At 44.2% G+C, this 91,288-nt stretch carries 68 protein-coding genes and 1 pseudogene; 48 read left to right on the top strand and 21 right to left on the bottom strand.

Annotated features, from left to right (window positions below; genetic code table 11):
• Positions 1–104: 104 nt before the first annotated feature.
• The 6 genes and pseudogenes from BLU98_RS15285 to BLU98_RS15260 all read left to right on the top strand — a co-directional run.
• Positions 105–596, top strand: a pseudogene (locus BLU98_RS15285) (phosphatase PAP2 family protein); the annotation flags it as partial.
• 52 nt (positions 597–648) lie between these two features.
• The gene (locus BLU98_RS15280) at positions 649–1,884 is read left to right on the top strand and encodes a DUF1015 domain-containing protein (protein WP_092726379.1); all 1,236 of its coding nucleotides are present in this window, start codon (positions 649–651) and stop codon (positions 1,882–1,884) included.
• Positions 1,885–1,925: 41 nt separating this feature from the next.
• Positions 1,926–2,948 carry a tetratricopeptide repeat protein gene (locus BLU98_RS15275; RefSeq protein WP_092726377.1) on the top strand — a complete coding sequence of 341 codons (1,023 nt, stop codon included), beginning with the start codon at positions 1,926–1,928 and terminating at the stop codon, positions 2,946–2,948.
• Positions 2,949–3,010: 62 nt separating this feature from the next.
• Positions 3,011–4,795 carry an AMP-dependent synthetase/ligase gene (locus tag BLU98_RS15270; RefSeq protein WP_092726375.1) on the top strand — a complete coding sequence of 595 codons (1,785 nt, stop codon included), beginning with the start codon at positions 3,011–3,013 and terminating at the stop codon, positions 4,793–4,795.
• 146 nt (positions 4,796–4,941) lie between these two features.
• A complete protein-coding gene (locus BLU98_RS15265; RefSeq protein ID WP_257575035.1) occupies positions 4,942–6,459 on the top strand; it encodes a sensor histidine kinase in 1,518 nt (505 codons plus the stop codon).
• Between the two features lie 125 nt (positions 6,460–6,584).
• Positions 6,585–8,438, top strand: a complete 1,854-nt coding sequence (locus BLU98_RS15260) for a PAS domain S-box protein (protein ID WP_257575034.1) — start codon at positions 6,585–6,587, stop codon at positions 8,436–8,438.
• On the opposite strand, the gene BLU98_RS15255 is transcribed toward BLU98_RS15260, so the two are convergent.
• Positions 8,426–9,997, bottom strand: a complete 1,572-nt coding sequence (locus tag BLU98_RS15255) for a hypothetical protein (RefSeq protein ID WP_092726369.1) — start codon at positions 9,995–9,997, stop codon at positions 8,426–8,428. The two genes, BLU98_RS15260 and BLU98_RS15255, sit on opposite strands and share 13 nt — an antisense overlap.
• 139 nt (positions 9,998–10,136) lie before the next feature.
• On the opposite strand from BLU98_RS15255, the gene BLU98_RS15250 reads away from it, so the two are divergent.
• The 13 genes from BLU98_RS15250 (at position 10,137) to thrC (ending at position 27,660) form a co-directional block, all read left to right on the top strand.
• The gene (locus BLU98_RS15250; RefSeq protein ID WP_092726367.1) at positions 10,137–11,303 is read left to right on the top strand and encodes a 2-isopropylmalate synthase; all 1,167 of its coding nucleotides are present in this window, start codon (positions 10,137–10,139) and stop codon (positions 11,301–11,303) included.
• 76 nt (positions 11,304–11,379) lie between these two features.
• The gene (leuC, locus tag BLU98_RS15245) at positions 11,380–12,753 is read left to right on the top strand and encodes a 3-isopropylmalate dehydratase large subunit (protein ID WP_092726365.1); all 1,374 of its coding nucleotides are present in this window, start codon (positions 11,380–11,382) and stop codon (positions 12,751–12,753) included.
• 13 nt (positions 12,754–12,766) lie between these two features.
• On the top strand, positions 12,767–13,348 hold the full coding sequence (gene leuD / locus BLU98_RS15240) for a 3-isopropylmalate dehydratase small subunit (RefSeq protein WP_092726361.1): 582 nt from the start codon (positions 12,767–12,769) through the stop codon (positions 13,346–13,348).
• Entirely contained in the window at positions 13,345–14,790 is a 1,446-nt protein-coding gene (locus BLU98_RS15235; RefSeq protein ID WP_092726359.1) for an ATP-binding cassette domain-containing protein, read from the top strand. The genes leuD and BLU98_RS15235 overlap by 4 nt, the downstream gene beginning before the upstream one ends.
• Positions 14,791–14,821: 31 nt before the next feature.
• Positions 14,822–15,937, top strand: a complete 1,116-nt coding sequence (gene leuB / locus BLU98_RS15230; protein ID WP_092726358.1) for a 3-isopropylmalate dehydrogenase — start codon at positions 14,822–14,824, stop codon at positions 15,935–15,937.
• 323 nt (positions 15,938–16,260) lie between these two features.
• The gene (gene ilvD / locus BLU98_RS15225) at positions 16,261–17,937 is read left to right on the top strand and encodes a dihydroxy-acid dehydratase (protein ID WP_257575032.1); all 1,677 of its coding nucleotides are present in this window, start codon (positions 16,261–16,263) and stop codon (positions 17,935–17,937) included.
• A 24-nt stretch (positions 17,938–17,961) separates the two neighbouring features.
• The gene (ilvB, locus tag BLU98_RS15220; RefSeq protein ID WP_092726354.1) at positions 17,962–19,704 is read left to right on the top strand and encodes a biosynthetic-type acetolactate synthase large subunit; all 1,743 of its coding nucleotides are present in this window, start codon (positions 17,962–17,964) and stop codon (positions 19,702–19,704) included.
• A 5-nt stretch (positions 19,705–19,709) separates the two neighbouring features.
• A complete protein-coding gene (gene ilvN, locus BLU98_RS15215) occupies positions 19,710–20,300 on the top strand; it encodes an acetolactate synthase small subunit (protein ID WP_092726352.1) in 591 nt (196 codons plus the stop codon).
• Positions 20,301–20,346: 46 nt separating this feature from the next.
• Positions 20,347–21,411 carry a ketol-acid reductoisomerase gene (gene ilvC / locus BLU98_RS15210; protein ID WP_092726350.1) on the top strand — a complete coding sequence of 355 codons (1,065 nt, stop codon included), beginning with the start codon at positions 20,347–20,349 and terminating at the stop codon, positions 21,409–21,411.
• Positions 21,412–21,469: 58 nt separating this feature from the next.
• The gene (gene ilvA, locus BLU98_RS15205; protein ID WP_092726348.1) at positions 21,470–22,720 is read left to right on the top strand and encodes a threonine ammonia-lyase; all 1,251 of its coding nucleotides are present in this window, start codon (positions 21,470–21,472) and stop codon (positions 22,718–22,720) included.
• Between the two features lie 244 nt (positions 22,721–22,964).
• Entirely contained in the window at positions 22,965–25,412 is a 2,448-nt protein-coding gene (thrA, locus tag BLU98_RS15200; protein ID WP_092726346.1) for a bifunctional aspartate kinase/homoserine dehydrogenase I, read from the top strand.
• A gap of 17 nt (positions 25,413–25,429) precedes the next feature.
• Positions 25,430–26,356 (top strand): homoserine kinase, encoded by a 927-nt coding sequence (locus tag BLU98_RS15195; protein WP_092726393.1) that lies wholly within the window; start codon positions 25,430–25,432, stop codon positions 26,354–26,356.
• Positions 26,357–26,361: 5 nt separating this feature from the next.
• Positions 26,362–27,660 (top strand): threonine synthase, encoded by a 1,299-nt coding sequence (gene thrC, locus BLU98_RS15190; RefSeq protein ID WP_092726342.1) that lies wholly within the window; start codon positions 26,362–26,364, stop codon positions 27,658–27,660.
• Between the two features lie 3 nt (positions 27,661–27,663).
• Here thrC and BLU98_RS15185 read toward each other — a convergent pair whose 3' ends face one another.
• Positions 27,664–28,119, bottom strand: a complete 456-nt coding sequence (locus BLU98_RS15185) for a hypothetical protein (RefSeq protein ID WP_092726339.1) — start codon at positions 28,117–28,119, stop codon at positions 27,664–27,666.
• Positions 28,120–28,297: 178 nt separating this feature from the next.
• Positions 28,298–29,068: a glycosyltransferase family 2 protein gene (locus tag BLU98_RS15180; RefSeq protein ID WP_092726336.1), complete on the bottom strand. Its 771-nt coding sequence runs from the start codon at positions 29,066–29,068 to the stop codon at positions 28,298–28,300.
• A gap of 119 nt (positions 29,069–29,187) precedes the next feature.
• On the opposite strand from BLU98_RS15180, the gene BLU98_RS15175 reads away from it, so the two are divergent.
• On the top strand, positions 29,188–29,736 hold the full coding sequence (locus BLU98_RS15175) for a DUF421 domain-containing protein (protein ID WP_092726333.1): 549 nt from the start codon (positions 29,188–29,190) through the stop codon (positions 29,734–29,736).
• Here the strand turns inward: BLU98_RS15175 and BLU98_RS15170 are convergent.
• Complete coding sequence (locus tag BLU98_RS15170) at positions 29,733–30,236, bottom strand: DUF4337 domain-containing protein (protein ID WP_092726330.1); 504 nt, start codon at positions 30,234–30,236, stop codon at positions 29,733–29,735. The genes BLU98_RS15175 and BLU98_RS15170 overlap by 4 nt on opposite strands.
• Before the next feature lie 113 nt (positions 30,237–30,349).
• Between BLU98_RS15170 and BLU98_RS15165 the strand changes: the two genes are divergently transcribed.
• Together BLU98_RS15165 and BLU98_RS15160 are read left to right on the top strand one after the other, a co-directional pair.
• Entirely contained in the window at positions 30,350–31,732 is a 1,383-nt protein-coding gene (locus tag BLU98_RS15165) for an aldehyde dehydrogenase (protein WP_092726328.1), read from the top strand.
• 4 nt (positions 31,733–31,736) lie between these two features.
• Positions 31,737–32,387: a glutathione peroxidase gene (locus tag BLU98_RS15160; RefSeq protein WP_257575030.1), complete on the top strand. Its 651-nt coding sequence runs from the start codon at positions 31,737–31,739 to the stop codon at positions 32,385–32,387.
• 2 nt (positions 32,388–32,389) lie between these two features.
• On the opposite strand, the gene dusB is transcribed toward BLU98_RS15160, so the two are convergent.
• Positions 32,390–33,427, bottom strand: coding sequence for a tRNA dihydrouridine synthase DusB (gene dusB / locus BLU98_RS15155; RefSeq protein ID WP_092726326.1), 1,038 nt, complete (start codon positions 33,425–33,427; stop codon positions 32,390–32,392).
• A gap of 38 nt (positions 33,428–33,465) precedes the next feature.
• On the opposite strand from dusB, the gene BLU98_RS15150 reads away from it, so the two are divergent.
• Genes BLU98_RS15150 through BLU98_RS15130 form a run of 5 tightly spaced genes read left to right on the top strand, consistent with a single transcriptional unit; the run spans position 33,466 to position 37,072 of the window.
• A complete protein-coding gene (locus tag BLU98_RS15150; RefSeq protein ID WP_092726324.1) occupies positions 33,466–34,404 on the top strand; it encodes a CPBP family intramembrane glutamic endopeptidase in 939 nt (312 codons plus the stop codon).
• Positions 34,401–34,607, top strand: a complete 207-nt coding sequence (locus BLU98_RS15145; protein WP_037326035.1) for a putative signal transducing protein — start codon at positions 34,401–34,403, stop codon at positions 34,605–34,607. Before BLU98_RS15150 ends, BLU98_RS15145 begins: the two co-directional genes overlap by 4 nt.
• 21 nt (positions 34,608–34,628) lie before the next feature.
• Positions 34,629–35,492 carry a phosphatidate cytidylyltransferase gene (locus BLU98_RS15140; RefSeq protein WP_092726322.1) on the top strand — a complete coding sequence of 288 codons (864 nt, stop codon included), beginning with the start codon at positions 34,629–34,631 and terminating at the stop codon, positions 35,490–35,492.
• Between the two features lie 28 nt (positions 35,493–35,520).
• Positions 35,521–36,180, top strand: a complete 660-nt coding sequence (locus BLU98_RS15135) for a phosphatidylserine decarboxylase family protein (protein ID WP_092726320.1) — start codon at positions 35,521–35,523, stop codon at positions 36,178–36,180.
• Between the two features lies 1 nt (position 36,181).
• Positions 36,182–37,072, top strand: coding sequence for a flavin reductase family protein (locus tag BLU98_RS15130; protein WP_257575029.1), 891 nt, complete (start codon positions 36,182–36,184; stop codon positions 37,070–37,072).
• 10 nt (positions 37,073–37,082) lie between these two features.
• Here BLU98_RS15130 and BLU98_RS15125 read toward each other — a convergent pair whose 3' ends face one another.
• Positions 37,083–37,820: a LytR/AlgR family response regulator transcription factor gene (locus tag BLU98_RS15125; protein WP_092726318.1), complete on the bottom strand. Its 738-nt coding sequence runs from the start codon at positions 37,818–37,820 to the stop codon at positions 37,083–37,085.
• 19 nt (positions 37,821–37,839) lie between these two features.
• Positions 37,840–38,973, bottom strand: coding sequence for a sensor histidine kinase (locus BLU98_RS15120; RefSeq protein WP_092726316.1), 1,134 nt, complete (start codon positions 38,971–38,973; stop codon positions 37,840–37,842).
• A 218-nt stretch (positions 38,974–39,191) separates the two neighbouring features.
• On the opposite strand from BLU98_RS15120, the gene BLU98_RS15115 reads away from it, so the two are divergent.
• Positions 39,192–41,639: an outer membrane beta-barrel family protein gene (locus BLU98_RS15115; RefSeq protein WP_092726314.1), complete on the top strand. Its 2,448-nt coding sequence runs from the start codon at positions 39,192–39,194 to the stop codon at positions 41,637–41,639.
• A gap of 152 nt (positions 41,640–41,791) precedes the next feature.
• On the opposite strand, the gene BLU98_RS15110 is transcribed toward BLU98_RS15115, so the two are convergent.
• The 3 genes from BLU98_RS15110 to BLU98_RS15100 all read right to left on the bottom strand — a co-directional run bounded on the left by BLU98_RS15110 (position 41,792) and on the right by BLU98_RS15100 (position 46,181).
• Entirely contained in the window at positions 41,792–43,123 is a 1,332-nt protein-coding gene (locus BLU98_RS15110) for a Gfo/Idh/MocA family protein (RefSeq protein WP_092726310.1), read from the bottom strand.
• Between the two features lie 85 nt (positions 43,124–43,208).
• Positions 43,209–43,964, bottom strand: coding sequence for a sulfite exporter TauE/SafE family protein (locus BLU98_RS15105; RefSeq protein ID WP_092726308.1), 756 nt, complete (start codon positions 43,962–43,964; stop codon positions 43,209–43,211).
• 24 nt (positions 43,965–43,988) lie between these two features.
• Positions 43,989–46,181, bottom strand: a complete 2,193-nt coding sequence (locus BLU98_RS15100) for a carbohydrate binding family 9 domain-containing protein (protein ID WP_257575028.1) — start codon at positions 46,179–46,181, stop codon at positions 43,989–43,991.
• A gap of 399 nt (positions 46,182–46,580) precedes the next feature.
• Between BLU98_RS15100 and BLU98_RS15095 the strand changes: the two genes are divergently transcribed.
• From BLU98_RS15095 to BLU98_RS15030, 13 genes are all read left to right on the top strand, one after another.
• Positions 46,581–50,780 carry a hybrid sensor histidine kinase/response regulator transcription factor gene (locus BLU98_RS15095; RefSeq protein WP_257575027.1) on the top strand — a complete coding sequence of 1,400 codons (4,200 nt, stop codon included), beginning with the start codon at positions 46,581–46,583 and terminating at the stop codon, positions 50,778–50,780.
• A 534-nt stretch (positions 50,781–51,314) separates the two neighbouring features.
• A complete protein-coding gene (locus BLU98_RS15085; protein ID WP_092726300.1) occupies positions 51,315–54,497 on the top strand; it encodes a SusC/RagA family TonB-linked outer membrane protein in 3,183 nt (1,060 codons plus the stop codon).
• 21 nt (positions 54,498–54,518) lie between these two features.
• Positions 54,519–56,306, top strand: a complete 1,788-nt coding sequence (locus BLU98_RS15080) for a RagB/SusD family nutrient uptake outer membrane protein (protein ID WP_092726298.1) — start codon at positions 54,519–54,521, stop codon at positions 56,304–56,306.
• A gap of 48 nt (positions 56,307–56,354) precedes the next feature.
• Positions 56,355–57,578, top strand: coding sequence for a DUF5013 domain-containing protein (locus BLU98_RS15075; protein ID WP_139173971.1), 1,224 nt, complete (start codon positions 56,355–56,357; stop codon positions 57,576–57,578).
• Positions 57,579–57,634: 56 nt separating this feature from the next.
• Positions 57,635–58,933 carry an alginate lyase family protein gene (locus BLU98_RS15070; protein ID WP_092726290.1) on the top strand — a complete coding sequence of 433 codons (1,299 nt, stop codon included), beginning with the start codon at positions 57,635–57,637 and terminating at the stop codon, positions 58,931–58,933.
• 73 nt (positions 58,934–59,006) lie between these two features.
• A complete protein-coding gene (locus BLU98_RS15065) occupies positions 59,007–60,194 on the top strand; it encodes a glycoside hydrolase family 88 protein (RefSeq protein WP_092726288.1) in 1,188 nt (395 codons plus the stop codon).
• Positions 60,195–60,209: 15 nt separating this feature from the next.
• A complete protein-coding gene (locus BLU98_RS15060) occupies positions 60,210–62,150 on the top strand; it encodes a glycoside hydrolase family 97 protein (protein WP_257575026.1) in 1,941 nt (646 codons plus the stop codon).
• 20 nt (positions 62,151–62,170) lie between these two features.
• Positions 62,171–63,562 carry a sugar porter family MFS transporter gene (locus BLU98_RS15055; RefSeq protein WP_092726284.1) on the top strand — a complete coding sequence of 464 codons (1,392 nt, stop codon included), beginning with the start codon at positions 62,171–62,173 and terminating at the stop codon, positions 63,560–63,562.
• A gap of 78 nt (positions 63,563–63,640) precedes the next feature.
• The gene (locus tag BLU98_RS15050) at positions 63,641–65,077 is read left to right on the top strand and encodes a glycosyl hydrolase family 28 protein (protein ID WP_257575025.1); all 1,437 of its coding nucleotides are present in this window, start codon (positions 63,641–63,643) and stop codon (positions 65,075–65,077) included.
• Between the two features lie 62 nt (positions 65,078–65,139).
• The gene (locus BLU98_RS15045) at positions 65,140–66,204 is read left to right on the top strand and encodes a serine hydrolase domain-containing protein (RefSeq protein WP_092726282.1); all 1,065 of its coding nucleotides are present in this window, start codon (positions 65,140–65,142) and stop codon (positions 66,202–66,204) included.
• Positions 66,201–68,126 carry a glycoside hydrolase family 127 protein gene (locus tag BLU98_RS15040; RefSeq protein WP_092726280.1) on the top strand — a complete coding sequence of 642 codons (1,926 nt, stop codon included), beginning with the start codon at positions 66,201–66,203 and terminating at the stop codon, positions 68,124–68,126. Before BLU98_RS15045 ends, BLU98_RS15040 begins: the two co-directional genes overlap by 4 nt.
• 87 nt (positions 68,127–68,213) lie before the next feature.
• Positions 68,214–69,746, top strand: coding sequence for a hypothetical protein (locus BLU98_RS15035; RefSeq protein WP_257575024.1), 1,533 nt, complete (start codon positions 68,214–68,216; stop codon positions 69,744–69,746).
• Positions 69,747–69,756: 10 nt separating this feature from the next.
• The gene (locus tag BLU98_RS15030; protein WP_092726272.1) at positions 69,757–71,769 is read left to right on the top strand and encodes an alginate lyase family protein; all 2,013 of its coding nucleotides are present in this window, start codon (positions 69,757–69,759) and stop codon (positions 71,767–71,769) included.
• Between the two features lie 33 nt (positions 71,770–71,802).
• Here the strand turns inward: BLU98_RS15030 and BLU98_RS15025 are convergent, their stop codons facing one another.
• Positions 71,803–72,459 carry a metal-dependent transcriptional regulator gene (locus BLU98_RS15025; RefSeq protein WP_092726270.1) on the bottom strand — a complete coding sequence of 219 codons (657 nt, stop codon included), beginning with the start codon at positions 72,457–72,459 and terminating at the stop codon, positions 71,803–71,805.
• Between the two features lie 87 nt (positions 72,460–72,546).
• Here BLU98_RS15025 and BLU98_RS15020 point away from each other — a divergent pair, with 87 nt between their 5' ends.
• Both BLU98_RS15020 and BLU98_RS15015 read left to right on the top strand, forming a co-directional pair.
• Positions 72,547–75,000: a TonB-dependent receptor gene (locus BLU98_RS15020; RefSeq protein WP_092726267.1), complete on the top strand. Its 2,454-nt coding sequence runs from the start codon at positions 72,547–72,549 to the stop codon at positions 74,998–75,000.
• A gap of 158 nt (positions 75,001–75,158) precedes the next feature.
• On the top strand, positions 75,159–75,362 hold the full coding sequence (locus tag BLU98_RS15015; protein WP_092726265.1) for a hypothetical protein: 204 nt from the start codon (positions 75,159–75,161) through the stop codon (positions 75,360–75,362).
• Between the two features lie 47 nt (positions 75,363–75,409).
• Here BLU98_RS15015 and BLU98_RS15010 read toward each other — a convergent pair whose 3' ends face one another.
• Complete coding sequence (locus BLU98_RS15010) at positions 75,410–76,105, bottom strand: YjjG family noncanonical pyrimidine nucleotidase (protein ID WP_092726263.1); 696 nt, start codon at positions 76,103–76,105, stop codon at positions 75,410–75,412.
• 39 nt (positions 76,106–76,144) lie between these two features.
• On the opposite strand from BLU98_RS15010, the gene BLU98_RS15005 reads away from it, so the two are divergent.
• The 3 genes from BLU98_RS15005 (at position 76,145) to BLU98_RS14995 (ending at position 78,850) form a co-directional block, all read left to right on the top strand.
• Positions 76,145–76,843 carry an SDR family oxidoreductase gene (locus tag BLU98_RS15005; protein WP_092726260.1) on the top strand — a complete coding sequence of 233 codons (699 nt, stop codon included), beginning with the start codon at positions 76,145–76,147 and terminating at the stop codon, positions 76,841–76,843.
• Positions 76,844–76,946: 103 nt separating this feature from the next.
• The gene (locus BLU98_RS15000) at positions 76,947–77,804 is read left to right on the top strand and encodes a UDP-2,3-diacylglucosamine diphosphatase (RefSeq protein WP_092726258.1); all 858 of its coding nucleotides are present in this window, start codon (positions 76,947–76,949) and stop codon (positions 77,802–77,804) included.
• A complete protein-coding gene (locus BLU98_RS14995; RefSeq protein WP_092726256.1) occupies positions 77,801–78,850 on the top strand; it encodes a glycosyltransferase family protein in 1,050 nt (349 codons plus the stop codon). Before BLU98_RS15000 ends, BLU98_RS14995 begins: the two co-directional genes overlap by 4 nt.
• Here BLU98_RS14995 and BLU98_RS14990 read toward each other — a convergent pair.
• Positions 78,792–79,796, bottom strand: coding sequence for a fumarylacetoacetate hydrolase family protein (locus BLU98_RS14990; RefSeq protein WP_092726384.1), 1,005 nt, complete (start codon positions 79,794–79,796; stop codon positions 78,792–78,794). The genes BLU98_RS14995 and BLU98_RS14990 overlap by 59 nt on opposite strands.
• An 87-nt stretch (positions 79,797–79,883) precedes the next feature.
• Here BLU98_RS14990 and BLU98_RS14985 point away from each other — a divergent pair, with 87 nt between their 5' ends.
• The gene (locus tag BLU98_RS14985) at positions 79,884–82,415 is read left to right on the top strand and encodes a bifunctional glycoside hydrolase family 9 protein/polysaccharide deacetylase (protein WP_092726382.1); all 2,532 of its coding nucleotides are present in this window, start codon (positions 79,884–79,886) and stop codon (positions 82,413–82,415) included.
• Here the strand turns inward: BLU98_RS14985 and BLU98_RS14980 are convergent.
• The 6 genes from BLU98_RS14980 to BLU98_RS14955 are packed head-to-tail and all read right to left on the bottom strand — an operon-like array spanning position 82,376 to position 88,600.
• Positions 82,376–82,657 (bottom strand): hypothetical protein, encoded by a 282-nt coding sequence (locus tag BLU98_RS14980; RefSeq protein WP_092726254.1) that lies wholly within the window; start codon positions 82,655–82,657, stop codon positions 82,376–82,378. The two genes, BLU98_RS14985 and BLU98_RS14980, sit on opposite strands and share 40 nt — an antisense overlap.
• Before the next feature lie 16 nt (positions 82,658–82,673).
• Complete coding sequence (locus tag BLU98_RS14975; RefSeq protein WP_092726252.1) at positions 82,674–85,376, bottom strand: bifunctional YncE family protein/alkaline phosphatase family protein; 2,703 nt, start codon at positions 85,374–85,376, stop codon at positions 82,674–82,676.
• A 55-nt stretch (positions 85,377–85,431) separates the two neighbouring features.
• Positions 85,432–86,208 carry a TIGR02757 family protein gene (locus BLU98_RS14970; RefSeq protein WP_092726249.1) on the bottom strand — a complete coding sequence of 259 codons (777 nt, stop codon included), beginning with the start codon at positions 86,206–86,208 and terminating at the stop codon, positions 85,432–85,434.
• A 10-nt stretch (positions 86,209–86,218) separates the two neighbouring features.
• Positions 86,219–87,358, bottom strand: coding sequence for a cystathionine gamma-synthase (locus BLU98_RS14965; RefSeq protein ID WP_092726246.1), 1,140 nt, complete (start codon positions 87,356–87,358; stop codon positions 86,219–86,221).
• Between the two features lie 9 nt (positions 87,359–87,367).
• A complete protein-coding gene (locus tag BLU98_RS14960) occupies positions 87,368–87,976 on the bottom strand; it encodes a DUF2911 domain-containing protein (RefSeq protein ID WP_092726244.1) in 609 nt (202 codons plus the stop codon).
• Between the two features lie 27 nt (positions 87,977–88,003).
• On the bottom strand, positions 88,004–88,600 hold the full coding sequence (locus BLU98_RS14955; protein WP_092726241.1) for an acyl carrier protein phosphodiesterase: 597 nt from the start codon (positions 88,598–88,600) through the stop codon (positions 88,004–88,006).
• Between the two features lie 292 nt (positions 88,601–88,892).
• Between BLU98_RS14955 and BLU98_RS14950 the strand changes: the two genes are divergently transcribed.
• On the top strand, positions 88,893–89,330 hold the full coding sequence (locus BLU98_RS14950) for a hypothetical protein (RefSeq protein ID WP_092726239.1): 438 nt from the start codon (positions 88,893–88,895) through the stop codon (positions 89,328–89,330).
• Between the two features lie 324 nt (positions 89,331–89,654).
• Here the strand turns inward: BLU98_RS14950 and BLU98_RS14945 are convergent, their stop codons facing one another.
• Together BLU98_RS14945 and BLU98_RS17915 are read right to left on the bottom strand one after the other, a co-directional pair.
• The gene (locus BLU98_RS14945) at positions 89,655–90,320 is read right to left on the bottom strand and encodes a hypothetical protein (protein ID WP_092726237.1); all 666 of its coding nucleotides are present in this window, start codon (positions 90,318–90,320) and stop codon (positions 89,655–89,657) included.
• Complete coding sequence (locus tag BLU98_RS17915) at positions 90,317–91,165, bottom strand: DUF4329 domain-containing protein (RefSeq protein ID WP_257575023.1); 849 nt, start codon at positions 91,163–91,165, stop codon at positions 90,317–90,319. Before BLU98_RS17915 ends, BLU98_RS14945 begins: the two co-directional genes overlap by 4 nt.
• Positions 91,166–91,288: the final 123 nt, after the last annotated feature.

Below are 91,288 nucleotides of genomic sequence, written 5' to 3'. Positions count from 1 at the left end.
CTTCAATGTCAATCTTACACTGGATTAATCATTTAAACGGAAAAAAACTAGCTCAGATTAAACATGCCCTGAGTTTTCAATAGCACAACACGTTATTTTTTAAGGACCGCAGGCAGTTCCTTTATTTTTCGCTCAGCTTTCTGCTGGTGAACCTGATAGGATTTGCGTTCTATTATATTTATCCGGCAGCGCCGCCCTGGTATGTACAGCAATATGGTTTTGGCTTTATCCCGGGCACACCGGGTAATACCGCCGGCCTCGCGGCGTTCGACCGTATTTTTCATGTAGGGGTATTCAAAGCCCTGTATGCTAAAAGCTCTAATGTGTTCGCTGCCATGCCTTCGCTGCATGCTGCGTATCCGCTGATCGTGCTGTATTATGGTATCAAAAACAAGTTGGGAGCTGTCAACCTCCTGTTTGTGCTGGTAATGGCAGGCATCTGGTTCTCGGCCGTGTATTCCGGCCATCATTATGTGTTGGATGTGCTGGCGGGCATAGCCTGCTCAGTAACCGGGATATTCCTGTTCAAATGGCTGTCGGAAAAACAACCCCTCGTCAAAAAAGGACTGGCCGCTTTTGAAAAAGCCATACGCTGAGAAAGCCAGGACCCTAACATTTCTTTTATAATTATTTGCAGATATTTGCCGCATGGCAATAGTAAAACCTTTTAAGGCGCTGCGTCCGCATGCGCAACTGGCCAAGCAAGTGGCCAGCCGTCCGTATGATGTATTGAACAGTACAGAAGCAAAAATTGAAGCACAAGGCAATCCCAATTCCTTCCTGCATATTACCAAAAGCGAGATCGACCTGCCTGAATCTGTGGATATCCATTCACAACAAGTGTATGAGCAGGCGAAAGCCAACCTGGAAGCATTCATCAAAAGAGATGTGCTTTTCAGGGAAAACAGGGAATGTTATTATATCTACCGGTTGGTGATGGATGGCCGCAGCCAAACCGGGCTTGTTTGTGTAAGCAGCATCAACGATTATGAGAACGACATTATCCGTAAACATGAATTCACCCGCCCGGAGAAAGAGCAGGATCGCATCAACCATATCAAAACTTCCGGTGCGCAAACAGGGAATGTTTTCCTCGCATACCGTCACAATGAAAAAGTAGATGCCCTCATTGCCGAATGGCAGGAAACCAAATCGCCGGTATATGATTTTGTTGCCGATGATGCAATACAACATACCATCTGGATTGTCAATGATACCACTACCTGCGAAACGATCAGCGGTCTTTTCGAATCAGAAATACCCTATACCTATATTGCTGATGGCCATCACCGGGCCGCTTCTGCAGCTAAAGTGCGCAAAGCGATAGAAAACAAAACGGGCAATGGAGCCGATTTTTTTCTCACTACGCTTTTTCCTTCTAACCAGTTATACATCATGGATTATAACCGGGTGGTGAAAGACCTGAACGGACTAGATGCAGCGCAATTCCTCGCGGCATTGAAGGAGAAATTTACGATAGAATTGGTGGGCGCTGCAGCATACAAGCCTTCCCATCTGCACACTTTCGGATTGTATTTAAATGGCAGCTGGTACAAACTCACCGCTTTACCAGGTACGTTTACAGAAGACCCGATTGGTGTATTGGATGTTACTATCCTGCAAAACAATGTGCTTGATCCCATCCTGGGTATACACGACCCCCGTACCGATAAAAGGATTGATTTTGTGGGAGGTATACGCGGATTACAGGAACTGGAAAAAAGAGTGAATAGCGGGGAGATGGCAGCAGCTTTCAGCTTGTACCCGGTAACCATCGAACAACTGTTCGATATTGCCGACAGCGGTAATGTAATGCCTCCCAAAAGCACCTGGTTTGAGCCGAAACTAAGAGATGGATTGTTGACGCATCTTATTTATCAATAAACAGCGCGTACCGGCATCCGGCGCCGATTCAAAATAATATTATGAAAAACGTACTGATCGCTTTCGTTGCTTTATTGTTGTTTCATGGTTCTTACGGACAACAAACTACTGCCCAGCAGTTACAGGAAACAGCCATGTCCATGATGCGGCAGGGAGATTTTACGAATGCTGTAACAGTCCTTGAAAAAGCCGTGGCGAAAGATCCCCAGAACCTCGAGTTGCTGAAAAACCTCTCCTATGCCAATTACCTTAAAAGGGATTTTGCAAAAGCAATAGAAGTAGCCAAACCACTGGTGCAGCGACCTGATGCCGATGAGCAAACTTTCCAGATACTGGGAATGAGTTACAAAAGCATTGCTGCATATAAAGATTGCGGCAAACTGTACAAAGAGGCTATCAAAAAATTCCCCAACAGCGGCGTCATCTATAACGAATACGGTGAGTTGTTGGAAATGGATAATAGCCTTGGCGATGCCATTGTAAAATGGGAAAAAGGCATCGTATCTGATCCCAATTACAGCAGTAATTATTACAATGCAGCACGCTATTACGCTAAAAAAGCCGAGTGGATCAGGGTGATATTATACGGAGAGCTCTTCCTGAACCTGGAAAGCTTTACGCCCCGGACAGAAGATGTAAAAAAAGGATTGCTGTTTGCTTACCAGAATCTGTTCAAAGGAAGTACCCTGCAGGATGCTATTGCTGCGAAAAGCGCCAGCGGCTTTGAAAAAGAAGTGCTGAACACTTATGCTAAAACAATGGCGCTGGCGAAAGACGGCGTTAATATCGACAACCTGGTTACGATCAGGACCCGCTTCATCCTGGAATGGTTCCAGGGCAATAATAAACAGCAGTATCCTTTCCGTTTGTTCGAGCAGGAACAATATCTTTTGCGGGAAGGAATTTTTGAAGCGTACAATCAATGGCTCTTCGGCGGCGTGATCAACGCAGATGCTTACCAGATATGGCAAAACAACCATCCAAAAGAATACAACGGTTTCAAATCATTTCAGGAGGGCCGCGTGTTTAAACTGCCGGCAGGACAATACTACATGAGCCATTAAGCTTTGTTATTTGTACTGTTTTGCCTAACTTACCCCTGGTGCATTTAAAGGCGCCGATTGTTATGACTGCGAAAAGATTGTTTGATTGCCTGGAGTACCAGTTACAACATTTTCCTAAAAAGGATATGCTGTCGGCAAAGGAGAACGGAGTATGGGTGTCTTATTCAACAGAAGAAGTAGTAGGTATTGTGAACAGGTTCAGCGCCGGCCTGTTACATTTGGGCGTGAGCGCCGGTGATATGACCGCCGAGAGCAGCGATAAGATCGCCATCATCAGTAATAACAGGCCCGAATGGCTGTTCGCCGATCTTGCAGTACAACAACTGGGCGCTATACTGGTGCCTGTATATCCTACCACCAACCCGGCTGAATTGGAATTTATACTGAACGACGCAGCGGTAAAATACATTTTCGTAGGCAATAAAGAACTGTATGAAAAAGCAAAATCGGTGGCGGGCCGTGTGCCTTCTATAAAAACCATTTACAGCTTTGACAAGATAGAAGGAGCTGAACATTGGAGTGCGGTAACAGAGCTCGCAAATGACGATCTGCTACAGGAAGTAGCGCGTATCAAAAAGAACATACCGGTATCGCAACTGGCTACCATCATTTATACATCGGGAACAACGGGTACACCCAAAGGCGTGATGTTGAGTCACCGTAATATCTATTCGAACCTGTATTATTCGAAAATAAGTTTCCCTTTTGAAGATGCACCTCAATATAAAGTGCTGAGCTTTCTGCCGCTCAACCATATTTTCGAAAAGATGGTCACCTACATCTATCTCTACAGCGGCATTGGCATTTATTATGCAGAGAGCATGGATACTATTGGAGACAATCTCCGCGAAGTAAAGCCTAATGGGTTTACCACAGTGCCGCGTTTGTTGGAGAAAGTGTTTGAGCGCATTATGAACAAAGGCAATGAGCTTACGGGCATCAAGCGTAAACTTTTTTTCTGGTCGGTAAGCCTGGCATCTCAATACGATAACAACAACAGCAGCGGGCCCTGGTATCGTTTGCAGTTGGCGCTTGCCAATAAGCTGGTCTTCAGCAAATGGCGCGAAGCGCTGGGGGGTAATGTTGCCTTCATTGTAACCGGAGGAGCGGCCTGCCAGGTAAAGCTATTGCGTATTTTCAATGCTGCCCGCATACCTGTCTATGAAGGGTATGGACCAACCGAGAACAGTCCTGTTATCGCGGTAAACCGGAAAGCAAAAGGTGGTAACCGCCTTGGAACAGTGGGGCCGGTGATAGAAGGAGTAACCCTTAAACTGGAAGAAGACGGTGAGATATGTGTAAGCGGCCCCAGTGTAATGGAAGGGTATTATAAACGACCCGATCTTACGGCCGAAACGGTGATAGACGGATGGTTGCATACCGGCGATATAGGCGTATTGGAAGAAGGCGGCTTCCTGCGAATCACCGACAGGAAAAAAGAATTGTTCAAAACCAGCGGAGGAAAATATGTTGCCCCACAACCCATTGAAAATAAACTCAAAGAAAGCCGTTTCATAGAACAGGTAATGGTGGTAGGCCCTGAACGTAAGTTCGTAGGCGCTTTGGTCGTGCCAACTTTTGCAGCCCTGAAAGATTGGATGAAAGCAAATAATATTACTTTTACTACCAATGAGGCAGCGATACGTGAACCCCGTGTATTGGAAATGTATCAGAAACTGGTAGATCAGTACAATACCGGTTTCAACCACGTTGAACAAATCAAAAAATTTGAATTGCTGCCACATGAATGGACCATCGAAACAGGTGAGATGACACCCAAGCTGAGCCTGAAAAGAAAAGTGGTGATGGAAAAATTCAGAGAAGCGATCGAGCAGATTTATCGTTGACCCCGGTTTCCATTTAAATAGAGCATCTTCGTAAACTGCTATTAATCAGTTTAATAGCAAGCTGCATAGCGTGCTTTTGTTGTGCAATAAATCTTCTTGGCGCTTTTGCAAATCTTGGCGAAATTGTGTGAAGACCAATGCTGCGTATGACTAGAAATGCTGAAGCTGTTTCAGATGGTGCCGGTGAACTACGGTTCAGGATGCTGGTAGAGAATAGCATGGACATTATTATCCATGCCAATATACACAGGGAGATCACGTATATCAATCCAGCAGTAAAAAAGATCATGGGCTATGAAGTAGAAGAAGTAGTAGGAAAGCGATTACGTGACATGATCTATGAAGCAGACCTCAACCGGTTATTGGGTGAATTTGAAGAGGTCCTCCAATCACCGGGCAAGAGCTTCAAAAAAGAATATCGAGTCAAAAAAAAAGAAGGTGGTTTTGTTTGGGTGGAAGCTACGGTGGTTAACCTGTTGCACATGAAAGGTGTGGAGGGTATGATCATCAACCAGCGTGATATCACTGAAAAAAAAGAAAAAGAAGAAGAACTTTATAAAAGCAATGAGCGTTTTTTATACGTAGCCAGGGCAACCAACGACGCCATCTGGGACTGGGACCTTGAGTCGGATATTGTTACAAGAACAGGGCATGGATTGAAAACCAATTTCGGATATGATCCGGTAGAAGTTTCAAAAGACAAGGATTTCTGGATTAAGAAAGTGCATCCCGATGATCTCGAATCCATGCTGGATAAAAGGGCGCGGGCACTCAATGATTCGCAGGATGCTTATTGGGATGATGAGTACAGGATCATCAAGGCGGACGGGAGCTTTGCTTATATTTACGACAAGGGATATATCATACGCAATCAGGAAGGGAAGGCTATTCGCATGATCGGCGCCACGCAGGATATTACGAGAAGAAGGGCTGCAGAAGCGTTGCTTGGGGAATTGAACACACGCCTGAAAAAAAGGGCTGCGGAACTGACTACTTCAAATATTGAACTCGAACGGTTTGCGTATGTAGCTTCTCACGATTTACAGGAACCTTTGCGTATGGTGAGCAGCTTTTTACAGTTGTTCAGGAAAAAATACGAAGGGCAAATAGACGAAACGGCAGACAGGTACATCCATTATGCGCTGGATGGCGCTGAAAGGATGAAGAAATTGATCCTCGACCTGCTCACTTATTCCCGCGTAGGGTCGGATAAAAGCGGGTATGAGGAAGTAAATATGAATGAGTTGCTGAAAGATATTTACAACTTGTTCGAAAAAGAGATTAAGGAAACGAATGCACAAGTGGAAATAGGTAACCTGCCCATGATCAATGCAAATAAAACGCAGATGTTTCAATTGTTTCAGAACCTGGTAGGCAATGCATTGAAATACCATAGCAAGGAAATTCCTTCGATAAAAATAACATGCAAAGAGATGGAGAGCCAGTACCTGTTCAGTGTGAAAGACAATGGTATTGGTATTGATGCAGCACACTATGAGAAGATTTTCCAGCTGTTCCAACGCCTGCATAGTAAAGGCAGTTACAGCGGAACCGGTATAGGGTTGGCTATTTGTAAAAAGATCGCAGAAAGACATGGCGGCAGTATCTGGGTGGAATCGGGCAAAGAGAATGGCAGTTGTTTTTACCTGACCATCGGTAAATAATCTTCATCATTTCAATGAAATGAAAGGAAAGACATGGAATAGCAGAATAGTTTATGTTTTTTTGTAAGTTATTTTATACCTGTTTGTATGAGGAAAACTAAGGCCGTTCAAAATAACAGATGAGTATGTCCGATCATTACCTGCAAATGAACATACTTATTGTAGAGGATAACCCGGGAGACCTTTTCTTATTGGAAGAGTTGCTCGGTGCTACTTCGTTGCCTGTGGCCAGGCTCTTCAGGGTAACGAATGCGACACAAGCCATTTCCGTACTCCAACTGCAAAAGATCAACCTGGTGCTGCTCGACCTTACCCTGCCCGACAGCGATGGGCTGGAATCTTACAAGATCATCAACCAATATGCCGTTTCTATTCCCATCATTGTATTAACAGGTATGATAGATATGCACGTAGCGTTGGAAACTATGGCCAACGGCGCGCAGGATTACCTGATAAAAGGAGAGTTTGATGAGAAGCTGCTTTCCAAATCCATTCAATACAGCATAGAACGTAAGCGGAACCTGGAAAACCTGCGCGAAAGCAATGAGCGTTATGAATTTGTTACCAAGGCCACCAATGATATGGTGTGGGACTGGAACCTCGATACGAACGAGATTTATTGGGCCGGTGAAAACATCTACAAACTCTACGGATACCAGGTCACCGATTTTAAAACTTCGGCAGATTTCTGGGAGAAATGTATCCACCCCGACGACAGGCAGCGGGTTATAGATGGTTTGTTCAAATCCATCAGCAGTAATACACATTCCATCTGGCAGGATGAATTCCGTTTCAGGAAGGCCGATGGAACTTATGCGCACGTGGTTGACAAAGGATACCTGTTATATCATGGTCAAACACCACGCCGGATGATAGGCGCCATGCAGGACATCACAGACCGCAAACTGGCCGAACTCAAAGTCATCAACAGCGAGAGAAGATTCCGGTCGCTGGTGCAGAATGGATCAGATATGATCAAAATACTGGATGAAGATGGCCATTTCACTTTCTCAAGCCCTACGGTAGAAAAAGTGCTGGGTTATACCCCATCAACCCTGGTAGGCAGGAATTTATTCGATTTCATCCATCCGGATGATATGGCGTTTATACGCAAACGGTTCAAACAGATCAGCCAGCAGCCATCGCTTGAAATATCTTCCTTCCGGTTTAGGAATGCCGATGGGGAATGGCGCTGGTTGGAGGCTAAGCTTACCAACCTCATCGAGGATCCTTCTGTCAGGGGCATTGTGTCGAACTCGCGGGATGTGACCGAAAAGAAGCAGATGGAAAAAAAGCTGCAGGAAGAAAGGCAGATGAAGCAGAAGGAGATCACAGAAGCTGTTATACGCGAGCAGGAAAAAGAAAGATATGAGATCAGCAAAGAGCTGCACGACAATGTGAACCAGCAACTCACGGTTGCCATGATGTACCTCGCAACGGCATTGAAGGGAAGCGATAATCACCAGGAATTATTGAAACAATCTTCTGGTTTTATTTTCAACGCCATTGAAGAGATCCGGAAACTATCCAAGGCGCTCGTAACGCCGCTGATCAAAGATTTTGGTCTGGCCAAAGCCATCGACGGACTGGTAGAAGATATACTGGTGGCGAACCAGATGAGTATTGAATTTTTCTACGAATCTTTTTATGAGGAAGACATCAACTACGAGTTCAAGCTCAATATTTTCAGGATCGTGCAGGAGCAGATCAACAACATTATCAAGCATGCCAATGCGAACTGTGTTACTATTGAATTGTACAGGGATGATTTCATCCGTCTTTCCATTACCGATAACGGGAAGGGCTTCGACACCGCTGTAAAAAGAAAGGGAATCGGCATCAACAATATTTTTAGCCGCGTGGAACTATACAACGGCAGTATTGAATTGAAAAGCGCTCCCAACAAAGGATGCCAACTGCATATTGTTTTCCCTGCCGGAAGAGAAATACTAATTGAACCGCCTACTCAAACCGTTTGATCGGTTTTATTACGTCTGGCATCCAGGAATTTTTGCCGGATAATATCCTGCACCGGTTTCTGGTCGATCTTGCTTTCGAGCCAGGAAATGATATCGAGGTACATGAAGGCGCGACTTTCCAAACGATTTTTTTCGAGCGGTTTCAATGTTTGTAACAGCGTTTCGAATTGCGGTTTCAGCTGACGGGGCGTTAACCGGAAAGAGTTTCTCAAAAAAGCAAAAATCTTTTCTTCAACAGTGCTCAGGTTCTCCATCTTGGCCATGAAGCGGTAAACCGATTTCAACAGGTATTCCAGCAATTCAAAATTGCCCAACTCATAATGTGCAATCAGGTGAAGCAGGCGTGCATAACATTGCAGATCGGTGCGCAGGTCTACTTTAAGGTTGATGATCTTATTGAGGTAATCGATGCTTTTATCATGATCGCCGCTACCGAAATAGAGTGATGCTATTTTATAATAGAATACCAATATCCGGTGCCTGTCGAGATACAATTCGTATTCTTTGATCTTCTCTTCAATATAAGGAACCAGGTAGAGCCCCTCTGTAAAAGTGCCTTCCATGAAATGCTTGTTCAACTTGGCGGTTACCAGGTAAATGAAAGTTTGAATGAGGTTGTTCTGGTTGCCTTGAATCACAGGTGTTTCGATGAATTTTTCAAACACCTCGATAGACTCGTTGAATTTCTGGTAATTCCTGAGATCGAAATGTGCGCTCATGAGGTTGTGCATGCCCTTGATATAATGAGCAGTCTCTATTTCGATCATTTTGGGATCGTTATCGAAAATGTCTACCCATTTCTGGCAATAACGGTAATACATCAGAAAATCCTGGGTAATGAAGGCATACCAACAGTAACACTGATAAAGATAGAGTCGTTCATAAAAGCCTTTGCAGGTCTGGCTATGTTGCAGTACATCCTGCTTGAAAAAAAGATCCAGCGCTGCCGTATCTTTTTCATTGCGGGCGTGCCCATTGCGGATATACCAACTGTACAATTGCAGGGAAAGATTAGACAGTTTGCCGATAACAGAAAGCCGCGCATTCACTTCTTCCACTTCGGCGCTGAGCCGCTCCGCCCGGTCTTGCATACTCCGGGTAATATGCAGCGATTCGATCTTTTTCTCTAAGAACAATACCTGCCCGATATAAGTGACCTGGTTATTGGTACGGGCCAGGTCTTTGATGCGATCGAGTATCCGCAGACTTTGGTGATACAACCCCTTGTTGTATAATAAACGGGCAAAATCGAGCTGCTCATGCAGCTGCAGGTCAATATTCTCTTCCTGTTTCAACAGGCGCAGGCTGGCCAGGAGTTCGTGATACAGGTGGGCTTTGAGATTGGAAAGCTGCTGTTTTTGAAGGGAAGGGTTCTTTTTCAGGAGGGCTTCCTCATCATATTGTTTCATCTTATCCAGGGCATCGAAAAGCTGCACAATCTTCAAATCACCACCCCCTCCGGCCGAAATCCGGTTCATATAGAGCTTGAAATTGCGTTTTTCAGACCTTTCGAGCGATTGAACCAGCTGGAAAAGTGCATCGGTAGAACGGTTGGGCATCGTAATTTATTTATACTAAAATCCAATACCAATAAGGGTTACAAGGCCCCGGGCACTGTTTACAGGATGTAAAATAACGCCAATTTTGAACTTATAGGCCTGTGATATCGCTCTAAATTCGAATAAAATAGAAAGATTCATGGCTGAAAAGGTGTACATTTTCGATACTACGCTCCGCGACGGAGAACAGGTGCCCGGCTGCAAACTCAATACCAAAGAGAAGCTGGAGCTGGCACTGAAGCTGGAGTCGTTGGGTGTAGACATCCTTGAAGCGGGCTTTCCCATCTCCAGTCCGGGAGATTTTGAATCTGTTGAACAAATAGCCAAAGCGATTACGAATGCAACGGTATGCGGACTGAGCCGCGCCGTGCAAAAAGATATTGAAGTTGCCGCTCAGGCGCTTAAATATGCGAAAAGACCAAGAATCCATACGGGTATTGGTACTTCGGATTTTCATATCAAATCTAAATTCAATGCCACCCGGGAAGAAATCCTGGAAAGAGCAGTACAGGCCGTGAAATGGGCCAGGAATTTCACCGATGATGTGGAATTTTATGCCGAAGATGCCGGACGTACCAATAATGAATACCTGGCGCGTGTAATTGAAGCCGTGATCGCAGCCGGAGCCACCGTGGTGAATATTCCTGATACCACCGGGTATTGCCTTCCGCATCAATACGGCGAGAAGATCGCTTTTCTGAAAAATAACGTTTCCAATATCGATAAGGCCATTATCTCCTGTCATTGTCATAATGACCTGGGACTGGCCACCGCCAATTCCATTTCAGGTGTGATCAATGGCGCCCGCCAGATAGAATGTACCGTGAATGGATTGGGTGAGCGCGCCGGAAATACTTCACTTGAAGAAGTAGTAATGGTGATCAAACAACACAAAGACCTGGGTTATTATACCAATATCCAGTCACAATTGCTGAACCCCATGAGTCACGATGTATCGGATATCATGCGTATGCCGGTTCAGCCCAATAAAGCCATTGTGGGTGCCAATGCATTCTCTCATTCTTCCGGCATTCACCAGGATGGCTTCCTGAAAGACGCACAGACCTACGAAATCATCAACCCAGAAGAAGTGGGCGCCGATGGCAGCAAGATTGTACTGACCGCCCGCAGCGGACGCAGTGCCCTGGCACATCGCCTTCAAAAATTGGGATACCAATATAACCGGAATGATATAGATGTACTATACCAGTCATTTCTACAGGTAGCAGACAGGAAAAAAGAAGTGGAGGAAGAAGACCTGCATCAACTGGCCAGCACTTATAAAGCTGCGCCGGCAACAACTTAGGATTTTCTCATATGTATAGTTTTAGTTAGTTCGCGTGGCATGTTCTCATGCCACGCCTTTATTCAAGATCAATCTCATGTCAAAAACATTATTCGATAAGATTTGGGAAAAGCATATTGTTAAGGAAGTGGAAGGTGGTCCCTCTGTGCTGTATATCGACAAACATTTCATCCATGAAGTGACCAGTCCGCAAGCTTTCAAAGGCCTCGAAAAAAGAGGTATCTCGCTTTTCCGCCCGCAGCAGATAGTGGCCACTGCCGATCATAATGTGCCTACGATCAACCAGCATTTGCCTATCAAAGATGAACTGTCGAGGTTACAGGTACAACAACTGAAAGAGAATTGTGTGCATCATGGTGTGGAGTTGTACGGACTCGGACATCCTTACCAGGGCATTGTACACGTAATAGGACCTGAACTGGGTATTACACAGCCGGGCATGACCATTGTATGTGGCGATAGTCATACTTCTACGCATGGTGCATTCGGTGCTATTGCTTTTGGAATAGGAACCAGTGAAGTGGAAATGGTATTCGCATCGCAATGTCTGATGCAGAGCAAGCCCAAGCTGATGCGCATCAATATTGAAGGCGAACTGAATAAAGGCGTTGTTTCAAAAGACATCATCCTGCACATCATTGCACTGATCTCTGCGAGCGGTGGCACCGGCTATTTTGTTGAATATGCGGGTTCTGCTATTCGTTCACTTTCCATGGAAGCCCGCATGACCATTTGCAATATGAGTATTGAAATGGGCGCCCGTGGCGGTATGATCGCCCCCGATGAAACTACTTTCGCTTATATAAAAGGCCGCGAATTCGCACCCCAGGGAGAAGCCTGGGAAAAGAAACTGGCCGAATGGAAAACATTGTACAGCGATGCAGATGCTGTGTTCGATGAAGAATTGCATATCAATGCAGCGGATATAGAACCCATGATCACTTATGGTACCAATCCCGGACAAGGCATTGCCGTGAATGGTAAAATACCTTCAGGCAGCGATAATGCAAAAGCTTTGCAATATATGGGATTGGAAGCCGGCAAGCCCTTGCTGGGTATGCCTGTGCAGCATGTATTCATTGGCAGTTGTACCAATTCCAGGATCGAAGACCTGCGCATGGTGGCTTCATTGATCAAGGGAAAAAGGAAGAGCGATAAAGTGCAGGTGATGATCGTTCCCGGATCACAGCAGGTATCCAAACAAGTAAAGGCAGAAGGTCTTGATAAAATATTTGAAGAAGCAGGTTTTGAGATCAGGCAGGCAGGATGCAGCGCCTGTTTGGGAATGAATGAAGACAAGATACCTGCCGGTGAATATTGCATCAGTACCAGTAACCGGAATTTCGAAGGCAGACAAGGCGCCGGCGCGCGTACGTTGCTGGCGAGTCCGCTTACAGCGGCAGCTGCTGCCATCACCGGTGTTGTAACAGATGTTAGGGAGTTAATCTAATCAAACAGAAGACATGCAGGCATTAAGTACCATACATAGCAGATTTGTTCCGTTGCAGATGGAAAACGTGGATACAGACCAGATCATTCCCGCCCGCTTTTTAAAAGCAACTACAAGGGATGGTTTTGGAAAGAACCTGTTTCGCGACTGGCGTTATGAGAACAATGATGAAGCAAAACCCAAAGCAGATTTCGTGCTCAACCAGCCGAAATACAGCGGCGAGATACTGGTAGCCGGTAAAAATTTCGGATGCGGCTCTTCACGCGAACATGCGGCATGGGCCATCCAGGATTATGGATTTAAAGTGGTGGTGTCGAGCTTCTTTGCCGACATCTTCAAGAATAATGCATTGAACAATGGCGTGCTGCCGGTGACGGTGAGCGAAAATTTCCTGCAAAAATTATTTGCACAAAGTGAAGCTGCTACAGTAACGGTTAACCTCGAACAGCAGACCATTACCATTGATGGTACGGGCGAACAGGAAAAGTTCGAGATCAACGCATACAAGAAAACATGCCTGCTCAACGGATACGATGACATCGATTTTCTGCTGAGCATTAAAAAAGATATTGAAGCATTTGAATTGCAACGATGAAAACAACTTCATTACAGGTAGAACATCTGACGGTTCAGTTGTCGGGTAAAACCATACTGAAAGATGTTTCTTTTGCTGTACATGAAGGAGAAGTGCTGGCAGTAGTGGGTAAATCGGGTAGCGGAAAATCTACATTGATCAAAGCGCTTTCGGGGCATTGTTTTAGCTGCGGCGATATATCGTTCACGGCCCGCCACAATGGTGAGCCCCGTGTTGTGGCTATTACCCAACAACACAAATTCAAGAACCTCTCTAACGTTTCTTCTTTTTACTATCAACAACGGTTCAATTCATCCGATGCAGAAGATACGGTATTGTTGAATGATGTGCTGCAACAGATCACTACGGATGATCAGGCTATTACGGATGTATTATCGTGGCTGGGTATTACGCATGTGCGATACACCCGTTTGATACAATTGTCGAACGGTGAACAAAAAAAATTACAACTGGCGAAAGCTTTGCTTCGGCAGGCCGATTGGCTGCTGTTTGACAATCCGTATACCGGACTCGATACGGCTTCCAGGCATTCGCTCAGTATGATCATGGAACAGTTGGCTGCAAAAGGAATTGGCATACTGCTGGTTACTACCGAATCGGAAATACCGCCTGCAGTAACCCATGTGGCTGTGCTGGAAAAAGGTTACCTGCAACCCAGGATAACACATCAGGCATTTGATCTGCATAAACCGGTAACAGCTACTGTTGCAAAGCAGGCTTTGCCTATTCAACAGGGTATACCGGAAGTTTATCGTTACGACAATTTTGCTACTGCCGTTAAAATGGTAAACACCAATGTAACCTACGGCAATAAAAAGATACTGCACAATATTAACTGGGAAGTGAAGCGTGGAGAATGCTGGCGCATAGCCGGTGGCAATGGAGCAGGAAAGTCTACCTTGCTGAGCCTGGTGAACGGCGATAACCCGCAGGCATTTGCCAATGAGATCTATTTGTTCGACAGGAGGAAAGGCAGTGGAGAAAGCATCTGGGATATCAAACAGAAGATCGGTTATGTATCACCCGAGTTACACCAGCACTTTGAGCCGGGCGCTACCTGCTTTGAAGTGGTTGCATCCGGTTTGTTCGATACAATTGGTTTGTTCAGGCAGCTCACCGGTCAACAAAAAAAGATCACCCTGCACTGGATGGAATTATTGCAACTGACAGATTTTGCCAACAGGCCGTTGTTGCAATTATCCAATGGAGAGCAAAGACTGGTATTGCTGGCGAGGGCCATGGTGAAGAACCCGCCGCTGTTGATACTGGATGAACCCTGCCAGGGGCTCGATGCCCAGATGGCAGCGGCATTTGTTGAGATGGTCAATGATATCTGTACAGTATTGAAGAAGACATTGATCTATGTAAGCCATTACAATGAAGAAGTGCCTTCATGTGTAACCAGGACATTATTATTGGAATCGGGAAAAATCGCAGCGTAAACTAAAACTAACAACCAAATAATTATACAGTATGGAAAAGAAGATAGCCGTTATATTGGGAGATGGGATCGGCCCGGAAGTAACGCAGCAGTCCATTAAAGTGCTGAATGCGATCGCGGATCGCTTCGGTCATTCTTTTGAATACAGCTATGGTATCATGGGCGCCGATGCGATCGACAAAACCGGCAACCCTTTGCCCGATGAAACTATTGATACCTGTTTGAAAAGCGATGCCATCCTCTTTGGCGCCATCGGTCACCCTAAATATGATAATGATCCTACTGCAAAAGTGAGGCCAGAACAGGGTTTGCTGAAGCTGAGAAAAGCGCTGCAATTGTATGCCAATATCCGTCCGGTTACGACTTATCGTGCGTTGCAACATTTATCGCCGCTGAAAGCCAAACAAATGGAAGGGGTTGATTTTATTGTATTCCGTGAACTCACCGGTGGCATATATTTTGGTAAAAAAGAATTGAGTGAAGACCAATCGGCCGCGGTTGATGAATGCACTTATACAAAGGCAGAAATAGAAAGGGTATCACACCTGGCGTTTAAGTATGCACAGGGAAGAAAGAAAAAATTGACACTGGTGGACAAGGCGAATGTGCTGGAGACATCACGCTTGTGGCGTAAAGTGGTGCAAGAGATCGCCAAAGAGTATACAGACGTAGCTGTAGATTATATGTTCGTAGACAATGCTGCTATGCAGATCATCCTGAATCCCGCACAATTCGATGTGGTGCTCACCGAGAATATGTTTGGCGATATCATCAGTGATGAAGCGAGCGTATTGAGTGGTTCGCTGGGATTGCTGCCATCGGCATCGGTAGGCAATACCGTGGCGCTGTTTGAACCAATACATGGTTCTTATCCGCAGGCTGCAGGAAAAGACATTGCCAATCCTTTGGGCTCTATTCTTTCTGCGGCCATGCTACTGGATCATTTCCAACTGGCGGAAGAGGCTGCTGCTGTAAGAGAAGCCGTTGATTGGACCCTGGCGAATGGATTTGTATCGAAAGACATTGATCCGGTAAACAATTACACCACTACGGCTATCGGTGACCTGATCACGGAACACATAGAAAGGAATGCAGATGCGAACAGGCGCAGCAACAATGCCTCGCTGAATCGCTCAACCATTATATAAACGAACGATCGTTATAGAACGATTGCACAATTTTTTTAAAAGTTCTTTGTTTTTTCAACAGGCGGGAGTATTTTTATAGCTCCGGACTTAAGTCCGGGGCGACGAGTCCTCTATGTTCAAAGGCATCAACCATAATGTCAGCATCATCAACACAATTATTATTGTGGTTGTCATTATTGTACCTGCACTGAACGGAGGAGGAGCCCTTATATAAAAAAGAAAACATTGAAAATATAAAGCCCCGCCTCAAAATGCGGGGTTTTTTATTCCTTGCCTTTTTGCCCCGGGCTTAAGCCCGGGGCAAAAAGGGAAAAAAGATTATGATGTTAAATAGATATTCAAAGACAATTACACAGGATGTAACACAGCCGGCGGCACAAGCCATGCTGTATGGTATTGGCTTAACAGAAGAAGACCTGAAAAAAGCGCAGGTAGGCGTTGTGAGCATGGGTTATGACGGCAATACCTGTAACATGCACCTGAACGACCTGGCCAAGCTGGTTAAACAAAGTGTGTGGGACAGCGAACTGGTAGGATTGATATTCAATACCATTGGCGTGAGCGATGGTATCAGTAACGGAACCGACGGCATGCGTTATTCCCTGGTGAGTCGCGATATCATTGCCGACTCCATCGAGGCGGTATGCGGCGCGCAGTATTATGATTCGGTGATCGCATTGCCAGGATGTGATAAGAATATGCCAGGGTCCATCATCGCTATGGGCAGATTGAACCGGCCGGCCATCATGGTGTACGGAGGAACCATCGCGCCCGGTCATTACAAAGGACAGGACCTGAACATCGTTTCTGCTTTTGAAGCATTGGGACAAAAAATAGCAGGACAATTGGATGAGGCTGATTTCAAAGGCATCGTTCAGCATTCATGTCCGGGTGCAGGCGCCTGTGGCGGTATGTACACAGCAAATACCATGGCTGCCGCTATTGAGGCATTGGGTATGAGCCTGCCTTATTCTTCTTCCAACCCCGCATTGAGCGAAGAGAAAAAACAGGAATGCCTGGCGGCAGGAAAAGCGATCCGTCACCTGATGGAAAAAGATATCAAACCAAGAGATATCATGACGCGTAAAGCATTTGAAAATGCGATGATCGTAATCATGGTATTGGGCGGCAGCACCAACGCCGTATTGCACCTGATAGCGATGGCCAAGAGTGTAGATGTAGCGTTAACACAGGATGATTTCCAGGCCATCAGCGACAGGATACCGGTTCTGGCCGATTTCAAGCCCAGTGGTAAATACCTCATGCAGGATCTGTATGAACATGGAGGAACACCTGCTGTAATGAAATATTTGTTGAACAAAGGATTACTGCATGGAGATTGTTTAACAGTTACCGGAAAAACATTAGCCGAAAACCTGGCCGATGTACCCGAGATCGATTTTGAAAAACAGAAGATCATATTCCCGCTGGAGCATCCCATCAAAGCAACAGGGCATTTGCAAATATTATACGGTAACCTCGCAGAAGGCGGTAGTGTTGCAAAGATCAGCGGTAAGGAAGGGGAGCGTTTCGAAGGACCGGCCCGTGTGTTTGATGGAGAGCATGAGCTGATCAATGGCATCAACAGCGGAAAAATAAAACACGGTGATGTAGTAGTGATCCGTTATGTAGGCCCTAAGGGTGGACCCGGTATGCCAGAAATGCTGAAGCCTACATCTGCCATCATTGGTGCAGGATTGGGTAAGAGTGTGGCGTTGATTACAGATGGAAGATTCAGCGGTGGCACACATGGATTTGTCGTCGGACACATCACACCCGAAGCGTACAACGGGGGATTGATAGCCATGGTAGAAGATGACGATATCATTGAACTGAATGTAGCTACCCGGTCCATGACCCTGAAAGTACCGGAGGATGTGATAGCCAAAAGAAGAGCAGCGTGGAAACGTCCATCGCTCAAAGCAGAGAAAGGAATATTATTCAAATATGCCCAGTGTGTGAAAGATGCCTCAGAGGGCTGCGTAACAGACGAAGCATAACCATCAACCCCTAATAATAAAGGAATGGAAGCAATAGATACCATCACAGCAGAGAAAGCAACACCCGCTAAAAAAACGGTAACGCTTTCCGGTTCACAGGCAGTGCTTGAAGCATTGATCGCCGAAGGCGTGGATACCATTTTCGGTTATCCCGGCGGAGCCATCATGCCTATCTATGATGCCTTATACGATTATCACGATAAACTGAAACATATACTGGTAAGACACGAGCAGGGTGGTATACATGCCGGACAAGGCTACGCACGCTCTTCCGGGAAAGTGGGCGTGGTGTTCGCAACAAGCGGACCAGGCGCTACCAACCTGGTAACAGGACTGGCCGATGCACAGATCGACAGTACGCCGCTGGTATGTATAACCGGACAGGTGTTTGCACACTTGCTGGGTACCGATGCTTTCCAGGAAACAGATGTGATCAATATCACCACACCAGTTACCAAATGGAATTACCAGGTAACAGATGCAACGGAATTACCTACTGTGTTAGCGAAAGCCTTTTACATTGCCAGGAGCGGAAGACCCGGACCCGTGCTGATTGATATCACCAAGAATGCGCAGTTGCAAAAATTTGAATATGCAGGATATGAAAAATGCGATCATATCCGCAGTTACCGGCCCAAGCCCATTGTGCGGAAAGAATATGTTGAAGAAGCGGCCAAGCTGATCAATGCAGCAGAGAAACCCTTTGTACTGTTTGGTCAGGGTGTGATATTGGGTAACGCAGAAGATGAATTCAGGGCTTTCATTGAGAAGTCAGGTATTCCTGCCGCATGGACCATTCTCGGGTTGAGCGCATTGCCTACTGACCATCCATTAAATGTTGGTATGCTGGGTATGCATGGCAATTATGGTCCGAATGTACTTACCAATGATTGCGATGTGTTGATCGCCATAGGTATGCGCTTCGATGACCGTGTTACCGGCAGGCTCGATAAATATGCCAAGCAGGCGAAAGTGATCCACCTGGATATTGACCCCGCCGAGATAGATAAGAATGTAAAAGCTACTGTGGGTGTATGGGGCGATTGTAAAGAGACGTTGCCTATGCTGACCAAACTCGTGGAAGCAAAAAAACATACACAGTGGTTGGAAAGATTCAAAAATTACCAGCAGGAAGAGAATGAAGAAGTGATCGATCATGAATTGAACCCGGGTTCGGGAGAGATGACGATGGGTGAAGTGATGAAACATTTGAACGAGCTTACCCAGGGAGACGCCATCATTGTAACAGATGTAGGCCAGCACCAGATGGTGGGTTGCCGTTATGCAAAATTCAACCAGACAAGAAGTAATATCACTTCCGGTGGATTGGGCACGATGGGCTTTGCCCTGCCGGCAGCCATCGGTGCCAAATTCGGTGCACTGGATCGAACTGTAGTAGCGATCATTGGCGATGGAGGTGTTCAAATGACCATACAGGAACTAGGCACCATCATGCAAACAGAGCTCGATGTAAAAATACTGATCCTGAATAATGAGTTCCTGGGCATGGTAAGACAATGGCAGCAGCTCTTCCACGATAAACGCTATTCCTTTGTTGACATTGCGAGTCCTGATTATGTGACAGTAGCCAAAGGATATGGCATAGCGGGACAAAAAGTAACAGACAGGCAAAACCTGCGCGAGGCACTGGCCACCATGCTGAACCACCAGGGCTCTTATCTGTTGGAAGTAATGGTAGGAAAGGAGAACAATGTATTCCCCATGGTTCCGCAGGGATGCAGTGTAAGTGAAATACGTTTAAAATAAGCAACATGAACAAACAGGAATTCACCATAACAGTATACACGGAGAACCGCATCGGTTTGGTAAGCCGTATTGCGATCATGTTCTCCAGGAGGAAGATCAATATTGAAAGTCTGAATACTTCACCATCGGAAATAGAAGGCATTCACCGGTTCACCATCGTCATTGAAGAAACGGAAGAAGTGGTGCGCAAGCTGGTTCGCCAGGTAGAAAAGCAGGTAGAAGTATTGAAAGCCTATTACAATACCAACGATGAGATCGTTTGGCAGGAAATGGCTTTGTACAAAGTATCTACCGATGAGATCGCTGAAAAAATAAAAGTGGAAAGGCTGCTTCACAAATATGGGGCAAGAGCAATACTCATTCGTAAAGACTATACCATTTTCGAAACCAGTGGCCATCGTGAAGAGATAGACAAGTTGGTTAAAGTATTGGAACCCTGCGGACTGATCGAGTTTGTGAGAAGTGGAAGGGTAGCCATCATCAAAGGCAGCGATAGTTTTCACGCCAAGATCAAGGCATTTGAGAAAAGTGAGCCGGGAGAAACTGTGGTAGAAAATGAATTCCTCGATAAGCAGGACGAAGTATTCAGCATGTAACAAACAAAGTAAAAAGTAACAACCAATCATTTTAAAAACCAGAACAATGGCAAAATTAAACTTCGGTGGTGTAGAAGAGAACGTGATAACTCGCGAAGAGTTCCCCCTTGCAAAAGCACAGCAGGTGCTGAAAGATGAAGTGGTGGCAGTGATCGGCTACGGCGTACAGGGGCCAGGCCAGGCACTGAACCAGAAAGAAAACGGCGTCAACGTAATTGTTGGCCAGCGTAAAAATTCCAAGAGCTGGGATAAAGCGGTTCGCGACGGATTTGTACCGGGCGAATCATTGTTTGAGATAGAAGAAGCTTTGCAACGCGGAACCATTATCTGTTATTTGCTGAGCGACGCTGCCCAGATCAGCCTGTGGCCCACCGTTAAAAAATACCTGACACCGGGCAAAGCCCTGTATTTCTCACACGGCTTCGGTGTTACTTATAAAGACCAAACAGGCATCGTGCCACCGGCCGATGTAGACGTATTCCTGGTAGCTCCTAAAGGATCAGGTACCTCTCTGCGCAGGATGTTCCTGCAAGGGCGTGGTCTGAACAGCAGTTATGCCATCTTCCAGGATGCAACCGGTCGCGCTTTCGACAGAGTAGTAGCGCTGGGTATTGCCATCGGTAGCGGTTACCTGTTCGAGACAGATTTCAAAAAAGAAGTGTACAGCGATCTTACCGGTGAGCGCGGAACATTGATGGGCGCTATCCAGGGTATCTTCGCGGCACAATATGAAGTGTTGCGTTCAAAAGGACATACACCTTCTGAAGCATTCAACGAAACAGTAGAAGAGCTGACGCAGTCGCTGATGCCATTGGTTGCCGAGAACGGTATGGACTGGATGTATGCCAACTGTTCTACTACTGCACAGCGCGGCGCGCTCGACTGGTGGAAAAAATTCCGCGATGCATCTCTGCCCGTGTTCAAAGAATTGTATGAAAGCGTAGCTACCGGTAAGGAAGCAGCCAAATCGATCGAGAGCAACAGTAAAGCAGATTACCGTGAAAAACTCGAAGAAGAATTGAAAGAACTGCGCGAAAGCGAAATGTGGCAGGCAGGTAAAACAGTAAGGAGCCTGCGCCCCGAAAACCAGAAAGTAACAACAGAAGCGTAAGCTGCACATAAACACTACCGGTAGTTCAACTGCCGGTAGTGCCTTTTAATACAAGCACATGTCAACCATAACATCACATACCCTGAACTACCAGGCTGCTGCAGAGCGGTTGAAGCCGGTGGTGAACAGAACACCGCTGACCTTCAATCACAACCTGTCGCGCAAATACAGCTGCGAAGTTTATCTGAAAAGGGAAGACCTTCAGGTGGTTCGTTCATATAAACTGCGTGGAGCTTATAATATGATGAGCAGCCTTTCTGCGGATGAATTGCATCGCGGCGTAGTATGCGCCAGTGCAGGCAATCATGCACAGGGATTTGCATACAGTTGTAAGAAACTGAATGTGAAAGGAGTGGTGTTCATGCCCATCATCACACCCAACCAGAAAGTGAACCAGACCAAAATGTTCGGTGAAGGTTTTGTTCAGGTAAAGCTGGTAGGCGATACATTCGACGATTGCGCACAGGCTGCAAAGAAATATACCGTAGATCACCAGATGGTCTTTGTGCCCCCCTTTGATGATATCCGTATCATAGAAGGACAAGCTACGGTGGGTATGGAAATACTGGAAGACCTACCAGCAGTGGATTATTTGTTTGTACCGGTAGGTGGCGGCGGACTCAGTGCGGGTGTGGGCAGTTATTTTAAAACTTTCTCTCCCAAAACAAAAATCATCGGACTGGAGCCCGAAGGAGCACCTTCCATGAAAGAAGCATTGAAAGCCGGACATCCGGTTGTGCTGGATGATATTGAACGTTTCGTAGACGGCGCTGCGGTAAAAAAAGTGGGCGACCTCACATTCAGTATCTGCAAAGAAGTACTGGATGATATGCACCTGGTGCCGGAAGGAAAAGTTTGCTCCACCATCTTAAAATTATACAACGAAGATGCGATCGTAGCAGAGCCGGCCGGTGCGTTGTCTATTGCGGCGCTGGATGATTATGCTGCTGAGATCAAAGGGAAAAAAGTGGTATGCGTTGTAAGTGGCAGCAACAATGACATCGACCGTATGCAGGAGATCAAAGAACGATCGCTGCAATACGAAGGACTCAAACATTATTTCCTCATCAGTTTTGTTCAAAGACCGGGTGCACTGAAAGAATTTGTAAATCATGTATTGGGCCCCCATGATGATATTACGCGTTTTGAATATATGCAAAAGCATAATAAAGAAGCAGGACCTGCCCTGGTAGGTGTTGAATTGAAGTCCCGCTCGGATTATGATGTTTTGATGAAGAAAATGGACCAATATCACATCAACTATACCGAATTGAATAAAAATGACCATCTTTTTGGTTATCTTGTATAAATAATTAAAAAATAGTAGTATCTTTAGACATCTTTTAATAGAATGAAGCTGAAGCAGTCAAATATTCATCTCTCCGCACAAACAGGGCTCCTGTTTGGGACTGCTATCATTACTATTATTACGACCCTGTAAAGGGTTGTACATTTCCATATTACCTGCGGGCCGTCAAAAAGCTGTATCTGTAAAACAGAAGCATCGTATTCCATTTTCAAATCCATCCCAACAGGGATATTACACAAACAACATGAAGGTTTTAAAATTTGGCGGAAGTTCGGTGGCCAGTGCGGTCAACATGAACAAAGTCATTGATATAGTTCAGCAAGAAGCAAAAAAAGAACCCGTTATACTGGTGGTATCGGCCATGGGTGGTGTTACCGATGCTTTATTAAAAGCAGGTGATCTCTCATCAAAAGGCGATGAGGCATATAAAGCCCTCCTGAAAGAGCTGGAGCAAAAACATCTGGATGCAGTGCGATCGCTATTGCCCATCCAGCAACAAAGCGCTACGCTGAGCCTCATCAAACAACATTTCAACGACCTGGAGAGTGTGTGCGATGGGGTTTTTTTATTGCGCGAATTATCACCCCGCACCAAAGACAGGATCGTTGCTTATGGCGAATTGTTATCCTCGCTTACCATTGCAGCCAAACTGCAATCGTTGAATGCCCATTACCAGTGGGTAGATTCGAGGCAACTTATCACCACCAATTCCCATTTTGGAAATGCGGCGGTTGATTTTGCAGCTACGAATAGTAAAATGAAATGCTATTTCGAAGAGCATCAATACCAACTTTATATAGCGCCTGGTTTTATTGCGGCGGATGAAGCGCAGCAAACCACTACCCTGGGCAGGGGCGGTTCCGATTACACTGCTTCCATTTTTGCAGCGGCTTTAAATGCCTCTGTATTGGAAATATGGACCGATGTAAGTGGTATGATGACTGCCGATCCGCGGCTGGTACAGAATGCAAAACCCATCCAGCATATCTCTTACCAGGAAGCGATGGAGTTATCGCATTTTGGCGCCAAGATCATCTATCCGCCAACCATTCAACCGGTGATGTTGGCCAATATACCTGTATTTGTAAAGAACACATTCGAGCCCGACGCTTATGGTACATTGATTGAAAACGCCACTGCCGTTAACGGTGGAAGTTTCATCAGGGGTATCTCCAGCATCAACAACATCAGCCTGTTGAGCCTGGAAGGCGGTGGAATGGTAGGTATCCCCGGATTTTCTAAGCGATTGTTTGAAGCCCTGGCGAATGAACGTGTGAATGTGATATTGATTACCCAAAGTTCTTCAGAGCATTCCATCTGCGTAGGCATCAATGATGCAGATGCTACCCGCGCCAAACAAGTGATTGACCTGGCATTTGATTTCGAGATCAAAACTGGGAAAGTAGATCCGGTAAAAGTGGAATCGGGATTAGCCATACTGGCATTGGTGGGAGAGAAGATGAAGAGTCACCCTGGTGTGAGCGGAAAAATGTTTGGTGCATTGGGCAGGAATGGTATCAACGTACGCGCCATTGCACAAGGCTCATCGGAAAAAAATATTTCGGCAGTGATAGCGGCTTCGGATGTTAAAAAAGCCATCAACATCCTGCACGAGGAGTTTTTTGAAACTACCTATAAACAACTGAACCTTTTCATTGCAGGAGCGGGGAATGTAGGGAGCAAATTGCTGGATCAGTTGAAAAAACAAATGAGTTACCTGCAACAACACTTGCGCTTGCAAATAAGGGTAGTGGGATTGGCTAACAGCAAACGCGTTTTACTGAACGAAGACGGAATCGACCTGGAGAATTGGAAAGCACTGCTGCAAGACGCTACACCTGGTAATATACACGACCTGGTAACACGTATCAAGGCCAAAAACCTGCGCAACAGTGTGTTTGTAGATGTAACCGCCAATGCAGAAGTGGCTGGTGTATACGGATCATTGCTGGAAAAAAGTATTTCAGTGGTGGCTTGTAATAAGATCGCCTGCTCTTCTGCATACAGTTCTTATCAGCAATTGAAATCACTGGCCAGGGAATACAATGTGGCTTTCTTTTTTGAAACCAATGTAGGCGCCGGTTTGCCGGTAATTGGCACCCTGAACGATCTTTTGCGCAGTGGCGACCAGGTAAACAGGATTCAGGCGGTATTGTCGGGCACACTGAATTTTGTTTTCAATCATTACGATGGCAAGAAACCATTTGCACAAGTAGTAAGACAGGCGCAGGACGAAGGATATACAGAGCCCGATCCGAGACTCGACCTGGGTGGAACCGATGTAATGCGCAAGATCATGATCCTGGCCAGGGAATCGGGACAGGTGATAGAGATGGAAGACATCACCAACAATGGTTTCCTGCCCGCATCTTGTTTTGATGGCACCGTAGAAGATTTCTATGCAGAAATGGAGAAACAGGAAAAGCATTTTAAAGCTTTGTATGATGAAGCAGCTGCCCAAAAATGCAAACTCAAGTTTGTGGCCAGTTACCAGGATGGCAAGGCGTCGGTAGGTTTGCAGCACATACCTGCTGATTCTGATTTTTATCATCTCTATGGAAAAGACAACCTGGTGTTGTTCTATACAGAAAGGTATCCCGAGCAGCCGCTGGTGATCAAAGGCGCCGGCGCCGGCGCAGAAGTAACCGCATCCGGTGTATTTGCAGACATCATCCGTGTTGCCAAAGCATGAATGCTAAACCTATAACCATGAATGATCAACACATAACAATTCACGCACCGGCTACAGTTGCCAATATGGTCTGCGGTTTCGATGTACTGGGCTTTGCTGTGCATGAACCTTATGATGTGATGGATATTCGGTTCAGCGATCGTCCGGGAATCACCATCATTAATAAGGACGATTATTGTTTACCTACCGATCCGGAAAAAAATGTAGCAGGTGCAGCATTGCTGGCTATGCTGGAAGAAATAAAGGAACCGCTGGGTTTTGAATTGGGTATATGCAAACAGATCAAACCGGGCAGTGGCGTTGGTTCCAGTGCCGCCAGCGCCGCGGGTGCGGTAGTAGCGGCCAACCGTTTACTGAATGACCGGTTCCCCAAACAAGATCTTGTTCGTTTTGCAATGAACGGAGAAAAAGTGGCATCGGGTGTAAAACACGCCGATAATATTGCGCCGTGTATTTACGGTGGAGTAACATTGATCCGTTCTATTCATCCGCTTGATATTGTACCGCTTCAGGCGCCGCCCTTGTATGTAACCATTGTGCACCCGCAGATAGAAGTGCGCACGGCCGATGCCAGGGGCATTCTGAAACAGCAAGTGCAATTGAAAGATGCCATCCGGCAATGGGGCAATATCGCAGGACTGGTAGCGGGCTTACTGAAAAGCGATTATGACCTGATTGGCCGTTCGCTGGAAGATGTGTTGATAGAACCGGTACGCAGCATACTGATACCCGGTTTCGATACCATCAAACAGGAAAGCAAAGAAGCCGGCGCATTGGGAGGAGGTATATCAGGATCCGGTCCTTCTATTTTCATGCTCAGTAAAGATGAAACCACCGCCCGCACGGTAGAGCAACAGATGCAACAGACCTATCAACGGTTGGGACTCGATCATCACACTTATGTAACCACCATCAATAACGAAGGCGTAAAATTTACCAGTTAATCATCATGCAATATTTCAGTTTAAATAAAACAGCGCCCGATGTAGATTTCAAAGAGGCTGCCGTACGTGGACAAGCGCCGGATAAAGGTTTGTACTTTCCACGCAGGATACCAACAGTTGAAAAAGAGATCATCAACAATATCACCAATTTTTCAAAAGAAGAACTGGCTTTCCGTATCATGCTTCCTTATGTTGGAACAGCCATACCGGAAAAAGTATTGTACCAGATCGTATCAGAGACCATTGATTTTCCTTTTCCATTGGTGCCCATCACAGAAAATATTTCTTCACTGGAGTTGTTTCACGGGCCTACCATGGCGTTCAAAGATGTAGGCGCCAGGTTTATGAGCAGGTGCCTGGGCTATTTTTCACGCGGACAGGATAAAAAAGTAACCGTACTGGTAGCCACTTCAGGCGATACAGGCGGTGCCGTAGCCAATGGCTTTCTTGGTGTGGAAGGCGTGGAAGTGATCATTTTGTATCCTTCGGGAAAAGTGAGTCCCGTGCAGGAATTGCAACTAACTACCTGCGGACAGAACATTACCGCATTGGAAGTGAAAGGTAGTTTCGACGATTGCCAGGCGATGGTGAAAGATGCATTCATGGATGCCGATCTGAACGCCCATTATTCGCTCACTTCCGCGAACTCTATTAATGTAGCCAGGTGGTTACCTCAACAATTGTATTATTTCTTCGCATATCAACAATGGCCCAACCAACAGGAGCTGCCGGTTGTTGCGGTACCCAGCGGAAATTTCGGTAACATCTGCGCGGGATTGCTGGCACAGGCAAGCGGATTACCGGTTAAGCATTTTATTGCGGCCTGCAATGTAAACGATGCCGTGCCCGAGTACCTGCGCACAGGTTCGTATCAACCTAAAAAAGCAGTGGCTACTGTTTCCAATGCGATGGATGTGGGCAGTCCGAGTAATTTCATCAGGGTGATGGAATTGTTTCACAACGATCATACAGATATTAGTAAGCATCTCTCGGGTTATACGGTCAGCGATGCAGTCACAGAACAAACGATCGCTGGGGTGTTCAATCGCTATCACTATGTATTGGACCCGCATGGTGCGGTTGCTTATCATGCACTGGCAGATTACCTGTATACACACCCGGGAATGAAAGGAATGATACTGGAAACAGCCCATCCGGTGAAGTTTCCCGAAACCGTGTCGGCAGCTACCGGTAAAGAGGTAACGGTTCCCCCGGAAGCGCAATATTTGTTCAGCCGGAAAAAACAGCGTATTGTAATGGAACCTTCCTTCAGCGGACTGAAAGAATGGTTGTTGCAGCGATAATTTTTACAGGTTCGGAGGTCTTCTGTTATCAATATAAACATCCAGGTTAACGTAACGGCCCTTCACCTTTTTAAAGCTGGTGGTATCCAGGTATCCATAAGTTTTTACGATACTGGAAGAGTCGCTCAGCAAGTAGTTGATGATAATCCAACGGTCCGTATCCAGGGTAAGGGGATGCTTGACATTCAATGTACCATCGTGCGCATCAATATTCAGCTCGTAAGTGCCTTTTTTGTACTTTTTTCCCGGAATGAATTGCAGTCCGGGCTGAACGGTAGCGTTGGCCAGGACCTCTTTTGAATGTTCTGCTTTGCCAGACATCTGCACGGTCAGGTAGACCGGCTGCTGGTAAGCGTTCTCATTATTCACGATGATGTGTGCAGTAGGTCTGCTTGTACCACAACCGAGCGAATAGAAAACAGGGAATAGTAATCCAAACCGAAACAGTGTTCTTCTCATCAGATATTGATTTTAAAATAAACGGGCAGGCAGTTCCCAAATATAATATATTGTAAAAATACGTAAATTAAAGTGATTTGGCTCTGCGCTTTTCAGAGATGACACAAATCACAGACCAAGCGTTGCTTCATAAGAACGCTGGTTGGAGGGGGAAAACGGATAAAAGTTTAAAAAGTACCTACCTGGGGTGGTTTATTTCCACCGTCTCATTCAGGTGATTTTGCCTGAATACCAGTTTCCAGAAACAATCCTGGTATTTTTTATTCACCTGCCAGAAACCCAGCGCATGGTACCGGCGTGAAGAAGTGCGCATCATGAGTTGGGGTGCATACATTACATGACCCAGTCGGCTGAGACGTGCACCCAGGTCTACATCATCTCCATAAAAAGTAAGTTCGGTATTGTAACCACCGGCCATTCTCAACGCACTGGCCCTGATGAAAGCATTGCCGCCAATCAATATGGCGCCCCGCTGCGCTACCTGTACCACTTCATTGGTCATGGGATAGGTAAGGCACTGCGTGATGATGGTGGCATAACGCATGAAGAAATTACCATCGAAATAATCATACGGACCGGTAACGGCTACCCGCTTGCTCCTGATCAGGTAACGCAGTCCTTTGCTGATCCAGTTGGGACCCGGAACGCAATCGGCATCTATTTGAGCAATGATGGAACCGGTGGCATGCAGGCGTGCGCATTCACGCGCATGATTAGTGCCCTGCTTCATCTCGTGTACGAGCTGGATAGATACGGGCGAACCGGCGTGTGTTGCGATGAATGTTTCTACCATTACCGCCGTACGATCGGTAGACGCATTATTGGCAACAATGATCTCTATATTGGGATAGTCCTGCTTCAGCAATGCGGCGAGTACATAACAAATGTATTTTTCCTCATTATAGGCGGGGATCAGTACCGATACTTTAGGAAGTGCAGGCTGTTTCATAGTTAAAATTTGGGAAGGATATAAAATTTCACATTGATTGTGATTTCATTGTTAGCTGCAGGTTATGTTTGGGTTATTTTGCCGCAGCTTTCTTAATTTGTGCCCATATCTTTTATCGTATGATACTACAGATCGATCTTTCCTTTCTGCACAACGCTTACCTGGAAGTAGTGGTAAGGGCAATAGCGGTATATATATTCATGATTATCGCCATAAGGATATTCGGGAAAAAAGAACTGGCCCAGTTGTCGGTGATTGACCTGGTGTTCATATTGCTCATCAGCAACGCGGTGCAAAATGCTATGGTTGGGCCGGATACTTCACTCGACGGGGGATTGGTAGCCGCAGGTTCTTTGTTTGCAGTGAACTATACCCTGAAGCGGATCCTGTATAAAAGCAAGAAACTCAGCAGCCTGTTACAGGGTGAAGCGATGCCGTTGATCTATAAAGGAGATGTCAATGAAGAAAATTGCAAAAAAGCAGAAATTACTATGGCAGAACTGGAAGCTGCTGTAAGAGAACATGGAGCCAAGGATATTGCACATGTAGACCTCGCGATGCTGGAAGTAGATGGTAACATCAGCGTGATCAGCGACGATTTCAAGAAACGCAGCATGTTAGCGCATCCCAGGCGGCACAAATTGAAAGGAAGGGTGATCAAAAATTAAAGGAGCCCCATGATAAAAAATACCAATCCAACCAGGCTTATGACGAGACTGGATAGCCAGAGCGATTTTCTTTTCATCAGAATGGCAATGGCCGATATGGCAATGGCGATCTGAAACAAAGTAACCGAACGGGCAAGCGTAACATGTTTTTCGAGGTGACTAACAGAACTGTGTTCCGCTTCTTCTGCACTTTTTTTGATCTCTTCCTGTTCCTGTGCATATTTACCGACGGCAGATGCATCCGCCATTCCGTTATTGGCCTGTAGTTTTTTAATCTCTCCTTTGATGCCCTTAGCCTGGAAATAAGACCATTGATCGGATGCTTTAATCTGGTCGATCAGGGCTTCATTGGAATGATGCCCGGCCATGAGACTGGAAAAGGCTGCAAATACGGCCATCAGTGCGGTTGAAATGGCTACATAACGGAACCAGCCGGCTTCGCCTACTTTTTCGTGTATGGTTTCGTGCAGGTGTTCAGTGGGTACTTCTATTTCTTCCATAGCGATTGATTGGATGTGTTAAGATAAATGGATTTCATAATAGAAAAAACGTTTTGAGGAGTTTTTAAGCCTGTCAAAGAAATGTTACCTTGTAGTATAATCAGCCAGGCCGCATGATGTCTAATGATATGCTATCTATACTACAGCAGATGCGCCGGCATTTCGATACCGGTATTACAAAGACTTATGATTTCCGGCGCAGGCAATTGTTAGCCTTAAAAAAAGCAATTGAAAACAGGGAGCAGGAACTATATGCGGCTTTGTATACCGATCTGAAGAAGAGTCCGGAAGAATGCTGGATTACTGAAATTGGTTTTGTATTGAGTGAATTGAAAAATGCCATCCACCACCTGCGATCCTGGATGCAAGCAGAGGCCAAACGCACTAACCTGCTCAATTTTCCCAGTAGTAGTCAGCTCGTGTATGAACCGCTGGGTGTGGTGTTGATCGTAGGCCCCTGGAATTATCCCCTGCAACTTTTATTTACTCCCCTTATAGGAGCTATAGCAGCTGGTAATTGTGTGATGTTGAAACCCAGTGAATTTGCGCCGGCCACATCGGCAGTGATGCAGGAGATCATCACCCATACATTTCCTCCGGAATACATAGGGTATACAACAGGTGATGGCGCCACAGTTATTCCGGTTATGATGAATGAATTCCGGTTTGATCATATTTTTTATACGGGAAGCACTGCAGTGGGTCGCATCCTGTATAAACTGGCCGCTACGCAACTCGTGCCGGTGACACTGGAATTGGGGGGGAAAAGTCCCTGTGTAGTGGAAGCAGATGCCAAAATTGCTGTTACCGCGAAGCGTATTGTGATGACCAAATTTTCCAACGCAGGACAGATGTGTGTAGCGCCCGATTATCTGCTGGTGCATCATGCAGTGAAGGATCAATTACTGGAAGCGATGAAACAAACCATCGGGCGATTCTTTACCGAAAGCCCGGAAACCTGTTATCATTATGGAAAGATCATCAATCAAAAACAATTCCATCGAATTATTGCATATCTGAAACAGGGTACGGTTGTGCATGGAGGAAGAACGGATGAAACTTCACTTTTTATAGAACCCACTATACTGGATCATGTAGCGATGGATGCTCCTGTGATGCAGGAAGAAATATTCGGGCCGGTATTGCCTGTTATTGGTTTCGATACTATGGAAGAAGCCAAAGCCATCATCAAAAAAAATCCCAACCCACTGGCTTTCTACATCTTCGCTTCCAATCCCGATAAAGAAAAGCAATGGGTACAGGAAATACCTGCAGGCGGTGTTTGCATTAACAATGCCAGCTGGCACCTGACCAACCACCATTTGCCTTTTGGCGGAAGAGGGTTTAGCGGAACAGGCGCTTACCACGGCAAATATTCGTTTGAAACATTCAGCCATCGCAAAGCTGTAATGAAAACACCTACCTGGTTCGATCCTGCCGTTAAATACCCTCCATTCAAGGGGAAGCTCAAATTGTTTAAATGGATAACGGGATAGTTGTATGAAAAAGCTGATCATCATACTGGTCATACTGGCTGTGGTATTGCTGCTGATCAAAAGAAAAGACATGAGCTGGCGACAGTCTGTTATGAAGACCTTTTATCCTTTGATCATGCTAAGGGGCAAATTGATGGGCAAAGGTCAGATACTTCGTAACCGAGCAGGGGTACAACCACCGGTTTCATTTTATTCACTGCAGATGGTTGCGAATAACGGGTCCCTGATAACATTCGATTCGTTCAAAGGAAAAAAGGTATTACTGGTGAACACAGCCAGCGATTGCGGCTATACCGGTCAGTACGAAGAGCTGGAAAACCTGCACAGGCAATATGGCGAACAACTGGTGGTGCTGGGTTTTCCGGCCAATGATTTCAAACACCAGGAAACGAAAGACGATGCAGCCATTGCGGCATTCTGTAAGATCAACTATGGCGTCAGTTTTCCGCTGATGAAGAAAAGTATGGTGATAAAAGGCAGTGAACAAAACGAGGTGTTCAACTGGTTATCTGATTCAACCAGGAATGGCTGGTGCAACCAGGCGCCTGTGTGGAATTTCTGCAAATACATAATAGATGAAAACGGGACATTGTTGGCATTTTTCCCCAATACGGTTTCACCGCTCAGTAAAGAAGTATTGACGGTGCTGAAATAAGATCAGAGCGGACAATGCTGGTGATAATTTTCCAGCACGATGGGATTGCGTTCTATCACATATCCTGCATAGTTTTCCTGCACTTCATCTAATACAGCTTCTACTTCTTCCATTGTTTTCAATACTACCAGCCGGTTGCGGTATTCTTTGATGCCTGGTAAGCCCTTTAAGTAATTGGCATAGTGGCGGCGCATTTCGTTGATGCCAACGATGGGTCCTTTCCACTCCAGCGATTTGCGCAAGTGCTTGCGGCATACTTCCACGCGCTCATCAACGGTAGGCGGGTCCATCAACTCACCTGTTTTCACATAATGTTTGATCTCGCGGAAGATCCAGGGATAACCGATCGCCGCCCTTCCGATCATAATACCATCTACCCCGTAACGGTTTTTATATTCCAGCGCTTTTTGCGGACTGTCGATATCTCCGTTTCCGAAAATAGGCATATGGATACGCGGATTGTTTTTTACGTTGGCGATCAGGGTCCAGTCGGCCTCGCCTTTATACATCTGCGAGCGGGTGCGGCCGTGGATGCTGAGGGCTTTAATGCCCACATCCTGCAATCGTTCGGCTACTTCTTCGATGTTTTTGGAATTTTCATCCCATCCCAACCGGGTTTTAACAGTAACGGGCAAACGGGTAGCTTTCACCACTGCATCGGTGAGGCGAACCATGAGGTCGATATCTTTCAGCACACCGGCGCCTGCGCCTTTACCGGCCACTTTTTTTACTGGGCAGCCGAAATTGATATCCAGCATATCGGGGTTGGTTACATCCACAATTTTGGCGGCCAGTGCCAGGCTCTCTTCATCGCCGCCGAATATCTGTATGCCGATGGGGCGCTCATAATCGAATATATCGAGCTTCTGCCGGCTCTTGATGGCATCACGGATCAACCCCTCACTGCTGATGAATTCGGTGTACATCAGGTCGGCCCCATTGTCTTTGCACACCGCCCTGAACGGCGGATCGCTGACATCTTCCATGGGCGCCAGGAGGAGCGGAAACTCGGGCAGCACTATTTTATCTATCTTAACCATATCTTAGCCCGCAAATTTACGTTCTTATTCCCAACCGCATGAACCAAGAGCCAACGATCAGTTACCGCCGACAGTTTGTCATTTTACTGGCCCTTATTGGGGTATTCACGGTTATTGGTTCTTTTTTAATCATCATGCTGGCCAGTACGAACCTGAATGTCTCCATGACCCTGGTGCCGGAATTACTGAATAAATCAGAAAATGCGAACCTGGCGCGATGGCTGAATACATTGGCTACTTTTTTTATGTTTTTTATGCCGGCGTTCCTTTTTGCAAGGATCCTCAGCCGCAAACCGCTGGATTACCTTGGGTTCAACCGGCTAATGAACGGCAAACAAATAGGAATAGTAGTGGTACTTACACTGGCAGCCATGATCACGAGTGGCGCTTTGGGAGACCTGAACCAGCGTATTCCACTACCTGCAACATGGATGGCCAAAGCCAGGGCTATGGAAGATGCTTACAGAAGCACCATGATGTCTATGGCCATGATGAAAAATTTTAAAGAATACCTGCTGGTGTTGTTGGTCGTGGCTACTGCACCTGCCATATTCGAAGAAGTGTTGTTCCGAGCAACATTTCAGCAATTATTTATTGGCTGGACAAAAAACGCATGGATCGGGATCATCATCACCAGCATTGTCTTCAGTGTGATCCATATTTCTTATTTCGGATTTTTACCCAGGCTTGCATTAGGTATGGTGCTGGGTTTTATTTTTTATTATGGTAAAAATATCTGGCTCAATATTTTATTGCATTTTCTGAATAATGCACTGATCGTAACGGGCATATACCAGGATATAAAGCACGGGCAATCTATCGAAAAAGCGATGGATGAGAATATGCCGATTTGGTGGATAGGATTATTCGGAATAGCCGGATTGCTCTTACTGTTCAGGCTTTTCAAAAAAGAAACCCGAAAAGTATTGGCTACACAATCACTGGTTGCAACTGATGAAAATAGTATAGAACAATGAAAGCCTGGAAGAAAATATTAACGCGCACCAGTTATGCCGAGGCGAGTATTATACAAGGTGTGCTGGAAGAGAACGAAGTGCCGGTTCAATTGCTGAATAAGCAGGATAGCAGTTATCCCATGTTCGGGTATATTGAAATATATGTTCCGGAACATTTGGTAGAAACGGCCAAAAAATTACTTGAAAAAAGCATGTTGAATTAATATCATTAAGACAGGATTGCGATGGCTTTGAATATAGAAACCTTTAAAACCCGTGCACTGACAGCAGTGGTATTTGTAGTGATCATGCTGGCGGGTCTCTTGTGGAATCAATGGAGTTTCCTGTTGCTTTTCAGTGTGATCCATTTCGGTTGCTGGACAGAATACCAGCGATTGGTGGCACAGATCGACCCGGTTTACGGGAGCATCACGCCTTTACACAAATACAGTATCATGATCATTGGCTGGTCATTGATGTTGTGGATGGCGGATGATATATTCAATACCGGCGGCAAAGTGATACACGAATGGGGTCGTGCGATTTTCCTCGTAGCGAGTACTGTTTTCCTGGCGGCAGAGATCGTATTTAAGAAGCAACTGAATCCCAAATTGATAGCGTATTCGCTGGCGGGATTGATTTATATATCGCTGAGCTGGGCGTTGATGATTCAATTGCGCGGGTTGATAGCTTACGATGTACTGGGCTCCCACGGATGGCTCCTGCCGGTGGTGATCATCACTTCCATCTGGGTTAATGATACCATGGCGTATATCGTGGGCTCTTTCATTGGAAGAACCCCTTTTTCTTCCATTTCACCCAAAAAAACCTGGGAAGGAACCTTGGGAGGAGCGTTGCTGGCCGTTGTGGCCATTGCCTGCCTGGGACATTATACCTGCGGACTCGATTGGAAACCGCTTCTATGGATATCGGCAGTGGCAGCCGTTACAGGTACGGCAGGAGATTTGCTGGAAAGTAAACTGAAAAGGCTGGCCGGTGTTAAAGATAGTGGCAGTATTATGCCCGGACACGGCGGCTTTCTCGACAGGTTCGATTCATTGCTGCTGGCTACGCCTTTCGTTTGGCTGGTGGTGAAACTGATTCTTTAACCTACATTTGCCGTTCAATACGTTCCCAATGACCATTCATAGAGAAGGATACAAGACCATCGGCATTACGGCGCTCATTTTCGGGTTGTTGAACCTGGTCTCTTTCAGTTTTTTAAGCGCACATATACCCTGGTTGGCCATACTAATCTTTGTGGTTTCATTGGCGCTTTTTCTTTTCATCATTTCTTTTTTCCGTATACCTAACCGTCAACTGACCATCAACGAAAACCAGGTGATTTGTCCCGCCGATGGCAAAGTAGTGGTTATTGAAGAAGTAACTGACCAGGAATATTTTAAAGACAAACGCATACAGGTAAGCATTTTCATGAGCCCCGCCAATGTGCATGTGAACCGCAATCCTATGAGCGGAGAAGTGATCTATAACCAATACCATAAAGGGAAATACCTCGTGGCCTGGCATCCTAAATCGTCTACCGAGAATGAACGATGGAGTGTAGTGGTGAATAATCACCACGGTGCTATCCTGTATAAACAGATTGCCGGTGCACTGGCCAAGCGGATCTGTAATTATACCGGTGTGGGACAGCAGGTAAAACAGGGCGACGAATACGGCTTCATCAAATTCGGCAGCCGCGTAGATGTTTTATTACCCCTTGATGCCAAAGTAGAAGTGCAACTGAACCAGGTGGTGAAAGGCGGCGTTACCGTACTGGCTAGCTGGAACTGATATGATAACGATCAATATTGAGTCTTTACCGCTGATGGAAAGGCAACGGTGGTTACAGGCAGCCATCGCACCGAGACCTATTTGTTTTGCAAGCACGATAGATGCTTCGGGCAATGTAAACCTGAGCCCTTTTAGTTTTTTCAATCTTTTTTCTACCAATCCCGCAGTTGTTATTTTTTCTCCTTCGAGAAGGGCGCGGAATAATACTACCAAACACACTTTACAGCATATACTGGAAGTGCCCGAATGTGTGATCAATATTGTTGACCACGATATGGTACAACAAACCAGCCTGGCCAGTTGCGAGTATCCGAAAGGAGTGGATGAATTCCTCAAAGCGGGTTTCCAGAAAATGCCGGCCACTATGGTAAAGCCGCCAATGGTGCGTGAGGCCAAAGTAAAACTGGAATGTAAAGTGCAGGAAGTGAAAAGCCTGGGAGACCAGGGAGGCGCCGGGCAATTAGTGATAGCGGAAATCTTGTGCATGCACGTGGATGAAAGCATATTGGGTGAAGATGGAAAGATCGACCAACGAAAGCTGAAGCTTGTGGCCAGGCTTGGTGGCGACTGGTATTGCCGGGTAGATGAAACCAATCTGTTCAAAGTGCCCAAGCCCAATACGGAATTGGGAATAGGTATTGATAACCTGCCGCAAGGAATACGGAACAGTAGTTTCTTAACAGGCAACCACCTGGGCATGCTGGCGAATGTGCGGGAACTGCCTGAAATAGACCCTGCTTTTGCAGATGACCGCTTGAGAGAAATTGTACAATATTATGCTGTTAACCCACAGGAGATGGAAAAGGAACTACATCGCTATGCAGGTACCTTGTTGAATGAGGGAAACATTGCTGCCGCCTGGCAGGTATTATTATATGGAGAAACGGCCTGAGTAGACCCATTCACTTTTTCCACAGTTTTTTATTTACAACCTTATCTATTACTTCATCCCTGTAGCTGCGACTGATAGGAAGGCGGTGTGACTGTATAATGATTTCGCTGTTTTCAATGGCTTCAATCTTTGAGATAGAAACGATATATGATTTGTGTATGCGGATAAAAGCGTTTCTGCTGAGGTTCTGTTCAACATTTTTCATGTACAATAACGTTATATACTTTCCTTTGATAGTATGGATGGTTACATAATTCTGCATGGCTTCCACGTACAAAATATCATCAAAATAAATCCGCTCATATTTGTAATCGCACTTGATAAAAAAGTAGTCTTCCGGTTCAGATGCTTTGGTTATGGGAAGATGGTTGAATACCGACCTTTCCTGCAGGTGGCGATAATCCTTTGCTTTGCTTACCGCCTTGAAGAAACGGTTAAAAGTAATCGGTTTCACCAGGTAATCCATTACATCCAGCTGAAAACCCTCCAGGGCATAACTCGGATAGGCAGTCGTGATAACTACCAGGGGAGGGTGTTGCATCATTTTAAGAAATTCTATGCCGTTCATTACTGGCATTTGTATATCGAGCAATACAAGGTCAATGGGTTGCTCATCCAATAGGCGTGTAAGACCAACAGGATTAGAGCCGGTTCCAGCAAGCTCCAAAAAATCGATTTCTCTTATATAGTTGACCATGCACTCTCTCGCTAACGGCTCATCGTCTATGACTACACATTTTAAAATCATACGGGTTAAATTAGATCTTTTATTCAAGCATACTTGGTACAGCGGTATGCGCTTTTGGCTCACTCTTTTGTTCAAATAATTCCAGGCGAAGAGACACTTCAAACAAGCTGTCCGAACTCTTTATTTCTAATATATGTTTTTGGGGATACAACAGGTCCAATCTTCGTTGCACGTTCTTCAAACCGATGCCGCCATAATGCAACAACTCTTTTGATACTTTATGCTGGTAAGAGACGCTGTTTGATATATGGAAGAGTAATTGATTTTCATCCAAGTGTAAGCCTATACAGATCCAATTTGTTTGCCCCTTTCTTTTTGACACATGCTTGAAAGCATTTTCAATAAATGGCATCAAAATAAAGGGAGCAATGCAAAGATTCAAGGGGTTGCTTTTATCAATCGAAAGATCGAGTCTGAGGTTGCATTCTTGTCTTAGTCTTTCGAGCTCAATAAAATTTTCAATATAGATAATCTCCTGCCCTAATGTTATATGTGGTTCATTGCATTCGTACAATTGGTATCGAAGCAAGTCGGAAAATTTGGCCAGCGATTCAGAAGCTATATCCGGGTTTTTGTGGATCAGTACAAAAATCGAGTTGATGCTGTTAAAAAGGAAATGAGGGTTAAACTGTGATTTCAGGAACTTTAATTCTGTTTCCAGTTTTTCTTTTTCCAGTAACTGTTGTCTTTTTTTCGACTGTATCCAGTTCTTCGTAAGCTTTACGCTCATAGCAAGGGTCATGCTTGCAGTGCTGGATGGCAAAGTGTTGAGTTGAAAGAAATACATATAGTTTCCTGGCTCAATACCATACAGGTCTTTTACGGTTTGGCCGGAAAACAGTGCACTTGCATAATAACCCGTCACTATAAAAGCCGCGACACAAATGATGGTGAATACTACCAGTAAAATATACTGCACGTATTTTCCCGTTTCCAGGAATTTTGGCATCAGGTAATACAGGTTAAAATAAACGCCCATCGCCTGGAACACTACGTAAAACAAAAACTTTATGGCATAAGCAGAATGAAATATATTATCGAATACGGCGGAGATGCTGCCAATGGTCAGCGTCCACCACATAATATGGTAGGCAAACCAAAAAGGAATGTGATAAAGCTTATACTTGAACAGCCAATGATATTTCTGTTGCATCACTTTAAAATTACTCAAATCCTTCGTTAGAATCCCCTGCCAGATACGAGATGCGTTAAAATCGTGACGAAAGGAGCCAAAGTGTTGACGAGTGGTATTTTAATTATACTTAGACTGGCAAAAGACATTTTCAACTCTTTATAAGCGTTTCATCAATTTTAAAATTCAACTCAGCATATAATTTTTCCTGCTTATGATACGCTTTGTTTTTTTGGTTTATGAAGCTACTTTTCGTTTTATTTGTTTGCACACTGCAGCAGAGTTTTGCACAGGTTAAAGGGAGACTGATGAATACCGACAGGATACCCGTTGCATTCGCCAGCGTTATGTTGTTGCGCAGCGGCGACAGCAGTATGGTTGTGTTTGGTATGTCGGATAACGACGGGAATTATTCATTGAATAATATAGTTCCGGGAAAATATTGGCTGCGTTTTTCAGCCACTGGTTATAATGAAACCCAGTCTCCTGTATTCGAATTGACAGAACAACAAAAGGATTTCGGTACACAAGTTATGTCCAAAGATGTAAAAGAGTTGCAGGAAGTGACGGTGCGATCTGAAAGGGCTCTCTATCAACAGAAGACGGAAGGCTTAACCGTAAATGTAGGGAGCAGTATTTTTACTAAAGGGAGTTCGGCTCTGGATGTATTGGGTCGTTCACCGGGTGTACTGGTAAATCGCCGTAACAATACAATTGAATTGAACGGGAAACCGGGTGTTAAAATAATGCTGAATGGAAAGCTAATGTATCTTTCGGAAGAGCAATTATTCAACCTGTTGTCGGGCATGAGCGCGGATAACATTGCAACAATTGAACTGCTTACCTCACCTACTGCAAAGTATGATGCAGAGGGGAGTGCGGGCCTTATCAATATTGTACTGAAGAAAAATAAAAATATCGGAACAAATGGTTCGGAATCACTTACTGCAGGCTATGGTTACAGGGAGAAAATAGCTACTTCGTTCAACCTTTCTCACAATACCAAACATATGAACTTGTATGGTGATTACACCTATTCACGCAATCATACTTATAGTAGTATGGATGTAGATAGCTGGCAGGATATGCCATTTATGGGTGGCAAAGTGCATACGCAGGGATTGGATACAACAGATGCGTTATTCAGCAACCACAATGTAACAGTTGGTATGGATGCCAGACTAAACGAAAGAACAAGCATTGGCGGCAGTGTGATATACACTAACAACAGATCGTCCGGAAGCACATTCGGGCATTTTCAATACAATGTTTTACCAGATTCTTTACTAAAATATGATGGTGTTAATAGTGGCGCTAACCAATGGAACAACATCGTAAGTTCCGCTTATTTGGAAAAAAGATTTCATCAGGGAGAGAGTATGAATATCAATGTTGATTACTTATTCTTCGAAAACAATGACCACTATATGGTTCAGAGCAGCTTTGTCAACAAATATAATATGCAAGCTGGTAACCATGAGGCATTGTCTGCCCCTGCCCAAAAAGGTGCTGCGCACACAAATATCAATGTAATAGTTGGTAAAACGGATTACATGAAACAATGGGGCAGCAAAACAAAACTGGAAGCGGGAATAAAAATTGCACACACAACGAACACCAGCTCATCGGGTTTTAAAAGTTGGATTGACACCGCCTGGACCAGTAACCGGCAAACAACCAGCAGTATTATCATGCGGGAGACGATCGGGGCCGCTTATGCCTCAATGACCATAGATATCAATACTTCTACCCATCTTACAACCGGAATTAGATATGAATATGTTACTACTCAATTGAACAATGCAGATACTGGAGCTTCGGTTGAGCAACGCAACATGGGTGCACTCTTTCCTAACGTGTTGCTTACAAAAAAGATCAATGCACAAAATGAATTACAGTTATCTTATACCAAACGTATATCCAGGCCTTCTTATAATGACATGGCTTCGTATGTTGGTTATAGCGACCCTACGACCGTTTATACTGGCAACCCCTTTTTACAGCCAACAATAACCCACAACGTAAGGCTTGGTTATTATTACAAGAGGTATGCTTTATCCATACTATTCAGCAGGGATATCAACACAATTGTACGTTACCAGTTAACAGAGAGTCCTGAACACAATATGCTGTACATTTCCCCACAAAATATGAGCTGGCAAAACAATATCACGTTTCAGGCTACTCTGCCTGTTAGCATCAACAACTGGTGGACGATGAACTGGAATTTTATTGGAGGCTCCAGAAAATATGCAATAACCTACGCCAAACAACCCGTTGAATACGGATATTTTGCTTATTCTGTTAATTACACACATACATTTAAACTGCCACGTTTGTTTTCTGTAGAATTATCAGGCAATTACAACAACCAGTCGTATAACGGCACACAAAGAGTTGAAGGATTTCACATATTGAATATAGGCCTCAAAAAAGAGTTGAAGGACAACAAAGGAAGTTTTCAATTTTCTGTGAATGATATTTTTCGAAGAGAACGTTACGAGGTCCACTATGGGACCATCACAAGAGAGCCGTTTGACATAATGAATCGAGTGGTTGTTTATACTGAACCATCCCAGTTTACTATCTTCAAGATCGGTTATTCACGGTCATTTGGCAATGGGAAAAAAGCCGAAAAAAGGAGTGCTGTTTCGAGTGATGAGCAAGAGAGAATAAGGAAAGAATAATGGGTGATATTGGTTCGAATTTATGGTGATCAAATCCGATCCATTGATAATAAGCGATTAATCCAAAAATCAGGAAGGTTTACTCCGCATCAGATTGATCAGTAGAAACGAAATATTGCTATCGTATTGGATTTATAATGGCCAATCAATGTTTATCCAATATGTATTCCCCACTCTTTATTCATCTTCCTTCCCAGTAATGCATTGGCCTCGGCATCATTCCTGAATTGTTCCTTCATCGGATCCCATTCAAGCCTGCGGTTAAGACGATAGGCGATGTTACCGATATTACATACGGATGCAGTGCGTTGCCCGATCTCCACATCACAGATCGGTTTGGTTCTTTTGCGCATGGCATCCAGGAAATCCTTGTAATGATCTGTGCTACGGTACACGTGCTTCTCCGTATCACCGATCACGTGGTCTTTCAGCGAAGCAGGATTTGTTTCCAGCTTACCGCGCTGTACTTTGATCTCTCCTTCGGTACCGATAAAATGAATGGCATTGTCCCATTCCCATTTTTCATGTGTCATGGTGATGCCGCCTGCATACTTATAAGTAAGGAATGGATGCTCCCCGTCATCGGGTGCAATGACTTCTACCGGGCCACTATGATCCATGTCCAGCGCCCATTGTACAATATCAAACATATGTGCACCCCAATCGGTTACCATACCACCACCAAATTCGCGGTAATTGCGCCAGTTGGGATATACGTCTTTGGTTACAGGAGGCGCTAATTCTGCATTGAAAACAGAGGGCGTTGCATTCGGTCCCAGCCATTTGCTCCAGTCCAGTCCATCCGGTATTGGTTCTGCAGGAAGATCGTAAGGCTTTGGCGGAGGACCCACATTCACTTTTACCGATTTGATCTGCCCGATATATCCATTACGGATGAGCTCTGCCGTTTGCCTGAATTCAGACCAGGAGCGCTGCATGCTTCCTGTTTGAAACACACGGTTGTATTTACGGGCGGCGTTGACCATGGCCCTTCCTTCCTTTACGGTAAGCGCCATTGGTTTCTCGCAATAAATATCTTTCCCGGCTTCAGCTGCGCGCACTGCCATCGCTGCATGCCAGTGATCGGGCGTAGCAATCACCACCGCATCCACCTCTTTACGGGCCAGCAATTCCCTGAAATCATTGTACACTGCTATATCGGCATAATTGCCCAGTTGAGGCATCTTAACATAGGTATCTTTTATTTGCTTAAGCGTGAGATCGGCTTTGGCTTTGTACACTTCACTCAATGCCACAAAACGAACCTGTTCTGTCTTCAGAAAATAAGAAGACAATATTTTGCCTTGCTTACCTCCACCGATCAACCCCAGGTTGATCATATCGCTTGGAGCAGTATAAAGCAATCCTGTTTGACTTTTTCCACCCAATACGTGTCGCGGGAGGATCATAAAACCTACCAATGCTTTTGCAGTGTTACCCACAAATGCCCGGCGGGAAACATTATTTTTTCCTTCTTTTTTCATATGGCCATGGTTGATTAAGCGCTTGAGATTGAAAGATACAAATTTGGTATAAAACAGATACCGAAATTATAAAGCAGGATCACGATTATCTTTTGAATAGCATTAAAACAGAGCCAATCAGGGTTAAAAGGATCACCAGTTTCCGGTATTGCTCATCTTGTATCCTGTCAACAATACGTAAACCCAGCCAAAAACCCAGGGCCAGCGCCGGAATGAGCACCAGGTCTGTTTGTAAGCTATGTATATTGATATTATGCCAGAAAAAGACCTGGAATGGCAATTTGAAAAGATTCATGAACAGGAAGATCCAGGCTGCCGTACCAATAAAATCATTTTTTGGCATCCGCATGGCCAGGAAATAAAGATTGGCAAATGCACCGGCCAGGTTTCCCAACATCGTAGTCAACCCTGCGGCCAGGCCCGTACTTACAGCAAACATCGGATGTTGCGGCACCTGTGTTGACTTACGATATTCCATCAGCACAACGATCACGATGGTTACCAAAATGATCGCTGCCATTATTTTACGAAAAAGGATTTCATTCATTTCCTTTCCTATATATACACCTATCAATATTCCTATTATCATCCAGGGAACCAATTTCCAAAAATGTTTCCACTGTGCGTGGCGATTATAATACCTTACCGCTGCAATATCTGCCAAACAAAGAAGTGGTAAAACAATTCCTGTAGATGATTTGCTTCCAAAAACAAACGCCATTAAAGTAACGCTCAACATATCTACTCCTTTCAGGCCGGCTTTACTGAGCCCTATGATAAAAGAAGCCAGAAAGATCAGGAACCATTCGGTAAAAGAATAAAAGGAAAGTATACTAATCATTGAACATAGGGTGTTTGTTTACTACTAAGCGCTTTTCTTTGTCCTGACCATGTTCCACCAATAATTCAGCTTCAATACCAGCGCCCTGTTCTTTACAAAAAAAGGCGCCGGATAATAATTGTCGGTATAAACAATAAAAAGATCCGAAGCAGGTTGGTAACGCCATTGAAACCTTGCGTTAAAATTGATATTTTTTTGCTGTTCGTTGTATTGTAAATACGTGGTAAAAAATAATTTATTCGTCATGGTAATATCCACTTTTGGTCCGGCGAGAAAAAAAGCGGTATGTCCCCATGGCTGTGGTAAATGAAGGTCGTCATAGCTGGTGCTGAGCGCAAGACTTATATAAGGCTGAAAGCGATAACCTATTTCAGTATTCATGGTGAACCGTGTCCCATCGGCAAAATAACCACCGTACCGTAGGGCTATCGAATACGTAAATAATTGCTGGGGCTGGGATACCAGGTCAAGTCCCGCGGTGTTCCAGGTATGTTTTGTGCCTTTAGCAAGTGAATCTTTTCCTGTATTGGTTGGATCAAATGGTCTTAATAATTCAACATAATCATGTATAGCCGATCCTGTTAAAACAATACGGTTGCGGAAAGTGAGCTGGTAAGACAGCATGTTCTCATTGTCTGTCTGGTGAAACTGTTCATTGAAATAATAGGTAGTATTGGCTTGCAGGCCATGACTGAGTATATGGCCGCTCCGCGGGAAGAAATACCTGGTTACCTGGGGGCTGACTTTAATATATCCCGTCCTCGGTACATAACCCACTTCTGCATTGAAGCCATTGCCTACATATTCATGTTGCCAGAGTATGTTCCATTTTCGGCTGTTGTATAACAGGTGAGCTGCGTGTGCCATGCTGTTACCCTGTGCGCCGGGACTGAACGAGCGCATAACAAAGGCTTTGCCTGTCCACAGGTTACTGGAAGAAGCCAGGTTATATTCCAACCCAATATTCCTGTTGTATTGCGAATAGATTGTTTTGCCGGAATCATTACCAGGATGATAGTTCATAGATGTCTTATCAACATAGATCAACCCGATATTGGATCTTTTAAACACTTTCCGTTGCAGCGACACTACTGCAAAGTTCTGCGCCGGCAGCCCTTTTTCCTCCACTGCTGCTGTTTGAACGTCCATCAGGCCAAGGCGCCAGTCCTTGCTGAGTTTACCACTCAGGCGTGCACCTAAATTGATGGGCATACCCAGGCCAATCCGCCGGGAGAAAAAAGGACGGATGTTTGCATAGCCAAAATTGGCGAACAGGTCATTGTTCTCCAGGAAAAACTGCCTTTTTTCCGGGAAGAATAATTCAAACCGGCTAAGATTGGTTACCTGCTTGTCTACCTCCACCTGCGAAAAATCGGGATGAATGGTGAGATCTAGGTTGAGGGAAGACGTAACACCAATTTTTGCATCCACTCCCACTTCCTGTTTATATTCCGTCTTGCTTTGTGCTGAATAATCTTTGGATGCGCTGCTTAAAACATAAGGAATAACAGATACATTCATTCCCGGTGCGGGCGGCGGTTTGTCCCATACGAGTACGCCTGTATAAGCTAAGGAAGCAGTAGGGAATTGTCGTGGAATGGGTGTCCAGCTCGATTTTTCTGTTGTCTTCAGGTCATTGCGGCTGAAATTAATGCCCCATTCTGTTATTCCTTTTTTATACCGCATCGAAGTAAAAGGGATGGCGGCTTCAAAGATCCATTTGTCGTCATAATCCTTTACGGCGGATACCCATTTGTTATCCCAGTTCAGGTCTACTTTTCCCCCTTCATACATAGAACCATCCCATTGCGCTCCCGCAGCATTGGCGCCAAAAGTGAAGCCGTTGGTTTGATCATCAAAAGGGTCTATGAAAAAAATAAAGTTGTCATTCTTCACAAAACTAAAATCCCTCCGGAGCGATTCTACCATATTCGGGCCTGGCAATGCTTTATTACAAATGGCTATGATGTACAAATTGCGGCTGTCGTAAGTCATGCGGACTTCTGTAGTTACCCGTGCATAACTGGTATCCATGGGTAATACCATGGAAAAATGTGTGGCAGGTTCTGCCTGCAACCAGGCCTCATCCATCACACCATCGATCTTAATTGATGCATTTGTTTCACGGATATCTAAACGGTAAGTGGCATTTTTCTTCTGCGCAACAGATGACAATACAATAAATAACAGCAGGGTAGCAACAATAAAATTCTTCAATACTATTTATTTGAGGGTAGATAAGGGCATACAAGTTAAAGAATGTTACAAAACACTTTTTCGAAATCCTGGTTTTTTTTAAATAATGAACGTCATTAACTAGAGTAGTTAGCAACATGAAGTAGTGCAGCGAATACTATGGAATATGTTAGTTGGCAGCATCCGGTAGCATAGTTGATGCTACCGACAGCAATGTGAAAACGGCTAATGGGGAGAGTGTAAAATAGCCTCATCAAGAGCCTGACTTTTGTAGGTAGTCCATTTTGGTGCGGCTTTTATATAAAATAACATACTATTTTGTGCTCACTAACAACTCACGAACAGTTCAAATTGCTTTAATAACATACAAGGTTGATTTATATTATAGTGGTTTAAATGATGTTTAAGAAAATATATAATGTGTTTCTTTTTCTGGTGATCGGCCATACAACAATGGCCCAGTCGCAGGTCGCAAAAATAGGGATGGAACAAGGATTGTCCAACGAAACCATCAGGTCTATATATCAGGATAAAAACGGGTTTATGTGGTTTGGAACGCTTGATGGGCTCAACCGGTACGACGGATATTCTTTTAAAGTGTATCACAACCGGTTTCAGGACACCTCTTCCCTGCTTAGCAATGTTATTTATGGAATTACGGAAGACAGGCGAGGGAATATTTGGCTGGGCACCCGTCTTGGGGTTTGCCGTTTAAACAGGCTGTACGACAATTTTAGCACGGTTTATTACACAAATGCCAAAAATAAAAGGAGCATAAGATTAGACCGGGAAGTCATTAAGACTGTTACCTGTGATGCTAAGAATAATATCCTGATAGCTTCTGAATTACAAGGCTTAATGGTTTGTAATGATGCTTCACTTACAGCCGTTCAAATTCCTTTTGCGGACGCCAATAATGAAAATGAATACCAGTATGGCGTACAATCTATTTGTTTTGATAAGAATGGACGGACGCTTGTTTTTGTACAAGGGAAGGGGTTGTGCGATTTGAATTACGTTCAACATAAATTACAATTATTAAACGGCGATGTAAAATATGTAAGCAGTATGTTGCCTGATGGCGATACGGTATGGATGGCATCTACTACGGGTATTTATTGTTATGTATTAAATACAAACCAGGTAAAACAGGTGTCTACCATTGAAGACTTAAAGCTTAATCCCAGTCTTAATATTACTTTATGCTCTGACGGTGGACAAAATATTTACATCGGAACGATAGATGGCGGCCTCAATATTTATAATAAAATTACAAAGCAAATAAGCTATATACATAGCGGATTCGGAAGAAGTGATTTATCAGGAAGTGGTATTTATGCGCTTCTGAGGGATAAGGTATCCCGCTTATGGATCGGTACCAGGAGGGGTGGCATTAATATCATTAACCGCGATAAACAAAAATTTGTGACAGTCAGTCATGAGCCTGGAAACCCGAACAGTCTGTCGGGCAATTTTATTACTTCAGTTTGTGAAATGAATAATGGAAACCTGCTCATTGCAACAGAAAATAATGGATTAGATATACTGGATAGAAACACAAATAAGTTTACACATTATAAATACGACCCCAAGGATTTGTCATCAATATCCAGTAACAATGTAAATGGTATTTCTTTAGATTATCTAAAAAATGTATGGGTAGCTACTTATACAGATGGTGTTTGTCGATTTAACCCACAGACACATAAATTTAAAAGGTACAAGACTGTAAATGAGAAGACCGGGGTTGAAAATAAAGTGTTCAATACATTCTATGAAGATGGTGATAAAACTTTATGGGCATCAGCATTGCGTACCGGAAACTATTTAGGCGCGCTATATCGTTATAATAGACAAAAAGATGTTTTCGAACTTTTTGATGACAGTCTATCGGATCTGTTTTCAATAAAAGAAGATAGTGATGGAAATCTATGGGGGGGTGGCCTTACGAATCTTGTAAAGATCGACAGGGTAAATCACAGAAATCAATTTTTCTATATAGGGCAATTCATCAGAACTATTACGGATGATGGTATGGGGCATTTGTGGTTAGGCACAGAAGGCGGCGGGTTGGTTTTATTTGACAGAAAACGGAACAGGATCGAAGCCCGGTACACTACGTCTGAAGGTCTTAGCAATAATAGTATTTTTTCCACTTTGTCGGATGTTAAGGGAAATTTATGGTTGGGGACTTTTAATGGGTTATCAAAGTTTGATATTAAAAAACATCGGTTTAAGAATTATTACAGAAGCGATGGGCTGGAAAGCGACCAATTTCATTTTAATGCGGCAACCAAGCTACAATCAGGGGCGTTTGTTTTTGGAGGAATAAAAGGATATAATATATTTTTCCCGGATAGCATTGGGGTGGTTGCCAGCAATTCGCCGCTTTGTTTTACTGGGATGATAATAGATGGGAAGCCCATTGAAATGAACCAGTCTTTTATTAGTAAAGCAAATGGCAGCAATGTTGAAGCGATTGAGGTTCCTTATAATAATGCTTCTTTTTCATTCACTTTTGCCGCACTTGAGTATGCTGTTCCCGATAAAATCGCTTACGCGTATATGATGGAGGGCTGGGATAAAGGATGGACCTACTCCAAGAACATACGTACTGCCACATACACGCACTTAAATGAAGGTCGTTATGTTTTCAAGGTAAAAAGCACGGATGGTAACGGGGTTTGGAAAAATGAAATTTCTGTTTCGGTTCAGGTTTTCCCACCTTGGTACCGGAGCTGGTGGGCCTGGCTTTTTTATATATCCCTGCTTGCTTCGCTTGTATACATATACATCGGTTATCGTGCCAGGCAGGCTAAATTGCAATATGAGATAAATCTGCAAAAAATAAACCTGCAAAAAGAAAAAGCTGAACACGAAAAACATGCAGCCGAGCTGGAAACAGAACGTACGCAAAGAGCTCTTGAACTTGCCGAAAGAGAAACTGAAAAAGCGATAGCCGATAAAGAGCGGGAGGTTAATGAACGAAGAGCTTCTTTCTTTACCAGCATTTCTCACGAGTTCCGAACGCCATTAACATTGATCATTAACCCTATTAAAGATATCCTGGAAAAACGGAACCTTCTACCCGAAAAAGAAGACAGGGAGATTGAGATCGTTTATAGAAATGCAAGGCGTATGCTAAGCCTCACGAACCAATTGCTTTTATTTCGACGGGAGGAGAGCGGACTTGACATTGTTTATCCGGTAAAGCTAAACCTGGTTGCTCTTTGCAAAGAGGTCTATCTGTGTTTCATCCATCAGGCAGAAGCAAAAAACGTTCACTATAATTTTTATTGCGAGGAAAGCGATATTGAACTGTATGCCGACAGGGATAAACTGGAAATTATTTTTTACAATCTGTTATCAAATGCCCTGAAATACACTCCATCGCGCGGAACGGTTGATTTACATATTATAAATGAAGCCAACGAAGTAATCGTACAAATATCCGATAGCGGTCAGGGCGTTTCACCGGGTATGGAAGATAAGGTGTTTGAAAAGTTTTACCAGGACAAAAGCAATAGTAAGGAGGTAAAGCCCGGTTTTGGTATTGGGCTATATCTTGCCCGGCAATTTGCCGAAGCGCATCACGGCTCTGTTTTCTATGATGGTGTTGCGAATGGCGGCGCCAGGTTCAATGTTCGGCTTTTGAAGGGCAGCAACCATTTCACAAAGGAACAATTGTCGTATAGCGTAGTACCCGGCCAATCGGTTTTAGAAGAAATAGCAGACAACACAGGAGAAAAAGAGCATACTGGTAATTTACTGTCAAGCGTAATTGAAGATACGGGCAATCTGGTGGCAGGGGATAAGCAATCTGTATTATTTGTAGATGATGACGCTTCGATCAGGGAATACCTCAACTTGGTTTTGTCAGATTCGTACCAGGTTTATGAAGCTGCTAATGCTGAAGAAGGTATTCTCAAAGCCGAAAAAATTTTACCCGATATCATTATTAGCGATATTATGATGGAGGGGCGAAACGGCCTTGATTTGTGTAAAGCCATCAAAGAAGATCCTTCATTAAATCATATACCTGTTATATTGCTTACAGGGACCTCCACATTAAAGTTGCAGGGAGTACAATACGGTGCTGATGATTATATTATAAAACCTTTTGACAAAGAGTTTCTTCTAGCCAGGGTAAACAGCTTGCTTAAAAACAAAACCAATCTTCAAAAGTATTTTTACAATGAGATCACCCTTAGTAAGCAGGATGCAAAAGTCCCTGAAAAGTACCGTGAATTTCTTGAAAAATGCATTCAGATAGTAGAAGACCATTTAGACGATGAAATGTTCAGCAGTAAAAAACTTGCTGCAGCAATGGGCATGAGTTATTCGGCTATCACCAAAAGAGTAAAAGCAGTTTCCGGCCAATCGCTTAATAGTTTTATCCGTTTTATCCGTTTGAGGAAAGCCGCCCGTTTATTTATTGATAGCAACAATAACGTAAATGAAGTGGCAGCCATTGTAGGGATTTTCGATGCTCGTTATTTCCGCGAACAGTTTAGCAGGCAATTTGGAATGAACCCATCCGAGTTTATTAAAAAATACCGAAAGCCTTTTGCCAATAAGTTTACGGTTAATAAAGATATTTTGGGAAAGGGAGAGGTGTAACGGCGCAGGAAAGCTTGCAAAACAACGGCTGCCCATCATTATTTGCTTTTATATCGAGTTGTAAGCGATCATTTCCATAATTTATTAATAATCAATTAGTTATAAGAATTTGACTAAATGTAATTGAAAATTTACCCCCTAAATAATTTTCAAAAGATGTCAGTTTACCCCCTTTTTTTTGACAAATACCCACCGATTGTCCCCTAACCGGCAGCTTAATATTGTACCTCACGAAAATTGCTAAACCGGTAAGACCAGTTTCATTTTTTTAGAAATGAACTTGGGTTCAAGCGCTGGAACGATTGCTTAAAAATGAGAAAAAGGGATTCAATACAAACAATTACCGTATCATCTATCATAGCCCCGATACCCGGGCTTCTGGCAATGTTGTTTTCCTCATTTATCACAGTAGTAGTGCAACTGGTAAAAGCCATTGCAGAGAATCTGGTGCGCCTGCCCCTGGGTTTGCAGAATAAGGGGTACAAAGAGCCGTTTGAAAAAAAGCCTTCCATATTAAAAATTAAATAGTACATCATGTTTAAAACGATTGCAGCCAAACTGAAGCGCAGGAAGCGAATTTTTTTGCTTTTTATTTTAAGTGTATTTAGTACAATTATTCATGCGCAGTCGAGGATTTCAGGAACCATAACCGACGCTGTTTCTAAAAAGCCTGTGGCGGGTGCAACTGTGTCCGTCAAAGGAAGCACAACGAGAACGATATCAGATGAATCGGGTCGGTTTACTTTAAAATCCGCTACCATTGCTGTCATCCGGGTAACAGCGATTGGGTACAAGGAACTGGAAACAACTGCGGGTGCTGATTTGTCTAACCTCCAGCTGACACCTGTTTCACAGGATCTCGAGCAGGTAGTAGTAGTAGGCTATGGCAGCCAGAAAAAGGCCACCCTAACTGGTTCGGTAGAAACCGTTACAGCAAAGGCGTTTCAAGACAGGGCGGTATCTAATATTGGCCTGGCGTTACAGGGAGAAACGCCGGGATTGGTGGTAACCCGTACCTCACCAAGGCCAGGAAATGAAGGGCTCAACTTTGTGATCAGGGGCCTGAGTTCAGTGAATGGCAGTGCGCCTTTGATCGTTGTAGACGGAACACCGGTACTCAACAGCTATTCGTTTTTAAATATGAACCCCGATGATATCGAGAGTATTTCCGTATTAAAAGATGCCTCTGCATCTATTTATGGTAGTGCTGCTTCCAACGGTGTTATTCTGGTAACTACCAAACGCGGTAAAGGCAAAACTCACTATGATTTTGGAAGCAATATGCGCTTTACCACCAATGGTATTACTGGTTACTCGCCAAGTATGCAGCAGTATGCAACCATCTGGCTTAATGCCAACAAAGAAGAGGTAACGCCCAACTGGTGGGTTTGGGGCACGAAAGACAATATGCTGAAAATGCAGCAGGGGGTAGAAGGCGCTTATCATTTTGCTACCTGGCCCACTGTTGATTATTTTATTTTCAATACCAATCGTATCAATGAGTTGTTCGCCACCCGTTATTCTTATCAAAATAACTTGAGTATCTCTGGCGGTAATGATAAATCAGCTTACCGCTTGTCTTTCCTGATGGCAGACAATAAAGGAAATCTTGCCACGGCTTACGACGGGCAAAAGCAGTATAATCTTCGTTTTAATTATGATATTAAACTGTCGGACCGCTTAAAACTGGAAACCGGTGTCAGTGTGGTAAATGCTAAAACTGCCACACCTTCTGTAGGGTTGGATGCCACTTTGTATGCAAATGATATGCCTTTCTTCCCTGCTAAGAATCCTTTCGGACAGTGGTTCCCCATTTTTAATGGAGTGGATGGCGGTGCCAACAGGAATCCTGCAGCTTTAACATCAGATGGAGGAAGGGACAATCAAAATTCACTGACGGGCCGGGTAGACCTAAAAGCTACTTACCAGATCGTAAAAGGATTGTCTCTTGAAGCGAAGGCTTCTGTACAGAACGAGCGTTTTACGCAAGAAAAATATGTTTTGGCCATTCCTATATATAACTGGTATGGCACTAAACAAACCGGTTGGGCCGGTGGTATAGACACTACCAAAACAAGTTATTATGCCAAGTCATGGACCAGCACGCTTCAATATTATTCAGCATTGCTGCGTTACAACACAACTTTCAAACAATTGCATAACATCTCGGCATTTGCAGGCATGGAAGCCCAAAAAACCAATTACAACTGGATCGATGCCAGCCGTGTTGGGTTCACCGACCTGGGTGTTCAGAGCATTGGCCTGGCATCTACTGCTGTACAAACCAACAATGGGTTTAGTTCGCAATATGGCAACTATGCTTATCTGGGCAGGTTCAATTACAACTATGCAGAAAAATATTTATTGGAATTGCAAGGTAGGATCGACGGAAGTTCGCGTTTTGCTACAGGACATAAATTCCAGAACTATGGTGGCGCTTCTCTGGGCTGGGTATTTACCAGGGAAGATTTTCTACGCAGTCTCAGCTCCGTCCTTAATTTCGGAAAATTAAGGGCAAGCTATGGCTCCTCCGGAAACCAGGCAGCCGGACTCGGTGAATTTGACTATCTGTCGCTGGTGAACATAGGCACTACGGTTTTAGGCTTGCCTGCTGCTTTGCAAAATTCTTCTTCATTACTTAATAATGGTATCATCAGTTATGACAGGACATGGGAGCGGGTAGTAATGAAAAACATTGCACTTGATCTCGTATTTCTGAAAAACAGGCTGTCTGCCACTTTTGAATATTTCAGTAAGGATAATGTCGGCATGTTGGTTAATGTAAATTATCCTTCTGTCCTGGGAGGCGCTGCTCCAAAAACCAATAGCGGCAAGTTCAACACCAAGGGCTGGGAAACTATTCTTAAATGGGATGATCATGTGAAAAATTTTGCTTACAATATTGCAATAACGCTGAGCAATGCAACAACAAAAGTGACTGGTGTTCAGGGTGCGGACTCCTATTCTCCCGGGAAAATGGGTATTGTGAACGGATATCCTTATCAGTCTTGGTTTGTATATAAAACCAATGGCTATTTTAAAGACCAGGCAGATGTAGATGCCTACTATGCCAAATATGGCAATAGCCCCGATCTGTCAGGCTTGCCACAAAACAATACAGCCGTTGCATTACGCCCCGGCGATACTAAAAAAGTAGCTGGTCCTGGCGGAACAATTACCGGTTCAGGCAATGGTACCAGTGCGCTGGTGTATGCAGGCGATGGCACACCGCATTATACTTTTGGAATCAACCTGGGTGCATCGTGGAAAGGGTTTGATATCAGCGCATTTTTCCAGGGACAATTAAAGCAATTGATTATGCGCAACGGCTGGATGTCTTACCCGTTCAATGCGATTTGGACCAATCAAAACCCTGCATTCCTAGGTAAAACATGGACCACCGATAACCCTAATGCAATTTTCCCGCGTTTAACGGTCAACCCCAACCGTGCAAGATGGGATTATGCCAACAATGATTTTATGCTGCAGAATAATCGGTACATCCGTTTAAAAACACTGATCGTAGGGTATAGCCTGCCGCCGTCTTTGCTTAAAAAAGCGAGACTGGAAAGAGTAAGGGTGTATTTCTCCGGAAACGACTTGTGGGAACTGACGCATATCAAAGATGGGTTTGACCCTGAAATGGGTGAGACTTCACAAAATTCAGGTTATCCGTTTGCCCGGACCTGGTCTTTCGGTGTAAACATAGGACTCTAATCATGCTAAAATATTTATAAGATGAAACGACTGTTAATATACATTATGGCTGCGTTGATGATCAGCCTTACTGCCTGCCAGAAAAACTTTATAGATCTAAAACCCACCGCAAATTTTACCGATGCGGTATATTTTAAACAGCCAAACGATTTTAAAACTTATGCAACCGGTTTGTATGGCCAGTTGCCTGGTTGGGATTTTGGTGCCATGGATAATAGTTCTGATCTGTCGGCCAATGCCAACGGCGCTGGTTATGACATAGGCCATGGTACGATTGCTACCAGTACCAGCGGTTCCTGGGATTATGCTGGTATACGTTCTTGCAATACTTTGTTATCAAAAGCCAGGTCGTATACCGGCGGCGGTAATATCAACCAATATATAGGTGAAGCTTATTTCTTTCGGGCTTTTGCTTATTTCAGCCTGCTGAAAACCTTTGGCGGTGTACCGATTGACACTACAGTACTCACTACAAATTCGCCTGAATTATTTGCACCCCGCAATAGCCGGTACGAAGTGGTAAAGCAGATCTTGTCAGATCTGACTCAGGCCATTCCTAATTTACCTGCTGAACAAAATATTGCCGCTGCTGATAAGGGCAGGGTAAGCAAATGGGCAGCAGAAGCAGTTAAAGCACAGGTAGAATTGTATGAAGCTACCTGGGAAAAATATGTGGCCCAATCTACCGACGGAGATGGTAAAGCAACAGGCGGAGGCACCGCCGGATATGATGTAGGCAATGTAAATAGATACCTGGCTGGTGTTGTAGCCTTATGCCAGGATGTAATGAACAATGGTGGTTATGCAATATGGAATAAGAATACAGTAACCAGTATGGCCAATGCCAGCTCCTGGTACCTGTTCAACCTGGAAGACGCAGCAAGCAATCCCGGAGGGTTTGATAAATCGAGCAACACCGAATTTATTTTATATAATGTATATGATTATACGCTGAAAAAAGGAGGGAAAAATATTACCTGGACATCATGGCAACTGTACCCCAGCCGCAAATTTGTGGATATGGCGGTGTGTTCTGACGGCCTGCCTCCCGAAAAATCTCCTCTGTTTCAGGGATACCACAAAATAGGCGATGAATTTAAAAACAGGGATTACCGTTTGATCAATTATTTGTATGGAAATGGTACACCTCCAACTGGTGGTACATTGGATTTCGGCAGCCTGGGTTCCAGCGGGTATGGCAATAGCAAATATGCTGTATACGGTTATGGAGCCCGCAGAACAGACAATACCGAATCAGCCAATTACCCTATCATCCGTTTGGCAGAAGTATACCTGATGTATGCCGAAGCCCTGTATGAATTGAATGGCGTGATTACTGATGCGCAGTTGGATGCTTCTATTAATAAGCTGAGAGACAGAGGCGGTGTGGCTCACCTGAGCAATGCCCTGGTTACGGCAAATGGATTGGATATGCTTACCGAGATCCGCCGGGAAAGAGCAGTAGAGTTCTACCGCGAAGGCCGCCGTTTTGATGACTTGAAACGCTGGGGTATCCTGGAATCCGCGCTGAATCCGTCACGCCTTGGAATGGTGGTAGGCGGTGCCAGTTATACCACCAACTTTAAAACGGCCTCTTCTAACGGCACAGATAGCGTGATAGCAGCCAACTATCATCCGTCTACTTATGTATTCGGCGAAGAAGCAGTTCAAACACCCAAAGGCATTTTGAATTGCGTGGTAATAGACAGTAAAGCAAATCATTCTGTTGCCAAAAAACATTATTTGTATCCGGTTCCCTTGAGCCAGATTACGTTGAATAGCAAACTGCTTCAGAACCCGGGATATTAATTGGCATTATACGGTTGTTCATTATTCAATTTTAAATCAGAAAATTTTATGCGAAATAAATTCATCTATTTAATGAGCCTTTTACTAATAATGGCCATTATTATAGTTAGCTGCGAAAAAGAGCCGGCCTACCGGACGTTTACATATCCTGCGGCTGTATCTTCAGGCATGAGTCCCAATACGGGCTATCCCACAACAAATGTTACTATTACCGGGTCGAATTTTGATACACTTAAGGGGGCCGTACAAGTTTGGTTTGGCGGAATTCCGGCTACCAATATGGTAAGCTGCACCAATAGCCAAATCATTGTGCAAGTGCCTGCCAATGCCGTATCAGGCAAAGTGAGTTTAAGGGTATGGACAACGAAAATTGATTCGATAGGTACTTTTACCGTTAACCCCGCGCCTGCTATTAGTTCGAATTTTACACTAAGGTCTCCCTCAAATATTGCCTTTCCGGGCGATACCGTTTATATAAGAGGGGCTCGCTTTGGAGCAGATCCATCAAAAATTTCAATTCAATTTAGTGGAATTGCCGCTACCAACGTTCCTTTTTTTACGGATACACTTATTAAAGTTATTGCCCCTGCCGTATTTTCTTCCGGCAACATTACGCTCACAATAGGCGGACTCGCTATTGCTGGAAGCCCTGCAATCATCAACCCCAATGCGCCAGGTAATGTTACCCCTTACTTTTTAAGTAATACCGGTGATACAGCAAAAAATGGAGGTTTCATTAATAATTCAGATGCATTAGTTTCGAACAGATGGGGAACACTGGCTGCACCATGGGTTACCAATGCTGCAGCAAAGAATAAAAGCGGCGTAGGAGGATATTCTACAGATGTAGGACCAGGTGGAATTAAAGGAAATATTTGTTGGGAGACCTGGAATAATACACCGATTACAGATGGGATTGTTTATCAACCTACTTCAATGGCGTTGACTCCGGGAAATTATTCATTATCTGTTCGTTATTACACCGAAGTTCAATCAAATTCGTCTGTTTATTTTGTGGCAGCATCGGGTAATAATGGTATTCCTGTTTTGGCCAATATTGCTACCGCTTTAGGATCGGTAGCTTTGGCAAGTCCTGCAAATGTTGGAAGCACATCACCTAATCTTACAGAAATTAAATCATTCAATTTTACAGTATCATCATCGCAGATTGTTTCAATAGGATTTTTAGCCAATATAAAATGGGGAAATGGAACGGCTAATCCGGGTAGCTATATAAGGATTGACTGGATAAAATTGGTAAAGAATAATTAAGTAATCTCACTTTTATGTGAGGTTATTTTTAATATTTTACTATTGAAGTATTGAAAATGAAATATTTAAAAAACAGCTTTATTTCTGGAACAGTGCTCACTTGCTTTTTATTTATGGTATCCTGTAGCAAAAGTGCCGGAAAGAACGGAAGCTCCGTAACGGATAGTACTGCAACTGTTAAAATAAAGTATATTGATACGTTGGCTCCTTCAGTTGCTTTAAAACATGCAGGGGGACTAATCAATGGTGACGATATCGCAAGAATCAAATCCGACACTGCCACGGAACCCTGGAAAAGCGGCTGGGCTAAACTTTGCACAAATTCACATGCACAAACAACCTACACGGCAAGTCCAACCACATTATTGATACGTGGCGGCAACAGTGTTGAACAGCCTTTGCCTGATAACTATTCTCATGCCATGAACGATGTGGCTGCCGCATATCAATTGGGTATTCGTTGGAAAATAACAGGAGATGCCACTTATGCCCAGACTGCGGTAAATATTTTAAATGCCTGGTCCAGAACATGCACAGGAGTGAGTGGCGATCCGAATGTGGCACTTGGCGCAGGCATTTACGGATATGAGTTTGCGGTAGCCGGTGAACAGTTGCGCGATTATACAGGATGGGCAGCAGCCGATTTTGCGAAATATCAACAATGGATGCTGAACGTCTTCTATCCGATCAACTATGGCTTTTTATCCGGCCATTTCGGTTGTAATCCTCAACATACCTGGTCGAACTGGGACCTGTGTAATTTGGCATCGCTCATGGGAATTGGCATTCTGACCGATAACAGGTCAATGTACAATTATGCAATTAATTACATTCAGAAAAGCGGTCTTGGCAATGGCTATATTTTTAGAACCATACCTTTTATATATGATTCAATAACACCGAAAATGGCTCAAATGCAGGAAAGCGGCAGAGACCAGGGGCACGCTACACTATCATTAGCGCTGTTAACAACTATATGCCAGTTGGCATGGGGCCAGGGGGATGATCTATGGGGATTTAATAACAATATGGTATTAAAAGCCAGTGAATACACTGCAAAATACAATATTGCTTTCTTAGATGTACCATATACATCCTATAGCTGGTATTCCAGGTGTGATAATACTACAGAACAATTACCTGCTATAGGGAGTGCCAGCAGAGGCACATTACGTCCTATGTGGGCAATGATTTATAATCATTATGCCAAAATAAAGAACGTCACTGCTTCAAACCTGACCTATACTGCAATGGGGGTTCAAAGAACACAACCCGAAGGCGGTGGTGGTGACTATGGGTCTAACAGCGGAGGTTTTGACCAGCTTGGGTTTGGGACACTCCTATATTCCCGCTAAAGTTCCACCACGATATCCATGATCTATAACCTTGCATGATTCCGTATTATTTAATCGCTTGGAGTAAAAGCATATGAAATTGTTTATAACTGGTTTTTTGGGAGCCCTGCTATGGTGCGGCTGCAAATCTTCTTCATTGAATGCAGATACCGGGTTGCAGTATTGTCTCCGGCAGGCTTCTAAAACGTTAACGAAACTGGAAGATACGGTAAATTATCCCCGTAGTATTGCCTCCGGAAGCAAAGAGTGGCGTTATGTAAATTATCGCGACTGGACCAGTGGATTTTGGCCGGGTATCTTGTGGTATGCGTATGCGTATTCAAAAGATGAAAAATGGAAAGATGCAGCAGATAAATATTCCAAGGGCCTATTCCCATTGGTGGATTCCTCTGCAATTGATCATGATTTGGGATTTCAACTGTATTGCAGCGTGGGTAATGGCTACCTGTTAACAAAGAATAGTTCATATAAACGGGTGCTGTTAAGAGCTGCCGATTCACTGGCAGGACTGTACAATCCAAAAGTGGGCACAATTTTATCCTGGCCGCGTAATGTGCCGGGTACAGACTGGCCATTGCGCCATAACACCATTATGGACAATATGATTAATCTGGAATTATTGTTCTGGGCGTCTAAAAATGGAGGCTCCCAAAAGCTATATGATATTGCAGTAAACCATGCTCTTGTAACAATGCATAACCAATTCAGGCCAGATTATTCGTCTTTTCATGTAGTCGTGTATGATACTGCCACCGGTAAAAAAATAAAAGCTATCACACACCAGGGATACAACGATAACAGCTTATGGGCGCGTGGACAGGCATGGGCCATTTATGGCTACACAATGGTTTACAGAGAAACCAAAGACCTGCGTTTTCTTGATTTTGCACAAAAGGTAACGGATATTTATTTAGAACGGCTGCCGAAAGATTTAATTCCTTATTGGGATTTTGATGATCCTGCCATTCCAAATGTAACGCGTGATGCTTCAGCGGCAGCAGTTGTTGCTTCTGCGTTACTGGAACTTTCTACGTTATTGACAGATAAGGGAAAAGCAGAAAAGTATTATGACAAAGCAGTGGGTATGTTAATGGAATTGTCTTCCGAAAGATACCAGAGCCGCAATGTTAATGATGCTTTCTTGTTGCACAGTACAGGGCATAAGCCTAATGGCAGTGAAGTAGACGCCTCCATTATTTATGCAGATTATTATTATATTGAAGCAATACTGAGGTTAAAAAACATTTCTTCAAAACAGTAAATGAGATTGAGTGATATGATAAGATATTTTTTGATACTTGTATTATTCCTGGATTCGTTGCAGCTTTTTTCGCAGGGAATGATCAACGGCACCGGCAGGGTTCTGGCTTCGCCGGATGGTAACTACCGCATCTCATTTTATCAAAAGCGGGCACAGGATGGCACCCGGCAAATGTATTATACGGTTTCTTTTAAAGGGAAAGAAGTGCTGCTCGAATCAGAAATGGGTGTGCTTATTCAAAACCATTTATTCGAATCGGCCCTTGGCATTCCCAATGATGCGTTTGAACATTGGGGCGATAACCTGGAACTAATTGGCGTGGATACTTTATCTGTGAATAAAACCTGGCAGCCTGTTTACGGGGAACGTAGCCAGGTGAAAGACCAATATCATCAGTTGATATTGAAATTCAGAAAAGGCAATGAAGAAGCCGGAACAATGAGCGATGCGTATGACAAACGGAGGTATTACTTTATGAATGTGGAGCTGCGCGCTTACAACGAAGGCGTTGCATTCCGTTATTATTTTCCGGAAGCAGTGAATGGATTGTTTTTGCATATAAAGGGTGAACAAACGAAGTTTACTTTGCCCGAAGGCACACTGGCTTATTATGAAAAATGGGCGCAGGGGCCTATCAGTTTATTACCTTTAAAGTACTGGAAAGATGAGGCGGAGCGCCCGCTTACTTTAAAATTACCGAATGGATTAACTGTTGCTTTGGCGGAAGCCAATATGATAGACTATGCCCGGGGTAAGTTTGCACTATGTGACAAAAAAGCCAATACACTTCAATTATCGATGTATGCCAGTGCCGATGTTATTACCCCTTATAACACGCCATGGAGGGTAGTGATGGCAGGCGAGCGCCCGGTTGATCTGATCAATAACAACGATATTATTTTAAACCTCAACCCGGAAAACAAGATCAAAGACGTTTCATGGATCAAACCCGGTAAGGCCATACGCTCCGGGCTAAGCCAGGCAGAAGCGAAAGCCTGTGTGGACTTTGCGGCACAACATGGGTTGCAATATGTGCATTTGGATGCTGGCTGGTATGGCGCCGAAATGAGTGTGCAATCGGATGCCACAAAAGTTCGTGCAGAAAAGGATATTGATTTTCCTTCTTTAACCCGGTACGCGGCGGATAAAGGTGTTGGCATATTCGTATATGTGAATCAACGTGCATTGTATCGCCAGCTCGATTCAATCCTTCCGCTGTATAAACAATGGGGCATTAAAGGAATTAAATTTGGCTTTGTTCAGATTGGCAGCCAGCAATGGAGTACCTGGTTGCATAACGCTGTAAAAAAATGTGCTGATTATGGGTTGCTGGTAGATATCCATGATGAGTACCGGCCTACGGGTTTCAGCAGAACCTATCCTAATTTACTAACACAAGAAGGAGTGAGGGGCAATGAAGAGATGCCCGATGCAACACATAATGCTACGTTGCCCTTTACCAGGTTTTTAGCCGGAGCAGCAGACTACACTATTTGTTACTATAACAATCGTATTAAAACCACACACGCACATCAGTTGGCTTTGGCTGCAGTTTATTATAGCCCGTTACAATTTTTGTATTGGTATGATAACCCTAAAATGTGTAACGGAGAGCCGGAAATTGAATTCTTCGATAAAGTAAAAACCGTGTGGGATGATACGAAAGCGTTGGATGGAGCGATTGGTGAATTTGTAACAATTGCCCGGAGGGATGGTGCCGACTGGTTTGTGGGATCCATCACAAATAATGAAGCAAGAACTATAACCATTGATTTTAGTTTCCTTTCACCAGGGAAAAAATATGAAGCCAATATTTATAGCGATGATGATTATGTAGCGACAAAAACAAAAGTACGGGTAGATAAAAAAATTATTACATCTAAAACAAAATTCAGCACTGCATTAAAGGCTTCCGGTGGATTGGCAATATGGCTAACGCCGGTTAAAACTAATTAGATGGTTTATAAAATTCATTTATGCAACAAAATTCATCTTCTGGAGACCTGAATAAAAAATCCGGCGCGGGTTTATTTGGCCTTTCTTTAATTGCCGCCTTAGCCGGATTCATTTTCGGATTTGATACAGTGGTGATTTCCGGAGCCAATTTGCCGATTAAAGAACTATGGCATACTTCTCCATGGTTTCATGGGTTCTTCATTATGTCAATGGCGTTATGGGGTACTGTAGCCGGAGCTTTATTTGGAGGTATGCCCACACAAAAGTATGGCAGGAAAAAAGTACTGCTGTGGATCGGTATCTTCTTTAGTGTTTCTGCAATCGGCTCAGCTTTGGCACAGGATCCATATGTCTTTTCTTTCTTTCGTTTTATAGGCGGTCTTGGAATAGGGGTATCGTCTGTGGCTGCGCCCACTTATATTTCAGAAATAGCTACACCCAAAACACGGGGAAGACTAGGGGCCATGTATCAGTTCAATATTGTGTTTGGTATATTGGTGGCTTTTTTGTCTAACTATTTTTTGCAAGGCATCGGAGGCGCTAATGACTGGCGCTGGATGCTTGGCGTAATGGCCATCCCTTCTGTTATTTATACATTGATGGTGTTCGGTATCCCGGAAAGCCCGCGCTGGTTATCATCAGTTAAACATGACAAAGAAGCAGCAAAGAAAGTCATGTTTCGTTTAGGCGTAGCCGACCCGGATGCTGAAATAAGAGAGATTCAGGCAGCAGAAAAAGAAGAAGCCAACATTTCTTCAACCGGAATTTTTGCCCGCAGGTATCGCACCATTGTATGGCTGGCATTTTTTGTTGCTTTTTTCAATCAATGGAGCGGCATCAATTTTATTCTTTATTATGCACCGGAAATATTAGCGCGTGCCGGACTTGCAGCCAAAGATTCTTTGGGTAACTCAATATTGATAGGGCTTACGAACCTTGCATTTACGTTTGTTGGATTGTATTTTATTGATAGGGTAGGTCGTAAAATGCTCCTGATAGTGGGTTCCCTGGGGTACATTTTGAGCCTGGCCATGGTTGCCTGGGCCTTCTACTCGGGCGCCGGTTCCGTTTTTTTATTGGTTTTCTTGATGTTATTTATCGCTTCGCATGCTATCGGACAAGGCGCAGTTATCTGGGTATTTATTGCTGAAATATTTCCAACAAAAGTAAGAGCTACCGGTCAGGCTTTTGGCGCAAGTGTGCATTGGGTATTTGCGGCGATGATCACATTGATCACTCCTGTTTTCTTAGATGCAGATCATGGGATTTTTAAAGATAATCCCTGGCCCATATTTGCCTTCTTTGCTTTTATGATGGTGCTGCAGTTGCTTTGGATATTGACGAAAGTACCAGAGACCAAAGGCGTTTCATTGGAAGCATTGGAAAAGAAACTAGCGAAGCATGAAGATTGAACAGTGAAGTATGGTATTGTGTTAATTGCTGTAATGGGAATGAAAAAGCATTTTAAATAGTATTAAAGCAAGTCATTAATGAGGAAATCAGGATTTAAAAATGAGATGGTGACGTTTTTATTATTAATACCTGCACTATTTATAAAAGCCCAACAACTGGTAGTGTATCCGGGGCCGACTGCACAAATAAGTGCATTGCACAATGATGATTTTACTGTTAAAGTAAGAAAACCTGGGGGCACCTGGCAGGATCTTTACGAGTACAATGTAAAGGTAGAGGAGGTAAAAGAAGCAAAACATACGGTAATGAATGCTTCTCAATGCAGCTTCGATTTTTCAGGGACAGTGGAACTGGCAGTAACCAATAATAAAGGCAGGATAAAAATGGCACGCATTCGCCCCCTATCCTATAATATCGCCCACGAGATAAAGGGGAATACACTTTATTTTAAATTAAATAAGCCTTCCAATCTTTCGGTAGAATTGAATGGAGATATCTTTCATAACCTGCATTTGTTTGCAAATCCTATTGACACTTTTAAAGTGAATGGGAACGATAAAAGCCTTATTTACTTTGGTCCTGGCGTGCATGAGATTCCGGATGGCAGATTAAGAATCCCTTCGGGAAAAACAGTGTATGTGGCAGGTGGCGCTGTCATTAAAGGACAACTATTGGTAAGCGGGGTACGCGATGTAAAAATTATTGGAAGAGGTATTGTGGATTTTTCAGTTAAACAAGGGGTTCGGATTGAAAATTCACGTAACATTTTAGTAGAAGGGCTGGCATTTACACAATGCCCTGTTGGCGGTTCGGATAGCGTAACAATACGAAACGTGAAAAGTATCAGCTATTATGGCTGGGGCGATGGCTTGAATGTTTTTGCCAGTAGGAATGTTTTATATGATGGTGTGTTTTGCCGTAATTCCGATGATTGCACTACTGTATATGCTACCCGGCAAGGATTTACAGGCGGCAGTAAGAATATTACGATGCAAAATTCAACATTATGGGCAGATGTGGCACATCCTATTATGATTGGCTTACATGGTAATAAGCTAAAACCGGATACAATTGAGGATCTCAAATATAGTAACATAGATATCCTAGATCAGAAGGAAGAGCAAATTGACTACCAGGGCTGCATGAATATCAGCGTAGGGGATAATAATTTCATACGCAACGTATTGTTCGAAAATATTCGGGTTGAAGATTTCCGGCAGGGACAGTTAGTGAATATAAGAATAGTCTTCAATAAGAAGTATTGTACAGCGCCGGGACTTGGCGTAGAGAATGTGTATTTTAGAAATATTACTTACAATGGTAAAAATGCTGAACTGTCGATCATTGCCGGCTATGATGATACACGTAAAGTAAGAAATGTCACTTTCGAGAACCTTGTTATCAACGGAACAAAAATTACAGACAATATGCCCGGTAAACTGAAATGGTATAAAACCGGAGATATGGCCCGTATCTTCATCGGAGAGCATGTTGAGCATGTAGTGTTTAAATAAACGAACTAATAAAAAGTGAATACGTGCTGTTTCAAAAGAAGCTATACTGCTATAAATATGGTATGATCGGACTGTTTTTTTTCTTCATACTAAAAGCACAGGCACAAAGGAGCTCGGAGAGTACCCGTTACAATTTTGTTCTGTTGGAACAAAAAATAAAGGGTTGGATAAATAATGGTTATTATTCCGGCGCGTCTGTTGTGATCGCAAAAGATAATAAGACCATTTATAAAAGATACTTCGGGAACTATAAACCTGAAACGGTTGTATTCATTGCATCAGCCGGTAAATGGCTCGCAGCAGCTACTATTGCATCTTTGGTGGATGAGGGTAAATTATCCTGGAGCGATAAAGTAAAAAAATGGTTGCCGGAGTTTACAGATGTTAAAGGTGAAGCGACTTTGGCTCAGTTGATGTCGCACACAGCAGGCTTCCCCGATTACCAGCCTGCAGATAAACCTATTGATATCTATCAGACATTAAAAGCGTCTGTTGCTGCAACTGCAGCATTGCCAGCTGATACATTGCCGGGTACAAAGTTTAAATATGGAGGGTTGGCAATGAATGTGGCTGGTCGTATGGCGGAACTGGCAACAGGTAAAGATTGGGAGATGATATTTCAGGAAAAGATTGCGATCCCGTTAGGAATGAATGCCACCCATTTTACTCCAGTAGATTCAGCCGGTGGTCATGCACCGATGCTGGGTGGTGGCGCAAGATCAACATTGGATGATTATGCAAAGTTTTTATCGATGATTTTTAACAAAGGCTCTTTTAAGGGCAAAAGCATTTTATCTGAGAAAGCAATTGCTGTAATGCAAGCAGATCATGTATTGAACGCGAATATACCCAAAGATAATTTTGTACATGCTGTAAGACACAGCAACAGAAATGATATTTACGGGTTAGGCGAATGGCGCGAAGAAACAGACAAGGTTGGCAATGCTATAATTATCAGCAGTCCGTCATGGGCGGGCGCTTATCCGTGGATAGATAAGAAAAATGGGATGTATGGTTTTTTTCTTACGCATATAAGAGAGGCTGGTAACGTATTTAATTCTTTTTTGTCAAGCCCGGTATTGGCCCTTATGGTTAGGAATATTGTTAATAAAAAAAACAGGAAATGAAAAAGCTACTGATCATATATGTTCTCGTTTCCCCTTTTGTTATCAATGCTCAATCGCACTATCCTGGCCAGCATGCAGATAAATTTACCGTACCAGATCAGCTAAAACCGGCGGTATACAGTTTTGATCTTAAAGATATAAAACTACTCAATAGCCGCTTTAGAGATAACATGGTGCGGGAGCAGCAATGGCTTTTACGCATTAGTACCCAAAGCCTGCTGCATAGTTTTTATACCAATGCAGGGATGTATGATGCCAATGAAGGCGGTTATGATGAGATTAAAAAATATGCAGGATGGGAATCACTGGATTGTGAATTGCGCGGGCATTCTACTGGTCATATTTTATCAGGTCTCGCTTTGATGTATGCCGCGACCGGCGATGAAGTATATAAGCTGAAGGGAGATACCATTATTGCCGCACTGGCTGCCGTGCAGCAAACGTTGAACCAGGATGGCTACCTCAGCGCCTTTCCTCAGGAGTTTATTAACCGTAATATCCGCGGCGAAAAAGTATGGGCGCCCTGGTATACGTTGCATAAAATCCTAGCCGGCATTCTTGATCAATACTTATACTGTAGTAACCGGCAGGCATTGTCTGTGGCAAAAGGCTTTTCGGCATGGGCCTTTAAAAAACTGCAGCTATTGACGCAACAACAACGCGCTGTTATGCTGCGTAATGAATTTGGCGGCATTAATGAAACTTTTTATAACCTGTATGCCATAACCGGTAACCGCAACGATCAATGGCTGGGAGATTTTTTCTACGATAACAGGATGCTTGATCCGCTGAAGAACGGTATTGATAATTTGAAGGGTACACATGCCAATACTTATATTCCCAAGCTGCTGGGCGTAATGCGTGATTATGAAATTGAAAATAAAGCAGGGCAGGATACTATTACAAAATTTTTCTGGCAAACCGTTGTTGATCACCATTCTTTTGCAACAGGCAGTAATAGCGACCGGGAGCATTTTTTTGAACCAGATGCGATTTCCCAACATCTGACAGGCTATACCGGTGAAAGTTGCAATGTATACAATATGCTAAAGCTGACAAGACATTTGTATATACACAGTGGTGATGTAAAATATGCGGACTATTATGAAAAAGCTTTGTTCAATCATATATTGGGTCAGCAAGATCCGGCAACGGGCATGATCGCTTATTTTTTGCCGATGCTGCCAGGTGCGCATAAAGTGTATAGCACACCCGACAGTTCTTTTTGGTGCTGTGTGGGCACAGGTTTTGAGAACCATGCAAAATATGGAGAGGGCATATATTACCACACTAACGATGCCTTATTTATAAATCTTTTTATTCCATCCACATTGAACTGGGAAGAGAAGAAATTTAAGCTTATACAACAAACAAAATTCCCTGAAAATGGGAATATGAGTTTTACAGTTGATGAAGCGCCCGTATCACCAATCACTATAAATATCCGTTACCCTTCCTGGGTAAAAGCAGACGTTGAGATATCAATAAATGGCAAATCACTAAAAATAAAACAGCCCCCTGGAAGCTATATAGCGATCAACCGTTCCTGGAAAAAAGATGACCGCATTGAATTGCGCTATCCCATGCAATTGCATATTGTTCCTGCAAATGATAACCCGTCTATTGCGGCAATTGCTTATGGCCCGGTGATATTGGCGGGTGAAATGGGTACCGGAAGTTTTTCGGGCAGGGAGCCTTATTCAGACCCGACAAAACACAACGACTATATTACTTATAATTATACGGTTCCGGGTAATATCGATACAACATTCACGCTTGATGCTAAGAAAATTGATAACTATATACAGCCTCTCCAGGGTCGGCCGCTTACTTTTAAGATAGTTAATGAAAATATTATTGTAAAACCTTTATATGATGTGCATCATGAGCGGTACGTTGTTTACTGGCGATTAAAAAAATAATACATGAACATTAAACAGTTGCTATTCCTATTGCCGGTTTCTCTTTTCGTTTCTTTCTCTGCAAGAAGTGCCGAATACCAGTGGTCGGTGAAAGTAAAAGGATATATTTCCGCGGAAACCAATGATAATCCTGAGGCATTTTTATGGATACCACCTGATTGCAGGCAGGTGCGGGCAGTGGTAGTAGGGCAACACAATATGTGTGAAGAGACCATTTTTGAACATACTGCTTTTCGAAAAACGATGACTGAATTGGGCTTTGCTATTGTATGGATATCTCCAGGCATCGACCAGCAATGGGATGTAAAGAACGGTTGCCAGAAAGTATTTGATGATATGATGAATGCGCTGGCGGATAAAAGCGGTTATACTGAATTAAAATATGCACCGTTCATTCCCCTGGGTCATTCAGCCATGGCTACCTTTCCCTGGAACTTTGCGGCCTGGAACCCGGAACGAACCCTGGCGATCATCTCCTATCATGGTGATGCGCCCCGAACCAATCTTACCGGATATGGAAGGGAGAATCTCGAATGGGGCAGGAACAGGAATATTGATGGTATTCCGGGGTTAATGGTTGAAGGCGAATACGAATGGTGGGAAGCCAGAGTGAACCCTGCGCTGGCATTTCGCATGATGTATCCTGAAAGCTGTATCTCTTTTTTATGCGATGCAGGCCATGGTCACTTTGATGTGTCGGATGAAGTGGTGGACTATCTCTCTTTATTTATAAGAAAGGCCGCCCAATACCGCCTGCCGCAATACCAGCCTTTGGATGAAAAAGTGCAATTGACGAAAGTTGATAAAAAACAAGGATGGCTGGCGGAGCGCTGGCATCCAGGGCAGGATAAAAGATCGAAGGAGGCACCATTCAGCTCTTATAAAGGGGATGCTCATGATGCATTCTGGTATTTTGATAAAGAGATGGCAGATGCTACAGAAAGTTATTATGCCAGGAAAAAGAATAAGAAACCACAATATATAGGATTCGCTTGGCAGGGGCAATTATTATCGTTTGACCTGTCCACCCATGCGCAATATAGTATAACTAATATTTGGCCTGGTGCTGACGGCATTACATATTATTTATCGGCTGCTTTTACAGATTCGACCCATCGGCATTTTTCCAGAGTGCATGCTACTACCAAGATCAATATTGATCGCATATGCGGGCCGGTTAAAAAGGTGAACGACACAACTTTTTGCATTCAATTTTACCGGATGGGTCTGAACAATACAAAACGTACAAATGATATCTGGCTCTTGGCGCATAACAGCGGGGATGTAGGTTACAAAAGTGTCGTGCAGCAGTTTAATGTTAAGATTAATTATCCCCTAATAGAAGGGAAACGACAAAGAATAATATTTCCAATGCTTAAAGATGTAAAAAAAGGTACCCGGTCTGTTAAGCTCAATGCTATTGCGGATAGTGGTTTGCCAGTTTCGTATTACGTAAAAGAAGGCCCGGCGGAAATAGCAAGCAATGAGCTGATGCTTACCGCAATACCGCCACGGACTCAATTCCCGGTAAAAGTAACTGTAGTTGCTTGGCAGTATGGCATTAAAGGAAAAATACAATCTGCCGAACCGGTAGAGCGTACTTTTTGGATTGATAAATAAGCGTTTTAGTATGAAGCAACTTAAAAAATACTTCGTTCAGTTTTTTATTTTATTGGTAACTGCTGCTGCATTTTCTGACAACGTGTTGGGGCAAAGATTTATCCATCCCGGAATTTTACACAGCAAAGCAGATCTCGAACGAATGCGTAACGCTATAATGCATAAACAAGAGCCTGTGTGGTCGGGGTATAGCCTTTTTATCAAAGATGAAGCATCGCAATACACTTATAGGATGCAAGGCCCGCTTGAAACGGTAGGTCGTAATCCAGGCGTAAGTGGTATGTATGATAATGATGCCAATGCAGCGCATCAGAATGCCATCATGTGGACTATTACAGGTGATAAAAGATATGCCAACAAGTCCATTGAGATCATCAACGCCTGGTCTGTAACGTTAAAATCGATCACCGGCCGGGATGCAGTATTGATGGCAGGCTTGGGGCCTTTTAAAATGCTGAACGCTGCCGAAATCATACGTTATACCAACGCCGGTTGGAAGGCGGATGATATTGCGAAAACAGAAAAACATTTCAAAACCGTTATTTATCCGGTAATAAAAAACTATGCTCCTTTTGCCAATGGCAATTGGGATGCAGCTGCTATGAAAACTTGTATGGCTATTGGTGTATTCTGTAACGACAGACAGATTTTTGAAGACGCTTTAAGATATTATACACACGGCTGGGGTAACGGCAGGTTGCAAAATTATGTTGTCAGTGAAAAAGGGCAAATACAGGAAAGTGGCCGCGACCAGCCGCATTCGCAACTGGGTATTGGTATGCTGGCCGAGTGTTGTGCCATTGCATGGAACCAGGGACTGGACTTGTATGGCTATAGCAATAACCTGTTATTAAAGGGATTTGAATACGTAGCAAAATACAATCTGGGTAACGATGATATACCTTTTAGTGAATGGTTGGACAGGACAGGGAAATATCATCATTTTAAAATATCAGATAAAGGCAGAGGACAGTTGCGGCCATTGTATGAGCAAGTGTTTGCACATTATGTGGTATTGAAGGGATTGAATGCACCATATATAGAACAAGCAGTGGAAAAGATACGCCCCGAAGGAGCAGGCAGGCCAGGTGCTGACCATCCCGGTTATGGCACTTTGTTTTTTGCCGGTACATCAGCCTCAAATAAAAGGGAGATAACTACCACTCCAGCTGGGTTGATTGCCCAAGGGTTTAACAATGAAGTAAAACTTTCCTGGATAGCCACCACTGATGACAGGGCTACTTATACAATAAAACGCTCTGACCGGAAAACAGGTCCTTTTAAAATCATTACAACAGGTATTAGTGCAACGGATTTTGCTGACAAAACCGTTAAGCGTGGTAGGCAATATTATTATACAGTTATCGCTGTCAATAAAAACGGTAATAGCCGGGGTGCCTTTGTACAGCCGGTTGTAGCTGGTTTACCGGATGACTGGATACAAATGGACATTGGTAATATCAGACCCGGTAATACTTATTACAATGGTGTTCAATATTCGATCGAATCTTTTGGGAAGGGAATTGGTAACGACGGAGATGCGTTTCATTATACCTGCTTCCCTGTAAAAGAAAAAGCAACGCTTATATTCCGGATACAACCACAGCCCAGCTCACAGTTCTCTGTAATTGGAATTATGCTACGCGAAGATAGTACAGCTAAATCTCCTTTTGTTTCGCTCACATTGTATCCCGGGAACAGCGGACAAATTGAAGAGCCAAGCTGGCATACACAACTGGAAACAAGAGCAACCACATCGGGAAAAATAGAACGGCTGGGAGAAAGGAAAACTTTAACAGCGCCGGCAATAACCTTCGGCAGACTAACAGGCAATTACTGGCTGAAGCTGGAAAGGAATAAAGAGGTTGTAACCGCATCAGTATCCTATGACGGCGTGAACTGGCAGGAAGTATCTACAGCTATAACCCCATCCATTAGTAAAAATGCATTGATGGGGATTAGTATTGCTTCCGGTATCGACAATAGTACGAATGTAAGGGTGGACAAGATCATTGTAAAATGAAAAAGCGGATAAATCCGGAGGTGATCAGGAGAGTCACATAACATAAAGGTTATCGGCGAATTTCTGGCTGACGCTGGATTTTCTGCCATCCACTTCTATTTCCATTGTTCCATCAAAATCCTGACGGCTCACTACTTTTATTTTACTGCTGAGACCCAGCCCCACTTTCATTACATATTGCAGAAAAGAAGCGCTGCCATCTTTTACGGTAACAAGCTTACAGGTTTTGCCAACAGGAACCTGCGTTAAAGTTTTCCGGGCCCTGGTTTTCATTTCTCCATTGGCATTCGGAATGGAGTCGCCGTGGGGGTCGACTTCAGGGTAGTTCAGGAATTTTTCCAGTTTCTCTATCAGCTTGGATGACTGGATATGTTCCAGTTGCTCTGCCACTTCATGCACTTCATCCCAGGTGAATTCTAATTTTTCATACAGGAAAGTTTCCCAGAGCCGGTGCTTGCGTATGATCTGTATAGCCTGTTTTTTCCCGGTAGCGGTCAGTGAAATCTTCCCGTATTTCTCATAGCTGATGAGTTTTTTCTCTTTCAGCTTTTTGAGCATATCATTGGCGGTAGCAGGTTTCACATTCAGTGTAGTTGCCAACTCGTTGGTTCCCGCCTCGGATTTACCGGTGATTTCCGACGTAAGGTGGAACAGTGCTTTGAGATAATTCTCTTCAGTATGCGATAGCATGAATTAAAGATAGAAAAGATTTCCCGGATTCAATTTGTTAGATTAACCTAACTTTATATTTTTACCAACCGAACAACTAACCTGATTATGAAGTCCATTTTATCCATATTGTTATTGCTTGCTTTTACTGCAAGTGCGCAAACAGGCAAGATCACCGGCAAGCTTTTGTCGGAAGGCAAAGCTGTTGAGCGGGCGAGCATTAGTCTTGCAGGAACTGCCTTCGGTGCATGGTCAGATAGTTTAGGTTCTTTTATGCTCTCACGCATACCTGCGGGTACGTACCAGCTGAGGGTTTCATGCCTGGGTTATGATGATGCAGAACAACAGGTAGCGGTAAAAAGCAACAACAGCCTGACTTTGTGCATTGTTTTGACTGCCAATGATGTATTGCTCAATGATGTAGTGGTAACAGGTGTTTCCAGGGCAACGCAGGCCCGGGAAAACCCGGTTGCTATTATGGGTATTTCTTCCCCTGCAATGGAACGTACCGCGGCATCTGATCTGATGGATGTACTGGCCAGGAATGTGCCTGGATTGCATACGGTGAAAACAGGCCCGAATGTTTCTAAACCTTCCATTCGTGGATTGGGTTATAATCGGGTACTTACGCTTTACGATGGCATTCGCCAGGAGGGGCAGCAATGGGGAGATGAGCATGGCATTGAAGTGGATGCTTACGATATCAACAGGGCAGAAGTGATCAAAGGGCCGGCCAGCCTGATGTACGGGTCTGATGCCCTCGCGGGTGTGATCAGTTTGTTTCCCTATACTCCTGATATGGATGATGGAAAACTGCATGGCAAATTCGTAAGCGAATACCAGTCGAACAACAACCTAGTGGGGAATGGGCTGCGCATAGGATACAACGGACGAAAATTTTTATTTGTGTTAAGAGGCTCTTATCGTATGGCCAACAATTACCGCAATGCCATTGACAACAGGGTTTACAATACCAATTTTGACGAAAAGAACCTGTCGGCACTGGCCGGTTTTAAAACCAACAAAGGATATTCCCATTTTAATTTCACCCTGTACAGCAACCTGCAAGGCATCCCGGATGGAAGCCGCGATTCGTTAACACGGCAATTTACCAAACAGGTTCGGGAAAGAAACAATGATGACATCAAGAGCAGGCCGCTGATCCCATACAATGAATTAAATACGTATCGGCTTTCGCCACTCCATCAACGCATCGATCACTACCGGATATACACCCATCATTTTTACCAGTTGGGTAAAGGCAATGTAGATATTATTTTTTCACTGCAACAAAATATCAGGCGTGAATACAATCACCCTACCATGCCCAACCAGGCTGGAATGCATGTGCGGTTGAATACGTTGAACTATGGGTTGCGGTATGATGCACCCCGGTTGGGTAATATGGAGGTTACAGTGGGCATCAATGGAATGCTGCAACAGAACAAAAGTATTGATGCAACAGATTTTCCCATTCCCGACTATGCGCTGTACGACGGCGGCGCCTATTGGTATGCAAAATGGAAATCGGGGAAATGGGGTGTGAGTGGCGGAGCCCGGTACGATCTGAGACGGGTGCAATGGAAAGATTTTTTCGTCAGAAACAATGCTGCTGCGGGTTTTGATGAACATGTGGCATTACCGGATACGGCCAATGCTGTTTTACAGTTCCCGGCTTATGATAAAGTGTTCAAAGGAATATCAGCAAGTGTAGGGTTTACTTTTCAGGCTACCAGGGATATCGGGCTCAAATTCAATATCGGCAGGGGTTACAGGGCTCCTAATATTACGGAAATGGCATCCAACGGCCTGGATCCCGGTGCGCACATCATTTATCTTGGTAACCGGAATTTCGATCCCGAGTTTTCACTGGAAACAGACCTGGGCGCAAGCGCCAGGTTCAGCAATTTTTCAGCAGAGCTGAGTCTCTTTAACAATCATATCCAACATTATATTTACCTGACGATGCTTGCAGATAATAACGGAAACCCGATCACGGATGCACAGGGCAATAAAACATATCAATACCAGCAAGCAGCTGCGCAGTTGTATGGAATGGAAGCAGGTTTCTCCCTTAACCCGGTAAAACTCAGAGGATTTAGTTTCGATAACAATCTGTCGGTTGTCTATGGCTTCAACAAAAACGAGATCTATGAAGGCAAAGGCGAACAGGGAGCTTACCTGCCGCTTATTCCGCCGTTGAAAATATGGAGCAGCATCACACAGAAAATAACAACTGCATCAAAATGGTTTACATCCATTACACCTAAAGTAGAAGTTGAATGGGCTGCGAAACAAAACCGGTTTCTCGGATTGAATCATACAGAAACACCAACACCTGGTTATGCTTTGTTGCATATAGGCCTTACTGCAGACATCAGGTACTATAAAAGCCGGTCCATGCAACTATACATACAGGTAATGAATCTGCTGGATAAAGTATATCAATCCAACCTGAGCAGGCTGAAATATTTTGAATACTACAACCAATCACCCAACGGTCACAGCGGAATGTATAATATGGGCCGGAATATTTGCGTGAAACTGGTGCTGCCTTTCTGATAGACAGGATGAAACCGGCTGCTTATAAATGATTGTTATTCAATAATATAATCCCGTATTCAATGCCGTCTGGCACAATTAACGGATTAACTTAATGAAAGAACAGACAATAACACTATATTCGATAACAGAATTCTTAAATAAAAAACGTTCGAGTCATGAAAAAATTATGGGTATTGGCTATGGCTGCTTTCCTGGTAACAGGTACTGCTTTTGCACACGAAGGCAAAGACGGTAAAAAATGTGATAAATCCTGCTGCAAAAAAGGCGCTAATTGCCGCAGCAAAGACAAAAAAGAGACAAAAGAAGTAAAGCCCGCGGCTGCAAAAACAACTGTAAAGGCAGCACCGGCTAAAGCATAAGCCAACGAATTTAAAATAACAAAGGCCCCGCCATGGCGGGGCCTTTGTTATAAGATAGATTCCAGTTCCTTCAGGTGGTGAACAGTATAAGTAGGCTTTACATGCGGCACCACATTCAAATGATTCACAAAAATGGTATCCAAGCCGGCATTGATACCCCCCTGGATATCCGCATCGAGGTTGTCGCCGATCATAATACTTTCTTCTACGCCGGCACCGGTTTGTTCCAATGCATAATCGAAAATTTCTTTGTTGGGCTTGAGGCTGTTACTGCCTTCCGATGTGATCACCGCCTCAAAATATCCATCAAGTCCGGATTGTTTCAGCTTACTGTGCTGTACTTTCTCGAAGCCGTTGGTTACCAGGTGCAGGTGATAGCTCTTCGCTTTCAGGTATTCCAATATTTCAACCGTATAAGGAAAGAGATTGGTCTTGCTGGGCAACAGCTCCAGGAATTGTTGCGATAAAGCGCGGGCAAGCAGTTCATCGGCGATCTTAAAATCGAGCATGGCCAGCCATACCCTTTTCCACCGCAGTTCTTCCTGTTTGATGAATCCTTTGGTGTACCTGTCCCACAAACGCTCATTGTGATAAGAATAGCGTTCATAGAACGCATCGAAATCCGTGATGCCTCTTTCATGCAAGGCATTGGATTGATACAGGTCCTTCAGTGTTTCCTTAGCATTGGTTTCGAAATCCCACAACGTATGATCCAGGTCAAAGAAAAGGTGACGGTATTTCATGGGGCAAAGGTATTAACTTCGGATTTTAAACGCGGCATTATGAACATCGTTATCACAGGAGCATCCAAAGGGATTGGAAAAGCAGTGGCTGAACAGTTTGCAGCAGCGGGAAATACTTTGTTCCTGTGCAGCAGGGGTGAAAAGCAACTGTACGATGCCGTAAGCGAACTGCAATCCCTTTATCCGCAAGCTACGATCAAAGCCCGCCCTGCCGATGTATCGGTGAAAGAAGAAGCGTGGGCTTTTGGTAACTGGTGCCTGGGCTTCGGAACACCGGATGTACTGGTGAACAATGCCGGCCATTTCATACCCGGATCGGTACACGATGAAGCCGATGGTCAGCTCGAAGCCATGTTACAATCTAATCTCTACAGTGCCTATTATCTCACCAGAACCCTGTTGCCCGCCATGATCAAAGCAAAATCGGGCCATATTTTTAATATGTGCTCCATCGCATCGTTGCATGCGTATGCCAACGGAGGCAGTTACAGCATCAGCAAATTTGCTTTATATGGTTTCAGCAAAAATCTGCGGGAAGAGTTGAAACCAAACGGCATTAAAGTAACATCGGTGCATCCCGGCGCCACCATGAGCGCCAGTTGGGATGGTTTCAATATCGACCCCAAAAGAATCATGGAAGCAGCAGATGTTGCCAAAATGATCTATGCCGCTTCACAACTTTCTCCTATGGCAGTAGTGGAAGACATCGTATTAAGGCCCCAATTAGGCGACCTGTAACCAACTGTGCCTCAAAGATTGAGGAGGCCGGGTAACAATTCCATAACGACCGCATAACATGTACTTCATATAGTGGCGGGACCTTTGCTAAACCCCTTCCTGTATGGAAAGACGTTCGTTAGATGTGGTAGTGATGAGTGATCTGCACCTGGGCACCTATGGTTGTCACGCTACAGAGATTGTGAACTACCTCAAAAGTATCCACCCACAAATACTGGTGTTGAATGGTGATGTCATTGATATATGGCAGTTCAACAAGCGCTATTTCCCCGTGCCACATACACAGGTGATCAAAGAGATCATGAACCTGCTGAGCATGGGTACCCGGGTAATTTATATTACGGGTAACCACGACGAAATACTGCGGCGTTACAGTGATATGCAAATGGGTAATTTCCAGCTCACCGATAAAGTGGTGATGGAGATCAATGGCAAAATGACCTGGATATTCCATGGTGATGTGTTTGATGCTACCACGAAAGGCAGCGCCAAATTGCTGGCCAAACTGGGCGGTCACGGATATGATCTGCTGATCGTGCTCAACCGCTTCATCAACTGGTGCCTGAAGACAATGGGAAGAGAGAAAATGAGCTTCAGTAAGAAAGTAAAGAACAGTGTGAAAAAAGCGGTTGCCTGGATCGGCGATTTTGAACAAACCGCTGCGGAACTGGCTATAGAAAAGAAATACGATTATGTGATCTGCGGTCATATACACCAACCTCAGAAAAGAGAAGTGGTAACCAAAGATGGATCTGTAATGTACCTGAACAGTGGCGATTGGGTGGAAAACCTCACAGCGCTGGAATATACACAGAACGAGTGGAACATTTTCCACTACGATGAAAAGGAGTTCGCTGCCATGAAAGCGCCTGTGATCACCATGGAAAAGAAATTGCCGCAACTGAACGTGGTAACAGATGAAGTGGCTTTATTCATTCACTCTTTAGCTGCGCAGTCATGAAGATATTATATGCAGTACAGGCAACAGGCAATGGGCATATCAGCCGCGCAATGGAGCTGATGCCCTATCTCACTACTTACGGAGAAGTGGATGTTTTCCTCAGTGGCAGTAACAGTCATTTACAACCCAACCTGCCTGTTGCATACCGCAGTAATGGTGTGAGTTTGTTTTACGGTAATACCGGCGGACTCGATTACCGTCGCATCTGGTCAGCATTCAATTGCAAACGCATCTGGAAAGAAGCCCGCGACCTGCCGGTTGAACAATACGATATTGTACTGAATGATTTTGAAAGCATCACAGCCCTGGCCTGCCGCTTGAAAAAAGTACCCAGCATTGGCTTCGGACACCAGGCGAGTTTTCAGAGTAAACACACACCTCGCAGCAATAAAAAAGATATGGCAGGAGAGTGGGTGCTGAAACAATATGCACCTTCCAAAGCATACCTGGGATTGCATTTCAAGCAATACGACGATTTCATCTGCTCACCGGTTATCAAGCAGGAGATACTGCAGGCAACACCTACCGATGAGGGACATATTACCGTTTACCTTTCGCATTATAGCGATGAAGTAGTGGTGCCGGCATTGCAACAGGTGAAGGATGTTCGCTTTGAAGTATTTTCAAAGAAGGTAAAAGAACGGGTGCAGAAAGGCAATGTTACCTTGTATCCCATCAGCAACGAAGGATTTACGCAAAGCCTCATTCATTCCCATGGTGTGATCACAGGCGCTGGATTTGAAACGCCGGCCGAAGCATTGTACCTGGGAAAAAAATTACTGGCCCTGCCTATCAAAGGACAATACGAACAATTGTGTAATGCCGCTGCACTGAAAGATTTCAACGCAGTAGTCATTGATAGCATCAAGCCTGACTTTTATTTCGAAGTGATGAAATGGTTGGCAGGCGTACCTGTTAAGCCGTTGCAGTTATCACATTCAACTTACGAGATCGTACAGAAAGCGATAGAAATGGGCCGTGAAATAACTACTTCTTCTTCGCAAGTATGGAGTGATCGCTCTCCTCTTTCACAATCGTATTCGTAAGCTTACCAATACCTTCGATCTCCATTTCCACCACATCGCCTGGCTGTAGCCACTGTTCCGGATAATCGGGATTGTTCAGTTTACCGGTGCCGTTGAGTTCGAGAAAACAACCGGTTCCCACTGTGCCGCTTCCAATCACATCACCCGGATGCAGGGTAACACCATAAGCGCATCGCTCAATAATTTCGGCGAAGGTCCAGTCCATATCGCCCACATTGCCATCGCTCACCTGAACACCATTGACCCAACATTTCATAGAGAGGTTCCAGCTCTTACCGATATGCCCTTGCTTGGCGGGTATTTCATAATGTTCCAGTTCATCTAATGTTACTAAGCAGGGGCCGATAACGGTAGAAAAATCTTTTCCTTTTGCAGGCCCCAGGTTGAGCAGCATTTCTTCCATCTGCAATCTTCTTGCACTCATATCGTTCATGATCATGAGACCACCTATATAATGATCGGCTTTTTCGGCGGTGATATTTCTTCCCTGCCTGCAAATAACGATCGCCGCTTCCAGTTCAAAATCCAGTTTTTCAAAATGATCGGGCATGCACAGAATATCACCCGGTCCCTGGATGCTATGATGATTGGTAAAATAAAAAATGGGGTATTGATCGAACTCGGGAACCATCTCCACTTTGCGGTTCCTGCGCGCGGCGGCCACGTGCTGGCGAAATGCATAACCATCCCTGCATGATGTGGGAAAAGGTACCGGCGCCAGCAACTGGATCGAATCGAGCGCTATGGCTTTGTCTTTGCCCACCCTGCCTTCGAGGATGGCTTTATTTACCTGCATGGCAACCGGGAACATATCATCCCAATAATGCAGGAACATGTTCATGCTGTTGGGCAGTTCGGGATGAACCAGGTCGCAATCGTATAAATAACCATCTGCTAAGAAAGCCAGTTGGTCGTGTCCGTCGTTGAGATAAGAAACAAGCTTCATGGAAACGCAATTGATCTGGCGAAAATAATGTAAAAAAACAGGCGGTTCTTGTTCCTGCAACAGTATCTTTAAGACGACATGCTTTATATGAAAAATATCTTTTGCATAGCACTGCTGCTGTTAGGTGCTGTTGCTTTCAAGGAAAATGAACCGGCTGAATCATGGATCAGGATCAACCAACTCGGTTATACACCCAATGGGATCAAAGTGGCGGTATGGTGCGCTAAAACAAACCGGCTACCCGAAACGGCTGTGCTGATAGACAGCAGTACCCATGAGATTGTTTACAATTGCAAACTTTCCGCGGCTTATGGTGCGTATGGACCTTTTACACAAACCGTACGCATAGACTTTACCGGTTTCAGCAAAACTGGCAAGTATTTCATTAAAGCGGGTGATGCCATATCACCGGTGTTTCCCATTGATAAAAATGTGTACAAAGGCGCCGCTGATTTTTGCCTGCGCTATATGCGCCAGCAACGCAGCGGTTTCAACCCTTTTTTGAAAGACAGCTGCCACACGCACGACGGCTACACATTGTATGGCCCTATGCCCGACAGTACACACATCGATGTAACAGGAGGATGGCACGATGCAAGTGATTACCTGCAATACACCACTACTTCGGCCAACGCAGCCTATCACCTGCTCGCCGCTTACCGCGATTTTCCACAGGTATTTGGTGATACCAAACAGGCAAACGGGCTAGAAGTCGCCAATGGAGTAGCCGATGTGCTGGATGAAGCAAGATGGGGGATCGACTGGTTGCTGAAAATGAATCCGAAAGATGGATGGTTGTTCAATCAATTGGGAGACGACCGCGACCACAAGGGCATGCGCATTCCCAAAGAAGATACCAATTACTACGGCCGCGGGTTAGAGCGCCCGGTTTATTTCTGTTCGGGCAAACCACAAGTGCGGGGTAAATTCATGAATGCCACAACAGGCATTGCTTCCACTGCCGGAAAATTTGCCAGCAGTTTTGCATTGGCTTCGCAATTATATGCAGGCAGTGACCGGGCTTTCTCAGAACGACTCTTGTATAAAGCGAAAAAAGCGTTCGAAGCCGGACAAAAACAGCCCGGCGTTTGCCAGACCGCTTCGGTACGTTCACCTTATATCTATGCAGAAGGTAATTGGACGGATGATATGGAACTCGCTGCCGCAGCCTTACAAATGACAGATTCCGCCTTGCGGTATGCACGCGAAGAACCTGTTACACCCTGGCTCGGCGCCGACTCTGCAAACCACTACCAATGGTATCCTTTTGTGAATGTTGGTCATTATGAGCTGGCCAAACAATTGAATGGAAAAAATCGTGAAATACTGATCGATGATTACCGAAAAGGGATAGAGAAAGTCTGGCTGAAAGCCAACACCAATGCTTTTTTCAGGGCCATACCTTTTATCTGGTGCAGCAATAACCTCACCGTTGCATTCACAACACAATGCTATTGGTACCGTCAACTCACGAATGATGATACTTATGATGAACTGGAACAGGCTAACCTCGATTGGTTATTCGGCTGTAACCCCTGGGGCACCAGTATGGTATACGGATTGCCTGCCTGGGGAGATACGCCTGAAGATCCGCATTCCGCATTCACACACCTGAAAAATTACCCGATCGATGGCGGACTGGTAGATGGTCCGGTATATACCAGCATTTACAAAAGCCTGATTGGTATTCATTTGAATAATGCCGATGAATATGAAACTTTTCAAAGTGACCTGGCTGTTTATCATGATGACTATGGCGACTATAGTACAAATGAACCTACCATGGATGGAACGGCCTCATTGATCTATTTGCTGGCGGCTAAAGAATCAGATGCATTGAAAGATGATAAAGAAAGACGCACGGGAACAAACACCCGCGCAAGCCAACAAAACCGGGAATCATCTAACGGGGCTTTCATAAGAGGTGATTCTTCTCTCAAAGAAATAAGCCTCGTTTTCACCGGTGATGAATGGGGAGAAGGGCTTCCGGTGATTACGAAGATCTTGCAACAACAAAATGTAAAAGCTTCCTTCTTCTTCACCGGCCGGTTTTACCGGAATCAATCCTTTCAACCCGGGATCAGGGCATTGCATGAAGCGCAACATTATTTGGGTCCGCATTCCGATGCGCATCTGTTGTATTGCGATTGGCGAAAACGTGATAGTACCCTAATTGCACGCGGTGATTTTATTTATGACCTCAATCAAAACCTGCAAGCCATGCGAGAGGCGGGTATAGCTGATGCATCGTACCGTTATTTTATTCCGCCTTATGAATGGTGGAACAACACCATTGCGCGGTGGTGTAATGAAACAGGTATTAACCTGTTCAGCTTTACACCGGGAACCATTACCAATGCAGATTATACCTGGCCGGAGATGGGCGCTGCTTATAAAAGCAGCGACACGATCCTGCAGCGCTTATACCGCTACAACGAAACAAGACCCGGTAAGCTGAACGGCGCTGTGTTGCTAATCCACGCCGGAACAGACCCGCGAAGAACAGACAAATTCTATAACCGGTTGAATGAACTGATCAATTATTTAAAGAAGGAAGGATATAGCTTTAAACGGATCGATCACCATTTTTCATCTTCCGGAATATTGTCTTCACGATGAAATTGCTGACGAGCCTGTAATTTCTGCTGCTGCCGTTCAACAATGAGTTCAGCAATGATCTTGCCGGCATCTTCTTGCGGGTGTTCGGATAATAATTTTTTCAGTTTTGCCTCACTGATATCCAGGCGGTAGAGCAGGTTGATCAAACCGGAAAAATCATCAGTGATCAATCGGTTGATGCGGGCTGCCAGCGCTGCAACATCCATCTGTTCCCATTCCTGTATTTCATAGGTGGCGGACATAACCTAAAGATAGGCATTAATGCAGTTTCTTATAATGATTAGCGCGCATCTCATCTTCATCATCCATATCGGGTCCGCGTTCAATTTTTCGCCAGTTGATGTCTTTATGATAACGGTTCATGGCTTGCTGTGGATCGAATATCCTTTTATCCGGCATCACAAAAGTATAAGGGGTATAATTGGGTTTTGTTGTAAAGAAATCGCTCAGCAATGAAGCGGTAGCATCGTACTGGTTTACATAGGGAACACCCAGGATATTGTAGATGGTTTTGAGGATCGATCCGAAGTTCGCATGCGTATGTGAAGTGTAACCTCTTTTCACATAAGGACCGGCCATCATCAGCACACTGCGGTGCGCATCGATATGATCAACACCTCCCTGGGGATCGTCTTCGGTGATGATCACCAACATGTTTTTCCAGTAAGGCGTGCGGGAGAGGAAATGCAGGATACGTCCCACTGCCAGGTCGTTATCTGCCATGTATGAATGCACATAAGGATAACCATCCTGCGGTCTTGGGCCGGCTCCATGATCGTTGGGTACCTGCATGGTGATGAGTTGCGGCATTTTTTCTTTTCCTTTCAGCCATTTTTTGGTGAACTCACTCTCGAACTGCTCCATGCGGAACTGATCGGGGATATTGGTGTTGAAACCTGCGTAATTATGACTGGTCCTGCTCCACAGTGCTTTTTGCATGGGTACCATCACACCATGTGCGGCGCCGGTAAGCGTATCATACCATTCTTCCCTTACATGCGCTGTTTCATTGGCCTCGCCAAAGTTGTAGAATGAAATATGATGCCGTTCCAATGCTTCCCATAAACCACCCGTCTCGGCATAATCTTCCGGATCCATACTGCCAGTAGAGCCTGGGAACCGACGCCCGGGGGCTTTTGAAAAAATCTTTGCTGTTTTGTTAACGCTTGAATTGGCTTCTACCCATTCATTAGGTATTACGCCCATCATCCAGTGATGACCATGGATAGAAGCATCGCTGTCGCAATAATAATTGTCGCTGAAAGCGAATTCAGTAGCGGCTTTGGCATGATTGGGCATTACCTTGGCCTTCGCCACTTTCAGCGTATCATTTTTTCCATACACATTCACACCTACGCCAAATCTTGCCAGCGTGGTATCTCCTTTACCGGTTTTCAATTGTCCGAATACTTCATCGTAAGACCTGTTCTCTTTGGTAATGTAAACAATGTATTTTATCGGGCTTTCACGGAGTGCGGGCAAAGGAGGCAAAGGATTTTTAACATCATCGGTAACAGCAACGGTTTGCATGGTATTATCGATGGCCTGTTTGCTATATGCAGCCAACTGCTTGGTATCGGGCATGCGTATTTTCTGGAAAGTAGCCAGTTGTATATCACCAATATAAGTTCCCTGTAAGGGTTTAATAAAACCCTTGCCGCCATTGGGACCTGCCCCCAGGCCACGGCAACTGATCACATAGATTTCCTGTTCATCTTTCGATAACAGCACTCGTGTTGGTCCCCAGCCGGTTGGAATAAGTCCTTTTGTTTGACCGCTGGCAACATCGATCACCGCTACTGCATTAAAGCCAAGGAGCGCTACATACAATGTTTTTTCATCACGACTCAATGTAAGGCCAAAGGGCAGCAACCCACGGTAATGATCAATGCGGTTATCTACTTTGATGGGGATATGATCCACGATCTTGTGATTCGCATAATCGATGACGGAAATGTTGTCGTTGGTTGCATTGGTTACATAAGCATAGCGGCTGCCTACAGCAATGGAGTTGGGACTGGCGCCACCTACTACTTCAGCACCTTCTACCATCTGGCCAATCTGGTGGCCGGTTTTAAACCGGTCTATCACCTGGTTGCTGGCAAGATCAATGGTATAAACACTCATGGCTTCAGGTGCAGAAGGACTTCCCACACCAGGTATCTTCTCGCCATTGATCGTTGTGCCTTCGATGGATGCTGCGCTGTTATCGGCATACGGATGCCAGGGGATCATCGTACGCTCGTAATTCGTTTTATCAACCCCTTCGATCAACGGATAGGCGTACATACCCACATTGGCTACCATGGCCATTTTATTGCCGGGCGTTAATGCCAACCCGAATGGTAAACGGCCGGCGGGAATGGAAGCGGTGATCTTTTTACCAGCCAGGTCATATCGCACAAGACGAAAATTTGCCCTGTCCAGCACCAGGAGCTCATGATCCTGTTCATTCAATACCAGGTCTGAAGTAAAGCTGTCTTCAAAATCAATCCCATTGACCATTCCGTTCAATGAAAGAGAGTCGATACGCTGCAACTTTTCTATATCATATATGATCACAGCGCCATTATCACCTCCGCTGAGGTACACGGTTTTGGAGTCGTTGGCAAAAGCAACGCCCAGGAAAGAACCATTGGATAAAGGAGAGACGATTTTTTTATCGTAACTGGGTACCCTGGTAGCATCCAGGGAACGCAGGTCTATGATGGTAAATACGCCATTGTGCAGTGTTACTGCTTTTTTTCCGTCGGGAGATAAGGCCATGCCAAAAGGGTCGTGCGTAATGCGGATCAGCTCGCCGGCCGGTGTTACCTGCCTGCCGCTTGGCAGTACAGACACTCCTTTTTCGGCGATTGTACAAAAGGCCTTCCGGCCCGGTACCTGTAAAGTGTTTACAACTTGTGCCTGTGTTAACAGGAATGAAGAAACGAGAAGAAGAGACAGTAAATACTTTTTCATGTTGCAATTTAGCAGAAATATGATGCTACAATTTTTGTAGCAAGTTATCCTATGATTAATACTTTTCAATAACACCCAATCCGAATAAAGCGAAATCATATTTCACAGGATCCTGTGGGTCCAATGTATGCAGGTAGGCAGTCAATTCCATCGCCGCCTGCCAATCGATTTGTTTTCTTTCCAGGATATGGAAACGTTTGGCAACCCGGGCCACATGAAGGTCGATAGGGCAAACCAGTTGCGCCGGCCTGATCTTTTTCCAGAGACCAAAATCAACGCCTTTGGTATCACTGCGAACCATCCATCGCAAAAACATATTGAGCCGTTTACAGGTAGAGCCTTTATAAGGAGTGGCAATGTGTTTTTTAGTACGGAGAGGCACATGCTCCAGCGAAAAAAAATATTCGTGAAAGTGGATCAGGTTGTTTTCTACAGTGGAAGAAGCTCCCTGATCAGGACCCATCAAAAAAGCATCTTCCAGAGAATCGTAACGGCTGTAATGGAATTGCAGGAACGCTATGAAATAAAGCAGGTCGGTGCTGTTGAAAGTCCGGTGTTTAAAGCCCAGCAATTTTTTCAGTTCAGCATCGCTATGATGAAGACAAAATTCATGTGGCCTGCGATCCATCAACTGCATCAATTCCCTGGATTTGCTAATGATGGTGGTTCTGTTACCCCAGGCGAATATGGAAGCGAAGAACCCGGCAATTTCTATATCCTGCTTTTTAGAAAAGTCATGGGGAACGCAGATGGGATCATCTTTGATGAAAGCGGGTCTGTTGTACAGATCCGCTTTTTCATCAAAGAAAGCTTTTAATGAAGCAGGCTTCATAACCGGCAGTTTACCCGATGGCCTGGTTGAGATCGGCTATGAGATCGTCCACATCTTCTATACCCACACTCAGGCGGATAAGGCTGTCGCTGAGACCGTTTTTAATACGTTCTTCCCGCGGAATAGAAGCGTGGGTCATGGATGCGGGGTGATTGATCAATGATTCAACACCTCCAAGGCTTTCGGCGAGTGCAAATACTTTGGTGCCGGCCAATACTTTTCTTGCTGTTTCCGCGCTGTCATCTTTCAATTCGAAACTCATCATACCACCGAAGCCACGCATTTGTTTGCCGGCAACAGCATAACCCGGATGATCGGTGAAACCGCACCAGTATACCTTGCCTACTTTGGGGTGATTGCGTAAGAAATGCGCTATCTTCTCGCCGTTCTCGCAATGACGCTGCATGCGTACGTGCAGGGTCTTGATGCCTCTTAATACGAGGAAACAGTCTTGCGGACCCGGAACGGCGCCGCAGCTTTTCTGTATGAAATACAATTGTTCTCTCAGGTTGGCATCATTCATCACCAGGCAGCCCTGTATCACATCGCTGTGTCCACCCAGGTATTTGGTGGCAGAATGCATAACGATATCGGCGCCCAGGTCTAACGGATTCTGTAAGTAAGGCGATGCGAACGTGTTGTCTACGCAAAGCAGCACATTTGCTTTTTTAGCAATAGCTGCAACAGCCGCAATATCTGTAATGTTCATCAGCGGATTGGTGGGCGTTTCAATCCAGATGAGTTTGGTGGCGGGTGAAATGGCTTTGCTGATATTGGCAGCATCCGTAGTATCAACATAAGTGAAGCGGATGCCGAATTTGGCAAATACTTTGGTGAACAAGCGATAAGTGCCTCCATACATGTCGTTGGCAGCGATCACTTCGTCGCCGGGTGCCAGCAGTTTGATCACAGCATCGGTGGCAGCCACACCGCTGCTGAATGCCAGTCCATACTTGCCGTTCTCGATCTGTGCGTAAGCATCTTCCAGCGCTTTACGGGTAGGGTTTTGACTACGGGCATATTCATATCCTTTGTTTACGCCAGGGGCTTCCTGTACATAAGTAGAAGTCTGGTAAATGGGTGTCATGATGGCACCTGTAGAGGGGTCAGGCTCAGTGCCTGCATGTATGTATTTGGTTGCAAGTTTCATAAAACTAAATTAGTTCTTTTTTGGTGTGTTCTTTTTGGAAGGTTGCGGATTATCACCATTGAGGGTGATGGGCATTACAGCTTTGAGATTGTCCCATAAAATAATGAGATTGGCGCCGTTCCTGGCATCATCGAAATACATGGTGAAAGCTTCCACGACTTCGTTGTTGCGGCCCACTTCAATATCGGTTCTCAGTACATCTTTGCGGCTATCGTAGGTAAAGCTGCCCCAGCAATAATTATCGCGGTTGATGATGATGGTCCATTTGTTTTCGCCGGGAATGCAATACATGGTATACCTTCCTGCGGGCAGCAATTTACCCCCTATGCGTACATTCTTAAACAGTTCCAGCTCAGTAGACTCATTGGCACCCAAACGCCATAACTCATTGTATTTGATGATGCCACCAAAGATGTCGCGGCCGCTTTTCAGGGGGCGGCTATAGATCAGTCGCGCTACCGGCTGGTCTTTGGCTTTACCACTCATCCTGAGGATAGGATAATTGTCTGGCCAATAACTCATATCCATAGGAGATTTGTCCAGTTCGGTAGGTTTCTGTTGTGCTTGGGAAGCAAAGGAACACACGATGAGCAGGCAGCCCAGTACAATCGATCTCATGTAGAAAATTTTGGCAAAGATAAATGGCTATTGCTTCATGAGAGCAACCAGGGTTTCTTTAGCAAAGTTTTTAACATCGGGGAAGAATTGCTGATAAGCCTCTCCGAGGCTGTGATAATGGGTTTCAAATAATGCAAAAACATCATCCGACTCGGCCGTCAGGTAACGGGCCCTTGATGCCAGTCCCTTGAAACTTCTGCTGATACCCCAGTCGAACCGGTAATTATAGAGCCAGTTCTGGCGGCTCATAAACGGAAGCATGCTGGCGAAACTTTCGGGAAGTACCGGCCGGGAAAGGAACAACTGGTCATACACTTCACCCGCGAACATACTCCAGTCTTTTTCCTGCATTTCTCCCGGATCCAATGCAAGAAAATGATCATATACAATATCCATAAAAGCACCGGCATAACGCCCTGCTGCGGGCTTGAGATATTGTTTGGCTTTTAAAGTGGCTGAATGCGAATCGGTAAAAGCATCGATGGCCCTATGCAGGCGGATGCCTTGCTGGATGCCGGGAGTATAATCGAACTGCTGCTTACCCTTTACAAAATCACTGATCATGTTCCCAATCAGGATATCGGGCTGGTGAAAAGAAAGGTATGCATGTGCGAGATAATTCATAGGAATATGAAGTTAGTTCTTTCCGTTCATCCCATCTGTTAACACACTGTTTACAATTTGATCCAGCGAACCGACATTTCCAGGTAATTGGCTGGATCGGCTGTAATGCTTTGCAGCATTGAATTACAGGTTATTGTTAACGATCCTTAACATTGGCATTAACACCGCTCATAACAATCGAAAGCAGAAAGCCGGTTACCGGTCATAATTGAAAAAAAAATAGAAAAAATGCAGGATACTTTTGACTTGCCATTGAGAGAAAAGCAAATCATTATATAAAAAAACTACCACCATGAAAAAATTATTCCTTGCAGTATTGATTGCTGCATCAATCGGAACCAGCGCATTCGCTGCCGATATTACACACCTGAATTATCGTGTTAAGTCTGCTTTCGAAGCAACATTCGCCGGTGCAACCAATGTTAGCTGGCACATCAATCCTCAATTCATTTCTTTTGCCTTTGAATTGAACAGTGAAAAGATGGAAGCATTTTATTCATCCGACGGAGAGCAGATCGGTATGAGCCGCCACGTAAGTTTCGACAAACTGCCCGCATCTGCTGTTAAAAAGATCCAGAAAAATTACCCCGATTACCAGGTGAAAGAGGCCGTTAAAATGGATCTCAATGGCGAATCGAATTATTATGTATCACTCGAGAACGGAAACCTGAAGCGGATACTGGAAGTATCAGAGTTTGGCAGGGTTAGCTTATTTAGCAATAGGAAATAAACGAGGTTCGATTAGTTGGGTTACAAAAGCAAGGCCTGGTTATATATTTATCGACGAATGATGTTGAACTATTAAATAATTGGTCATCACAAATTGCTGTAAAAGATAAGCAGATTGAGCAATTGATTCAATTACTGCACAAAAGCATGGAATAGAAAGATTATTATTTTATAACATAATATACGTTAGTTTTTAAGATCGCTATTATTTATTCTACTATTAATGTAGGTTCTGTTCTTTGTTTTACCAAAGTTATAATTGAATTTAATCATATAAAAAGAAAAGAGTTAGGAAAATAGCCTTATTCGCAATTAGAGTTTTAACTTAATAGAGCTCCTTATCAGGTATCTTCAATCCTGACAGTTGTATAAGATAATAGCAACAGCTTCGATAGTCTTTATTGGGTGTTGCATTTGTATTAGGTGTCCATCGAGTCACAAAATGATATTTCTCATTTCCACGGCCTTCCAATATCCATTCAGACCCATCTTTGCCTCGACTATTATCTTGGCTCGATAAGCTCCAAAAATTTATTGCCCCCATTCTGGAAGAAAACTCATTCCATTCATTATTACTAATATAAAAAGAGGTGTCTCGAACCAGGTTCCCAACTTCATATCCACCAGCCCCACTAGCAACTTTGAGCGTCAATATATGCTCCCCGTTCTTAGCAGTCACCCGGATAGCAATAGGCTTATGGAATGTTCTTAGCCAAGTAAACCTAAATATTTCAGTGGTATCCGAAGATTGATATAGCACTGGCTCATGCAAACCAAATAACATCTTTGAATACCATGAGTTTGTAAATGTATCAAGTACATCTGCATCTCTTGATGTTCCCAACAATGGAAAATAGAACGTGTTTGAATCTTTTGGAAACGTTGATGAATCATTAACAACGTTTATACTTCTGATATTTGCAGAATTATTTTCGTTTTTACAAGATGCCATTACAACTCCTGCACAAACAATGACTAATATCTTTCTCATGATCCTGGCTTTTTTAAATCTTCTTTTTTAATTGTCGGAATCGCGAACGCGTCATTCTTTTTATTTTCAGGCTTGGGCTCATTCTTCGGTTCATCCCCTTTTAGTATATAAGGTGTATTGCTATTTTTCCTACCAGGGTCTTTAGGGTCACTTGGTAAATCCGTACTTATTACTGTCGTTTTATCAGCCTTGGGTTCATACTTTTTCAAGGAACCATCAGGAGTAGTTAGGTACCCTGTATTATTTGCCGATTTATTTGATTGCTTATCAGTGGATGAAAAATTATTGTCGCTGTAAGGCACTCCTGTAGACGCCCCATGAGAATGAATATCAGCTACCGGTGTAGTACCGTCAGGAGCTTTACTAACTTCAACCGATGCACTACCTCCTGTATTGGGCACTGAATAGCTATAATATGCATTCCCACTTTTATCTGTTGCCTTATAGATTGTCGCACCATATTCCTGATTCTCTCTGATCGAATTGTCATTATATAACTTACCAAAATCTTTTGCAGCAGCTATGATAGTCTTAAACTTGTCACCTGGATCAATTGCCAACATTCCATCCGGGTCTATGAATCTGATCGGATTGTCTAGCGCATAATTGTAAGGTGACCACCTTCTGCTTATATCAGCCTTAGGATCAACCGTGTGCCACCTCCCGATCTGTGGGTCCTGCATCCTCGCTCCATAATCATACAACTCTAATCCACTACCATCGCTGAACTCTTGATGCTGTAACTCCTTACCGTTGTACTTGTACTTGTTCTCTATCTTCCCTGCTGCTTTGGAGGATATCCCGCTCATGGAGAGGCCGAAGGGGTAGTAGTGATCTTCAGACAAAAGTGGCCCTCTATTATGCACTACTTGCAGGTTATCAAAGAACACATCGATATCACCCTCTGCATCAGTTTTGGCTTTAGCACAACTTCACCGCTTACAACACTTCCGGCCAGTCAAAGAACT

The sequence above is a fragment of the Hydrobacter penzbergensis genome, assembly GCF_900106985.1.
In the GTDB taxonomy this organism is placed as follows: Bacteria; Bacteroidota; Bacteroidia; order Chitinophagales; family Chitinophagaceae; genus Sediminibacterium; species Sediminibacterium magnilacihabitans.
The sequence above is the reverse complement of the archived record's forward strand: the minus strand, read 5'-3'. Positions and strand labels throughout refer to the sequence as shown.

What these genes read in the sequence shown, in the direction of transcription:
- BLU98_RS15280 (WP_092726379.1), top strand. Translation starts at nt 649, where the DNA reads ATGGCAATAGTAAAACCTTTTAAGGCGCTGCGTCCGCATGCGCAACTG.
- BLU98_RS15275 (WP_092726377.1), top strand. Translation starts at nt 1,926, where the DNA reads ATGAAAAACGTACTGATCGCTTTCGTTGCTTTATTGTTGTTTCATGGT.
- BLU98_RS15270 (WP_092726375.1), top strand. Translation starts at nt 3,011, where the DNA reads ATGACTGCGAAAAGATTGTTTGATTGCCTGGAGTACCAGTTACAACAT.
- BLU98_RS15265 (WP_257575035.1), top strand. Translation starts at nt 4,942, where the DNA reads ATGACTAGAAATGCTGAAGCTGTTTCAGATGGTGCCGGTGAACTACGG.
- BLU98_RS15260 (WP_257575034.1), top strand. Translation starts at nt 6,585, where the DNA reads ATGTCCGATCATTACCTGCAAATGAACATACTTATTGTAGAGGATAAC.
- BLU98_RS15255 (WP_092726369.1), bottom strand. Translation starts at nt 9,997, where the DNA reads ATGCCCAACCGTTCTACCGATGCACTTTTCCAGCTGGTTCAATCGCTC.
- BLU98_RS15250 (WP_092726367.1), top strand. Translation starts at nt 10,137, where the DNA reads ATGGCTGAAAAGGTGTACATTTTCGATACTACGCTCCGCGACGGAGAA.
- leuC (WP_092726365.1), top strand. Translation starts at nt 11,380, where the DNA reads ATGTCAAAAACATTATTCGATAAGATTTGGGAAAAGCATATTGTTAAG.
- leuD (WP_092726361.1), top strand. Translation starts at nt 12,767, where the DNA reads ATGCAGGCATTAAGTACCATACATAGCAGATTTGTTCCGTTGCAGATG.
- BLU98_RS15235 (WP_092726359.1), top strand. Translation starts at nt 13,345, where the DNA reads ATGAAAACAACTTCATTACAGGTAGAACATCTGACGGTTCAGTTGTCG.
- leuB (WP_092726358.1), top strand. Translation starts at nt 14,822, where the DNA reads ATGGAAAAGAAGATAGCCGTTATATTGGGAGATGGGATCGGCCCGGAA.
- ilvD (WP_257575032.1), top strand. Translation starts at nt 16,261, where the DNA reads ATGTTAAATAGATATTCAAAGACAATTACACAGGATGTAACACAGCCG.
- ilvB (WP_092726354.1), top strand. Translation starts at nt 17,962, where the DNA reads ATGGAAGCAATAGATACCATCACAGCAGAGAAAGCAACACCCGCTAAA.
- ilvN (WP_092726352.1), top strand. Translation starts at nt 19,710, where the DNA reads ATGAACAAACAGGAATTCACCATAACAGTATACACGGAGAACCGCATC.
- ilvC (WP_092726350.1), top strand. Translation starts at nt 20,347, where the DNA reads ATGGCAAAATTAAACTTCGGTGGTGTAGAAGAGAACGTGATAACTCGC.
- ilvA (WP_092726348.1), top strand. Translation starts at nt 21,470, where the DNA reads ATGTCAACCATAACATCACATACCCTGAACTACCAGGCTGCTGCAGAG.
- thrA (WP_092726346.1), top strand. Translation starts at nt 22,965, where the DNA reads ATGAAGGTTTTAAAATTTGGCGGAAGTTCGGTGGCCAGTGCGGTCAAC.
- BLU98_RS15195 (WP_092726393.1), top strand. Translation starts at nt 25,430, where the DNA reads ATGAATGATCAACACATAACAATTCACGCACCGGCTACAGTTGCCAAT.
- thrC (WP_092726342.1), top strand. Translation starts at nt 26,362, where the DNA reads ATGCAATATTTCAGTTTAAATAAAACAGCGCCCGATGTAGATTTCAAA.
- BLU98_RS15185 (WP_092726339.1), bottom strand. Translation starts at nt 28,119, where the DNA reads ATGAGAAGAACACTGTTTCGGTTTGGATTACTATTCCCTGTTTTCTAT.
- BLU98_RS15180 (WP_092726336.1), bottom strand. Translation starts at nt 29,068, where the DNA reads ATGAAACAGCCTGCACTTCCTAAAGTATCGGTACTGATCCCCGCCTAT.
- BLU98_RS15175 (WP_092726333.1), top strand. Translation starts at nt 29,188, where the DNA reads ATGATACTACAGATCGATCTTTCCTTTCTGCACAACGCTTACCTGGAA.
- BLU98_RS15170 (WP_092726330.1), bottom strand. Translation starts at nt 30,236, where the DNA reads ATGGAAGAAATAGAAGTACCCACTGAACACCTGCACGAAACCATACAC.
- BLU98_RS15165 (WP_092726328.1), top strand. Translation starts at nt 30,350, where the DNA reads ATGATGTCTAATGATATGCTATCTATACTACAGCAGATGCGCCGGCAT.
- BLU98_RS15160 (WP_257575030.1), top strand. Translation starts at nt 31,737, where the DNA reads ATGAAAAAGCTGATCATCATACTGGTCATACTGGCTGTGGTATTGCTG.
- dusB (WP_092726326.1), bottom strand. Translation starts at nt 33,427, where the DNA reads ATGGTTAAGATAGATAAAATAGTGCTGCCCGAGTTTCCGCTCCTCCTG.
- BLU98_RS15150 (WP_092726324.1), top strand. Translation starts at nt 33,466, where the DNA reads ATGAACCAAGAGCCAACGATCAGTTACCGCCGACAGTTTGTCATTTTA.
- BLU98_RS15145 (WP_037326035.1), top strand. Translation starts at nt 34,401, where the DNA reads ATGAAAGCCTGGAAGAAAATATTAACGCGCACCAGTTATGCCGAGGCG.
- BLU98_RS15140 (WP_092726322.1), top strand. Translation starts at nt 34,629, where the DNA reads ATGGCTTTGAATATAGAAACCTTTAAAACCCGTGCACTGACAGCAGTG.
- BLU98_RS15135 (WP_092726320.1), top strand. Translation starts at nt 35,521, where the DNA reads ATGACCATTCATAGAGAAGGATACAAGACCATCGGCATTACGGCGCTC.
- BLU98_RS15130 (WP_257575029.1), top strand. Translation starts at nt 36,182, where the DNA reads ATGATAACGATCAATATTGAGTCTTTACCGCTGATGGAAAGGCAACGG.
- BLU98_RS15125 (WP_092726318.1), bottom strand. Translation starts at nt 37,820, where the DNA reads ATGATTTTAAAATGTGTAGTCATAGACGATGAGCCGTTAGCGAGAGAG.
- BLU98_RS15120 (WP_092726316.1), bottom strand. Translation starts at nt 38,973, where the DNA reads ATGCAACAGAAATATCATTGGCTGTTCAAGTATAAGCTTTATCACATT.
- BLU98_RS15115 (WP_092726314.1), top strand. Translation starts at nt 39,192, where the DNA reads ATGAAGCTACTTTTCGTTTTATTTGTTTGCACACTGCAGCAGAGTTTT.
- BLU98_RS15110 (WP_092726310.1), bottom strand. Translation starts at nt 43,123, where the DNA reads ATGAAAAAAGAAGGAAAAAATAATGTTTCCCGCCGGGCATTTGTGGGT.
- BLU98_RS15105 (WP_092726308.1), bottom strand. Translation starts at nt 43,964, where the DNA reads ATGATTAGTATACTTTCCTTTTATTCTTTTACCGAATGGTTCCTGATC.
- BLU98_RS15085 (WP_092726300.1), top strand. Translation starts at nt 51,315, where the DNA reads ATGTTTAAAACGATTGCAGCCAAACTGAAGCGCAGGAAGCGAATTTTT.
- BLU98_RS15080 (WP_092726298.1), top strand. Translation starts at nt 54,519, where the DNA reads ATGAAACGACTGTTAATATACATTATGGCTGCGTTGATGATCAGCCTT.
- BLU98_RS15075 (WP_139173971.1), top strand. Translation starts at nt 56,355, where the DNA reads ATGCGAAATAAATTCATCTATTTAATGAGCCTTTTACTAATAATGGCC.
- BLU98_RS15070 (WP_092726290.1), top strand. Translation starts at nt 57,635, where the DNA reads ATGAAATATTTAAAAAACAGCTTTATTTCTGGAACAGTGCTCACTTGC.
- BLU98_RS15065 (WP_092726288.1), top strand. Translation starts at nt 59,007, where the DNA reads ATGAAATTGTTTATAACTGGTTTTTTGGGAGCCCTGCTATGGTGCGGC.
- BLU98_RS15060 (WP_257575026.1), top strand. Translation starts at nt 60,210, where the DNA reads ATGATAAGATATTTTTTGATACTTGTATTATTCCTGGATTCGTTGCAG.
- BLU98_RS15055 (WP_092726284.1), top strand. Translation starts at nt 62,171, where the DNA reads ATGCAACAAAATTCATCTTCTGGAGACCTGAATAAAAAATCCGGCGCG.
- BLU98_RS15050 (WP_257575025.1), top strand. Translation starts at nt 63,641, where the DNA reads ATGAGGAAATCAGGATTTAAAAATGAGATGGTGACGTTTTTATTATTA.
- BLU98_RS15045 (WP_092726282.1), top strand. Translation starts at nt 65,140, where the DNA reads ATGATCGGACTGTTTTTTTTCTTCATACTAAAAGCACAGGCACAAAGG.
- BLU98_RS15040 (WP_092726280.1), top strand. Translation starts at nt 66,201, where the DNA reads ATGAAAAAGCTACTGATCATATATGTTCTCGTTTCCCCTTTTGTTATC.
- BLU98_RS15030 (WP_092726272.1), top strand. Translation starts at nt 69,757, where the DNA reads ATGAAGCAACTTAAAAAATACTTCGTTCAGTTTTTTATTTTATTGGTA.
- BLU98_RS15025 (WP_092726270.1), bottom strand. Translation starts at nt 72,459, where the DNA reads ATGCTATCGCATACTGAAGAGAATTATCTCAAAGCACTGTTCCACCTT.
- BLU98_RS15020 (WP_092726267.1), top strand. Translation starts at nt 72,547, where the DNA reads ATGAAGTCCATTTTATCCATATTGTTATTGCTTGCTTTTACTGCAAGT.
- BLU98_RS15015 (WP_092726265.1), top strand. Translation starts at nt 75,159, where the DNA reads ATGAAAAAATTATGGGTATTGGCTATGGCTGCTTTCCTGGTAACAGGT.
- BLU98_RS15010 (WP_092726263.1), bottom strand. Translation starts at nt 76,105, where the DNA reads ATGAAATACCGTCACCTTTTCTTTGACCTGGATCATACGTTGTGGGAT.
- BLU98_RS15005 (WP_092726260.1), top strand. Translation starts at nt 76,145, where the DNA reads ATGAACATCGTTATCACAGGAGCATCCAAAGGGATTGGAAAAGCAGTG.
- BLU98_RS15000 (WP_092726258.1), top strand. Translation starts at nt 76,947, where the DNA reads ATGGAAAGACGTTCGTTAGATGTGGTAGTGATGAGTGATCTGCACCTG.
- BLU98_RS14995 (WP_092726256.1), top strand. Translation starts at nt 77,801, where the DNA reads ATGAAGATATTATATGCAGTACAGGCAACAGGCAATGGGCATATCAGC.
- BLU98_RS14990 (WP_092726384.1), bottom strand. Translation starts at nt 79,796, where the DNA reads ATGAAGCTTGTTTCTTATCTCAACGACGGACACGACCAACTGGCTTTC.
- BLU98_RS14985 (WP_092726382.1), top strand. Translation starts at nt 79,884, where the DNA reads ATGAAAAATATCTTTTGCATAGCACTGCTGCTGTTAGGTGCTGTTGCT.
- BLU98_RS14980 (WP_092726254.1), bottom strand. Translation starts at nt 82,657, where the DNA reads ATGTCCGCCACCTATGAAATACAGGAATGGGAACAGATGGATGTTGCA.
- BLU98_RS14975 (WP_092726252.1), bottom strand. Translation starts at nt 85,376, where the DNA reads ATGAAAAAGTATTTACTGTCTCTTCTTCTCGTTTCTTCATTCCTGTTA.
- BLU98_RS14970 (WP_092726249.1), bottom strand. Translation starts at nt 86,208, where the DNA reads ATGAAGCCTGCTTCATTAAAAGCTTTCTTTGATGAAAAAGCGGATCTG.
- BLU98_RS14965 (WP_092726246.1), bottom strand. Translation starts at nt 87,358, where the DNA reads ATGAAACTTGCAACCAAATACATACATGCAGGCACTGAGCCTGACCCC.
- BLU98_RS14960 (WP_092726244.1), bottom strand. Translation starts at nt 87,976, where the DNA reads ATGAGATCGATTGTACTGGGCTGCCTGCTCATCGTGTGTTCCTTTGCT.
- BLU98_RS14955 (WP_092726241.1), bottom strand. Translation starts at nt 88,600, where the DNA reads ATGAATTATCTCGCACATGCATACCTTTCTTTTCACCAGCCCGATATC.
- BLU98_RS14950 (WP_092726239.1), top strand. Translation starts at nt 88,893, where the DNA reads ATGAAAAAATTATTCCTTGCAGTATTGATTGCTGCATCAATCGGAACC.
- BLU98_RS14945 (WP_092726237.1), bottom strand. Translation starts at nt 90,320, where the DNA reads ATGAGAAAGATATTAGTCATTGTTTGTGCAGGAGTTGTAATGGCATCT.